The following is a 115,343-nucleotide window of genomic DNA, read 5'->3' on the forward strand; positions in this document are numbered from 1 at the left end:
TAGAAATCGAGGAAGTATTTCTTGTAGGTAATTATTTCTTTAACCACAGTTCAAAGTTAACTCATTAGTTTACTTAATCAAAATGGTTTGTCGAAGAGTAACTGTGTTTTTATTATGGCAGGCAACGACCCGGCTATGAATAGTGCGGCTTTAGAGCTATAATGTTTGGCTCTCGCGACACGGTTAGCCGAGGCTTTTATTTGTGTGGTAAATTACTAAAACCAAGAAGAATAAAAGACGAGGCGGAGGCAAAAGCTAAAATGTGTTCTTAACCGACTAACCCGCATTATTCATAGCCATTGTTGGCAAGCGTAATTTTAAATCTCGATGTTTATAGAGACTTTACCACCTAGGCCTTTTTCAACGATATCGTAGAGCGTTTTTAATGTGATGTTGCTGCCATCATTCTCAACTCGGGAGATGTATGTCCTTTTTTTATCAATGATTTCAGCAAGCTGTTTTTGTGTGAGGTGCTTTTCTTCTCTAGCCTGTCTTAATAAATAACCGATTCGAAATGTTTGAGCACTTCTTTCCAGGTCATCTCTTCTGGGAGTTCCCTTTTTCCCATAAACCTCATCTTTAATTTGGTCCCATGATTTAGTCTTTCCCATCTTTTTTCTCTTTTAAATACTGCAACATTAATTTCTTGGCTTTTTCGATTTCCTTCTTGGGTGTTTTCTGTGATTTCTTTTGAAATCCGTTAAGAAGGATGACAAGCTTGTTTCCATCAAAAAAGCAGAACACTCTCCAGATGTTGGATCCAAGTTTAATGCGTCCCTCAAAAAGGCCTTTTACTCCAGTTATGCTTTTAAGATGGTTAGAAGGAATACGTTCAATGGTTTCTAACATCTCAATTAACTTAAAGACTTTGTTTTGGGTCTTTTGGTCCAAAGAGTTTAGGAACTTTTCGAAGTGTCCTTCGTATGATGTAACCGATCTTATTTTGTCCAAACTGGTTCGATTATTTAACGACAAAGGTAACTTAAAAGTTACTTGAAACGCAAGAAAATCTTTGGGGATTAGGGCAGAGCGCAATTATGCTTGCCAACGGCTCGCCTATGAATAGTGCACTCCGTAGCTCTAAAATTTAGATGCTGGCGATACACTTAGCCGAGACTTTTGTTTGAGTGGTAAATTAGTAAAACCGCGTAAAAGAAAAGGGGAGGCGGAAGTGCGGGCGAAACCATTTAAGAACCGATTAAGCCGCATTATTTATAGGCATTGTTGGCACTAGTACTTTATTTATTCTGGATTAATCTGAATAGAGAGTCCAAGAGCTTTAGCTAACAAAGCAAAATTTGATAGTCTAATGTCTTCACCATTTTCTATTCGAGAAATGTAAGGTCGTTTTTTACCCACTTTTTCAGCGAGATCTTCTTGACTCAAATGGAGTTCCTTTCGTCTGTTACGAATGATTTCTCCGAAGTAATATGAAAAGGCGTCTTCAGTGAATTTCTCTCGTGATTCTGAACCTTCTTTTCCGTACCTCTTATCCAAAAGTTCCTTGGCGTTGAATGCTTTACCCATTTTCTTTACGATTTAAATATTCCTCTAAAATTTTTTCTGCAGCTTTAATTGCCTTTTTATAATCCTTGGTGGACTTTTTTATAAACCCAGTTAAACAGACCACCTGGTTAGCTTGAGAGAAGTTTAAATGATCAATTGCAAATATGATAATACGGTATTCATTTCCAGCTTTTACTCGGAGTTCATAGAATTTGGTGGATTGCAACTTCTTAATGAACAAAGCGTGCACCACTTTCTCTTGCATCATCACTTGCACAAGCTGAAAAAATTTTAATGAAACCCTTTCACCTTGTTTGTCGATAAACTCTAAGCATTCTTCCGTAATATCAACATCTCTCACGGTACAAATGTAACGAATTAGTTACGAAAAAGGTTTAAGAATCTAGCAAAAAATAGTAGGGAGAACGAGTATTAGTGCCAACGGCTTGGCTATAATTTAGTGCGGGTGGATCGGGCTTTGTCCGATCATGCCGCACGGAAGCTAGCAAGCCTTTTATTTAGGTAGGTAAATTAAATAAAACCGAGAGAAATAAAAGGAGAAGCGGAGGCGAGGGCGAAAATGTGTTCTGTCAACGGTTAACTCCGCATTAATTATAGCCTTTGTTGTGTGCTGGCCGTCTTTAAATTAATTGTCTTTCAACGTGTTTTTCTAATTCCTTTTGCTTGAAATCAAACCAGTCTTGCCTAAAGTCCGAATGATCAACTAGATGTTTAAAGTGACGGAAAGGTTTTCTTTTTGATAAAGCTTCTATTAATCGATTCTTAAATAACCCTTCATTTAGTTGATAAGCGAAGTTTTCCATGATTTCAAAGGATTCCCAGGATTCAAGTGGGGTAATGCACTGAAATTCGGGATCTTCTACTTTCTCTATTTCCTCACCTAAAAATTCTTTAAACTCTTCTTCCTCATAGTGATCGTTGAAATTAGGGATGCAAATTAATTCCTCGGATTTAGGATTGTAATAGGCCTTATTTCCGCAGTCAATTTGCTGAGCAATTTCATTTAATATTTCTGGTTTAATCTTAGCCAAAGAAACAACCGAGTTTATCTTCATTAATAATTTCAAGTAGAGCGCTTAAGTTGTTTGCTTTTGGAAATGGGGAATAGGCCTCCCATTTACCGTTTGCTCTCATCCAGTAGAGATTCCATTCATTTCTGGTTTGGTAATAGCGCAATCTGGCGAATGGGTAGTTTCTTGTTTTTGATGGGTTAATCCAAATGGGCCTAGTTGTGAATATCTCAAAAGCTTTTCTGTCAAAGGAATATCCGAAATCAATCTTTTTTCTCAATTCAGGATCCTGAGGACGTTTGGAGTCAACAAAATCTTGAATTTTTTCTTCATTAATTTCTATAATGTTTCGTTCCACGGATAATGTTCAATTAGCTTGCACACAACATATGAGCAACACCAGGTTGCTGATATTGGTTTTTGTTTTTGTATACCGAAAAGTAAAGAAAACCCCCGGAAAACCACGATTAGGGCAATTTAAAATGAGAAAATGTGATGATATTTTTTGCAAAAGAAAATGTGATGATATTTTTCTGGGAGCTATTCAACGTCCTCCAAATTCCAGATTTTACCAATGAGATAGAAATCGCTTTTACTTATCATCTCCCCTTAAATTGCTTACCGATTCTCCTCTGCTCTGCCCTACTCTACTTTTCCAACTATGCCAATTGTGCATAAGCTCCTATTCCAATGATTTCTTCCGAAAATTTTCAGTCTTTATGCTATCAAAGGGAGATGATATTTTTAGTAAGGACGATTTGGAAACATGGGTATAAATGGCAGTTGTGTCTAATTTCTCGTGTCCCAAAAGTTTTTGAATCAATCTCGTATCGGTTCCGCCCTCCATCATGTGGGTTGCAAAGCTATGTCGCAGTACATGGGGTGTTACCCCTTTTAACCCAGCCAGTTTAGCGGCTCTTTTTACTAACATCCCTACGCTAGACGCCCCATATTGATTTCGATTGGGCCCCTCAAAAAGCCAGTAATTAGGGCTATATGCTGCCAGATATTTTGTTAACCCAACAGCCATACGTTCACTTAATATAGATACCCGATCTTTCTTGCCCTTCCCCCCTTTTATAAATACCTGCATACGGTCAAAGTTTATATCCTCTACCCTTAACCCAATGAGCTCTCCCCTTCTTAATCCTGCTGAATACAGTAAGGCAATAATACACTGGTGCTTTAAATTGCTGGCAGCCAAAACTAGCCGTATAAGTTCTTTCTGACTGATTACTTTGGGAAGCTTTCGCTCTTTTCTGGGTCTATCCAAACTATACTTCTTTTTCTCTCGTCCCAAAACATGTTCATAATAAAATTTAATAGCGTTAATAACCTGGTTTTGGGTACTTATGCTAACATTCTTTTTCTCAATCAGAAAATTTATGTAATCCTTGATTTGATCGTCTGTTATAGATTGTAAGTCAAATTTTCTGTAGAAATGCATAAAACCACGAAACATCGAGCAGTAGGTTCTTACGGTATTGGCACTATATCGTCTGCGCACCAGTAACTCCCTAAACTCCAAGGGTAAATCCACATCATTAGTATTGTTTATTGCCGCCCTTTTACCCACGAGGATTGCGGTATTATCTACCGCAACCGTTCCATTAAACGCTCTAATAATCTCCAAATATGATTTTCTAGTGAACGGCAGGTAAAAACACTTTTTACCTGAGTGCCAGTTCGCGTTAATCCGCCTTAGCCCACTGTATATGGTTTCGCTGTATTTAAACTGAAATCCTAGATAGCAATTACCATCCAAATGGATTTTATGTAACCGAAGAACCGGCTTACTTGAATCTTGCTTTTTCACGTGGTAGGTGCTTTTGTTATAATAAGATAACTAATTATTCATTAGCTGGGTTATACCTTACTTACAGAAAAAGCTCCCCCCTAGCGCAACAAAAAAAGGGGATGCCTAAAAAGACATCCCCTTTAAATATTGGATTTAATTAACCCTACTTAAACAAGTCTGAAGATACGTTTGAGTTCACTTTCACTTCATCCATTTCAATTACTAGACTCTGAGGTCCAGAAATGCTCATTTTGTGTGCGAAAACATATCCTTTAACATCTTTAAAGTCGTCAAAAGACTGTACTGTAGTTACCGCACCGTTTGGCGTTTCAGCTGTTACAATTTCTTGTAGCTTAACTCCTCTTTCTACGCTGTAAAAATGAGTTGAAGGCTCTCCTACGGTTGCTGTAATCTCAACCACATAAGCATCTTCTCCATTTACAGGCTCCACACCAAGTAAAGTAGATTTGTAACCTAGGTTTTGGTACTCTAATTCTGGTACCAATAAGGCCTGTACTTCCATTTTCTTAAGGTCGTCGCCTTCCATTTCTTTACGCCCTTGGAAAGAAATAGAAACTCCTTTTTTACCATCAAACGTTTGCTTCTGGATTACGTTACCCTGAACCATAATGCTTTGAGAGAATAAATTTGGTGCCTTTTGGTAGGTAACCATTTTAATTTCATTCCCCTGTATGCTTGCGGTTCCTTTGGTAGTAATATCCTTAAGCTTTTTAATTTTCTTAAGGGCCGACTTCATATCCTCAGATTGCGTAAACTTCAACACAAAGTTGTCGAATACATTTTGAGCAGTCATTCCTTCTGGAGCTGGCTTGCGCTCCGTTGCATCTGCCTCGTTTCCGTAGAAATCGTAGAAAGTTACTTCTCCGTCAGCATCGAATTTCTCTAGGCTCTTTGCTACATCTTTATTTCCAACTACAATTACCAAAGAATTATTTGGTTTGATGTACTTCTGTGCCATTTGCTTAACCTCTTCGATAGAAACTGAGCTCAATCTTGCAAGGTAATTTGCGTAGTAATCTTTAGGAAGCTTGTAACGCTCAATGTTTAAAGCAAAATTGGCTACAGTTTGTGGAGACTCTAAAGCTCTTGCAAAAGAACCGTTCATAGAGTTTTTCACTAGTGAAAGATCGTCTTTAGAAACAGGCTCTTTTGTTAAGCGGTCTAATTCGTATAAAAACTCGGTAACCGATGAGTCCGTCACTTCATTTCTTACCGAAGCAAATGCAGTAAAAGAACCAACGTATTGGTCTGTGCTAAGGCTAGATCTTGCACCATAGGTATAGGCTTTATCCTCTCTAAGGTTTTGCATTAATCTACCGCTAAATACACCACCACCTAAAATGTTATTCATAACGCTAGATGGGATAGCATCTGGAGCTCCTGGCTTAAGGTCTACTGGATAAGTAACATTAATTACCGACTGCACTGCACCGGTTTTAGGCACAAAACAAACCTGAGTTCCTTCGGGTCCTTTTACCTCTGGCATAACTGCCATTGGAACTTCTGCTTGTTGCCAAGCTCCAAAGTACTTCTTCACTTTCTTCTCAGCCTCGGCCTTAGTAATATCTCCAACAATTACCAGGTATGCAATGTTAGGACGGAAGTAAGTGTTGTAGAACTCCTTACAAGACTCCACGCTTACGTTAGCAACAGTTTCTTCGGTTTCAATTTCCCCGTATGGGTGATCCTTACCATATCTCAACGCTTTAGAAACGTTTGACATAATCGCGTTAGGATCTTCTTTTCCAGCCTGGATACCAGAAATGGTTTTCTTTTTCTCTGCTTCTAACTGATCTTTTGGGAAAGTTGGATTCAACAATACATCCGAAACAATTCCAAGTAACTTATCAGTGTGCTTGGTAAGTGACGATGCGTAGAATCCAGTAGCGTAGGTACTGAAATTAGCACCAATAAAGTCTATGCTTTTATCGATCTGCTCTTTGTTTTTGCTTGTGGTACCCGCTCTTAATAAAGATCCGGCTAAAGAAGCATTTCCAGCAATTTCACCCTCCATAAATGGAACGTAATCCAAAGTAAGTGAGTAAGAGATTACTGGACGCTTATGGTTTTCAACTAAAATTACTTTTAGTCCGTTTTCAAGCGTAAATGTTTCAGATTCCCCAATTTGAATTTTTGGTGCAGGCCCTGGGGCAGGAGCTTTGCTACGATCTACTTGTGCAAAAACCGAAACGGCAAGGGTTACACAAAAGAACAATATGGATAATTTTTTCATCTCTAAATATTTATAAAGTGATTAGTTGGCTTTTGGTAAGTAATAAAGTACTACTCTATTCTTAGGAGTTAGGTACTTCTTGGCCACATTTCTAATATCTTCTTTGCTAACTTTTAGGTAACGCTGTAACTCGGTATTAATAAGGTTAGCGTCTCCGTAATACGTGTGGTAGTTAGCTAAACTTTCAGCTACCCCCACTACTCTTGAGTTACCTGCAACAAATTGTGCTTCAATTTGGTTTTTCACCTTGTTTAGCTCTTCGTCGCTAATTAACTCGCTTTGTAACTTTTTAATTTCCTCGTCTATTACTTTTTCAGCAGCCATAGGATCTACTCCTGAGTTACAAATAGCAAATGAAAGTGTTAATCCTGGGTGCTCTAATCCAAGTGGGAAAACACCTGTTTGTAATGCCAATTGCTCCTTATCTACTAATCTTTTGTATAGTCTAGAAGACTGGCCGCTAGAAAGTAGTGTACTTAACATTTCCATTGCATAAGCATCGGCAGTTCCTTGTGCAGGAGAGTGGTATGCTTGAATTACTGCAGGAAGTTGGATGTTATCGAAAACAGTATCTCTAATCTCTGTAGTTTGAGCTGGCTCGTTAGCCTCTGGGAAAGGAATGGTCTTGGTTCCTTTTTTGATTTCACCAAAGTACTTCGCAATTAATTTTTTGGTTTCTGGTATGTTGATATCTCCAGCTATAGAAAGTACTGCATTGTTAGGAACGTAGAAAGTTTTGTAGAAATCCATAAACTCCTGGTCCGAAGCGGCATTTAGGTGGTCCATAGAACCAATAACCGACCATTTGTATGGGTGAACTTTATACGCTCTTTTAAAGGTTTCTTCTAAGATAGAACCGTAAGGAGTGTTATCCATTCTTTGTCTACGCTCCTCTTTAACTACTTCGCGTTGAGTTTCAATACCAACGTTTTCAACTTTTGCGTGCATCAAACGCTCGCTTTCCAACCAAAGACCTAATTCTAATTGGTTAGACGGTAAAACCTCGTAGTAAAAAGTACGGTCTTGAGTGGTATTGGCATTTAACACCCCACCGGCATTTTCAATGTACTTATCGAACTCACCACGGCCAATATTTTCTGACCCTTCGAATAAAAGGTGCTCAAAAAAGTGCGCCATACCTGTACGGTTTGGATCTTCGTTTTTAGATCCTACATGGTATAACATGGTAATTGCCACTACAGGAGTTGAGTGGTCTTCGTGAAGAATTACGTGGAGACCATTGGGTAGGTCGTATTCCACAAAGTCAATCTTTTTAGCTTGCGAAAAGCCCACCAAGGTGCTTAGCATCGCAAGAGCAAGACATAGATGCTTTTTATACATAGTTTTTCCAGTTTAGCGGCTCAAAAATAGAAGTATTCTCGAGCTTTACTAAACTGGAAATACATAAGTGGTAATCTATAGCGATTGCCGATGCCTACATCTTACAATCGGCGATAACAGTATGAATAATCCCGTCGAACTTAATTTTAAAATACTCGTCGAAGGCCTTATCCAAGGTTAAATTATTGTCTTTCAGGTAAGTAGTAGTTAATAAGGCATCCAAGAACCAACGGTCGGTACCCACCATAACATTTACGTCAAAGTCTTTAAAATATCCTTTTGCAATTCCTTCTTCGTAGTACTTTCCAATTACAAAGGAGAATTGGTTTCTAAACATCTCTACGTAATCCCACATTTCAGGATACGTTTCTCTTACATCTCTAACCAATCTAGGAGATACACTGGTTAATTGCTCGGCGTAATATTTCATCGCCATGTAATAGCGCTTAATAAAAGGAATGCTTTGGTCGGTTAAGTACTCCTCGTATTTTCTAATGCGGTTTAACAACATTGCTACCGCAGTTTGCACCATTTCATCCTTACTTTTAAAGTGGTTGTAGATGGTGGCTTTAGAAATATTTAATAGCTGTGCAACATCGTCCATGGTAATGTTGCGGATTCCTGTTTTCTCGAAGTGTACGATGCATTCGTTAATCCACTTTTCACGTTTTACCTCGTTGCGACTTCTTTTTTTTGCTATTGGTTTTCTACCCATGATGTGATATTAGAAAATTAAAAAATATGCCCAATTCTGGGCGACTAAGATATTTCAAAAAGTTTAAAAAAGGTGGTTAATTTTACTTTATTAAGAATTTCAAGCTAAATATTCTAAAGAAACCGCATTTTCAGCCAATTTGTTTACTTTAAATAGAATTAATCACTTTTCCGTAGTAATTCATAACTTTCGGAAAATTTTTTTTTGGATGGGAACGGTCGTCAAGAAACATAAGGACAAAGCGGTTAGAAAGAGCGAAATCATTGCTGCTGCTGAAAAAATTTTCTTTAAAAGTGGTATTCATCAAGCCTCAATGGACGCAGTAGCCAGCGAAGCGGATGTAAGTAAAGGTACACTATACCTATACTTTAAGAACAAAAACGCCTTGTATCGCGCCATATTGCGTAGAGCTTTCGAAACCTTAGAAAAATACGTAACCGAGGCCATCTCAGATTTTAGTGGAAACGGCAAGGAGAAGATAAAAGAGGCGGGAAAAGCCTACATCAAATTCTCTAAAGAACATCCAGGATATTTCGATGCCATTTTGCATTACGAAAACGATACCGTGAGCTTAGACGACATGGAGGCTGAATCGCTGAAAAGCATGATTGCCGGAAACCAGGTTTTAGAAGTACTTGCCAATGTGGTTAAAGCTGGAATGGACGATGGATCTATTGGCACCCATAAAAACCCTATTAAACTGGCCATTATTTTATGGGGGTCTACAACGGGAATGCTCCAAATGCTCAACGCAAAGAGCAAATTGCTAGAGCATTATTATAATTTAAGTGAAGAGGAAATGTTAGAAGATTACTTCGAAGTAATTTTGAAAAAACTGTAAGCTTGAAGCATACTACCGAACTAAAAATAAGAGGCTATCACCTTGATGGCTATGGACATGTTAACAATGCAAGATATCTAGAACTACTCGAAGAAGCCCGATGGCAATATTTGGATATCATCAATGCAAAATCTTACTTCGAAGAGCGAAACCTAGCCTTCGTTGTGGTAAACATCAATATCTCATACAAATATCCAATTACCCAGGGACAGACCCTGCGTATAGAAACGGAACCTTCTAAAAAAGGAAATACCAGTTGGATTTTCCACCAGATTGGATATCTCAACGATTCATCAACCCAAGTAATAGACGCTGTTGTTACTTTTGTTTTACTCGACGCCAAAACAGGGAAACCGGTTAAGGTTAACGAAGAAATGCAAGAAGTGCTTTTACCCAGATAATGACAGCAATTATTGCGCATAGAGGTGCCTCGGCATTGGCTCCCGAAAACACCATGGCCGCAATTAATAAGGCTTTGGAGATTGGGGTGGATTACATCGAAATTGATGTAAGACTTAGCTTAGATAATGTACCCGTTTTAATGCACGATGCCAAGGTAAACCGAACCACCAATGGAAAAGGTCCTGTGGTGTGGTTTTACTATCAATCCCTAAAAAAATTAGATGCTGGCTCCTGGTTTTCACCAGAATTTAAAGGAGAGCAAATCCCATCGCTAAATGAGGTTTTAGGCGCTGTAGTTCCCAAAGCAAAATTACTAATAGAGCTAAAAGGCTCCTTGATGATGCAGCCACTTCTGGCGAGAAAACTGGTGCAGCAAATCAACAAACACAAAGCCCAAAAACACTGCATTATTCAGTCTTTTAGTGCCCCACTTCTTAAAAGCATACACCGAGAAAATCCAGATTTGGAGTTGAACTTGCTTTTAAACTACAGCAACCGAGCTATACCCATTTATCGCGATCGCCTGCCCAAAGTGGGTAACATATATAGATTTAAGAAGTCGTCTGCCATCAATCCCAATTATAAATTGGTGGATAGAAAAATGGTAAACGCCATACATAAAAAAGGCCGTCAGATCTTTTGCTGGACGGTAGACGACGAACAAGAAATGCGTCGCTTAATTGATTTGGGTGTGGATGGAATCATTACCAACCATCCCGATAAATTAAAAAAGCTCCTGAAAAGCAATTGATTACCCGCCATTTATAGGGAAATTCTACCTTTGCACCGTTTTTAAAGATTTTATAGCACAATAATGCAAGAACTGCTGAACAAATTCTCTGACTTACTAAAGCAAGAATTTAACAAAGAACTCATTACCGAGGGTAAAACCTTGATGGAAGACATTGAAAAGGAGTTTAACCAACTTCGTGAAAAAGCACTGGAGACTTTTTTAGAAGATCCAGAAAATAAACCCGAAGACTTCTCTCCTGCTCCATCGGAAGATGAACAGAAATTTGCCGAGCTAAAAACGGAATTTAAAGACAAAAGGAAGGCATACGCCGAGCGTAGAGCAAAAGAGGAAAAAGAAAACCTCGACAGAAAACTTGCCATCATCAAACAAATTTCCAGCATCACTAAAGATGAGGAAAACATAAAAAAAGCCTTCGATACTTTTAAGGCACTACAAGAAGAGTGGAATGGTATTGGAAGAGTTCCTGGCGATCGCCACAAAGAAGTTTTACAAGACTACCACAACGCAGTAGATACTTTTTACTACGATATTAAAATTTACAAGGACCTTTTAGAGAACGATCTAAAGAAAAACCTTGAAACCAAACAAAACATCGTTAAAAACCTAGAGGTTATATCTAAGGCAGAAACAGAAAACTTAGAGGAAAACGTAAAGAAGTACCAACAAGAATGGTACGATGTTGGACCGGTGCCTAGAGACGAATTTGAACCTTTAAAAGCCCGTTTCGACAAGGCTTTAGATGCCGCATACGAGATCATTAAAACCAGAAGAGCCGCAAGAAAAGAGGAGTTAGATAAAAATCTGGCACTGAAAAAAGGTCTTCTTGGAAAAACTAGAGAGATCACCGAAAAGCTTCCTAACAATGCTAAAGCTTGGAACAAGGCAACGGAAAAGATCATAGAGATTCAGCAAGCTTGGAAACAAGTTGGATACGGCCCTAGAAAGGAAAATGAAGAAGTTTGGAAAGAATTTAGAGCCGAGTGCGATACTTTCTTTGAACATAAATCGAAGTTTTTTGAAGATTTCAAGAAAGAACTTTCGCTAAACCAAACCGAGAAAGAGGCACTTTGTGATCAGGCAGAGGTACTTAAAGATTCTACCGATTGGAAGGAGACCTCCAGAAAGCTAATCGATCTGCAGAAAAAATGGAAAAACATTGGACCTGCTCCTATGGCTTTTGAGCAAAAGCTTTGGAAAAGATTTAGAGCAGCTTGCGATGCCTTCTTCGAAGCTAAAGAGAAAAGCGCCAAGGAGTTAGACGCCAAGTTCGAAGACAACTACAAAGCCAAACTCGAATTTATTGAGGCGTTCAAAGGGGTTAAATTACCTGAAGACAAGCAAGAAGCTGCCAAGGAAATTAAAAGCAAACTTTCTGAGTGGAACAAACTTGGTAAAGTGCCTAAGGATAAAATAACCGAAGTAAATAACGCTTTCAACTCTATATTAGATGAGAAAATGGAAGCTATTGGATTGGCTAAAGAGGAGTTAGAACACTCTAAATTTACTAGCCGAATTCAAGGGTTACTTCAAGAAAACGACTTCGAAAAACTACTTCAAAAAGAAAAGCGTTTCATCAACGAAAAAATTGAAGAGTTTAAAAAGCAAGCCATACAGTTCGAGAACAACATGGCGTTCTTTAATTCTAGCAGCGCAAAGAAAAACCCATTGCTTGTTGAGGCTGAAAAGAAAATTACAGCTACTCGCAATGCAATAGAGAAGATGGAAAATCAGATTAAGTACATCAATAAAAACATGCGCCAAAAAATTAAGGAGCTGCAGGCGAATGAAACTGAAACACAAAACGAGGAAGCCGCTAACTAGCGGCTTTATCCTTTCTATTGCAGTTTTTTGTAGCTGCAGCATACTTCTAACCCATAAAACCTTAGCTCAAAACCCTATAAAACCTGCTGGAATGGGGATAGCTGAGGTTGAGGAGGTTGTTTATTTTAGTTCGCTACGCAATTTAATTCCAGGTAAAACCTGGAAGTACATTGTTCAGGAACACGATATCGCCCCTTACTCTAAGCTGATATTTAACTACGCCGAATTTCCAGATTTCCCCATAGAACGAGTGGAAGTACTGCGAAAGGCCGAACAACATGTTTATACCTTGGTTAAGGTAAACGGAAGGTTTGAGTGCGAATGGCTGCTAGAGGATGCCTTTCGAGTTTTTGGAGATCTTAAAAACCCAAAACAGGAAAGTAAAACCCTTGTTGAATTCGAATGGAATGTAGACGACCATTTTGCCGATCAAACCGTTACCTATAAACTAATGGGTAAAAAACAGTGTGAGGTTAAAATGATGGTAAATTTTTAAGACTTTCTACCCAGCTTTTTAGAGGCAAAAATCTTCTTCTTTTTTCTTTCTTGGAAAGCTCCGCGATAATTAGGGTCAATTTTCTGACGATGTAAATCCATGCTTCGTAGCATTTCTTTTTCTTCACCCGGCAAGAATTCTTTCTCCTCAATATCAACATCTAGGACTTTCATTTTCTCTTCAATGAATTCCTCTAAGTTTTCAATTTGGAACTCTTCGGCTGGGGTGTAAAAAGTGATCGCTACTCCAGAATTCCCAGCTCTTCCTGTTCTCCCAACACGATGTACGTACTCTTCTTTTACCAGAGGAACATCGAAATTGATAACGTGACTTACCTTGGGAATATCTATTCCCCGAGCGCTAATATCCGTGGTTACCAAGTACTTGATCTCTCCCGATTTAAATTTCTCGAAAGTATTATTTCGGGTGTTTTGCCCTTTATTGGCATGTAATAAGCCTATCTCATCCTCCCCTATTTTTCGCAATAAATATTTTTGCGTTTGGGTGGCCGTTTCTTTAGTTCTGGTGAAAATAATTACACGTTCACAGTCTTCATTCAATAGGAACTGCTCTAAGTAATGCAATTTGGTCAGGCGGTTTTTCAATCCCACCTTAAACAGATCGATATCTTTTGCCGGTTTCTCCTGTCTAGAAACCTCAATGCGCAGTGGGTGTTCCAAAAAGTTATCTACTACGCGCTGCAAACGCTCAGGAAAAGTTGCAGAGAATAATATTTTTCTGGACTTGGAAGGTATTACCTCAAGAATTTGATTGAGTTGGGGCATAAAGCCCATATCCATTAAACGATCGGCCTCATCCAATACTAAAAATTGAATTTTCTTAAGCGGAATTAAGCCTTCGAAATAGAGGTCCATAAATCTTCCAGGGGTGGCTACAATAATATCTGCACCTCCCGCCAATTGATCTCTTTGACCCTGCTTGGCAACTCCACCAATTAAGCCCACTATTTTTAAATCGCTGTAAGCATTTAAATCTTGAGCCATACTTGTGATTTGCATGGCCAGTTCCTTGGTTGGAGCAATGGCCAAAACCCTCGGATGTTCTGGATTAGTACCGCGAAGCATTTGCATTACAGGCAGCATAAACGCCGCCGTTTTACCCGAACCCGTTGGCGCGGTAGCAATAATTTCCTGCCCAGCTAACAGTGGTTTAATAGCCTTTTCTTGAATCTCAGTAGGCTTGGTAAACCCCAAATCTGCCAGTGCTTTTAAAAACTGTGCCTTTATTCCTAATCCCTCAAATCCTTCCATCCTTACAGTGTCAATAATTTAAAATAAATCCCCCTGCAAATCCATGCATCTGTTGCGGCATAAATCATTTGAGGCTCCGAAAGTTCATCAGCTTCCCAATTCGAGACTTGCTGACGTTTAGAAATTCTAATTCCTAAGAGCAGGGCGGATAGTTTTTTAGCTCCAATACTCACAAAACCCTTTTTCATGGCCAACTCATTCAGGTCGATCACACATTCGGGTTTTGCATCAATTTTAAGTTTGCGAATTTCACGCCAATCGTCGGCCAAGCTAATTCCAACCATCGTGCCGTGATAATTCCGCATCATGCTTGCGAGTTTTTCTGGGATCCCACCAATTTTATTCAAACGAACCAAATAAACGGCATGAGGCGTTGCAAATTGAAAAAGCGCCAACTTATTCACCTGCCCCTTTTTAAAACTAGGTTTAGATTCGGTATCAAACCCAATTACATCATAATTAGCGAATATATCCTCCTTGTAAAATTCCCGTAAACCCTCCTGGTTATCCACTAAAACAATCTCCCCCCGATAGTGATCGAGAGGGTAATTTTGGATTTCATCCTTTTGAATTTCGTAGAGCTGTTGGGTTTTTTCCATTGCGTTTACTAAAGTAATATTATGTTTGACCTCATTGTAGTTTCTTGAGGTGTTTTGCACCTTTGCACCTAAATTTTATCGAATTGGAAATAATAGAAACGGGGTTTAATAACCTCCTCCTAATAAAACCTCAAGTTTTTGGCGACCAGCGCGGGTATTTTCTAGAATCTTTTAATGAAAAGAAGTTCAAAGCCCTTACTGGATTGGATGTAACTTTTGTGCAAGATAACGAATCCTTAAGCCAAGCCAATGTAGTAAGAGGGCTTCATTATCAAAATCCACCTTTTGCGCAAGATAAGTTGGTTCGCGTAGTAAACGGATCGGTTTTAGACGTGGTTGTTGACCTAAGAAAATCTGAACCCACCTATGGAAAATCGTATGCAGTAGAGCTCAACGAAGAGAACAAATGGCAGCTATACGTACCTAAGGGGTTTGCACATGGTTTTGCAACATTACAAGACGATACCAGGTTCCTATACAAGTGTTCTGAATTCTATGCTCCAGAATCGGAAGATTGCATTTTATGGAATGATCCTGCATTTAACATTGATTGGCGAGTAAGCTCCCCCATCCTCTCAGATAAAGATAAAAAAGGCCGTAATTTTGAGGGTTTCATTTCCCCATTTGAATAATATTATATGAAGTTTTTGATACGACTATTAAGCGTAACAGTTATAATCGCTCTCGGATGGTCTGGAGTGTACCTTTTCACCTATTCCAATAGCAAAGAGGGAGATGAAGTAATTCATCAAAACAATTTTAAGCAGGACTATAAAATCTACTCACTGGCTACCCCAAAAAAGCTGGATTTTTGTGGAGAAACTGTTCCCCTAAAACTTATTGATGTTAAAGAGAAACTAGATAGAGAACTTTTGGTAAACACCTACTGGCAAAGCCAAACCATGCTTTTCTTGAAAAGATCGCATCGCTACTTCCCCATTATTGAGCAGGTTTTAAAATCTAACGGTGTACCAGAAGACTTTAAATATCTCGCCTTGATTGAAAGTGGATTGGAGCATGTTGTTTCTCCAGCTGGAGCCACAGGTTTTTGGCAAATCATGAAAGCAACCGGAAAAGATTACGGTTTAGAAATCAATGATGATGTAGACGAGCGCTACAACCTTGTAAAATCGACAGAATTTGCTTGTAAATACCTAAAAGATGCCTACGCTAAATTCGGATCTTGGACCATGGCAGCTGCTTCATACAACATGGGTATTAATGGATTAGAGCGCAGCCTTGAAAAACAAAAGGTAAACAACTACTACGATTTGCTGTTAAACACAGAAACCGGAAGATACCTCTTTAGAATTCTTGCGGTAAAACAAATTATGGAACACCCTAACGATTATGGATTTAACTTTTTAGATCAACATCTATACCCTCAGCTGGCTACCAAAGACACGGTAATTACCCAGCCCATTAGCGACTTAGCTGTATTTGCTGCAGAAAAGAGGATAAACTATAAAATCCTGAAAAGCTTAAACCCTTGGCTTAGAAGCAATAACCTTCCGGTTAGTGCCGGAAAATCGTATACCCTAAAACTTCCTACTGAAAAGGACAACACATTAAAACCTTTTAAACTAGGAGAATTTGAAGCCAACGACTCGTTAAACTAAGATCCAAATTAGCCAGGTGGAAGAAATATTTAGCGCTGAATCTGAAATTGATATAGTTGGAGCTAAAGAGCACAACCTAAAAAACATAAGCCTAAAGTTACCCCGAAACAAATTGGTGGTGATAACGGGATTAAGCGGCTCTGGTAAATCTTCCTTAGCCTTCGACACCCTCTATGCCGAGGGCCAAAGGCGCTACATAGAAACCTTCTCTTCTTATGCCCGCCAATTTATTGGAAACCTCGAGCGACCTCAGGTTGACCAAATAACGGGTTTGAGTCCGGTAATCTCCATTGAACAAAAAACGGTAAGTAAAAACCCCAGGTCTACGGTTGGAACCATTACCGAGCTTTACGATTTTCTAAGATTGCTTTTTGCTCGAACCTCAACCGCCATTTCACACAAAACTGGGGAGAAAATGGTGCGCTACAGCGAGCAGCAAATTTTAGCTTTAATCTTAGATCAGCTCAAAGGAAAAAAAGTAGATTTTTTGGCTCCCGTGGTTCAAGGACGAAAAGGGCATTACCGCGAATTACTTGAGTCCTACAGAAAAAAAGGATTTGTTAAGGCCAGAATAGATGGGGAACTCCACGATTTAAACGAAACCAAATCGCTAGACCGATTTAAGATTCACGATGTAGACATCGTAATCGATAGGCTTAAGGTGGATGAAAAATTTGAAAAGCGAATTAAAGATGCGGTTAGCGAATGCTTTAAGCAAGGTAAAGGCATCCTAAAAATTTGGAATCACGATACCGATTCTGGACATTTTTATTCGAAAAAGCTCATGTGTCCTACCACGGGTATCGCATACCCAGACCCAGAACCCAATACTTTTTCATTTAACTCACCTTACGGATACTGTTCATCTTGTAAGGGGTTGGGAATTGCAGAGGTTGCGGACCAAGGTAAAATGCTTAATCCAGATTTAAGTATAAGTAAGGGCGGATTACTTCCGCTGGGAAACAGCAAAAGCTCCTGGGTATTTAAACAAGTAAAAGCTATAGTAGAAGGAAAGGGTGAAGAACTGAGCACGCCTATTAAAGACCTTCCTAAAACCCTTTTAAACACCCTATTTCAGGGCACCGACGAAAAGGTAGAAATTTCCAGTAATAGTGGTGTTAAGTCGTATAAAACGGAATTCGAGGGGATAGAGAACTTCGTGGTTCGACAATATCAAGAAACGGATAATCCAGCAATTAAAAGGTGGGCCCGAGGGTTCTTAAAACCCATTAAATGCCCTAGCTGCGAAGGAAAAAAATTAAAAAAGGTATCTCTTCATTTTAAGATTGACGACAAGGATATATCCGAAGTCGTGCAAATGGATTTAAACCATCTGGATGAATGGCTTAAAAGCTTACCAAAAAAGCTTGATGATAAAACCCTGACCATAGGTGGTGAGATTTTAGCTGAAATCCAAAAGCGTTTGGGATTCCTACTAGACGTTGGCTTGGGATACCTTACCCTGGATAGAAGCTCCAAATCTTTAAGTGGTGGCGAAGCCCAGCGCATTCGACTTGCCACCCAAATAGGCACCCAACTTGTTGGTGTCTTATACATTCTAGACGAACCCAGTATTGGGTTACACCAGCGAGATAATAAGAAATTAATCGAAAGTCTAAAGCAGCTCCGCGACTTGGGAAATACCGTTTTGGTGGTAGAGCACGATAAAGAAACCATGGAAGCTGCAGATCATATAGTAGATATTGGTCCTAAAGCTGGGGTACATGGAGGAAAAGTAGTGGCACAGGGAACTTTTGAAGAAATTATTAAAGCCAACACCCTTACATCCAGCTACTTAAACGGAAACCTAAAAATTGATACCCCTAAAATTCTACGTGAGGGAAATGGGAAAAAATTAGAGCTTTTTGGAGCTTCGGGACATAATCTAAAGGATGTAAATCTGAGCATACCATTGGGTAAACTGGTGGTGGTTAGCGGCGTTTCTGGAAGTGGTAAATCGAGCTTAATAAACCAAACACTATACCCTGCACTGCACAACCACTTTTTTAAAACCAACCACGATGTACTTCCCCATAAAAAGATCAAGGGCATTAAAAACATCGACAAGGTTATAGATATCGATCAATCGCCTATTGGAAGAACACCGAGATCTAACCCGGCTACCTATACCAAAGTCTTTGACGAGATAAGAAAACTGTTTGCCGAAATTCCCGAGGCCAAAATAAGGGGCTACAAAGCGGGGCGATTTAGTTTTAACACCAAAGGAGGTAGATGCGAAACCTGTGAAGGTGGAGGAATCCGAAAAATTGAAATGAACTTCCTTCCCGATGTGTTCGTAAACTGCGAAACCTGTCAGGGTAAACGTTATGACCGGGAAACTTTAGAAATAAGATATAAGGGGCATAGCATCTCCGACATACTGGATATGACCATTAACCGGGCTTGCGAGTTTTTTGAACATCAACCTAGAATTGCAAGAAAAATTCAAACACTGGTAGATGTAGGGCTGGGCTACTTAACTCTGGGCCAACAGAGTACTACCCTTTCTGGAGGAGAAGCCCAACGGATAAAACTGGCAAGTGAACTGAGTAAAAAAAGCACCGGAAATACCCTCTATATTTTAGATGAACCCACTACCGGGTTGCACTTTGAGGATATTAGATTACTGATTTCGGTAATAAATAGATTGGTAGACCAAGGAAATTCCGTTATTGTAATAGAACATAATTTGGATATCATTAAGGTCGCCGATCATATTATTGATATGGGTCCTGAGGGCGGATTTGCTGGAGGAACAATAGTTGCAGAAGGAACTCCCAAGGAAATTTTAAAATCTAAAAAATCAGTTACGGCACCTTTTTTGAAGGAAGAATATAAAAACCACTAAATGGCAGAAGAAAAATCAGATAAAAGGGATAGAATTATAGAGGCTTTTGAAAAGAAATCGTGGAATGATATTAAAACCAACGATAGTTGGGCGATTTTTAAAATCATGGCCGAGTTTGTAGATGGCTTTGAGAAAATGGCCAAAATTTCTCCATCTGTCTCCATTTTTGGTTCTGCCAGAACACAGCCCGACAACCCTTACTACAAGTTAGCTGAGGATATCGCTTACCGATTAACTCAAAAAGGATATGGGGTAATTACTGGTGGTGGTCCAGGTATCATGGAAGCTGGAAACAAGGGTGCTAACAAGGGAAAAGGCACAAGTGTAGGCTTGAATATTGAACTTCCGTTCGAGCAAGAACACAACCCTTTTATTGATAGCGATAAGAATTTAAATTTCGACTATTTCTTTGTTCGCAAAGTAATGTTCGTAAAATACAGCCAGGGGTTTATCGTACTCCCAGGTGGATTTGGTACGCTAGATGAACTCTTTGAGGCTATGACACTCATCCAAACTCATAAAATAGGGAAGTTCCCAATTATTTTAGTGGGTAAAGATTACTGGAAAGGGCTAATCGATTGGATTAAAGACACCATGTTAGCTAAAGAAAGTAATATTAGCCGTGAGGATTTAGACTTGTTCCAGTTGGTTGATACGGCAGAGGAAGCCGTGCAACGCATCGACGATTTCTACAATTCATATCTACATACTCCCAACTTCTAATGAGGCTGGCACTTTCCATATTGTTGTTTTTAAGCATATCTGTGTCTTATGCACAGTATGAAAAGCTTCTAATTCAGGGCGACAAAAGCTTTGAAAAAATGGAACTTAACGGTGCCCTCTTGAAATATTTAAAGGCCTACGAAGATACTGCCACTCAATTGGTAGTTAAAAAACTAGCAAGTACCTACTACCTTCTTGGAGAATGGGAAAAAGCCGAGGAGTGGTATTTTAGGGTGTTTACCTATACCACCCAAACACCACAAGACTATCTAGATTACATTACTTGTTTGGCGTACCTAAAAAAGGAAGCAAAAGCATTGGAATTTCTGGGTTATTTGAAGGAATACTTTCCAGATTATAAAATTCCAGATGCTTTTGAATTTTGGTTAAATCAAAGATTTTACGCCCCCTGCATCCCCGATAAAACCAAGGATGCTAAAATAAGCTACTGTGTGGATATAGATATCTCGCGTAGTGTGGATACCCTCAACAAAAAGGTGAAATTTTATTGGGAATTCGACGATGGCACCAAACAGGCGGGATTGCGATTTAAAAAGTGTTTTAAAACACCCGGAAATCACAAGATTAAATTAACCTCGGTAGACAGCTCCCTCGGGCATGCAAGAACTTCGGACACTACTTTAACCGTTTCTTTTATAGAGGAGGCCAACTTTAGAGTAAATGGAAACCACACGGTGGGTGATCTGGTGAATTTTTATGCCTTTAACCTAAAAGAACACCCCGATTATTACGCCATGGCATGGGAAATAAGCGATGGTACCCTGCACTTTAAAGAAGCCTTTGTTCATCGGTTTTACCGTCCCGCTACCTTTAAAATTACCCTCCATATTTTTGGAAAAAACAGTAATGAAGAAATTTATCAAATCGCTTGTTTAACACAGAATTGGTCCATAAAACGAGGAAGCTAGTACTACTTTTATTCCTTGGTAGTATGTTTCAACTTGCTTCGGGTCAGGTAATGCCTGCCAGTGGGGAAAATATTGACTTTCTGAGCACTTTTGGAGCACAAGCCGATCCACAATGGGGAGATGACGACCATATCCAAATTGTATTTTTTCTAATACCAAAGACCTATAAACGTCCGATTTATTTAAGAATTTTCGACCCAGAATGTGGAGGGCAGCACGATTTACTTACCGAGGTGCCGTGGAATACAAAAACAAACTTCTCGGTATATGGCGGGGCAAAAGCTTACAGCGAAAAAGATGCCCAACAATACAACCCAGGTCCCAATTACCGATCTGGAAACTTAATTATTTCAGTAGATTTTTCCGACAAACCATACGACAACGAATGGTACACTTTAGGTCCGTTTAACCCTGCAGAAGGAGAATACAACAAGGCATTGGATGGGTTTATTTTCAAGGTAATTGTAGAAGGAACCGAAGGAAACGATGGTAATGTTTACCGATTGGCATTAAGTACCGTTCCAAAAAACAATATCCCCATTCCTGGAGGAAATGCCTTTACGTACAACTACACCTTCCGACTAAAAAACAGCCGCACCCAAGTAGCTCACTTATACCCTTATATCGATAATTCCGTAATCTCTATTAAGCAGTTTAACTTCGATTTTGATAGCGAAGGTGAGATAAAGCTTTATTCGGTAGCCAAAAACGGACATGTGTTAGTATCCTCAGGAGATAAAGAATTAAGCACTTCAGAACATAAGGTGGATGAAATAGAACGTGGTAAATCCATGGACATCCAGATTGCCAAAAACCAGGATAGAGTAAACGATATGACCTTCTATATCCTAAACCAGTACAACCAAGCAATTCCTTTTTTTGCCATCCCTATTGGTGGAATTCCGAAATACAATTTTAATATTGATATCAAATACGACTATATCAATAAAAACAAAAGCTATTAGTGTTTAGGCTGTTTGGAATATTTTTTCTGCTGTTATTTGTCCACCCAGGGTTTGGACAAGAAATTCCATTCTACAAAGTAAGCGAGGAGAAAATAAATGGCGAAAGCTTTATTTATGATATAGAAGTTGACGAGCATCAAGTCACCTGGATGGCTTCGTCCGAAGGCCTTTACCGGATAACTATAAATACAGACTCGCTTTACCAGTACCCAGAAAACTCGGAGTGGAGCAGTTTTGCCACAGCGCTATTTTACGACCATAAAAACCACGTACTTATTGTCGGTTTTTTTGATGGAACCCTTTCCAAGCTGTCGGAAGACAAATTACTTCCCCCGTTTGCCCTCAAATCTGGTAAAATAGACCGAATTGTAGCCTTCTCGAATCGCTACTACGTTGTTGCCGGCCGGGAATTAATCGAACTCACCAAGACCAAGGAGTTTTCCATAACCAACCGATTCACCTTTAACGGTAACATCAAGGACCTATTAATTCGCAACGACGAGTTCTATTTGCTTACCGACAAAGGGATTCACAAAAAAGATGGTGCCCATTTCCCCCTCATTAAAGAAGTAGATGCCTTATGTTTTGCTTCGGATAGGGCGAAAACCTACCTTTTTGGGAGGAAAGAACTTTTCCAACTAGAGGATAAGCGCCTAATCAGCCTTGGTAAAATAAACTACCCTGCGGGATTAAACAGCCTAAGTAACGCCACCTTTTACTCCGAATTTAATCAGTTTTATTTTGCAAGTAACCTCGGATTGTTATCCTACAGTACTCTTGAAAAAAACCATTTTATTTCCCCTGTTTTAGGGCGGATTAACAATTTGGGAGCGAGTATTAATGCACTCCATAAAAATAAAAACACCCTTTGGTTAGGTACTTTTGGAGAGGGAGCCTGGTTCGCCAGACCCACCCTGTCACCCATTTGGTTTAAGGAGTACTCCAATTTCCAGGGAGATAGTAGCCTTTGGGTCGCAGAAAATGAAACTGGAGTTGCAGTGGTTGGCAATGGATCCATACTAGGAAATTTAAGAGGGCAGAATCGCCGTATCACTGGCTTTATCAAGTACCTTGGCGAGGATAGATTTCTGTCTAGTAGAAATGGTAAACTAGTTTTAGAAAACGGTAAAAGCAGTATAAGCTTTCCTATAAAACATGGTTCCAGCAAAATTCTGGATGCATGTATTTGGGAAAACTCTCTGGTTGTTTCCCATGAGTTCAACGGGGTAATCATCTATCCTCTGGAAGCCAACAATCAACCCAAAACCTACAACACCTCTAATGGTCTGTTGCATAACGATATTATTCAGGTAATTCCGGAGGGAAATCAGCTTTGGATGCTGAGTAGAGAATCGGGAATTTTTCGCTTAAATAAAGATGGAAGCTTTTCTTATTTCACATTAAACGAAGGCCTACCCTCTCTAGAAAATACCGCAATAACACTATACGAAAACGACTTATGGATTTCCTCAGAAGGAGGCGGATTATCGTACATAAACAGCAACGATGAGGTAATCTCAATTAACGAAAACGAGGGTAAAATTGAATATCTATATGGTATTGGGACCCATAAGGGCTACCTAATTACCTATTCAAGAGACCGCATTTCAGTTTTTGGAAATGAGTCCAAAAAAACCATCGCCCTACCTCCTTATGCTGAAAATGTGGTGCCAAACGAGGGACCAGTTGCCTCTCTGCCATCTGGGATAGGGATTAAAGGGTTTGGAGGTGCACTTTTTATACCCGAATCTCAAATTTCTAGTGGAGATCTTGAAAGTTCCGGTGTGGCGATACAAAGTATTCAATCCAACATAAGTGGAAAATTTAAAAACAATGCCCTACTTAAAAACGGGAAACACGAGGTAGAGATTAAGTTGGATCTAAAGAGTTCTAACCCTTTGCTAAATCCCCAGGAAATTGAATACCAATTAACGGGATATCATTTAAGATGGCAAAGTTTAAACCAAAATAAAATTATCCTTCCCTCGGTGCGCTTCGGGAAATATGCACTTAAGGTCAGATTAAAGGGAGAAGAACAAACGCTTTACACCTTTACAATTGCGGAACCCATTTGGCGGAACCCCATTTTTATAGGGATAATATTTACCCTTATCCTCATTATTTACCTGCTGATTTTACGCTGGAGAACTTACAGATTAAAAAAGCGAAATGAGGAACTCGAAGAAATTGTAAAGGCGAGAACTAAAGATTTAGCAAAGCGCAACGAGGAACTGCAGCAGTTTACCTACGCCATCAGTCACGATCTTAAAAACCCCGCAGCCAATATCAAAGAATTGGTAATTGCTTGTCAGGAAGATTTTCCAGAAATAAACGATGAGTTAGACTTTTATCTTGGGCAAATTGGTAAGGCAAGCAGCAAGCTATATCAAAACCTACTCGACTTACTAGAGGTATTGAAGCATGCCAATTCAGGAGAGTTACCAACCGAATCGGTAGATATCAAAACGGTTATTGAAAATATCGAGGATAAAATTTCCAACATGCTTCAGAGCTCTGGTGGTAAGGTAGCCTTGAATCTACAGCACTTTAAGACCTTAGAATACAATAAAGCAAACCTGGAAAGCATACTTTACAACCTTGTTTCTAATGGTATTAAATACCGAGATTTAAGTCGTCCACCGTTGGTTCAGGTGTCCACTTTTGAAACCGACAAGCACCTTGGAATTATAGTAAAGGATAATGGATTGGGAATGGATCTAGAGCGGCACAAGGAAAACCTCTTTGGGCTCTTTCAACGTTTTCACGATCATGTTGAGGGATCTGGTGTTGGACTATACCTAGTTAATGCTATGGTAGAAAAAAATGGTGGATTTATTGAACTAGACAGTACACCTGGACAAGGATCTACGTTTAGGTTGCATTTGGTTCCAAAAGCTCCTGAAGGTAACTAGCCTTTAGTGGCTTTTCTGAAAAGTGAGTTACACCCAAATCCTTTAACACCGTTTTCTTGTCCATGCTTGCCGACCCTAGCATTGCTAATACGGTGTAATCGTGCATTAAATTGTTTTCTTTTAAGAACTCCACCACTTGGATGCCATTTAAAACTGGCATGTTGATGTCTAAAACGATCAAACCGGAAGAAACCTCCTTTAATTGATCCAATAATTGTTGACCATTTTCACAAAATACTCCCTCTACCCCCAACTTTCTGGCAATGCGTTTGTACAGAAAAAGAGTAACCTCATCATCGTCTACAAAAAATACTTTGTGATCGGTCATTATTAGAAAGCTTTAGACAAACTTAAACTTTAAGATATACCATTTCAAATCGAGCTCTATAACCTTTCAACAATTTTTATGACGACTTGTGGTTAAAAATCCTTGCTTAACCATAATTAACAGGGCTTTAGGTACTAAATTGCGTTTCTTTAATCACAAAGTGATTTTCCAAATATGCTTAAGAAATTATTATCTGTAATCGTCATCTCTACACTATCTGCATTGAGTGTGTTCGCTCAAACCAATGCCGATTTAGAGATGCAGTTTAAAAAATTCAACACCCTTCTTTATCAGCTAGATAGAAACTATGTGGATACTGTAAATCTGGAAAAAGTAGTGGAGAAATCCATTAGGGAAATGCTTCAGGAGCTTGACCCCCACTCGGTTTACATTCCAGAGAAGGAATTGAAAAAAATGAATGAACCCTTGGAAGGGAATTTCGAAGGAATAGGAATACAGTTCAATATTCTAAAAGATACAATTACTGTGGTAAGTCCCATACCTGGTGGACCTTCAGAAAAACTAGGCATCCGCGCCAGCGACAAAATCATAAAAATTGAAGATGAGGTGGTTGCGGGAATTGGTGTTACCAACTCAATGGTAATCGAGCGCTTACGTGGAAAAAAGGGAACCATTGTAAATGTTTCCATTAAAAGACGTGGGGAAAATGAGCTTTTAGATTATGCCATTGAGCGCGACAAAATTCCAATATTCTCAGTGGATGCATCCTACATGGGTGATGATGAAACTGGTTATATTAAAATCAATCGCTTTGCTGCCCAAACGGCTGATGAATTTAGAGAAGCAGTTACCAAACTAAAAGCTCAGGGAATGAAGAACTTAATCTTAGATCTTCAGGGCAACGGTGGAGGTTACTTAAGAGCAGCCGTAGATATAGCAGACGAATTAATCGACGGGAACAAACTACTTGTTTATACGCAAGGGAGAACGCAACCCAAGCAGGATCTATTAGCCGGCCAGCCTGGTTTATTCGAAACTGGTAAACTAGTGGTTCTTGTGGATGAAGGTTCGGCCTCGGCTTCGGAAATTGTTTCTGGTGCAGTTCAAGATTGGGATAGAGGACTGATAGTAGGAAGGAGAACATTTGGAAAGGGATTGGTTCAAAAACCTTTTATGTTACCCGACGGTAGTGCGGTAAGAATGACCGTATCAAGATACTACACGCCAAGCGGAAGATGCATCCAGAAACCCTACAAAGATGGAATTGAGCAATACTACAGAGAGCGTTTCGAAAGATATACTAGCGGCGAAATGTTTTCACTAGACTCTATTGAACTTCCAGATTCTTTAAAATTTCAAACGGCAAACAATAGAACCGTTTATGGTGGAGGTGGAATTCTCCCCGACGTGTTTGTACCCTTTGATACTTCAGAGAGTTCATCGTACTTCTCTGCCATGGTGAGAAAGGGAATTATAAACGACTACGCTTTGGAGTATTCGGATGGAAATAGAAGAAAATTAAAGAAGCAGTTTCCCGACATGGTGGCCTTTAAAGCTGGGTTTAATGTAAATGAGGAAATGATGAACGAGATGATCAAACAGGCTGAGAAAGCAAAAATAGAGTTTGTAGAAACCGACTTCATCAAATCTAAAAACATCATCGAAACAAGATTTAAAGCCTTGTTAGCCAGATCTTTATACGAAAGCGAAGCCTTTTACTACATCATTAACGACCTCAATGAATCATACCAAAAGGCTTTGAAAGTATTACAAGATGGCACGTATTCTAAAATGAAGTTAGCACAAAATAAGAACTAGAATTGAAGCTAATTTTTAATTTCGCCAACGAAAAAAAGTAAACAACATAACACCATGAACAAAGAGAACATCAAAATCGGTCTATTGGCAATTATCGCATTGGTATTGGTAGTAGATACTTTTGTTATGGATGATGAAGGAGGATCCTACCAGCAATCTACTTCCCAGCCAAAGAGTAACTTAGTTGCTAACAACCCCAACCTTCCAACTAGTAATTTGGTAAACCCTCCGGTTGAAGAGGAGCCAGAAAGCAATCTTCCAACAACGGTTATGAGCTTTGGCGAAATGACTCACGATTTCGGTACTATTAAGCAAGACACCGAAAACAAGAAGATTTTCACCTTTACCAACACAGGTTCTGAGCCATTAGTAATCTCTAATGCAGTTGGATCTTGTGGTTGTACTGTTCCTGCTTATCCAAAAGAGCCAATCGCTCCGGGTGAAACAGGAGAAATTGAGGTAGTTTACAAGCCTGGAAAACAGAAAGGTCAGCAAAGCAAAACTGTTACCATTACTGCCAACACTGAGCCAAAAACAACTCGTTTATCAATCTCTGCAAACGTAGAAGAAGTTTAAGAGATAACTTTATAAAACAAAAAGCCCCACGCTTTAGCGTGGGGCTTTTTGTTTTAAAGCTTTTACTATTTATTCTTTCGGAAGAACATGATCTAGTTCTTCAGCCAGCTTCCAATCCTTTTCAGTAACAATATTTCCCGCATCGTGCGTAGTTAAACTCAAGGTTACCTTGTTATATACATTAATGATTTCTGGATGGTGATTATGCTTTTCTGCAATGATTCCAACCTGAACGATGGAAGCCAAGGCTTCAGAAAAATTCTTGTAAACAATTACGCGCTCTAATCTATTGTTGCTCTCTTGCCACATATATCTTGTTACTTTTTATTTCGATTAATTATTCTTCGAACTTATTAAATCCATCTCCTCTATCAAATGATTAGCGTTTGCATATTTATCAACAACAAACAGTACATAACGAATATCAACCGCTATGTTTCTACAAATAGAAGGGTCGAACATAATATCACTCATAGTAGATTCCCAGCTTCTATCGAAGTTTAAACCTATTAATTCGCCCTTTCCATTAATCACAGGACTTCCAGAATTCCCACCAGAAGTATGATTACTCGACGTAAAACAAACGACCAATTCACCGTTTTCGTTCGCATATTGACCGTAATCTTTGTCCTTAGCAAGACTTAACATTTTCTCAGGCAAATCGAATTCCTTATCTCCTGGAATATACTTAGCAATTAATCCGTCCATGGTTGTTTGTGGATCATAAATCACACCGTCCTTTGGTTGTGATCCCTCTACTTTCCCGTAACTCAAACGAAGGGTTGAATTAGCGTCTGGCCAGTGATCAATTTCTGGGAATAACTCTAAAATCCCCTGAACATAAGTTTTCATTAATTCCTCATGCGCAGCGTTGGCCACTTGGTAACTTGGAGCAATCTTGCTAAAATAAGTACCATACAATTCCTTCATGGCTAGGTACACAGGGTCTTTAGACAACTTCTTTAATCCAACTGCACCACCAGCATTTAATATTTTCCTTAACTCATCAGGCTGGGTAAACAAGGTTTTTGCATACATTTTATCCACCCACTCATTAATATTTCCATTGCGCTTTACTTCTAATAAGGTTTCGCTCAAATAAGCTTCGTCCATGTATTTAAAATAAACCGGTAGTTGAGCTTTTAAAATATCCATATCCACCTGGGCGTTGTAATCCTTGAAAAAAGCATCAATTCCATTTACCTTTTTTTGCTTGGCATTAAACAATGTGGTATCAGCTGCCTTAGATGCATACAAATCCATGATTTGATTAAAGCCATATGCGTACTTGAAAATTTCGGCTCCAACGTATACCAACTCAATAAAATTGGCTCGAGCAAGGGTAATATCTCCCCTGTTTTTCTGATTTTCTATTAACTGATCTAAAGCCGCAGCATATTCAGTTTTACCCTTTTGCTTTGCTCTTTCACGGTAGTCAGCTTCGAACCCCAATTTTTTATCTATGGCATTAAACATGATTAGCCCTCTATTCTGACCGCGCCATTTCTTCCAAGCATTTGAAATAGAAGATTGCTTTGCTGCATATTGGATTTTAATTTTTGCGTCGCTTTCACGAGCCTCGTTAATAACCTCCAAACTAGCATCGCGCATAGATATACGTGCTGGGTTAATGGTTTCTACAATGTGCTTTACCTCCTCAGAACTTAAGAAGTGTTCTGTTCTACCTGGGAATCCATAAACCATGGCAAACTCACCGTCATCGGAACCTTTTAAGGAAATCGGAAGGTGCTTTTTAGGCTTAAATGGAACATTATCCTCGCTATATGCCGCCGGTTCGTTGTTCTTGTTAGCGTAAATTCTAAAAAGCGAAAAATCGCCCGTATGTCTTGGCCAAACCCAGTTATCTGTGTCTCCACCATATTTCCCGATAGACGAAGGTGGAGCTCCAACTAAACGAACATCGTTATATGTTTTGGTTTTGATTAAAAAGTATTGATTTCCGTAGTAGAAAGCCCTAACAAAACCATCCATTCCATTTTCGCCTTTTACCGCCTTATTAATCTCAGCGATGTTTCGTCGAATTACTGGTTCTGGATTTTTCAGAGTATCCGTTCCTTGAAGCACCTTTTCGGTAACATCCTCAATGGAAACAATAAAGGTGACAAACAGATCTGGATTACTTAATTCCTGCCCTTTATTTTTTGCCCAAAATCCATGTTCTAAGTAATCGTTTTCTACGGAGCTATGCGATTGAATGGCACCATATCCACAGTGATGATTGGTTAAAACCAATCCTTGATCCGAGATGATTTCTCCAGTACAAAAGCCACCAAAATGTACAATTGCATCCTTTAGTGAGGATTGGTTGATGCTATAAATATCCTCGGCAGATAATTTCAATCCCAGGGTTTTCATTTCCGACTCGTTCAGAGCCTTTAATAACGAGGGAATCCACATCCCTTCATGAGCGATTATTCTCAAGGAAATTGAGAATAAAAATCCAAAAAGAATTAAGCTTTTCTTCATCATATATTTTAATAAACTATTTGTAATTTGCCTCTTTAGCAACGGATGGATGAACCAACCGTCTTTTATTAAAACCCAACCGTTGTATCCCAGCTGGAGCACGAAGATGAATAAAATTTTACCTGAAGCGAAATTCTTTTTTATTGGCCTGCTTTTATTTGTGGTGAACGGTGCTCTAGCGCAGTGGTCGTTTCAAGAAAACAAAGGACAGCACCCCGACCACGTTGCTTTTCATGCTAAAATACCCGGAGGAGATTTCTACGTTGAAAATCAAGCATTTACTTTCGATTTCCACTTAATAGATAGCGCTAAAGTGGATGGGGACCACGGTCATGCTCACATTCATGGGGATCCACCCAGTAGAAAATTTGCTTACAAAATTCTTTTTCAGAATGCAGATGGAAATGATATCATCCCCTATTCTGCCCCTCTAGAAACCAGATTCAACTACCTGAAGGGAAATAATCCAGAAAACTGGGCATCCAATGTTAGGGCCTTTCCCGAAATCGCATATAAAGACCTATATCCTGGAATAGATATCGTACTACGCGGACGAGACAATGAGTTGAAATACGACTTTGTTATTGCCCCAGGGGCGCACCCAGAAAGAATTAAAATGAAAATCGATGGGTTTGATGGATTAAAGATCATTGACAATAAAATCCACCTTAACCACCCCGAAATAAACATCGTAGAAAACATCCCTCTCTCCTATCAAATTATAGATGGAGATACAGTTCAGGTTAAGGTAAACTACACCCTTTCGAAAGAGGGTCTGGGCTTTGTGGTGGAACGCTACCTTCCAGAATACCCTTTGATCATCGATCCACAGCTAATCTTTTCTACGTTTTCCGGTTCCTTTTCGGACAATTTCGGATTCACCGCCACCTACGATAATGAAGGTTTTTTATATGGTGGAGGAAATGTGTACGGAACACAGTACCCAACTACCACAGGCGCCTACGATCTAACTTTTAATAATGGTGATTTCGACATGGCCATTACAAAGTTTGATACCACTGGAACAAAACTTATATACAGCACCTACATAGGAGGAAATGACAACGAACAACCCCATAGTATAGTCGCCAATGAATTTGGAGAGTTATTCATTATGGGAACCTCTGGATCGGCAAACTATCCCACCACGGCTTCAGCATACAGCTCTGTATTTCGAGGGGGGCCAGCAACCAGAACGGCAACCGGGGTAAGTTATCCTTCGGGATTAGACATTGTAATTAGTAAACTTTCGGCCGACGGCTCACAGTTATTAGCTTCAACCTATCTCGGTGGAACTGAAAACGATGGATTTAATGGACGGAGACAAAATTCAGGTACTGGAAGTAACCTTTTTCCTCTTACCTACAACTTCGCCGATGAATTTAGAGGTGAGATAGACATAAATGCAGACGGAGAGGTTTACATTGCCTCCTGTACATTTAGCACCGATTTCCCTAAGGCAGGCACCCCATTACAGAGTAATTTTACAACGGGTACAGGTTCGGAGGGAATCATTTCCATTTTTAACGACGATTTAAGTGTTTTAAAGTACTCAACTTTCATAGGAGGAACGGGGTTTGACGCTTTACACTCCATTGCAATTAGAGAAAATGATGTGCTTTTTGCTGGGGGGAGTTCTAGTCCCACTTTCGCATTTCCTGCATCCGCTTTTACCTTTCAGCAAAATAATGGTGGAGGTAGAAGTGATGGTTTCTTCGGCTCCTTTGATCCCAATACTGGGACCCTAAATTTTATTTCCTTTATCGGGCGCGGTGAATATGATCAAACCTATTTTATTGAAACCGATAAAGAAGATTTCATTTACCTTTTTGGACAAACCGAGGAAACAAGCAACTATTTTTCCACTGGAAACCCAGGTTATATAGACCCAGCTGGTGGATTATTTGTAACCAAGTTTAGTTCCGACGGAAAAAATCTCCTTTTAAGCTCCACCATTGGGCAAGGAGCTGGACAACCAAGAATTTCACCCACAGCATTTTTAATAGACAACTGCCAACGGATTTACATTTCTGGTTGGGGCTCGAGTATCGTTTCTGGTTCCTCAAAAGACACCCGATTTTTACCAGTCACTCCAGACGCCTTCGACGGTGTTTCAGAAGATGGAGAAGACCAATATCTCGCCGTTTTCGCCCCCGATATGGCATCTATGGTTTATGCAACCTATTTAGGTGATCCAAATGCACAGGAACATGTTGATGGTGGAACAAGCCGTTTTGATAAAAAAGGAATCGTTTATCAGGCGGTTTGTGCAGGTTGTGGGGGAAGATCTGACTTCCCAACAACCCCAGATGCCCACAGTACAACCAACAACGGAAGAAGACCCAATGGCTCTGAAACAGGTTGTAACCTTGCCGTTTTTAAATTTGACTTGGAACCACCTTTGGTTACTGCAGATTTTAGTATTCCCAGTCCAGCTTGTCAACCCTCTGCCACCTTTACCTTTAGCAATTTATCTAGCCCTGCTAACGAGTATAAATGGGATTTTGGAGATGGAAATACCTCCACTGACAAAAATCCTACCCATACGTATGCAGAACCTGGCGAATACACAGTAACCCTTGTCGCCAACAAACCCGATGCTTGTAATATTTCGGATACCGTAAAAAAAACGTTCCCTTTTGTTTTTGGGGGGACATTTGAAATAAAAGATACTGCCATCTGTAAAGGAGCTTCCTTAGAAATTGGTCCCAATCTAAATGGACTAGAATTCAGTTCGTATAGCTGGGAGAATAACTCAGATATCGGCGACCCCAACGAGCTCAATCCTACCGTAACTCCAAGCACCAATCAAACTTATGTTCTTAACGGAGTTATAGAAAGTTGCGACGTACGCTATGAATACAACGTAAGCGTTGAACAATTTGAGCCCAACTTAAGTAACGACACCACTATTTGCGGTGATAACCAATCCCTATTGCTGCAGGCAAATACCGGCAATGGAATTATCAATAGCATTGCCTGGAGTTTACTGCGAGATTTCCTGCCAGTATTGAGTAATGATTTTAATTACAACCATCCAGTTACTGGAGATGAATTATTATTTGCAAAATGGGAAAGTGACCTTTGTACTTACATCGACTCCATCCAGATAGAAAACGTTAGCATCTCCTTACCAGAGGACACCGTTTATTGTGATGAAACCACCTTGACGTTGACCTTAGATTTTGATGCAAAGATTCAATCCTACAAGTGGTCCTCCAACAAAAACTTTACGGATCAATTAAACAGTAATAACCTGGATAGAGATATTGAGGTCGCGCCCAATGAAACCACCACTTACTTCTACCGAGTAATAACCGAAGACTGTATTTTAACCGACAGTGTGGAGGTATCTCCTATTGCCTTTGCTCCATTGAACGACACCATCGTTTGTTTGGGGAATTTATTAGAACTGGGATTTATGGTCCCCGACAATTTTGACTTCACTTGGGAAGATCACCCCGACATTGCGGATAACAAAGACCCAAACCCTCAAATATTCCCTACACAAAACACAACTTATAGACTAACAATAGATGCTGGAAATGGATGTATTCTAGAACGCGAGTTAAATGTTACTGTTGAAGATTTAAGGTATGATCTAACCCCTGACACGCTTATATGTGACCGAGAAAATGCATTGATTTTAGACGTTGTTGCCGTTTTAGCACAGGTAGAATTTACATGGAGCGACAAGAGAGATCTTTCCAACAAATTAAACACCGGAAATAATTCCAGCATTGCTGTTCAGCCCGATCAAGGAAAATACGTTTACTACATTGAATTAAAATCCACAGCTTGTCAGGCACTTGATAGTGTTACCGTATTTGTTCACGAACCGGTAATCCAGAATTTGGAAGATATCTGTCAGGACTCCGACTCCCTAGAATTAATTAGTGACGGGCTTGGTAGAATAGACAATTTTGAATGGAGCAAGGATAGAAACTTCGCGGTTTTAGAAAATGAAGATCCACAGGATTCCACCATCTTGGTTAAACCAGAAATTGAAACCTGGTTCTATATCCGTACATCAACAGCTTATTGCCAATATGTTGACAGTGTATTGGTAAGGCCATTTAATTACACTTTAAGTCCGGACACCCTTTTATGTGAGCCCTCTGGAAACATCGTTTTAAGTGCATCGGGTTCCAGGCCCAATACTAAATACTTTTGGAGCGAAAACTTGAATTTCGATCCCGTTTTAAATGGACAAGCGGAGGGATCCATCACGGTACCACCGTCCCCAGAAACCAAATATTATTACATAAATCTCAAAAATGGTATTTGTAGCGATACCGATAGTGTTGCCCTTGTAGTACATGAACCCATAGAACCCACCAACATTGTCAATTGCTACTTCAGAGATAGCCTAGAATTAATATCAGATGGTTTAGGCTTCATAAGTTCTTTTCAATGGAGTAGCGCCAGTAATTTTAGCGATACCCTAAACCAAACGGTGTTAGATTCCATTGTAAAAGTATCGCCAAGGACCAATACCACCTACTACCTGAGAACTAAAACGGATTACTGCACCTACATCGATTCCGTTTTAGTGGAACCTTTTATCATAGAGGTTAGCCCCGACACACTGGTTTGTGACCTAAACACACCAGTGACCTTTTCGGCGTCAGGAAATTTTGCGAACACCAATATATCATGGAGCGATAAAGAAGATTTTTCCAACATTCTTAATCCCGGTGGAAATCCAGAAATAACAGTTATTTCTGGCGATCAAACGGATCCTTATTACGTTCGATTGCAAAGCAGAGGATGTGATGTAATAGACAGTTCACGAGTATTGATACACGACCCAATTGACGCGGATGAGCAGGTAATTTGTAACGAAATTGATTCTCTCGAACTCATCTCAAATGGTTACGGTAAAATTCAAAGCTTCCTCTTTAGTAAATTCAGAGATTTCTCCGACACACTAAATGATGGACCACTAGATTCTACTGCCATTGTAAACCCTCCAATTAGCTCCTGGTATTACATTAAAACCCACTCGGAATTTTGTAGTTACATCGATAGTGTTTTTGTAAAGAGACTTATTCCTGCCCCCATAAAAGACACTTTGGTTTGCGATCCAAATCAGCCTATTATACTTACCGCGGATGGTAATGGTGTCACCCTAAAGTTCACTTGGGATACCCTAAGAGATTTTAGCTCCAACCCTCCTCTCCTTCCCGACCCCGACGATTCGTCTATTACGGTTTTACCCGATGCGAGCACGCGCTACTATATTAAACTCGCAGCCATTAATTGCAACTATTTTGATAGTGTTGATGTATACCGGATTAATACGGGATTCGAACTAGATACCATACCCTATTGCCCAGAAGATGGGTTTCCAGTTACGGCGGTTAACGATGGATTGGGTAATGCCTTTACCTGGTCTACAAATAGAAATTTCACAGATACTTTAGCTACCGATTCAACGTTCCTAATCAGCGCCGATACTGCCGGTAAATACTATATAAGAATTGAAACCGATTATTGCGAAGTGATCGATAGTGTCTCGGTAAGCCCCTTTGTTCTATCGGAGTTAAAAGATAGCGTGTTGTGTGATGGGGCGAGCATTTTGTTAGGTTACGATCAGGTACCATTTTCTGATTTGGTTTACAAATGGGATGACCACCCTGATATAACAGATCCAACCGAGAAAAATCCTTTGGTTACACCAACCTCTGGAACCCATACCTATTGGTTAACAGTAAGTAAACCTGGTTTAAATTGTGATGTAAGGGTTAGTCAAACCATTACGGTTTCCAGTTTATTAGACTCCATTTCTCCATCGCAAATTGTATGCGACACCAGTTTAACCACAGTTCTTAATGGATACAGCTTAATATCCAACAATGAAATTTTTACTTGGAGTGACAAGTCTGATTTTAGTAATGTGCTAAATCAGAATAACGAATCCTTTATATCGGTTAAACCTACGCAAAGCACCACCTACTACTTTAAAATTGAAAATGCCGAGTGCAGTGCGGAAGACTCTGTACGATTATTTATTATAAACCCCATAGAGGTTAGCGACACCCTACTTTGTAATAACATAGATAGTGTTGACCTTACAATAAATGGTTTTGGGTTAATAGAAGAATTTCAATGGGCCTGGAATAGAAATTTTAATCCTCTGCTGAAAAGTTCATCCATTGATTCCAGCATTTCCATCCTACCCCAAAAAACTTCGTGGATATACTTTAGAGGTTTAACCCCATTTTGTGAGGTTATCGACAGCTTAGAAATTAGAAAGTTCAATAATGCTTTAGTAGCCGACACCTTAGTTTGTGATACCAGTTTGCCTACCATATTAACCGCTACGGGAGATGGTCCTGGCACTATATTTACTTGGGACACCTTAGCAGATTTCTCGAGTAATCCCCCCCTACCCACTATAGGGAGTGGTGAAAGTATTAGTGTAAAGCCGAAAAAGACAACCAAATACTTTGTGCGGGTAAATACAAAGTACTGTACCTATGAAGATAGTACCACCGTGTTTGTGTTGGATAACCAACTCCCAGACGACACCCTGATAATTTGTCAGTTCGGCTCTCCATACACGCTTATTGCTAATACAGGTGGATTCGCTAACTCTGTTTACTGGTCGGAGAATAGAAACTTTAACCCCATTTTAAAATCGGATTCTATTTTCTTGGTGACCCCGGATACCTTAACAACCTACTACATCCAAATAAATGCAAGAAGTTGTCAATTTATAGATTCAGTTTCTCTAAGTCCTTTCGAATTACCCAACCTTCCAGATTTCGACATTTGTCCCGGGGATCAAGTCACTTTGGGACCTAAAGATCCAAGTTTATATATCCATAGTACCTATAGATGGAGACTTGATGCGCCCATAACCCCTGCGGATGAATTTAATCCCAATCCAGTTATTGCACCAGACACCACAACGATTTACAAACTGTTTTATGCGCAAAAGAATTGTAACACCGAAATGTTACAAACAGTGCGAGTTGCATACGGTGGAAATATTTTAGCCTATCCCGATCCCTATGCTGTTTGCGATAGATCTCAGCCTATTAATTTAATTGCAAATGGGCATGGAAGTATAGACCGATGGGAATGGTCAGAAAATCCCAGCTTCACACCTCTTCTAAACAACAGTTTACAGGACTCCACCGTTGAATATTTCCTGAATAATACCAGTCAAACTCTTTATCTAAGGGCATCAAGCGATGCGGGTTGTGATTTCGAGGAAACGATAAATCTTGTAGACGTTGGGCCTGACCCGGCCATTACTGCAAAAAGTCCTTTCTGTCTTGGAGATACCTTAACACTAGAAGTAGATCCAAGTAGCTACAGCATAGCACCTCAAGAAATCAGGTGGTCGCCAAGTCAATATATTGTTGATTTTCCACCCGTTGGTGCATCTGTTTTAGCTAAACCCCTTGAATCGACAACCATTACGGCCGTATTTACGTTTAGCTCGGGATGTATTCGTCAGGTAAGTCAGAAGATTAATCCTGCACCTATTTATTCTTATCAGCCTAATATAAAGGTTGTAGATACCATTGTGTTTACATCCCTTCCATTTACGGTTATCAATACCAACCCAAGCGCCTTTAAAACGAAATGGGTCCCCACTGGATTAGATGGCGATCCTTTTACCATAGATCAGCGCTACATTGCCGATCGCGATTTCAAGTTTATCGTACTGGAAACAACAGATGGAGTTTGTACCCGTAACGACACATTAGATTTAACTCATTACTACCGCGACTTAATTTGTGGACCACCCAATATATTCGTTCCAAACGCATTCTCACCCAATGGAGATGGCGAAAACGATAGATTTAGAGTGCGTGGTAGGTTCATAGAAAAAATGTTATTCCGCGTTTACGATCGGTGGGGCCAAATGGTCTTTGAAAGTAGAGACCAGAAAATTAGCTGGGATGGGACCTTTAGGGATGAACCCCTAAATCCAGCGGTTTACGTTTATTACCTAGAGGCCACCTGTACAGGAGGCATGAAATATTTTACTAAAGGAAATGTTACCTTAATCCGCTAATGAGAATAATCGGTTACATATTATCAACCGCTTTTATGTTGGCTAGCTTCGTTGGAGCTGGACAGGATTTACATTTTTCTCATTTCGATAAAAACCCGCTTTACATAAATCCCGCAATGGCTGGGAAATTTAACGGTAAGTACAAGCTCATGAGCATTGCTCGAAACCAATGGAACACCGTTACTGTACCCTACCGAAGCTTTGGAGCCATGGCAGAATTCTCTCAAATTGTGGACGGTTCTCCTATTGGATCGGCTTTTTCTCTCTACCGAGATGTGGCAGGAGACAGTAGGTTTACCACTACAAAATTAGATGTGGGTTTAAGTTATTCGGTAAGTGTAAACTACAACCGAACTAGCGTTGTTGCCTTTGGATTGCAGGCAGGTATGCATCACTACGGACTAGATTACAGTCAACTTAGTTGGGATAACCAATACGATAACGACAGTGGATTTAATCCTGGTTTACCCTCTAGGGAATCTACCGAGTTTCAAAGCATTTTTGCACCATCGGCTAGTGCTGGAGTAGCATTCATTAAACAAAGGGGGCGTTACACTTTTATAGGAGGAGTAGGAGCTTATAACCTGTTGCGCGGAAATCTTAGTTTTAGCAGAATTGGGGTTGAAGAGGTGAAACAAAACATCCGCCTTAATTACTATGGAAGTATGGAAATACTCTCAGGAAAATTCGTTTTCGTTCCTACCCTACTCCGCACTCAAAGCTCGGTGTTGCACGAAAGTATTGTTGGCTTTAAAACCAGATACCAACCCGATGCCTATCTACCCGAATTAAGTTTGGGAGTTATGTACCGTTGGAAAGACGCTTTTGTGTTAACCACTGGAGCTGCTTATGGACCTTGGGAAGCTGGATTTAGTTTTGATATTAACACCAGCAATTTAGTTCGGGCTAGCAATGGCTACGGAGCTGTTGAATTTTTTATTTCCTACGTTGGACAGTCAACCAAAAGAGCTGTTAAACGTAAAAATAGATTCCAAGTCTGTCCAACCTATATTTAATGACTCATTCTCGGTTGTATAAATTGCGTAATAGCACGGAAAAACTATTTTCGAATAGTAATTTTAAATTGTTACAACCGAACCCTAGCGTTTAATGAATCGAATATTCTTCTGGTTGAAAATTTTTCTCACTATCCTAACCGTATTTTTTTATTTCACGGTATTTAGCCAGGAAAAGACGAGTGCAGCTACCCCATATATTTCAGAAGCCAAACAGGCCCTCGAGGCAGGAGATCCATACCTAGCTGAAAGAGCACTAGATAAAGCTTTTAAGGTAGATGGTGAAAACCTGGAGTTACTCCATTTATTCGGTACAACTCTTTTAAGGATTAACGAATACCAACGAGCCAGCGAAATCCTTTTTAAGGCATACAATGCTGATGAGGAGAATAATTACCCCGAATTGATCCACCTACTTGGTCGGGCTCAAAAAAGCGCTGGTCTTTTTCGCAAAGCACTAGAAACCTATGAATTAATCTACAGTGAAACTTCCCAAGATCCTAAATCGGCCGAGCACAAGCATGCCGTTAAGGAAATATCAACCATTAAACGGCTAATTGATGGAGATTTTGAAGGAATAGAAACTCCATTTTACAATTTGGAAAAGGTAAACTCGGTAGAATCCGATTTTGCTCCACTCTATCTATCTGAAGAAGAAATGCTACTTAGTACAAGTACCGGAGTTTTTGATGCTCCAGAACTTAGAGGTATTGTTCAAAAGACAGCTTCAAAAAAGGGAAAAGACTGGAAACTCGGAAATGAACTTCCCCCAAACATTAACAAGCCAGGCTACCTCTCTGCAAATGCCGCATTTTCAACCGACAGTTCAGCGCTGTTTTTTACCCTGTGCAAATCCAGCTCCGAATGTCTTATTTATTCTAGTAAAAGAAATGGACAAGGATATGGAATCTCCAGACCCATAAAAATAGAAAGCGATGCACAGTTAATGTCACACCCCTATCCTTTCCGGAGCAAAGCGGGAAGAGAAGGACTTCTTTTTACCTCTAACATGAATGGCGGATATGGAGGAATGGATATTTGGCTCGCTTGGAAAGATAGTATTGGCAATTACGGCAAACCCATAAATTTAGGCGCCTCTGTAAATACCTCTTCCAATGAAATTAGTCCGTTTTACTTACCAAAAAAGGACTTGCTGTTTTTTAGTTCCCAGTGGCATGGAGGGATTGGTGAACAAGATATTTTTTACACCTACACTCCTGATTTAAAAAGATTTAGTCAAATCATCAATCTCGAAAAACCATTTAATAGTCCTGCCAACGACACCTACTTTAAGCTGGATAAAAAGCTTACAAAAGGACTTTTAGTGTCGAACAGAGAAGGAGGAAAAAAAGGGCGCTACAAAACCTGTTGCAACGATATTTACGAATTTGATTACCCTTTTGATAGTATCCACGGCAATTATGAGCAACTCATGGCTCAGTTATTGGATACCATTCAATACAAGCAATTGGATAAAACCCCAAGCATTTTACAAGAAGTTTCAGAAATAGTGGATTCGCTTAGGAATATGCTCCCCGTGCCGCTTTATTTTCACAACGACGAGCCCAATCCAAAAACAACAAAAAGATTCACGGATATCGATTACGATAGTTGCTTTAACAGCTATATGTCGCTAAAACAATTGTATCTGGAAAAGAATCCAGATGCAAAGGTGAGTGACTTTTTTAAGAACACCCTCCCTAGTAGTTTTCAAACCTTCAACAACTTTTTAGCCACGCTAAAGCGCCTGTATCAAATCACCCCATACCCAGTGGTAATATCGGTTCGAGGATATGCTTCACCATTGGCTAAATCGGATTATAACATTTATCTCTCGGAGCGAAGAATATCAAGTGTTCAGAATTATTTTAACGCCCAAAACATAGTTCCCGACAGCCTAAAAGACGCGGTGGGCTGGGCAACCAATCCATACGGAGAAAGTACGGCAGATAAAAGTGTAAGTGACGATTACTTTGACCAAAAGCAATCGGTATTTTCTATTGGCGCTGTAATGGAAAGAAGGGTCGAAATTCAATGGTTACAGTTGGATAAAACCAGAATTTTAAGAGATACAACTCCCACCCAACCTAATGAGATAGAAACACTTTTCTATCCCTTGGGAAAAATTAAACCCAACCAAGTTAAAAAGGCGGTGATTGCTTTATACAACCCCTATCCCGAGGAACTAAATATTTCAGAAATTAGAAATAGTTGTGGATGCACCGATATTCACCTAGAGGATTACCGCATTAAAAAGGAAGGCAGTATCCCAGTAGAACTAGAGATAATCGGAAAGGATATTGAAGGCGAATACAGCCTTGAATTGATGTTTTACCCAGCTTCTACTGAGCAAAAACCTATAAGAGTTGTATTGGGATTAACTGTGGACCCTAATTAATTGGGGCTCCAGTTTTGGTTCGACAATTGAGGATCACGAGCTTCCGGGCATACAATTTCTCTACTGTCTTCAATAAACATCCCGTAATTGACCATTTTATTCTCGAAAACTCTATATCCTTCTATAAGATTCGGGGACATGTGACCGTTAAAAAATGGCGATAAACCATTTGCAGTCATCAACTGAATTCTACCCTTCCCTTTATACTTGTTTTTGTAACGATCTCCATCGTAATAACAGTATAGGAAACCGCGCATATCATTTCCGCCATATCTACTCTGACGCGAGATATCTCCTTGAAATTTCAACTCACCATTGGAGAAATACTCCGTAAACACCCCAGTTAAATCACCATCTTCATAAGTTAAGATGAAATGAGTTTGCCCCGAAGGATAAAAGCCTTTTGTACTTCCTATTAGCTTTCCATCCTTTACAAGGGAAACCCATTTCAGCTTTCCGTTGGAATACTTTTCTTCCAATCTCCCACTATATGGTAAACCCGTTCTTAGATCAAGAATTTTATCCTTGGCAAACATTACCTGATCATAGGCCAATGCACCTTGAGCATATCCATTGGCAAACCCCATGCTTACCAAGGCAACAACTAATGAAAGTTTAATCAATCGAATCATTTATCTCTTCTAATATCTTTACTACTTCTTGCACCGGAAGTCCTACAACATTGTAGTAAGAACCTTCAATTTTCTCAACAGCTACCATACCTATCCATTCCTGAATTCCGTATGCGCCAGCTTTATCTAAAGGTTTTCCATTTTTCAGGTAGTAATCAATTTCACTTTGTTGCAACGCCTTAAAATGAACTTTAGTCTTTACAACAACAGATCTTCTTATCAATCCAAAGGCATTAATGCAAACAGCCGTGTAGACATTATGGCTTGCATCAGAAAGACGATGCAACATCTTCCCTGCATCTTCAAGATCCTTTGGTTTCCCTAAAATTTCATCTTTTCTAACTACTATAGTATCCGAGGTAATTAAAACCTCATTAGGACCAAAAGACTTGTAGGCTTCGGCTTTTTTTGCCGCGAGAAACAAAACAACCTCCTCAGGACTTAATTCTTCTGGATAAGTTTCTTCAACCCCCATTGCCTCAACGCGAACGTTAAGTCCCAACTGCGTTAGAAGCTCCTTTCTCCGGGGAGATTTAGACCCCAGAACTATCTTTAATTTTGGTAGGAATGGCTTATTCAAAAACAATAGTTTTTACGAAATAACTAAAACACAAACCAAAGAATAAAATCCATTTAACTCCAGTTGCCGCCCTTTTGTATGTTTTTTCATTTGGAAACCTAAACATCATGGCCAAAATGGCGAGCATTGGAAAAATAAGTAGTCCCAATATGTAGCATAGCGATAAGGTGCTATCTAAAAATTGCCACTCCACAATAAGCAGACCCAAACACCATACCAATACATAACCTACACTTATCCATAGCCCTCCTTTTTCTCCCAGAACTATTGGCAGAGTTCTTCTTCCTGCTTTTATATCGCCTTTAAGATCGGCTAGATCTTTAAGCAATTCACGAATTAAATTACCCCAGAAAGCAAATAAGGAAAATCCTAAAATCCAGTAGATCAAAATTTTAAAATAGACCATTAGCGAAAGTCCCTGGTCTGCTAATTCAGTCGCGGTTTCCTTAGAAACCGACTTAACAATGGGAAACAAATCGAAAAATCCTATGGTAAGTGGAACCAAACCGGTAAGCAGGGCAATTACAAAATTTCCTAGTGGAGTTTCACGCTTGAAGTAAGTGCTGTAATACCAAAGAGAAATTGCCACAAAAACGTGAAGTACAATAAATCTCAGTGTGCCAGTTTGATAACCGTAATAAGCACCCAATCCTATTCCCAGAAAAGTAAGAATACCATGGCTATATAGTGCTACACGTCGATCTAGGTGGACCCCCACTATCATTCTACCCGGCTTGTTTACTGCATCGGTTTTTGTGTCGAAGTAATCATTAATAATGTTTCCTCCTGCTGCTATCATAACCACAGAAATTACCAACAATGTGAATAGACCTAGTGAACTTGGTAATTCAAAATTTTTAGGTTCTAGCATGGGCAAAAGGACCCAATACCGCATTGCATACAAGGTTGCAGCAATAATCACCAGGTTTAGTGGTCTAGCTAGCTTAATAAACGCCAAGGTGTTTTTCATGTATTATTTGGCTTTAAACCATTTCCCTTGCACTTTTAGGGTTTGTTCAACGATATCTCTTACGCAGCCCTCTCCACCCTTTTTAGAACTTACGTATTCTGCAATTTCCAAAATTTCTTCGGCGGCATCTTTCGGCGCGCAAGGTAGACCAACATGCATCATAACGTCGTAATCTGGAATATCATCTCCCATATACAAAACTGTTGCTGGGTCTATGGCCTCATCCTTTATGTATTCCTTAAAAACTTCTAGCTTATTACTTACCCCTAGATACACATCTTTAACACCCAGATCTAACAAGCGTTGTCGAACCGCTTGAGACCTACCGCCCGATATTATGCAAACTTTTAATCCTTCGTCTATGGCAGTTTTAATCGCATAGCCGTCCCTTGTGTTCATTACACGTAAAAGATCACCATCAGGATGTAAAAGCACCTCACTATTGGTGAATACCCCATCTACATCGAATACAAAAGCTCGTATCCCCTTTAATTTAGATTTATATATCATCTTAATTGCTGTCTTTAATTCGGTTTGAAAATCGCTTATAAATTTCACTCCAATCGGGGTGATAATCTTCAAGCAATTTTAAGTGCTTTTCTAAGGTGTTGTGATCGCCGCGCTTAGCCGGACCTGTTTGCGATGAGCTAGGACCTAATTCCATTGCTTTAGCAAGGGTACGGTTATACAAAGGAGCTATATCGGATAATTCAAGGTCGCTGCCTTCAAAAATCTCCGAAGTAAGTGCCAGCAATTGATTTCCAAAATTGTTTATCAGGACGCCCGCCAAATGGAGCTTTAATCGATTATTACTGGACAATACCTTTATTAGAGAGAAATTCTTTTTAGCCCAGTCACATAACAATAGCTCATCGTCCTTTAGAGCTGCCTCAAGGTAAACAGGAACGTTCACGAAAGCTATTTGCTCTCCTTTTGAAATACTCTGGAAGAAATACAGCGCCCCTTTTCTTCTTTGAATCAATGCATCTATACCAACCGTTCCTGAACAATGTACTACGAGTGCCTTTGTTTCTCCTATGAATTTGGAGACCGCTGGAATGGAATCATCATTCACACAAAGGATAATCAAATCTGATATTCCAGCATTTAGATTCTCGAGGGCAATTGTAGAAACTACTGTATCCTGAAATTCGATATCCCTTAGGGAACGGCCATACCATTTTGTAGCGTAACCTTGGTTCTTGAAAAAATATCCGCACTGCAGTCCAACGTTTCCGCTTCCTACAATGTGTATTTTATCAAAATCCTTAGTTGGCATAGGCATTTATCTAATTACGCTGAACTCGCTTTTTTCTCGAATACGAATATAGCGAACTAAAAATCCCAAGTCCCATTACAATGCAGCCCAACCAAAGTATGTTAATCGCTGGGAAGATAATCGCTTGCATCACAATAAATTCTTTACGGTTTTCCTTATGCTCAGCAATGTTTAGGGTTATTTTACCCGATTCTGGATTCACCTCGGTAAAGGTTAACTTAAGTCCCAAATCTGTGACCTCGGCAACATCTGGAATTACCAAACTACTATCGCGCAATATAAAAAGAGGCTCTGCATTATAGATTGAATCATTAACCCCAGTGATCTCCACACTCGCAGCTATGGCTAGATCGTTCTTAGCCAATCGGTACTTTTCGTAGTCTCTAACCACTTTTAAGTCTTTAAGCACCGCCATATTCTGGGATGTATACACCGTATCTCCCCGCTTAATTTTGTGTTCGTTTGCAGGATAGAAACCCGTCTCATCCACTTTTGGGTCTTCCAATTCAGCCCAGCGAATATGGGTGTATATATCTCTATCTAGGTAGTGTTTAGTACTTGGTTCGGCTACGTTTCCAAAGGTTGGGTTCAACTGAATTTTCGGATAAAGGCTAAACACCTTATCCCCTGGTTTATCCGCATTCCAGTTTTTGGCCTTCGACCATTGCGACGGACTAGGCTTGCTTACGTATTCCCAATACTTTTCTCTGTCGCTAAGGAAGCTCGTTGGCTTATGGTCTGCTAAACATCTAAACACCAATCCTTGACTAAGTACTAAGTCTCCATTTTTATATGTTCTTGGTACCCTTTCGAAGTACTCTATCTCATAATACAGGTTTACACCTTCTTTAGACTTGTCCTTGTAACGAATGAAATACTTATTCATGCTAAGGGTATCTCCCTTAAACAGCAGGATATCATCGTTATTCTTAAAATCTTCACCTAAAGCAGCTAGGTCGATACCAGAAGTGTTTTCTGAGACTTTTTCTGAGCGACCAGTTGAAATTAAGGCCCCAAGGATAATCATACCAAACCCAACATGGGAAAGCGAAGAACCACTTTTAGACCATGTTAATTTGAGGTTTTTAAAGAGGTAGAAAGCATTGGCAATTACCGCAAATAAAGAGGTAAAAAGCAACAATAATAGAGGTCCATTATTAGTATCGAACTCATAGTAATAGCCCAAACCAAAAGCAAAACCAAGAGCCAACATTAATGGAAACCAAAGGGATTTCATCAATTCTTTAACCGGAGTATTTTTGTACTTTAAATACTGGGTAAAAGCAATTAATAATGAAGTAATAATAGCAAACGGAACCTGCCATTTGTTGTAGTGATCGATGGGCTCCGCAGGAGGTGCAAAACTTGGATTTTGCAAACCTTTTAGAAATGCCCATTCGGTGGCAGCATATAAATCTCTAAATATTGGAGAAAATGGTTTTAGTAGGATATTGTAAACTGGTGTACTGGTAGAAAAGCTAATTTGCATAGCACTTAAAAAGAGCACCAAAGACCCAGCAAACATCCAAAACTCTCTAGACCACAACCTGTCTTCTTCCTTGGCCTTAAAGAGCAAGTTTTGTCTACCCAAGAAGGTAAATAACAAGGCTCCTATTAAAAAGAATACCAATACCGCACTTTGTTCTTCAACCAGGGAGAACAAAATTAATACGGCGACTATGAATCCTGTAAAAAGCAATTGCTTGCGCTTCTCAATTTGAAGGGCAAAAACCATGGTAGCCAATGTTAAACCAAGGTAGAACATAAGTTGTCCACTCATTCCATTATCGGTAAAAGAGTGTACCGACGAATCGCCTAGAACCCCACTTTTGGTAAGAAAAGTAGAATACACCACTAAAGTGTACGAAGCCATAGCAAAAAGTAACAGACTGAATAAATGAGAGGCCTTCTTAAGATTAATGGACATAAGGTGAACACATCCAACTAAAATTAACCACGGAACTAAAGAAGCATTTTCTACAGGATCCCAGGCCCAAAATCCACCAAAACTAAGCGCCTCGTATGCCCAGGCTCCTCCCATTAATATCCCTATTCCCAGAATGGCAAGAGCAAAAAGAGAAAGGGGCATGGCAGGTTTAATCCATCCACGATAATCTTTATTCATTATACCCGAAAAAGCATAAGCAAAGGGTATAAGAGTGGCTGCAAATCCTAGAAAAATAATGGGTGGATGAATGGTCATCCAATAATTTTGTAGTAATGGGTTTAATCCCCTACCATCTTGGAACTGAGGAATTTTTTCTAAATAATCTGGAAGCATGGTCCAGGGCACTCCAAGGTTATCTGGCAACTCGCGAATCAGGATAAAAGGATTGCTTCCAACCTTCCAGTCGCCAATATAAACTCCCAAAACCATGGTAAGCAATACACACTGAGCCATAGCAAAAATGGCAAGGGCCCAGGCTTCAAACTTTTCTGCTCGTTTAAAAAGAAACAGCCCCAGAATTGCCTGCCAAACCATCCAAATTAAGAAGCTCCCTTCGTAACCCTCCCAGAAACAGGCTAAAATGTACTTCATGTCCATTTTGCTGTTGGAATGTTTCCAAGCGTAATCGTATTCAAAAAGTCCGTTGAAAATGATGTAAAATAGTGCTGCACTGGCAACTACTATCCCTAGTCCCTGTCCTACAAACGCTAGTCTTGCAGTACGCAGAAGGCTTTGGTCGTTTTCTTTTTTCGCTGAAAAAATTGCGAGAATAAAGGCATAAAGCCCAAGAACAAATGCAATTAACAATGAAGTTTTACCTATTAAACCCGGTAAAAGGTTTTCGCCAACATACTCCATGTACTTATAAACTTCCTGTACTAATTTCTAACTCTTCGTTGTACTTGGATGGGCATTTAACCAAAATATCCTTAGCTAAAAACACCTCTCCCTTGGCCTTTCCAATAACCACCACATTTTCGCTTCGCTCAAAATCCTGGGGCTTACTTTTTTCTAGGTAAACCATTGCTGTATCGCCATTGTTATCTACCATCTTAAACTTAGTAAGCTGTGCATTTTCAATGGGGTTATACTCTACTGGAAATGATCTATCAAGAACACCCACCACGTGAAACTCAGAGTTTGGGTCCTCGAAAGCCTCCGATAGCGAAGCATAGGTACTACTATCGTAGATTGAGCTTATTAAAAAACCTATTAGGGTAGCCAGCACCAAAAGGATTAAAATTTTCGACTTTCCCATTACTTATCTTTTAATTCATTTAACCTATTCTCCAGTCGTTTGGTTTTCCGATCTAGCATAACGAGCAAAACAAAAATCCCCACTAAAACCACAAGGGCTACAGCGATAAAAACACCAAACTTCCCTTGAAACTCGTTCACCCTTGGGGTTTGCCCATAAGTGAATTGTGATATCGCCACAGCGATTAAAAACAAAATGTATTTACAGCTCTTCATTATCTGTATGTAATTCTATTTTCTGGATTCTGACTTTAATGGTCCAGATCCAAATACCTATTAATATCCAACCTAAAGCAGCTGGATAGAAAATCATTTTTAAGTTATTGTCAAGATCGTACTGACTAAACGCCGGATTACCACCATTTCCTGGGTGCAAGGAGTCGGTTAATCGTGGCAATACCTGAATAAATACGATCATTAACACATAGGCAAATATGTTGTATACCGCAGATATACGTGCCTTTTTTTCGTCGTCTGGAATGGATTGACGTAAAACCAAATAAGCGAGATACACTAAGAAAGAGAGGGCAGCACCATTTAATTTCGGATCTTTTACCCACCAGGCACCCCAGGTATATTTAGCCCAAATACTTCCCGAAATAATTCCAAGAAGAGCAAAATACAATCCAACTTTTGCCGCTTGCGATGCTTTTATATCGATTAACTGGTTGTCGCCATTTAAGTATTTAACGGAGTATACCAGCGAAATGGTCATTAGAATTAGCAGAACAAACCACATAGTAACGTGGAAGTTTAAATTTCTAATGGTTTCGTAAAGAATATTCTTAAAAGGAATTTCAAATTTATCGCGCCCCATAACGTATGCACTGCGATCAAAAGTGGTGTGAAGCACTGAATCTGTGCTTTGCTCTACAAAATGGGCTTGAGGTAAAAAAAGTGTTTTATCGATGTTATTATAAACCCATAAGGAGTAATTTCCGTTCTGGGGGAAATCCTTCGTTTGAAATTCGAATGAACCAATGGTAGCACTGTAAATTTCCTCAGCAACAGGGCGCACTGCCTGCTTGTCTTCGCTTTGAAGCCAAAGCACCACGGTATCGGCATCGAAATGCGTGTTATACCCACTAACGGTTAAGGTGAAAGTTGAATCTGATTTGGTGGTTGGATTTACCGACTGCAAACCCGGTGCCATTGGTAGAAAAAAACTACTGATACAGGCGTAGGTTACTAACAGAATGGCAAGCAATTTCCAGCTGTTTCTCATTCCCGCTTTTTAATCGCGCCAAAGGTAGGGAAATAAGAGGGATGCCAAGACCAGAATTATAAGATCTAAAGCTAATAAAGACAAAAAATACTTTTGGAATACAGCTATAGGCTGTCCGGCCAATATGTGTGTAGAAATTCGAATCAATAAAATCACTAGCGGCATAGAAAGCGGAAGACCGAGAATACTGGCCATCCCGATGGAGTTACCAGATTTAAAAGCAATACCATTAATAAGAGCCAATAGCGCTCCTAATCCAAGACCAGCCAGTAAGATTAAAAGACCAAACCAGGCTACAGATGCCAGGGTGGTTTCACTGGGAAGCCCCATAAAAACGACAAAGCATGCGAATCCTATTCCCGCAACTACTATACTTAACAGCGATGCAAATACTGCTTTTGCCCAATAAATAACCTGCGGTGCTACCAATTGAGAAAGGAACAAATCTTTCCCACCTTGTTCCTTATCAAAAACTCTAAGTGTAGCGTTAAAGGCCCCGAAAAGAACAATTACCCAAAATAATGCATTCCAGGTGCTTATACTAAGCACCTTGGTAAAACACAAATAGGTTACGTAAACAGAACTTAATACATAGAGCAATATTACCAAGGTTGCGTTTTGCTCACTTAACTCCTGCTGTATCTCTTTTCTTAATAGCCGATAAATATCTCTAAGCACGGGGGTAAAAGTAATACATAGGCTTATAAAACAACAAAGCCCCCCAATTTGGGAGGCTTTGAGATAACTCTAGGTTGGAAAATTACAATACACCGAATTTCTCAGCATATTCTAGCATTTGCTCGGTAAAGCTCCCAACATATTCCACTTTAACATCGGTAATTTCCCCAGCATCATTAGTAACAGGTACTAATCTTGGGTTGATGAAACCACCGTATGGCGCCGACTTAAATTTAGCCGCTCTATCCAATACTTCTTGGTGGATATCTTGATCTACTTTAACCCCGTAACCTTCTACCAAATTTTTAGCAGCTTCGTAATCTCCTTGAGATTTTATGCGCTGAACCTCTTTCAACAATTCTCCGAATAAGGCTCTAAGTTTATCGTAATCTCGGATAACAAAGTAGGTTTTACCTTCTTTTACGACCTTCTCGATTACGTTATCTGCTTTACCTTTTTCGTAAACCCATTTAGAAATCCACTGTCTGTTTCTCATGTGAGCTTCCTCTACATCTTCACCAACAGCTAACCTTCTAAGTTGAAGCATTAAACCATTTCTAATGTATGATTGATATTCAGCTTTCCCCACGTCAAGGGTTGTCATCAATCCTAAATCAATCATTTTCTGATCCATCAAATAGTAAAGCGCTACAAGATCGGCTCTACCCTCTTCTATTGTAGATGAGTAGTTCTTTAATGTTTCCTTAGGAGTACCTACACCGGGCTCCAATTTCCCAGATGCATGGCCCACTACTTCGTGAAGAGCAGTATGAAGTTTACCTGCCAATTTTCCGTGTTTCTTAGAAAGCTCCACTTCCTCTTCGTTAAAAGCAAACTCTTCAAGAATGCCCCCTGCCGAAGCCTCGCTATAAGCTGAAACGATATTTCCTAAACTTACAGATTTAGATCCGTGATTAGCTCTAATCCAGTTGGCGTTAGGAAGATTTACTCCAATTGGCGTTGAAGGAGAAGCATCTCCAGACTCACCAGCCACGTTAACAACCTTGTATGAAACACCTTTTACTTTTTCCTTTTTATGTTTTGGCATAATAGGAGCATTATCTTCGAACCACTGGGTATTTTTTTGAAGCATAGCCATGCGCTCAGAAGCTTCAAAATCCTTAATCTCGATGATTGACTCGTAAGAACCACGGTATCCTTTTGGATCGTTATACACCTCAACAAATCCGTGAATAAAATCTATTTCACTTAAGGTATCATTTACCCATGCGATATTGAAAGCATCCCAGGTTTTAAGATCACCAGTTTTATAGTAATCTATCAACAAGCTAATAGCTAAAGCTTGCTGCTCATTTTCTGCAACTTCTTTGGCTTTTTCTAACCAGGAAATAACATTTTCTAAAGCCGGACCATACAATCCGCCGACCTTATACACTTGTTCAACCAACGCCCCATTAACCTTTGCTATTCTTGAGTTTAGTCCGTAGGAAATTGGTTCCAAGTCTGACTTGTCCATCTTTTTAGCATAAAAGGCATCGACCTCTTTCTCAGTAACATCCGGCGAATAGAAATTAACCGCAGAACCTTTCAGTAATCCTTTTTCGGGATCTAGGTTAACTTTTTTCGCGTCAAAGCTTGGATCGAAAATAGCTTTAACCACCTCCCCTTCAAGAGATTGACCCGTTGCTGCTAATAAACTTGCAAAATAATCCTTAGAAAATTCAGGAAGAATTTTTGCAGTACTATAATGGTGATGGATACCGTTAGAGAACCATACACGCTTAACGTATACCATAAAATTCTCCCAATCTTTTCCTGATTTATCACCATCGTATTCACGAACAATTTTTTCTAAGGCCTTTCTAATGGTTAGGTTGTGGCGATAATTTTGATCCCACATTATATCCCTACCTGCATAACCCGATTGGGTTAAGAAATAAACCAGCTTTTTCTGTCTAAGATCCAACTGATCCCATTGAGGAATTTTATATCGAAGAATTTTTAAGTCCGCAAACTGTTCTGCTAGATACTCAAACTTATCTTCCTTTTTAACTTCTGACTTGGCCTCTTCGGTGGTTTGATTACAAGAAAACAAAAATCCAGCCGCGACACCATAAAGCAATATTTTCTTCATGTGTTTTACTTTGGGGCTGGAAATTAATGAAAGTCTTTGGAACTGTTGAGTTTCCTTATACGAATTGTTAGATCTTGTTTGGAAGCATAATTATAAAAGTACTTCCTTTATTAAGTTCACTTTTTACTTCTATTTTACCATTGTGGAGGTTCACAATTTTCTTGCAGTGGGCCAATCCTATACCACTACCTTTAAAACTCGAAGACACACTGGATCTAGAGAACATTTCAAAAATACTCTCCAATTCTTCCGGTGGTATACCTATACCATTATCCTCCACTAAAAATTTGTGATAATCCCCTGAGAACTCGTAGAAAATTTTCACCATGGGTGCCTGATTTTCCTTGGAAAATTTTAATCCATTGGAAATAAGATTCTGGAATAAAATTCTCAATTCGGTTTCATCACCATAAATGACAGGCAGTTGATCAGGAATTTCTAATGTTCCGTTGGTGTCTTTGATGTGATAACGCAAATCTTCTTGTACGTTTCGCAATACTTTTGCTAAGTCTACTTCACCAATTTCTCTATCCAGCCCTATCTTGGCATGCGCCAACAATGTACTAATTTGCAAAGCCACCCTGTCTCCAGCCTCTTTAACGTAGTTTAAATAAGTCTCTAATTCCTCGTTTTTATATGGTTCTATTTCATCACGAATTAACTCCACAAATGATCGAATATTATTTATGGGGCTTTTAAGGTCGTGAGAGGTTACATAGGCAAATTGTTCTAATTGTAAGTTTTTTTCCTCGAGACTTTCGTTAGCTTCCTTAAGCTTAGCTTGATCTTTCACATACTGGGTTGCATCGTACTTTACCCCTAAAATTTTAATTGGGGTTCCATCTTTATCGTATTCCACTTTTGAGGTGGATTTTACCCAAATGGTTTCTTTTGTTTTGCGGTTAATACATCGGTACTCGCAGTAGAAATCTTGTTTTTTGATTAAGGCATCCGTAAAGTCCTTCATAACCCTTTCATGATCCTCTGGATGCACAATTTCCTCAAATTCACTCATGGTAAATGGCTCCTCACTTTTGTTGAAACCGAAAATCCTACAAAAGCGATCACTGGCAGTCCAAGTCTGCTTCACTAAATCCGTTTCGTAATGCCCAAACTGGGACAATGACTGCGCAGTATTAAGCTTAATCTGCTCGTCCTCCAACAGCCTTACCTGGGTTTCGTAATCGGTAATATCCTGAATGGCCCCCCACAACTTAATGATCTTCTCCCCTTTAAATTCTGGTTTTCCTACCACCAAGACATCCTTCTTCACTTTTTTAGCTGATACAATTTGGAGCTTAAGCCTAAAAGTTGTGCCAGTAGCAAGGCATTTGGAAATAGCATCCGTCAATAATATTTGGCTTTGATTGGTGTAATAGGAAACACCTTGCTCCAAATCGGTAGCCGTTTTAGGATCTAAATCGTAAATGGCATAAACCTGTTTAGACCAAATAGTTTTTTCCGTTTCTAAATCCAACACCCATGCACCTATGTTGGCTAAATCTTCTATAGTTTCAAAAAATTTAGGCGTATTGAGAAATTCGGAGGAAGAGGAAATTTTGCTCATGGATAAAGTAATACGTTGAATAAAGAAAACAAAAGCTGGCTTTTTACTAATAATCCGACCAATTAGTCTAAAATACCTATAAAAGCTATGTTTACAGGGTTAATGCAAGTTATCCAAATTTACTAACAATGCTTTCAAAAAGGCACTATTGGACGTACTTTTAATGTTCAATTCCAGACCGACCATGTTTTTAATTTACGATACCGAAACTACCGGGAAAGCACTTTCATTTCAGGAGTCTTATAAAAACACCGACAACTGGCCAAGACTGGTACAGTTGGCTTGGCAGCTCCACAATGAAAACGGTGAGTTAGTGGAGGTTAAAAACTACATTGTTAAACCCGATGGTTTTACCATCCCCTTTAATGCCCAGCAAATTCATGGCATAAGCACCGAAAGGGCGGAACGCCAGGGTATGCCTCTGGAATTCGTTCTGGATGAATTTAACAAGGCCGTAGAAAAGTCGGAATTTTCAGTGGGTCACAACGTTGAGTTTGATATCAATGTTATGCTTTGTGAGTTTTTCCGTTTGGAAAAAGAAACCAAGCTGGGGGAATTAAAGATTGCCGACACCATGAAGGATACCGACAATTATTGTCAGATTCCTGGTGGTAAGGGTGGAAAATTTAAATGGCCAAAACTCGAAGAGCTACATCATAAATTATTTGGTGAGGGATTTGATGCTGCACATAACGCTGCAGCCGATGTTGAAGCCACCGCTCGCTGTTTTCTGGAGTTGTTAAGACGCGATGATTTCCCCAAACCCTATTTAGATCTTCCCACGGATTTCTTCGAAAATTTTAAATCTAAGAATCCACAGCCCATAAAGGCTATTGGATTAAACATCGAACCCTACCTCCCTGACGATGTTGAGTTTGATGATATTGAAGAAGAATCCAAATCTAAAGGGCCCAGTAAAACGGAAATAAAGGAAAATAAAGCCCTGCTTTCAGATGTTCCCTTTTCTCATCTTCACAATCACAGTCAATTTTCGGTTCTGCAATCCACCACAGAAATAAAAGCATTGGTGGACAGAGCAGTTCAATATAAAATGCCCGCGGTTGCCTTAAGTGATCATGGAAATATGATGGCGGGATTTCAGTTTGTAGAAACCATTAACGCCAAAAACAAGGAAATTGAAAAGAAAATTGCAGAAGCAGCTGAAGCGGGAGAAGAAACAGATTTAAAACCGCTTAAGGCTATCCTTGGAGTAGAACTTAATCTTTGTAAAGACCATAAAAACAAGGAGTTTAAAGACAACGGATACCCCACGGTACTACTCGCAAAAAATAAAAACGGTTTCCATAACCTAGCCAAGTTGGCTTCCCTTGCCAACACAGAAGGATTCTATTACCTGCCTAGAATAGACAAAAAGCTCCTAGAACAATATAAAAATGATGTAATCCTATTATCTGGTGGGTTAAATTCTGAAATACCCCATTTAATCTTAAACGTCGGTGAAAACCAGGCGGAAGAGGCCTTTTGCTACTACAAAGATTTATTTGGAGATGATTTTTACGTTGAACTGCTTCGGCATGGCCAGGTAGAAGAAGACAAAGCCAATGAAGTTCTGCTGCGGTTTTGCGAAAAACATGGGGTTAAATATATCGCAGCTAATAACACCTACTACCTAGAGAAGAAAAATGCCGAAGCCCATGAAATTTTACTGTGTGTAAAAGATGGTGAACGCATGAGCACTCCAGTAGGTAAGGGACGTGGATTTAGATTCGGACTTCCTAATCAAGAATATTATTTCAAGTCGCCAGAGGAAATGAAATCCATTTTCATAGATCTTCCGGAGGCAATAAGTAACACCAACGAGATAGTAGAAAAAATTGAGCCCTACACGCTATCCAGAAGTGTATTGCTCCCCAAATTTGCCATTCCCGAGGAGTTTATAGATCCTGAAGATGATAAGGACGGAGGAAATAGAGGTGAAAATGCCTATTTAAGGCACCTAACTTACGAGGGAGCAAAAAAACGCTACGGTGAAATTACCGACGAAATCCGAGAAAGACTGGATTTTGAGCTTGCTACGATTGCCAACACTGGATACCCCGGTTACTTTTTAATTGTTCAGGATTTCACCAACCAAGCAAGAAAAATGGGTGTATCAGTTGGTCCGGGACGTGGATCTGCTGCGGGGTCAGCCGTAGCCTACTGTATTGGTATCACGAACGTAGACCCTATCAAGTACGATCTCCTATTTGAGCGTTTCTTAAATCCTGATCGTGTATCCATGCCCGATATCGATATTGACTTTGACGATGAAGGTAGAGGTAAAATTATCGACTGGGTAATTGATAAGTATGGAGCAAACCAGGTGGCTCAAATTATCACCTATGGATCTATGGCGGCAAAATCGGCCATTAGAGATACTGCCAGAGTACTTGAATTGCCACTTCCGGATGCCGATCGCATTGCTAAGCTAATTCCCGATAACTGTAAACTTGGTTTCCTTCTTAATGCCGAGGAAAAGGCACTTAAAGAAAAAATCAGAAGTGACGATATGGAGCGGGCCCTGCAATTCAGAAAACTGGCTGAAGGAAAGGACTTAACCGCGAAAACTATCAACCAAGCAAAGGTTTTAGAGGGCTCGGTGAGAAACACCGGAGTACACGCCTGTGGGGTAATCATAACCCCAGAGGATATCACCAATTTTGTACCGGTTGCTACTGCAAAAGACTCAGATTTAAGGGTAACCCAGTTCGATAATGCCGTGGTGGAAGATGCTGGACTCCTTAAAATGGATTTCCTTGGGCTAAAGACGCTTACAATCATTAACCACGCCATAGATAATGTTAAGGAGCGCCATGGAGTGGAAATTGTTCCAGACGATATTCCCCTTGATGACCCCAAAACATATGAATTATTCCAACGAGGCGAAACCGTAGCCATATTCCAGTATGAATCTCCTGGAATGCAAAAGCACCTTAAAGCACTTAAACCGGATCAATTTGCCGATTTAATTGCTATGAACGCATTGTACCGGCCAGGTCCTCTTCAGTACATCCCCAACTTTATTGCTCGTAAACACGGAAAGGAAGAAATTACCTACGACCTGGATGCCATGGAAGAGTTTCTTAAGGAAACCTATGGAATTACCGTCTACCAGGAGCAAGTAATGCTTTTATCCCAAAAGCTTGCAGGATTTACAAAGGGTGAAGCAGATACCCTGCGTAAAGCAATGGGTAAAAAGAAAAAAGATGTTCTGGACAAGATGAAACCCAAGTTTCTCGAAGGTTGTGAGAAAAATGGGCATGCCAGAGATATCTGTGAGAAGGTTTGGAAAGACTGGGAAGCATTTGCGAGTTATGCATTCAACAAATCACACTCTACCTGTTATGCATATGTTGCCTTCCATACAGCATATTTAAAGGCCCACTACCCTGCCGAATTCATGGCGTCGGTACTTTCCAACAACATGAACGACATTAAGACGGTAACCTTCTTTATGGAGGAATGCCGTAGAATGAAGTCTCCTGTGCTTGGACCTGATGTAAACGAATCTGGTTACCACTTTAAAGTAAATGATAAGGGTGAAATTAGATTTGGAATGGGCGCCATAAAAGGTGTTGGTGGAAGTGCCGTAAATGCGATAGTTGAAGAACGATTAGAAAACGGACCCTATAAGGATGTTTTCGATTTCTTTAAGCGCATAAACTATAAACTCATCAACAAAAAGACGCTAGAAGGCCTAGTGCTTGCGGGTGCCTTAGATGGGTTTTCTGAATGCCACAGAAGCACCTATTTCCACGAAAACAACAACGGAACCAATTACCTCGACACCCTGGTTAGATTTGGGCAGTCTTACCAAGAATCTAAAGACGCACCACCAGATTTGTTTGGAAATGCGAGCGAAGTATCTATCCAAAATCCACCTATTCCCGAAATTGAACCTTGGAATGAACTCTATAGATTAAATAGGGAGAAGGAAGTGGTGGGAATCTACATCTCAGGGCATCCACTAGATATATACAAACACGAAATTGCCTTCTTTAAAAACACAGATATCGTAGAGCTTTCGGCTCCCGAAAACATTCGCAAAAGCGAAATAAGAATTATAGGAATGATTACCTCTGTGGCTGAATTTCGAGATAAGAAAGGTAATCCTTTTGGTCGCTTCACATTGGAAGATTATTCGGGGGCTCATGAATTCTTAGTCTTTAGAGATGAATACAAAAAGCTTAGACCAGAGTTAATTCCAAACACCTTTGTTTATGCCAGATGTATCATCACAACCTTGCGTTGGAGAAACGACGCCAAGGAAGTGAAGATTCAAAAAATGGCTGCATTGGAAAATGTACTCAGAGAAGAGACCAAGGAAATCTTAATTAAAACCGAGTTAAGCTCGATAAACGAGGAATTTATAGAAAACATTGAAGGTATTGTTCAGGACCAAAAGGGTAACCTAAATCTTAAGATTAAGGTATTTGACCCCTCCTCTAAAATAGAGCTAGAAATGATGAGTAAAACGATTAAGATAGAGTCAAACTCTGAAATTTTGGATAGACTAGCCCAGATTGATAATATTAGTTTTCAGTTAAACTAAAAGGTCGTGCAACCCAGGTATTCACGGTATTAATTTCCTTTTCATACTTCTGGATAGCTGTCTTACTCAAGGCAGCTATTTTTCCATTTAGGCGAAATACTTGACCAATTTGTTGAATAGTTTCAACGGTAAAACAGGAAGATAAAAACTGCTCCCAAATGTACTGCTCGGCCATTTCATTTGGATGGGCTAAATCGGCTCCGTAGAATCGATAATCCCGAAGGTCATCCTCCACCCATTCCAAAACGGGTAAATAACAAACTCCTTTTATCGCACTTTCTAATTCGTGGCAAACCAGTCGCAATATAGACTTGGAAAGTTTGTTATTTACAACACCATCTCTAAGGTGTTTTACGGGGCTAACAGTAATAATTATCTCCAATTTTGGATTTAATTCTTTCAATTTTGAGAGTACCCCAATACCCTGTTCTACAATGAAATTCACGGATAACAACTCCTTTTTGAAGTTTCCGTTCGCTTGTTTATGACAATTCGCCACCAGAACCCCTGAAGATATTAGCCTGTAGGCAAAAGCACTTCCAAAGGTTAAAACCAATTTATCTGCAGCCAGAAGTCTTTTTTTCAAATTACTCCTAGCCGAGTTTAAGTTGGCTAATAAATCCTCTGGCTTAGCACCATTAATCTGGCTATGAGAGAGATAGTGAACGAAGCTCCCATCTTTTTCACAAATGAGCTCAGGGGAAAAAGGGATATCATCTAATGCAATTTCAATTAACTGGAAAATAGATACGGGGTTAAAGAGCGTACCGAAATGACCATTTTCCACATCAAACCTCGCCTGATGGAGCTTTGTGCCAATACGCTCCGTAAAACATGACCCCATTAAATCGATACTGCTTGTGTAGCCAAGAGGACTTCCAGGGTATTGAAAATCGAAATTAGACCTAAACTTCATTCCTACTTAAGAATGGTTATATAACCTCGTTTGGATTCCGTAGTTTCATTGTAATACCTCACAGTTGCTTGGTAAACATAGGTCTCATCGTTTTGAACCTTCCCTTTGTAAAATCCATCCCAGCCTTCATTTAAATCTGAACTCTGATATACTACCTCTCCCCATCGATTGTAGATGGTGAAATTCTCCAGCTCCTTGATTCCCAAACCACGAACAAAAATCCTATCATTTACATCGTCGTTATTTGGAGTAAACCCAGATGGAATATCCATTTGATACTCTTCCTTTACAAAAATCTCGAATGAAAACTGCTTGGGATAGCATCCATGAGGCTCGTCAATAACCGTTATGGTATAATCCGAGGTTTTTAATGGCTGAGCATTATTCTCTCTGCAGGTCGCACAGTCTATAGCATAGGTATTTACCCAATTAATGTTCGCATCGTAATGCGCCAATGAAAGGGAATCCACAACATCAAAGGAGAGTAAGATAAAATCACCGATGTTAATGGTATCGCTCTGTTGTTTGGGGTCAATTATAAACTCGGGAACAACATCTACCTCAACTGTGGTTGTATCCCTGCAATTATTTACATCCGTAACAATTAACTGGTACTGGGTATTAAAATCAGGGAAGGCAAGTGGTTTCGCTACAGAGGTATCGGACAGGGACTCCGATGGTGACCACGCATACAATATCCCACCTTTACCTGTTAGCTGGATTGTATCGTAATTACAAATAATGGGGTCTGGCGTTTCGGCAATAGCAACAGGCAAATCATATACCTCGTATCTCCATTTTAGGGTATCCTGGCAATGTGTTTTAAAATATGGATTGTCTCTCGCTATAAACATCTGATTATATACACCAACATTGCTGTATAGCATTTCATTGGAAATTCCTCCCGGTAAACTATCGACCACACCATTACCCCAATCCATTACAAACTGAACACCAATGGATCCTAAGTCGGAAAATTGCACTCGCCCCGATCCACAGGTATCTATTCTGGTAAGCACCACATCCGCTTTAGACTTATCAATGAATACCTCCACGGCCGTATCGCTTTCACAAAAGGCAAGGGTATCTGTTACCGTTACGGTATAAATAGCGGTATTGGTTGGGGTAATATTGGGGTTATGTGCAGAAGGTAAGGTCATAATCGGCGGATTTACATCCCACCTAACCGTATCTCCACCCGAACTAAATAGCACGATACTATTTCCATCACACAAAACAGTATCAGCAATGATAGACACCTCAGGTTCGGGGTATATCACCACACTTTTTGTTTTAGTTTGGATACATCTTGGATGTTTATCATAACCAGACAATTCAAAATAAATAGTGTCTGGCGATCCCGCACTGAAGGCAGTTATTGCATTAGTCGTCTGAAAATCGTGATTTTCCCCAGAGATATCCCAGATCGTATTTCCTACGTATGGCGGATTTGCACTGTAATTTATACCTATCGTCGCTTTTTGACAGGTGTCGGAATAGACCGGATTAAAATCTATGAACGTAGAATCGCGGAATATCTTAACCGATTTATCTATAACACATTTGGTCAGGGTGTCTATCCCCGTAACTGTATATTCTCTTGATGTTGGGGGATCAACCTCAACTTCACTTGAATCTTTATTTCCCGAAACATCAGTTAAATCTAATACCGGATTCCAGCTATATTTCATAGCGCCTGTTGCCTTTAAGACCGCAGTTTCCCCGAAGCAAAGGGTATCATTTGGACTCACAACTAAAGGTGGTTTTTCAAAAATCCATAGTTGAATGGAGTCGATATCCGAACATCCTGTTGCGTCATCACTTACTCGCAAGGTTGTGGTAAAGGTTCCGTAATCGGTATAGGTTTTCGTATCCGACGGACCAAAGCCTTGTTTATCGTAATCCCATTCTACATTAGAAATATTTGCTCCCTGAGAAATACTCACGAACTGTAATGTTTGTGGAACCGAACAGAAAGTATCTACTGGTAAGGGCTCTATAAAAGCAGTTAATTCATCTACAATTAACTCCTTTTGGTAAGGAACCTTACAGGTACCGTTTATTAGGAATAATGTGACAGTTATAGGATCGGAGTACCCTCTATCGTATGCGTACTTAACAGTTGAGTCTGGAGGGGTAATTTGTTGGGAAATCCCATCCCCAAAATTCCAACTATATAGTTGTGTATTTATAGCACCGTGAACGGTAAGCTGAAAAGTGTCATTAGCACAAAAGGCATCGTCACTAACCGAAATGGAATCGGCAAAAGGCCCCTCAATTTCTATCATTTCTGGAACGGTAATGGTATCTGAACAACCGTTTGGTGTGGTCACTATCAAACTAACATCGTAAGTTCCAGGCTTGTCATAAAACCCAATGGTAGTATCTAGAGTTGAACCACCAACACCAAGATCCCATTTATAGATGTAGCCAGAATAAGGCTCCACAAAGTCGGCCGAAAACTCTGTTATCAAGGGCGGGCAATTCGTGAAATTGGAATCAGTAGTGATTGCAAAACTTGGAATGGGGTCAACAGATATAGCGTTTTTTCTTTCCAAAGAATCCACGCAAGTGGCGTTAAAACCAATACACTTTATATCAAAAGTATCCACCTGTGTTAACACCAAGGATGGAGCTGAGTCATTGGAGAAATTAACTCCATTAATAAACCATTTGTAATCTAAATCTTCCTCGAAATTGGTGTTGTTGGTCAATTTTAATTCTTCGCCCTTACAGTACCCTACCTTATCTACAGAAAAATTAATATCAGGATTTCGAATGGTGATATTAAAGCCTAGATCCTGAGGCGTGGGACAAAATTCTGCGTCTGTAGCCTTCATGTACAGAAAATAGGTCCCTTTGTTCTCAAAAGCTATGGGTCCGGGGTCTTGTTCGAAGATGGTATCAATGGCCACCCTTGGGTTTGGGCCGGTATTAAATAAAATCCACTCCCACTTCGTAATATTTGTACCCGGCGATTTTGTGGCTTTTACATCAATCTGGTTACCAGCACAAGCAATTAAATCACCACTTTCAAGTTCCACATCTACCTTTGGAACCTTCCAAGTAATTTTTCTTCTTACGGTATCGGGGCAGACGGAGTTATAGGCAAATACTACAACGATTGTCTCTTCAAATGTGCTATCCTTTCCCGCTGGGGGGGTATAGGTATATGACTTATTTTGGTCCAGGTAGGTTAAAACGCCCTCTCTTTCTACAAACCATTTGTGATTCCTCCAACCTGGCATGGATTCTAGGAAAACGGAATTTTTCCCACTAAACCCTTGATAGCACAACTCATCAGGTATTATTACCACTTCGGTTAATGACTTGCCTCGCGCTATGAAATTAGTCACCTCACAGCCATTTGCCGAGTTAAAGGCATTGTTTACCGCTGTTACCGTTACAGACCCTACAAAACCCTCTGGAGCTGGCGCATATATCTTAAGTGTATCGGTAGTTACCGTACGCTGAGAATGAGTTAAGGCATCGACCACCATTCCGTTGTATACCGTATCCTTGTAACTGGGAAACTGCTCAATAATGATTGTATCATTTTTGGAAGGATCCGTAAAATTAATAGACCATGTTCGCTGAGTCCAACCAGCTGAATTGATCATAACATAAGCCGTATCAGATCCACATGGCTGCGAGAGAGCAATGGTTCCCATTACAGGTCCCCATTTACCATAAATTTCAAACTTTTTGAGCGTATCCCTACATCCGTTGTAAGAAACAATCAACTCAGCATCGAATCTCCCCATATTTCCGGGTCCCATATGACCCTCTGGCAAACCATTTAATGTATCGCTAAACTTTTGAGTATGCCTAACCTCTGGATGCTGCTCATTAAATGTTCCTTCACCCATTACCCAGAACCAGGAATCAATCAAATCGTAGCGCTTCACTCCATCGAGTAGTACGTACGATGTATCCCTAAATAAAGTTAGTTCTTGAGCACAGGTATCCTGAGGAAAAAAATTAAACTCCGCCGTAGGCTTAATACCTACCTGAATATCTCTAGTTACACCTGAAGTACACCCATTCTCCAGCTCAATAAGCATGATTAACTCGTAATCTCCATGCTCTGCTATTGTATGCTGTAAATTGGGATCATTAGGTGTATTTGTGGTGAAAATAATGTTACCGGAAGGCATCTTTCTTATGATCCATTCCCGTTTTACCACATTTACCCCTCCGTAATTACTAATATCATTGGCATTTACAAGATGTGGAGCACAGCCATCTAAATCCTGTACGTTCAAGAATACTTGGATAGGTGTTAACTTGAATTCTTTCTCCACTGCCCTAACACAACCAGAAGGCGAGGTAATAACCAATCGTATCCTATATCTTCTATACTGATCGAATGTGTAGGTTACCTGATTTCCGGATTTGGATTGTCCACCGTTAACAGTCCAAACTACTGTAGATCCATCTGGAATTTTGGAGTTCCCCACGTCGAAGGTTAAATCTTGAGGTACCTGACATGGATTTATCTCTGGAAGTTCAAACTCCGCGCTTATGTCTTCAACCGTTATGGGTAAACAAAATGTGCTATCACAACGGTTATTATTTCCTGTTACCGTTAAACAGGCGTTGTAAGTTCCAGGTGTTGTATAGCGGTAATTTGGAGATTCCTTATCTGAAATTCCTCCATCACCAAAATTCCAACTAAAGGTTTCTGCATCCTTACCTCTAAACTTAAAATTGGCTATTCCTCCTGGACAAATGGTTTGGTTAACTTCGAAGAATGGGTCTAGTTCTGAAATTACCAACAAACCACTTTCGGAACTTTCCGCTCTACAGTTATATTGGCCATCGACCAAAAGAGACACATCATAACTTCCGGGAGTACCAATAGAACCAGAAATTTGTCTGCCGTTTTGATTCGGAAATCCAGTAATAGACCAGGTATAATTGAAATTCGGGTCGGTTTCGGTTGCAGTTAGGGTGAAATCTAATGGTGGTTTACAAGCAAAGGCATTATCAACCGTAAAACCAGCCTTAGGTTGCGGCTTGGCATTTACGAGAGAGGGTTTATTTAAGTCTCCCCTACAACCATATTCATCAGTAACAACCAGGGAAACATTAAATAATCCAGTTTGGTTAACCACAATGGTAGGATTGGTTCCGGAACCCGATCCAGCACCTGAAATAACCCACTCATAGGTGGCTGAAATGGGACCGGATAAGACAGTTTTATCGGTTAATACCACATCCAGAGGTATACATCCCTCGTTATTCGCAATTTCAAAATCCACTTTGGGTTTTTCCACTACCTCTACATATCCACTTTTAACAATAGTTTCGGAAGCACCAGACGGTTTATGTGTGATTTTTAATTGAACATTAAAACTACCAACTTGAGTAAAGGGCTGAGAGGGAGACTCTTGCGTTTGAACAATGGGATTAGGTTGTATAATCCACTCATATTTATAATCTGGATCCCCAAAGGTTATAGGGTTTCCATTAAATGTAGATGTACTCTTAAATGTAACTTCATCGGGTTTACAAACCACTATTCCAGAGCCGTCGGGTTTAACATATCCACTTTGCGCCTCGAAGTTAGCAACCAACTGTGCTGATATATTAAATGCAAAAAGTAAAAAGGAAACTGAAAAAAATAACTTGATATCTAAAAAATTACATGCATCTTTCCAGAATAGCCATCTAAACATTAATTATATTTTTGTTGGTATAAAAATGCGCGCTTTTATTGCTATTTCCAAGTTAAAGTACCTCATTACCACCACTATCTTGGTATTGTGCTTTGCTGCGCATTCTCAAGACGTCCATTTTACGCAGTTCGATGCCTCCCCCCTTAGCCTTAACCCAGCTAATACTGGTAATTTCAATGGGTTTTGGAGGTTTTCGGCCAACTTCCGCTCTCAATGGCGCGTTTTAAACTATCCATTCACCTCTTATTCAACTGGCTTTGAAAGAAACATGGAAGACAAAGGACTTCCACTTTCGGCGGGTATATATTTATTGCACGATGAATCCGGAGAAGCAGAAATAAACTTTAATAAAGTAATGACCTCCATCGCCATAAATGTTGGGGATGAGGAAAATAAATGGAGCTTTGGAATTCAGCCAGCCTTAGTTAACAAACGTCTTAACATATCAAGACTTACCTTCCCCCAACAGTTCAATCCATCTACGGGAGTGCACGACCCCAATGCTGATAACGGTGAAAATCTTGGATCAGCGATTACCTTTTTTGATTTAAATGCAGGCATTGCGTGGAGGAAAATTAGTGGAGAAAATGTATTAAAGATTGGTGCAGCTGGTTTTCATTTATTTCAACCCAATGAATCTCTTGTAGGAGGAACTTCTAAAACCCCTATCCGAAAAGTTTTCCACGCTAGCTATGCCTTCCCTATAAGTAAAAGTTTAACCCTTATGCCAAAGGTTTTGGTGCACGAGCAGGTTAAAGCAAGCGAATATCTTCTTGGATCCTACTTCATAAATATGCTCCCACCTAACGCTCCCAATATTCAAAGTGTGTTTTTGGGAATAATGAGCCGCTTCGGGGTTAATAGAAACCTAGATGCTGTTTTGGCCGTGGTGGGCATCAATTACGAAAGGTGGGACCTGGGTTTTTCGTACGACATTAACACATCTTCGTTAAAAAGTTCAACCCAGGGAAAGGGCGCCATAGAGTTTAGCGTAATATATTGGAACGGAAAGGTTAGATCTACTAGAACCAGCATTATCTGTGAACGCTTTTAAAATAATCTTCTTCAGCATTGTTTTTCTTGGATTAAGCCGCGATGTGCAGGCCCAGGATAACGAGCTCCGATTAATTCCCGACTGGAAAATAAAATCACTTGCCAAAACTGCCGAAATGGATGGCAATTGGTATCAGGCAGCGAACTACTACGAAGAGCTTTTAACCCGCACTGGGGAAAATCAAGAAACGCTAGCTAGCCTTGCCAATGTTTATTGGAACTCCAAAGACTACCTAAATGCCAGCGATTATTATTATCAGTTATTTCAGGATTACCCCGAGGAAGGAATTTACTTATTGCGCTATGCCCTTCTCGAAAAACACCTTGGCAAACCAGAATCTGCCATTTACTATCTAGAAAGGTACCAAAGGAAGTTTTTAAACAAGGAACCCAACGAAGAGACTTATCAGCTCATTCGGAAGGAAATTGAGGGCTGCGAGCTCGCTATAAAAAAAGGCAATTTCAATCCCCTGTTAGAGGTGCATCGCCTTCCTAACAACGTAAATTATCCTCACGTTGAAATCAGCCCTTTCCCCCAAGGAGACACTCTTTATTATGCCGCTATTAGAACCGAAAAACTAGAATATGAAGAAAGCGAAGTTCCTGTTTCAAAGGTGTACATGGCTGTAGAAACAGACTCGATTTGGCGCGTCTTTAACCACAATCTTCCTATTGCTAACGAAAAGGTTAACATAGGTAATTTGGTATTCAATGATGAAAAAAACGAGCTGGCCTACACGCAATGCGAAAGAGAAAGCCCCACCTACTATCGCTGCGAAATTTATCATGCAAAAAAAATAAATGGCGTTTGGAAGGAGCCAGAGGCATTGAAAAATGTCAACCAAAAAAAGTACACCCAAACCCAACCCACATTTGCCAAAGGTCCTGATGGAACGCAATTAATTTATTTTGTCTCCGACCAACCAGGAGGCCAAGGTGGATTGGATATTTGGTATGTTGCTAAAGACAAATCAGGTAGTTACCGTAAACCCAAAAATTGTGGTAAAAAGTTAAACACACCAGGTAATGAAACCTGCCCTCGGTATCACAATACCAGTAAAACCCTTTACTTTTCCTCCAATGGACTGCCCGGATATGGTAATATGGACATATTTTCCATAGTTGGTTACGCTACCAAATGGGCATCACCACAAAATTTAGGCGGCCCAATAAATTCTGGAGCCGATGATCTTTACTACGTAATTAAGGACAGTGTTAGTGGGTTTTTCACCTCAAACCGTCCGGGTGTGAACAGTCTACAAAGCGGTACTTGCTGCGACGATATTTTTAGATTCCGAATAAAGGAATTGGTAAAGGTATCAGTGGAAGGAACCGTCGATTTTGTTATTCCAGGGGATGATAAATCAAAAGTTAAAGTCGGCCTTTACAAAGATTTGGGTGAAAAAAATGTGTTAGTGGCTGAAACCACTCCAAACGAAACAGGTGAGTATAAATTCACCGCAGAACCAGACCAAAACTATAAGATTCTTGCGGAAAAGGATGGCTACCTAAAGGGCATGAAAGACCTGAGTACCAAGGGGGTGAAAAAGAGTAAGGGTATGGAAGTGGCTAAAATCAATTTGCTTCCAGAAACCAACCAGCCCATTGTTATTCGAAACATATACTACCCCTTTGATAAGGACTATTTAACGGACGCTTCTAAAATCACGATCGACACAACTATTTTCGAAATTTTAGATGCTAACAAGACCATCAAAGTTGAAATAAGTTCTCATACCGATTGGTTTGGAACCGATTCTTACAATGAAGACCTATCACAACGAAGAGCGCAAAGCGTGGTGGATTATCTTATAAAAAAAGGAATCCCCGCCGAAAGGCTAGTTGCGAAAGGTTATGGTGAGAAACAACCAATAGCGCCAAATCAAAACCCCGACGGATCAGACAACCCAGTGGGCAGAGCCAAAAACCGAAGAACCGAATTCAGAATAGTCGGTTACTTACCTCAATACGAGGAAATTATTTACGAGGAATAGTTAAAAACCAATAAAAGGAAGCGATTCTTTAGTCCTCCTACCCTGCTTTTTTATTTTTGGTTCGCCAAGAATAGAACATGAAAAAACTTTTCTTCTTTTTCTTTTTATCCATCTGTATTTTAAATGCAATTGGACAAAATCCCGAACGCCAAATAAAAACGAGTTCCGAAATTCTACTCGAGCTAAAGAAACTAGCAAAACCAACAAGAGTACTCTACGTTGCAGCACATCCCGACGATGAAAATACACGTGTTATTTCTTGGTTAGAAAATCACCGTCACATTGAAACGGCGTATTTTTCGTTTACAAGAGGCGATGGCGGCCAGAATTTAATTGGTAGCGAAAAAGGACCATTATTAGGGGTCCTGAGAACTCAAGAACTATTGGAAGCAAGAAAAATAGATGGCGCTACGCAGTTTTTCTCTCACGCCATAGACTTTGGATACTCTAAGTCTTCGGATGAAACCCTAGAAATTTGGAATAAGGACCAAGTGCTTGGAGATTTAGTTTATGCCATCAGGTATTTTAAACCCGATTTAATCATAACCCGATTCCCACCTAACGCTCAGGCAGGACATGGTCACCACGCTGCCTCTGCTATTCTTGCTGCCGAGGCATTCGATCTAGCACCTTTAGCATCGGCATACCCAAACCAACTTGGTAGAGTAAGTACATGGCAACCTTTCAGATTGGTATGGAATAGTTACTCCTGGAGAAGATCGGCTGAAGAATTAGAGGAAGATGTAAAAATAAATGTGGGTGAGGCAGTTCCCTTACTTGGTTTCTCTACTGGAGAAATTGCTTCACGAGCCAGAAGCATGCACAAATGCCAGGGCTTCGGAAGAAATTGGAATAGAGGTGAAATAACCGAGTATTTTAAATATACCAAAGGCGCCAATTTCACTTCGGATATTTTAGAAGGAATCAACACTTCTTGGGGAAGGTTTGACCAAGGGGAAAAAGTGCAACAATCATTTAATCAGCTGTTTAAAAATTACAACTACGAACATCCTTGGAAAAACATCGACAACATGTTCGCGGTGCTCCGTGAAATTGAAAAGATGCCGGAAAATCCTTTTAAGGAAGATGCCACCTCCAAGATTAAAGGCTTAATCATTGCCTCGGCAATGGTACATTTCGATGCTACCTCCTCTGAAAAATCAACCTCCATAAACGATTCGCTAAACATAGATTTAGAGTTAGTTGCATACCAACCTATAAATGTTGAGCTAAAGAAAATCACCCTTTTTAATGGGAATGAATTGAAGATAAACCAGAACATAGGTGCAAACAAAACCTGGGAAAAATCTATAAAAGCCCACGTAAATGGAAGTACAAAAATTTCAACCCCGTACTGGCTGGAGGAAGATGCTAGTTTTGGAAGCTACAGCTTTTCGAACCTAAAGGAACTAGAAATAGCCGTAAACAGCTCCGAGCTATGGGCATCAGCATCTATTCTCATTAACAACAAGCCTCTTGAAATTAAAACATCGATTTTTAACAAGGTAATAAAACCAGATTTCGGTGAAATCTATGAACCCATTCCTGTTCTCGCCCCCATTACCTTCGAAATTAAAAACCCTTTACTCATAAGCATTAATGGTCAGTCGAGAGCACTTTCCTTTACCCTGAGTAATAATACGCCGAATGAAATCTCCAGGGAGTTAGATTTCATCCTCCCCAAAGGTTGGACCGGAGAATTAGAACAATCTATTTTAACCCTTAAACCTTTTGAAAAGGTAGAAAGTACAATACGAATTACTCCAACTGAAAATGCAGAAAACGGATACTTAAGGTTTTTCTGGAAAAATCTTCAAGACCCAGCATTGCAGTTACAGCAGGTTAAATATCCTCACATCCTTACGCAAACTATCCAGGACGGTGCAAAAATTAGATTGTCAGCGGTTAAAACTAAGCTAAGTAATAAGGTAATAGGATATATACCTGGTGCAGGTGACGATATTCCAGAGATCCTGCAAAATCTTGGTTATAAAGTAGAGGTATTAGAGCAGTCGAACTGGAGTAAGTCTAAATTAAGCAGTTACCACACTATTGTTACAGGTATAAGAGCATATAACACTAATGATTGGCTTGCAGAAAAGGCAGAGGATCTTTGGGCCTACGCTAAAAATGGAGGTAATTTATTGGTGCAGTACAATACTCTAAACTTCCTTTCCAACCTAAAAGCCCCCATTGCCCCTACAGACCTGCAATTAGGACGCAACCGAGTTACAAGGGAAGATGCGGAAATCACTATCCTAGAACCAAAACATCCTGCATTAAATGTTCCAAATAAAATTGGGGAAAAAGATTTTGAAAACTGGGTTCAAGAGCGTGGTTTATATTTTGCGGAATCCTGGAGTAAGGATTTTACGCCACTCTTTGAAATGAACGATCCTGGAGAAGAACCGCACCAAGGAAGTTTACTAATTGGGAATTTCGGAAAAGGTCATATCACATACGCGGGGATTTCATTTTTCCGTCAATTACCAGCAGGGGTTCCCGGAGCATATCGCTTATTCGTTAACCTAATCGAAATGTAATGGTGGATGATAAAAAATATTGGAGGAAACGCTACTGGTGGATTTTAGGATTTCTTCTCCTCCAGATTGTATTGTACTACTACCTAACACAGCATTTTTCATGAATTGGATAGATTGGTTGGTTCTATGCGGGACCCTAGCTTTTATCGTCCTTTTTGGATGGTATAAGAATAGAAAACAAGAAAGTCTAAGTTCTTATTTTCGAGGTAACAATAGCTTAAATTGGTGGGCAGTCGGATTATCAGTAATGGCTACACAGGCTAGTGCAATTACTTTTCTAAGTACACCAGGACAAGCCTACGAGGATGGCATGCGATTCATCCAGTTTTATTTTGGTTTGCCCCTTGCACTTATAGTTGTATGTGCATTTTTTATCCCCCGCTTTGTTAATTTAAAGGTATTTACCGCTTACGAGTTTTTGGAAAAACGTTTCGATAGCAGAACTCGATCTTTTACCGCGCTTTTATTCTTAATTCAAAGGGGGCTTGCAGCTGGAATTACCATTTACGCCCCCGCAATTATTTTATCCACCCTACTTAATTGGCCACTGTACATAACCGTTATGATTATCGGTGTCCTGGTAATTATATACACTGTAGCGGGCGGAACCCAGGCTGTAGCGCAAACCCAAAGGCAACAAATGGCCGTTATCATGGTGGGGATGGGAATGGCATTTTACATTTTGCTTAATTCCCTTCCCGAGGAAATGAAATTTGGAGATGCCTTGCACTTTGCTGGAGCCTTAGGCAAAATGAATATTGTGGATTTAACTCCAGATTTTAGTAATAGGTACAACCTGTGGTCTGGTTTATTGGGTGGATTTTTTCTAGCACTCTCCTACTTCGGAACCGATCAATCGCAGGTAGCAAGATACATTGGTGGAAAAGATGTTAAAGCCGCTAGAATGGGGATGCTCTTTAATGCGGCTATTAAAATCCCAATGCAGTTTTTTATCCTACTAACCGGTGTTTTAGTGTTTGTTTTTTACCAATTCAATCCAGCTCCAGTCTTTTTTAATAGTCCAGGATGGGCAGAAGCAAAGGCTGCCGACAGCGAAGAAAGCCTCCTAAGGTTAGAGGAAGACTATCAAGCAATAGAGCAAAGTAAATTGGCAAATACCATTTCTTGGGAAGAAGCTTTGGATGATCCTGAAAAAATGGAGCGGATAAAATCTAGTATCCAAAAAGAACAGGAACTCAGAAATTCTGTAAAAGAGGAAATTGCTCTTATTAACCCCGAGGTAGAAACAAAGGATGGAGATTATGTTTTTCTACATTTCATTCTAAACCAACTACCAATTGGATTGGTAGGATTACTGTTGGCGGTAATTTTCTCCGCAGCAATGTCCTCTACAGCTTCGGAAATTAATGCCTTGGCTGGTACTACGATGATAGACTTTGTTAAGCGGTTTTCTGGTAAAACCTTTACTGAAAAAAGCAGTGTTCAAACCTCCAAATTGCTAACTCTAGCCTGGGGGATCTTGGCTATTATTTTTGCAATGGCTGCCAATTTATTCGACAACCTAATTGAAGCCGTAAACATTCTTGGCTCCCTATTTTACGGAACCATACTGGGAGTTTTCCTAGTTGCCTTTTTCATGAAAAAAGTATCTGGAAAACCAACCTTTATTGCAGCCATAATTGCAGAAGCAGTGGTAATATTATTCTTCTGCTTTAGCGACCTTGGCTTTTTATGGTTTAACCTATTGGGCTGCGCCCTGGTAGTTATATTATCCTATTTATTTGAAGTTTCTGGGCTTAAAGGCTCCAGTTCAAATTAAATTAGGGAAAGAAGGATAAAACCAATTACTGCAATAATAAAATAGGCGGGAATACTAGCTGCTCCAGCATAATCTTTAGCCATACGTTGACCAAAAAATAAAGCGAGGAAAGATGTGCTGCATAGAATCATGGCATAATTTGCTATGGGCTGAGCTGCCTCTATTCCCATCCCAATTAAATAAATTAGTCCTAATAGAGAGGAAACACCGCTGGCAAGCTCTAACAAGGTTAAGGTTACCACCATAAATCCAACCATGCCTTTAAGGGGCGAATTACTAAAATGCCCTTTAAGCCACTCCATATTACCCTGGAAATCAAATACCTTATCTAATCCAGACTGGATAAATAAGATGGCCATAAATGCTAAAATTGCTCCTAGTGCTAAAACTAAATACATGCTTAAAATTTTAAGAATTTACTAATGTGTTTCTCGATTAAGGCAAGTGTTTCCTCGTCTGTAATCGTTCTTTTTTCCAAGTCGGCTAATTTATCAAACTGACTCAATTTTGGTTTTTTAGAATAAACCTCAACTTGCAGGTAATGCAAAATTCCGGTCAAATGATCCATTCCTCTTAAGTTTCCTGCCCTTCCGGCCGACAAACCGATGATAGCACTTTTTTTGTCGTGCCATAATTTTGGTGAAATACAATCGAGGAAGGACTTTAAAACTCCAGGAAAAGAACCGTTGTATTCAGGAACCACAAAGATAAATTTAGAGGCACCTGTTACAAACTGCTGTACAATAGCCTCAAAACGGTTATCCTTTTTTCCGTAAGAAGCACTGTACATAAACTCCGAAGGGAGTTCTTCAAGATTGAGAACCTGAGCATCTTCACCCTGCTGCTCTAGTAGGTTTTTGTATGTATTTGCAACGATCATCGAGTTGCTTAGAGGTCGGTTTGTTCCGCTTATTATACTAATCATACTTATCAACAACTGTACATAACTAATCGCGACAAAGTGCTTAATTTCTAAGCTTAAGGTTTAACTTTGTCCGAGTACCGATTGCAAATAAACTGCATATTCTGTCGGCTTAAAAATTAATGTGCTAACAACCAGTAGCTTTATGGGGAAAGTAATCACCATTGCAAACCAAAAGGGTGGTGTTGGAAAAACAACCACTTCGATAAATTTAAGTGCGGCTCTAGGAGCTTTAGATTTCAAAACCTTAATTATAGACGCCGATCCTCAGGCAAACTCAACATCGGGTGTGGGATTCGACCCCAAAGAGGTGGAAGCTAGTATTTACGAGTGTTTGGTAGATGAAATTGAACCTACCGAAATTATATTAAAAACAGATAACCCCAATTTATATATACTTCCTGCCCACATAGACTTGGTTGGTGCTGAAATCGAAATGATTAACATGCCCAAGCGAGAATACATGATGAAAGGTGTAATTGAAAAGTTTAAAGACGATTACGACTTTATCCTTATCGATTGTTCTCCATCTTTGGGTCTGATTACACTTAATGCCCTTACCGCATCAGATTCTGTTATTATTCCTGTGCAATGCGAATATTTCGCCTTAGAAGGGTTGGGTAAATTATTGAACACCATAAAAATTGTTCAAAACCGTTTAAATCCTGAATTGGATATTGAAGGGATTCTACTTACCATGTATGACACCCGTTTACGATTGGCAAATCAGGTAGTAGAGGAAGTTAAAATGCACTTCCAGCAACTGGTATTCGATACCATTATCCATAGAAATACAAAATTAGGGGAGGCTCCATCCTTTGGGCAGACCATTATTATGCACGATGCCACTGGAAAGGGTGCAATTAATTACTTGAATTTGGCTAGAGAAATTCTCGAAAAGAATGAATTACTAAGTCCAAAAAAGAAGAAAAAATCTACGGTGAAATCATAGTATGGCAAAGAAACAAGCATTAGGTAGAGGATTAGGCGCGTTGCTTAAGAATGAAGAAACCGATATCACCTCAAAATACTCTAAACAAAAGGATCCATCAACCGTTGGGTCTGTTGCTTTAATCTCTTTAAGCAGCATAGAAACTAACCCTTTTCAACCTCGTACAACTTTTGAGGAAGAAGCACTAAAAGAATTAGCTGACTCCATTAAGCAACTCGGTGTAATCCAACCAATTACGGTAAGAAAACTGGGGTACGATAAGTTTCAGCTTATTTCGGGGGAAAGAAGATTTAGAGCGTCGAAAATGGCTGGGCTGGAAGAAATTCCTGCCTATGTTAGAATTGCCAACGACCAAAGTATGTTGGAAATGGCGATTGTGGAAAACGTACAACGCCAAGATCTTGACGCTATTGAAGTTGCACTTTCCTACCAACGACTAATTGATGAATGCAAGCTAACCCAAGAAGAACTTGGAGAGCGCGTTGGAAAAAACAGAACTACAGTAACCAATTACCTAAGACTTCTAAAGCTTCCAGAAGAAGTACAAGCAGCTATCATGCTTCGCAAAATCTCTATGGGGCACGCAAGAGCCCTTTTGGGAACTACTGACAAGGAGTTACAAGTTGCCATTCTAGAAGAAATTCTTTCCGAAGGGTTATCGGTAAGAGCGGTGGAAGAGTTGGTTAGAAACCAAAATATCGCTGAAAAAGAAGGTAAAAAAGTTAGTCCTAGTAGTAAAAAGTCTAAGGGCGAACAAAGAGAACCTACCGAAATAGAACAGTCTGTTGCTCAAACTTTTACCGAAAAATTCGGCTTTACATCCAGCCTTAAATGTGGCCCAAAAGGAAAAGGAAAGCTTGAGATTAATTACAAAAACCCAGAACAATTAAAGAAGCTATTGGAGCTTTTATCTTAGTTATGCTGCGGTATTTTTTTCTTTCGGTTCTTATCATTTCATCTCATTTTGCATTTTCCCAGCGCATAGAAAATGCGAAGGGGGTAGAAAAGCGAAATGAGGTTTTTGCCAAGGAAAAATCACCGCACACGGCTTCTATTTTATCGGCAGCTTTTCCAGGTGCTGGGCACCTATACATTGGACAGTGGTATAAATCTGCAATTATTTGGGCCGGAATTGGGGGAGGCATTTACGCTATCAATTTCAATTCCAAGCTCCATAAAGAACACAAGCAGGCTTATATCGCGAGATTGGATGATGACCCAAACACCAATGCAACTGGTGTTTATGCCACAGCAGACATTAACAGCCTTAAGGAGAATATGGATTTCTACAGGAAAAATAGAGATCTAAGTATCATTCTTACCTCCTTTGGCTATGTATTAAATATTATTTGGGCCACAGTGGATACCCACCTACTATACTTCGATATTTCTGATGATATCAGCCTAAATATCCGCCCATCACTAAACTATTTCGATAAACCTAACACGGGAATTACTTTAGCACTTACTCTAAAATAACTATGTCGAATCCTTCTTACAAAATTGCCCTCATTGGATACGGAAAAATGGGGAAGACCATTGAACAACTTGCAATTTCAATGGGACATAACATTGTTGCAAAATTCGACAGCAACAACCCTCTAACCGAAGAAAAACTATTAGCTTCTAGTGCCGACTTTGCAATAGAATTTACACGTCCGGAAGCTGCTGCAGAAAACATATCCATTTGTGCCAAAGCACAAGTACCTGTTGCTGTTGGTACAACGGGCTGGTTAAATAAACTGCCAGAAGTTAAAGCTACATTGGAGGCCAACTCCAGCAAAATGCTGTATGCCAGCAATTTTAGTATTGGGGTAAATATTTTATTCGAAATCAACCGAAAACTGGCCTCCATCATGAGCTCCTTTCCGGAGTACGGTGTAGAAATTGAAGAGGTACACCATACTCAAAAGCTAGACGCCCCGTCTGGAACGGCAATTTCCCTTGCTGAGGGAATCCTTGATAATATTCCAGATCTAAACGGTTGGTCGCTTCATGAAAATTTGAAGGAAGACGCCGATGATATTCCAATTAAAGCCATTAGGCAAGACGATGTAAAGGGGATACACCATGTGACCTACACATCCTCTATTGATAAAATTGAAATTAGCCACGAAGCCTTCAATAGAAATGGGTTTGCACAGGGATCTATCCTAGCGGGTATCTTCCTTTGTAAACAAAAAGAAGCTGGCGTTTACACCATTAAAGATTTCTTTAAAAGCTTATAAAACATGTCCGCATATATAGTCCTAGCACTAATTTTTATTACCCAATTAATAGCTCTCCCCTATTTTTTTGCAAAGGCAGGAAGAAAGGCTTGGGAAGGTGCCATCCCCTTTTACAATTGGCTTATTTGGACCAAAGTAATTCAAAAGCCTTGGTACTGGGCGCTTATCATGCTTTTCCCGGGTGTAAACATCCTAATGTTGGCGGTGTTAAATGTAGAATTAGCAAATGCCTTCAACCAACGTAAAATACAGGATCACCTCCTCGCCATATTTCTCCCATTTATTTACCTGCCCTACCTCGCTTTTTCAGTTAAACCTGAATATGTTGGACCAATAGACTGGAAAAACAAGAAAAAAGGAATAGCACGAGAGTGGGGACACGCCATTGTATTCGCGGTAATTGCGGCATCGTTAATTAGAGGCTATGCTATTGAGGCCTACACCATCCCAACAGGATCTATGGAAAAAAGCCTATTAATTGGCGACTATCTGTTTGTATCCAAACTAAGCTATGGCCCCAGAATTCCAGAAACCCCGTTAAGCATTCCTTTTACACACCATACTATACCAGGAACAGACGGGATGAAATCATTCACCGATTGGCTTTCCTTTCCATATTTCCGATTACCTGGATTAGGTAAGGTAGAAAGATTCGACCCAGTAGTGTTCAATTTTGCCCCAGGTGATACGGTAATTGTGGATATGCAACAGCAAGACTTAGGCCAAAATTCCCGTGATATGGCTGTAAGGTTAAATAGAGCCTCTCGCCCGGTTACCGACCAACAGGTAAAAGCAGCTAAGCAATACCTATTAAATAATAAGGACTGGGTAGTAAGACCAAACGACAAAAAAGAGAATTATATCAAGCGTTGTATTGGTATGCCTGGAGACACCTTAAAAATTGTTGACGCCCAGGTTTTTATCGATGGTAAAGCCATTGAAAACCCTGAAAATTACCAACAAGCATATAACGTTCTTTCTTCCACTCCCCTGAACAGATCGGTCTTAAAAAGAAGGTTTAATATTAATTCCAATGATGTTTTCGAAGGGATGAATGGAAGAGAGTACAATGTACCTCTAAATCCAAGAGATGCCGACAAACTAAAGGAAATACCTGGGGTAATTGCGGTAGAACAAGAAATTTCAGAAAAACGAAGTACTCCACCTGCAAACATGCCCATTTTCCCAAACGATCCTGGGTTTAACTGGACAGAAGACAATTTTGGACCCTTATACATCCCTAAAAAAGGAGCAACCATTAATTTAAATCTTGGGCTTTTACCGTTGTACGAAACGGTTATAAGAAAGTATGAAGGCAATGATTTGAAGGTGAAGAAAGGGAAAATTTACATTAACGGGGAGCAAACGAGCAAGTACACATTTAAAATGGATTACTATTTTATGATGGGTGATAACCGCCACCGAAGCGCAGACTCGAGATACTGGGGCTTTGTTCCAGAGAATCACGTTGTGGGTAAAGCGGTATTTATTTGGTTCTCTACAGACCCAGAAACGGGAATTAGATGGGATAGAATTTTTTCTTTCGCCAACTAAACCCACTTAATGATTAAAAGTAAAAAAGCCGGCAAATGCCGGCTTTTCTGTTATTTTCCAAATACTCCTTTTGGTTGTTGAGTTTGAGGACGCTCATTAATATTGGTTTTCTTCATCTTTACCTTAATTCCACCTCCATCAAAGTGCTTCTCAATTTCTATCCATCCGTCTTCTAACTCCTTAAAACTGATATTATCGTCCTTACTTTTTCTCCATTCATATGGACCATCTGGATTACAAATCAGTAATAAGTAACTATCCGCACCGTCTCTTCCTCTCTCACCATAAGGTCTACCTGGCCCACCTGGATTTACCCAAATGTCATAAGTACCATACCAGTAATCGTATTCATTTACAAAATATTCGAAATCGAAAATACCCGGATTCGTTCTGTAGTACTCTCCAAAAAATGGGTCTACTGGCACTGCAGGGTTGTTATCCCAGTATGAATATGGAGGTCTGTAATCGTAATCTATCCCAAAAAAAGCTCTTCCAGGATAACCATCTGGTCCAGGAATGTTGGTTGTTACATAAACATCACAACTTGTTAAAAAGCTCAAGCTTAAAACTATTCCGGTAATCATCAGTAGCTTTTTCATAATTCAGTATTTTCACTAGGTACTTTCAAAGTCCGTGCCAAAATTTTATTTAACTGATTATCAAAAAGTTAAAACCTATATTAAATCTCCTCAGCCAATGGGTTGCCCCTCTGATTATAGCACTGCTTATTTCTAGCATTGCCTTTACTTACATTGGAAGTATTGCACGGATATCCGACCAATCGATGCAACCAAACTTTAATGAAGGAGATATAGTTTGGATTAAAAAAATTGGTTTCAACCAGCAATTTTTAGGATTGAGTATCCCTCCAATCCAAATACCCCTTGGGAGCATAGGTAAGGGTACCCTTAAAAGAGGGAATACGGTAGCCATCTTTCAGCCTGAAAAAAAACTAAAGTCCATCAAAAGATTGGTAGGTATGCCAGGAGACACGCTTAAACTCAAGCGCCGATCTATCCTTGTAAATGGTGAGAAATGGGACTACCCAGTCGTCCAATCACACTATTACAGAATTAGTTTTAAATCCGAAAAGGATAAAAAACGCCTTCTTAGAACCAACAGCAGTGCCTTTCTCGGACCTTTAAAAGATCGCAAGTTCTTCCTCTTTAATTTAGACGATAGCACATACCACGAAATACTCTCAGATAGTGGGATAGCCTTTATCCACCCCTTGTTTTCTGGTCCAAAAGTTAAAAATGAAGCCATATGGCCCTATTGGAAAAGGTACGGTTGGAATGAAAGTATGATGGGTCCATTTTACGTACCACAAAAGGGGGACTCAATTCTGCTAAACGCGCACTCCTTTAATCTTTACAAAGACTTAATCGCCAAATATGAGGGTGTCTTTTTAAATAAATCAGGGTCCGAAATTCGAATAAATGGAGAGATTGCAACCCATTACACATTTAAAAGAGATTACGTTTTTGTCATAGGTGACAATATCCCAATATCCTATGATTCAAGATTTTACGGCCCCTTACCTAAAGACTACATATTTGGTAGGATTAGCTGCCTAATCTTTAGTAATTTCGGCGTCGAATAAGCAATACGAGGTTTGAGCCCATTTGAAAAAGTTATTTTACCCTGTTGTTACTTTCCAAACATCGACTGGATCCTTGCCGCTGCCAATGCAGATGAGGTTTTTATAGAGAAGCACGAAAACTTTTCGAAGCAAACCTATCGCAATAGAATGCGGATTTTATCTGCGAATGGGGTACAAGACCTTATCCTGCCGGTGCTGAATAAAAATAGTAAGGAAGGTATAACTCAAATGCAGGTGAATCACGATGAAAATTGGGCATGGAACCATTGGCACTCGGTGAAATCCGCCTATGGGAAATCACCGTATTTTGAGTATTACGAACACCATTTTGAAGCCTTTTTTAGGAGTGCAGAAAATTGGAATCTCTGGCAAATTAACCTCAATAGTATTCAACTGTCCTTTAACTTACTGAAGTTGGATCTAGATGTAGAATTCACCAAGGAATTTAAGGCTGAATATGGGGTAAATGGTGATTTAAGAAAACAGTTTAAACCCAGCAAACATCCACAGCTATTCCATCAAGAAAAGTATTTACAGGTTTTTGCAGACCGTTTTGATTTTAAGCCTAACCTGTCGGTTTTAGATCTTCTATTTAACTTGGGACCGCAAAGCCTAGCATATATTTTAAAACAAGAATTAAACCCATACCATTAATGGCAAAACAAGATTTAAGTTTTAACAAAAACGAGGATAAGATTAAGCTGCTCATCAGTGAGATGGAGCATAAGCTAAAGAAGATACACCTTGGAGGAGGTAAAAAGAAAATTGAAAAACAGCATGCCCAAGGTAAATTAACAGCTCGCGAGCGTATTGACTTTTTACTAGATCCAGATACCGAAAGAATAGAGATTGGAGCTTTTGTTGGAGAGGGCATGTACGAAGAATACGGAGGATGCCCTAGCGGAGGAGTTGTTGTTGTAATGGGATATGTAAAAGGCCGTCAATGTATTGTTGTTGCCAATGATGCCACTGTAAAAGCTGGAGCTTGGTTCCCAATTACCGCTAAAAAGAATTTAAGAGCGCAAGAAATTGCCATGGAAAACAGACTACCTATCATCTACTTGGTAGATAGCGCTGGTGTATTCCTCCCAATGCAGGATGAGATATTTCCCGATAAGGAACATTTCGGTAGAATTTTTAGAAACAACGCCAGAATGTCTGCCATGGGAATTCCTCAAATTTCTGCGGTTATGGGATCTTGTGTTGCTGGAGGTGCCTACTTACCAATAATGAGCGACGAATCGCTTATCGTGAATAAAACGGGAACTATTTTCCTTGCTGGCTCCTATCTTGTTAAAGCTGCGATTGGAGAGGATATTGACAACGAAACTCTAGGTGGCGCTACAACACATAACGAGATTAGTGGGGTTTGCGACTATAAATCTGAGGACGACAAAGATTGCCTTAAAACCATCAGAAACTTGATGGATAAGTTAGGCGATACAGAAAAAGCTGGATTTAACAGGGAAAAGCCCGCTGCGCCTAAATCCAATCCAGAAGAAATTCTCGGCCTATACCCTTCCGCGGTTCCAAAGCCTTTCGACGTAAGGGAAATCATTAAGCGCCTGGTAGATAATAGTGAATTCACGGAGTACAAGAAAGACTATGGAAAAACCATCCTAACCTGCTATGCACGTATAGATGGATGGAGCGTGGGTATTGTTGCCAATCAAAGAGAAGTGGTAAAAAATGGTCGCGGGGAAATGCAATTCGGAGGAGTAATCTACTCAGAATCAGCAGATAAAGCAGCCCGATTCATAATGAACTGCAACCAGAAGAAAATTCCACTTGTTTTCCTTCAAGATGTTACTGGATTTATGGTAGGCTCCAGATCTGAGCACAATGGAATAATTAAGGACGGAGCTAAATTGGTTAACGCCATGGCAAATTCCGTAGTTCCAAAATTCACCATCGTGATGGGATACTCATACGGGGCAGGTAATTACGCTATGTGTGGAAAGGCATACGACCCAAGACTTATTGTTGGCTGGCCGACAGCAGAAATTGCAGTTATGGGAGGTACACAGGCAGCAAAGGTTCTTACTCAAATTCAAACTGCTGCGCTTAAATCCAAGGGGGAAGAAATTGACAAGAAAAAAGAGGAAGAGTTATTTAAGAAGATAAAAGATCGCTACGATAACCAAACCACTCCATATTACGCTGCATCAAGACTTTGGATAGATGCAGTTATCAATCCACTAGACACCAGAAAATGGGTAAGTATGGGTATTGAGGCCGCAAACCATGCACCCATTGAAAAGCCTTACAACGTTGGAGTTATTCAAACCTGATGTTAAAACCCTAAAACAAAAAAGGGCGGCCTATTTCTAGACCGCCCTTTTTGTTTATTGAAAGATTCTTACTTCTTCGCTTTCGCTTTTGCGATAAGCTTTTCGTTTAAAGCAACATAATCGCTATTGTTTGCTTCTCTTGCAGCTTCCATAGAAATTGTTGCAGTTTCAATTGCTCCTTTGTAATCCTTAAGATCCAGTTGGATTTTAGCTTTTAAGTGAGAAATCCAGAATCCTTTATTGATTTTAAGTGCCTCATCAACCCATGCCAACGCCTGACTTAAATTTTTACCTGTTTCGTGGTAATAAGAAGCGGCATTATAATATGGTCTGTAATTTGGTTTTGGATTCATGAACGCCTGGATTTGCTTTTCCATTTGCTCATCTGTATTTACCTTTAATGGTACAGATACTTGAGTATTTGCCCATTTAAGAACTAAATCAGCTCCATCAACCTTTAAGTTTTCGATGGCAATTGTAAAAGACTCCACTAATTCTTTGGTTGCTCCAGCACCCACATCAACACGTGCAGCATCTTCCTCAATTTTGTACTGAGTTCCACCTGTACCCCAATAAGTTAGATTTTTGTGAAGGATGATGGTCCACTTGTCTTTGTTTGGAATAGTGTAAAGTGCGTATTTCCCTGCAGGAACTTTTTTACCTCCAAACTCAACATCATCGCTGAATTCTATTTTGGTAGAAGCATTGGCTCCTGTTCTCCACATTTCACCAAAAGGAACTAATCCTCCAAAAATTTCACGCCCTCTTACCGATGGTCTTGAATACTCCACCGATACTTTTGAAAGGCCTACTTCTTGCGTAAACTCACATTTGGGGCTTGGTTGTGGTCTATTGATTTCCTGTGCTTCACTAGCAACTAATCCTACAAAAAGCAGACTACAAAGTGTAAAGAACTTTTTCATGGCTTTAGGTTTTTGTTAATATTCGTTTTAAGGTTTTTAATTGGGCCTAAAGAACCCTTTATTTTAGTTATTTTGCAAAGTAGATTACATTATTTATGATTTCTCCCTACCTGAGAATCTTCTTATCACTTTTTGGCATTCTGTTATTCAGCTTGGTTTTCGGACAACCTACCAGTAATAGCCCGGTTTGTGAAAAGGAGCAAATTTTGCTTAAGGCAAACTTAACGGCTAGCTCCTACAGCTGGACTGGACCAAATGGTTTTTCTTCAACCCAAAGAGATCCAAGCTTAACGGCTACCATGGCGGCTAGCGGAGATTATTTTCTATCCGTTGTAATTAATGGTAATACCCAAACCTACTCCACCAACGTTCAGGTAAATCAGGCGCCAGAAGCACCCCAAGTTTCAAATGTAAATGGTTGCGCCGGAGATCCAATTAATATCATTCCAAACAATAATGACCCAGGATTGACTTATACCTGGACACTTCCGGGCGGTTCCACTACTACTGGAGTCCCGCTAAACATCAACACCAATGGCGGTGCAGGAGGTGGAAATTATACTGTTGTTGCTACCAATCCAAACTGTACAAGTGAGGTAGAGTCGTTTTCTGTTTCTGTGTTTAACAAGCCTGGATTGGCTACGGTAAATGGAGAGTTAAATGTTTGCGAAGGGGAACCCCTTAATATTACCGCTGCAAACACGGGAGGAAATACAGTTGTATGGATTTTACCTGATGGCTCTGAGGTTACAGGTATTAATTTATTCTTACCCGGAATGCAAAGTGGTAATGCTGGTACCTATGGCGTTAAATTGAAAAACCCAGGTTGTGAGGGCGCAGTAAATAATTTCACGGTAAACGTCTTGGCTCCACCATCTGGCTTTACAATATCTGGCGATACTACTTACTGTGTTGGCGATAATGTACGGTTTAATTTAAGCTACGGTGGTAGTCTAGCACAAGCCACTTACCAATGGAGTGGTCCAAACGGATTTAACAGCAACCAAAGAAATCCATCCTTTACCGCTCAGTCTGGAAACACAGGAACGTATTCTGTGAGGGTTACGGTAAATCCTAATGCCACCGGCTCGCAAAAATGCCCCTCCGATCCGGTTGATTTTACCATTGAAGTAAATGATTACCCCGCTGCACCGCAGTTGGAAGCAGATCCAGCTGTGCAAAATGGAAGAATATACGCCTGCGAGGATGACCCTGTTACTATCTTTACTAGAAACAAAGGGAATTCAGCTATCAAATGGATACATCCAACTAAAGGAGAATTACTGGATGACACCATTAAATTCCCTAAAATAGCACTTCAAGACACGGGAATATACCAGGTAATTTTAATTAACGGAATCTGTGAAAGTTCTCCTGTAAACTTTACCGTGGGTCTGACAGAAGTTCCCAAAGTTCTTTCATACGAAATGCCAGAGTATATCTGCGACCGAACAGAGCTAACCATTATTCCAGAGGTATTGGCAGATTACGACTTTACTTGGACCTTGAACGGGAATGTTGAATCTACCAAAGATACATTTAACCTTACTGAAGTTAGACATGAAGATCATAGGGGTACATTGCTGGTAGATGCCTCATTCTTCGGGTGTGCAATGGTTACAGATACATTAGATTTTCCGGTACTTAGACAAATTAAGGACATAGGATTTTACACCAACCCCGCAGATACTTTTTGTCTGGGAGACGATGTAGTATTTTTCACAGATGCAGGAGATTCTGCAACATATCGTTGGTCGGGACCTAACAACTTCTTCCACCTGGAATATGGGAATGGAGGGGTTTCGACAAAAATAACTGATGTAACATCACGAGATGCTGGGGTTTATCAGATTATTACTACCAATCCTTGTGGTGCAGATACCACATCACGGTACATTCCCATTTTTCCCGAACCAGAAATTAGAATCTATGGAGATACGGGAATATGCGACCTTGAAACCACTGAAATATTTGTAGAGTTCCTCAATTCCGATAGCATAGACCTAGTATGGAGTACGGGGGATATCGGTAAATCTGCGATCATTTCTGAACCGCAGGTAGTTACAATTTTAGCAGAGAACGAGTTTACATGTACAAAAACCTTTGAGCAAAAAATTCATTTAGAATGTTTGCCAGAAGTTTATGTTCCAACCGCATTCACGCCTAACGAAGACCAGATCAACGATGTGCTAGAAGTTAAACATCACAACATTGAAACCCTGCAATTGTGGTTGTACAATAAATATGGTGAAGTGATTTTCAACACCACTCAAAAAAATCCCACCTGGTCTGGAAAGGGTCACCCCAATGGTCTCTATTATTTCCGAATAGAATACACCGGCAAGAAAGATGGTCGTGTTTTCTTAGGAGAACAAAATGGAACAGTTCAGTTAATTCGCTAGCTAATTGTTGTTAAGGTAAAATCTAATTTTGTCGAAAGCTGTTTTTCGAACAAATTTTAGTATTTCATTTGCAATTTATTTTCAACAATGGAAAAAGCAACTTTTGGTGGAGGATGTTTTTGGTGTACCGAAGCCATTTTTAAAGATTTAGAAGGGGTTTTGTACGTAGAACCTGGTTATGCTGGTGGAACTATAAAAAACCCAGGGTACAAAGAAGTTTGTACTGGCAGAACTGGACATGCCGAGGTAATTCGGATTCATTTTGACGCCGCGGTTGTGAGTTACGCTAAATTGCTGGAAGTATTTTTCCGAACTCATGACCCAACTACACTAAATCGTCAGGGAAATGATGTGGGAACACAGTATAGATCTGCTGTTTTCTATCACAATGATTTTCAGAAAAATTGTGCGGAAACAATAATTGAACGACTTACTGCTGAGGGAGCTTACCCCAACCCTATTGTTACCGAGATTACGGAAGTAAACAATTATTACCCAGCAGAAGACTACCACAAAAATTACTTCGAGCGAAATCAAGACCAACCTTACTGCGCTATGGTAGTAAAGCCTAAGGTGGAAAAGTTCAAGAAAGTTTTTTCAGAAGTATTAAAGGAAGGCGTATAACTGGTTGATTTGGAAAAAGAGGAAGCCGGTACCTCTTCGAACAAACCCAAATCCACCATTCGCTACTCGCAAACAATTTTAAGAGGCCCGGCTTCCATGCCCAACTTAACTAAAAAAGCTAAGCCCGTTTCGTGGGCAATCCTCATCACACAAATAATAACTGAGAGTTAGTGATTTTGTTACACTAACTCTGTTATTATTCTTTAATTGCTTACAAATAAGGTAATTAACTAATTCTCAATGCCTTATTAAGCGTTGAATCCTAGTAAATCATCGATAGTTTGCGTGGAAACTGCGTGATAACTTCCTCTTGCCTCTTTATAGATATCTAGTGCAATATTTTTCTTATTGGATGCTATTAGGGCCTTGTAAATTGGAACAAGGAATTTTCTTCTTCCAACTCGGTACAAAAATTTCTGCGTGCTTGGAAGCACTTCATCGTATCCAGCCATTAAACTTTTTTCAAGCCAAGCGCATAAAATCTCAGCATTTCCACTGTTGGTTAACCCATAACTATCATCTAATTCTTTCAATCTTTCAACTGCAGTATTACCAGGTATTTTCTCAATAAACCTCAACCATTCGTGTGTGGTCCATTCTTTCGCTACCTCAGGCGACAATGCCATACCTGCATTCCAATTGCTTGCCACAATATCTACCTTATTAAATCGCTCAGAATTAATTTTTGGGATATTTGATGGGACCCCTGGTTTGTATATCCACTCATCGATTCTAAGCTCGGTATAAGGACCGTCGCCAAGTTGTTGCCTTAAGAGGGATACAAAACTTTCGGTATCCATCACCTTAAATTTGTATTGGGCAAAATAGGAGCGAAGAAAATTATCCAAGTTCTCTCTACCCCAATTCACCTCGAGCAACTTTAAAAGGAAAAAACCTTTTTCATAAGCTATACTAGTCATCCCATCATCTGGATTTCTTCCAGCTAAATCCAACTTCAGCTTAGTATCATCTGGTGAATCTTTGAGATTTTCTAATTCTTCCATCAAATCAGAGTACCCAAGGTTGGCGAGCATGTTTGCATACTCCTTCCCTTTAACCTCCTCCATAATTCTGTTTTCGAAATAAACCGTAAAGCCTTCATTAAGCCAGAAATCATCCCACGTGCGGTTTGTAACTAGGTTACCGGACCAAGAGTGAGCCAATTCGTGCGCAACAAGGCTAACCAAGGATTTATCACCAGAAATAATTGTTGGGGTTGCAAAGGTCAATCTCGGATTTTCCATTCCTCCGAAAGGAAATGAAGGTGGAAGCACTAGAATATCATATTTCCCCCATACATAAGTACCATATAGCTTTTCTGCAGCGGCCATCATTTCGTTTAGTTCACTAAACTCATTAGCTGCTTCATTTATCAAACCAGGCTCCGCATATACCCCAGTTTTAGGACCAATAGCCCTGTACTCGATATCGCCAACCGCAATTGCCATTAAATAAGATGGTATAGGTTGCTCCATTCTAAATCGGTACACGCCGTTAAAAGACTTCTCCACTGGGTTTTCTGCACTCATTAAAGCCATCATCCCAGTGGGAACGGTAACCTTTGCATCATATGTAAACCGAATTCCTGGGCTATCCTGACATGGGATCCATGTTCTTGCCAATATTGCCTGAGATTGCGAAAACATAAAAGGATCTACCTTTCCATAGGTCTGTTGAGGAACTGCCCAAAACAAGGCTTTGGCAGAACTTACCGTTCTATATTGAATCTTGACTTCAACCTTGTATTTATGCTTCTTTGGAAGATCAACTACCAGACCTGTACCCAAATGATCCTTTTGCTGGACTATATTCCACTCGGTTTGCTTCCCGTCGACCCAAACGTTGTTTATCACCAAGCGATCGGAATCGAATACTACATGTTTAGATTCCTGTTTACACTCCACCTGCCAGGTTGCAATTGCATCAATAAATCGTTCATCAAATCGAATATTTGCCTCCCAACTTAAATGCTTTACAACCGCTTCCTCGGGTTGAGCATAACTATGTGGATCAAAGCTTGGCTTTATCACAGGATCAGATTTAAATAAATCGCAAGACGTCATTAGAAATGGAATGAAGCTTAGAAATATTAACTTTTTTATCATCTCTATTCTATTATCTTACGATGTTAATTAATAATTAAATCATTCGTAATCAAACTAAGCTAAATCAGCATGAGATTTGTACTAAAACTTATAATTAATGCATTGGTCATACTAGCAATGGCTAATTGGTTCTCTGGTATAGAGGTCAATTCATTCCTTACAGCCATTTGGGTTGCCATTTTATTGAGTATTCTAAATGTTTTAATAAAACCCCTATTAATAATTATAACTATCCCTGTTACTATTCTTACCCTAGGCTTATTTTTGTTAGTTATAAACGCCATTATAGTAAAAATGGCTTCAGGTTTAGTAGATGGTTTTGTGGTAAGTGGATGGCTAAGTGCGATCCTATTCGGGATTGTTATGAGCCTTATTAACTCGCTTTTGGAAAGACCCTCCCAAGTTGAAGAATAAAAAAAAGGGGCTTCGTGCCCCTTTTTTATTTATAAAACTCGATTACTTGTTCCAATGCATAATCAACGCATTCCTTAGTGGTATATCGGCTAAAAGAAAATCTTATATTAGGTCCGTTCTGGTTCTTAGGACTAAGTGCATTAATTACATGCGAACCCTTATTAGATCCACTGCTACATGCCGACCCACCCGATGCAGCTACTCCTTTTAGATCTAGTGTAAAAAGAAGCATATCACCATTCTGGTGCTCAGGGAAATTAACATTGAGAACAGTATACAGACAGTTTTCCGAACAACGACCATTAAAATCTACACCGGGTATAGCTTCCTGCAGACGCTCTTTCATGTACATTTTTAGTCCTAATACATAAGCCCTATGCTCTTCCATTTCTGGAAAGGCCAATTCCATGGCTTTTTCTAACCCTACTATTCCAGGGACATTTTCTGTCCCTCCTCTTCTTTCTCTTTCTTGTGCGCCTCCTTTTATCAAAGCGTGAAAAGGAATTCCTTTTCTAACATATAAAAAACCAACACCTTTCGGGCCATGGAATTTATGTGCTGCGCAAGTGATAAAATCTACAGGGACTTCAGCTAAATTTAGCGGTAAATGCCCCATTGTTTGAACTGTATCACTATGAAAATAGGCCCCATATTGCTTACATAGGGCACCAACCTCTTTCAACGGAATAACCGCACCGATTTCGTTATTGGCATGCATAAGCGTTACCAAAGTTTTTTCATCGGATGCCTTCAAAAGTACCTCAAGAGATTCCAAAATCACCTCCCCATGCTCATTCAACTCAACAAACTCAGATTTAACCTTATTGTCGCAAATGTGCTCCACCGTATGTAAAACTGCATGGTGCTCTATGGGAGAAGAAATAATTCGCGTAACGCCTAAATCCTTTACAGCACAGTTAATGGCCATATTATCGGCTTCAGTACCTCCACTAGTAAAAATAATCTCAGCGGGTTCTGCGCCAATAAAAGCAGCAATATTTTTTCTAGCCTTTTCAATAGTAGCTCGTACCGCTCTACCATAGCTATGAGTTGAAGATGGATTTCCAAACATATCCCTAAGACAGGGTATCATTGCATCAACAACCTCAGGTGCAACAGGAGTTGTTGCTGCATTATCTAAATAAACTCTTTTCATGGGGTAAGTGGATGCTAATTAGGAAACAACAGTAATTCTATTTTTTACGCTATCGACCAATTTTTCGGCAGTATTTAAGTCCACAGCCTCGGCATAAACCCTAATAATAGGTTCTGTATTCGATTTTCTTAGGTGTACCCAGCCATTTTCAAAATCAACCTTAACGCCGTCTACGGTATTTACCTTTTCATTTTTAAAGTGCTCTGCCATATCCTCCAGGATTCCATCTACATCCATTTTAGGATCAAGTTGAATTTTATCCTTAATCATAACATATTGTGCATATCCCGACTTTAATTCGCTTAAGCTTTTGCCCTCTTTTGCCATATAGCTCAATACCAAGGCAACTCCAACAAGCGCGTCCCTTCCATAATGCAATGGAGGGTAAATAATACCACCATTACCTTCTCCTCCAAGAATAGCAGCCACCTCTTTCATTTTTTCAACTACGTTTACTTCTCCAACTGCCGCGGCATAATAATCGTTACCGTGTTTTTTGGCTAGGTCGGCTAAGGCCCTGCTCGAAGATAAATTACTTACCACGGCACCACGCTGCGATTTAAACATATAGTCTGCAACAGTGATTAGGGTGTATTCCTCCCCGTACATTTCTCCCTTTTCATCTATAAAAGCTAAACGGTCAACATCGGGGTCTACTACAATTCCAAGGTCTGCTCCCTTTTCTTTAACCTCCTTACAAATATCTGCTAGGTGAGCTTTTAGTGGCTCAGGGTTGTGCGCAAAGGTTCCACTGATTTCTTCATTTATACCAGAAACATGGGTTACCCCTAGGGCTCTCAATAATTTTGGAATTGCGAGGGCTCCAGTGGAATTGATTCCATCATAGGCTACGGTAAAGTTAGCCTTGCGAATGGCGTCTATATCCACAAGGTCATCTTCCAGTATTTTTTGAATATGGTAGTCAATCCCCCCTCCAACAATCAGTTCAATGGAACCTAAATCATCGTGTTGATTGAATACTTTATTGGATTCATCTACAATCTGTAACAAGTCTGCACCATCTTTGGCAGAGATGAACTCCCCCTTTGCATTTAGCAGCTTAAGTGCATTCCACTGCATGGGGTTGTGGCTAGCAGTTAAAATTATACCCCCATCACAATTTAAATGAGGCACTAACATTTCAATTGTTGGCGTGGTGGATAATCCTGCATCTTTTACATGCACCCCACAAGCCATTAGGGTTCCGGTAACTAATCTTGAAACCATATCCCCAGAAATACGACCATCTCTACCAATGGCAATAACTGGATTGGATTTATCAGTTTTGCGCTTCAGCCATTGAGCGTATCCGTAGGATAATTCAACTATATCTATGGGGGTTAGATTTTCTACTGGACCACCTCCAATGGTACCACGAAAACCACTTATGGATTTAATTAGAGTCACTTTTTTGCCGTATTTTTGCACAAAAGTAAAATATCCTACCAACCTCCCCCTATTCTCCTCAAATAGCTGTTGTTGATAAATCGTTTGATAAGTCCAATCGATTTACCAAGAAACAGGGCTCGATTTAAAGTAGCTTTAGGATAAGCAATAGAAAGACTATGCAGTACTCAGACGATTTTAACCAAGCAGATGAATTACAGTCGATTTTAAATCGATTCGAAGATATGCTGCGCAATCGCGAGGAAGTGTTCTTTGATGTGGAGGAAATCGAGTTGATGGTGGATCACTTTATCGAAAACCAAAACAATAACAGAGCTAAAAAAGCCATAGCTATTGGTTGCTCACAACATCCAGCTTCTATTGAGCTTAAAATTAAAGAAGCCGAGGTTCTTCTAAGCTCAGGAAAAAGCACCAAAGCGCTCGACAGCCTTTTAAAACTAGCCAACATAGAGCGGTTTAACCCGGATTTACTTCTTCTTATTGGCGGAATTTACAGCAGGCAGAAAAACCACACAGAGGCCATAAACTTCTTTAAAAGGGCTATGAAATGCTGCGACAAGGCCGACAAACTGGATATTCTTTTTGATATCGGTCTTGAATATGAGTATTCCGGAAAGTTCGAAACTGCTTTGGAGATCTTTAAAGAAATCCTTTTAAAGAGCCCCGGTAATGATGCCGTAGGGTACGAGCTTCTTTTTTGTTTTGCAGAATTGGAAAAGAACAAGGAAGCAATTAGCTTTTTTAGAGAATTTGTTGATGAAAATCCATACTCCTTTTTAGGTTGGTACAACCTAGGAATCTGCTATTCTAAAGAACAAGAATTTAATAATGCTGCAAGGGCATTTGATTTTTGTATTCTAATTGAACCACAAGTTTCTCTCCCTTATTATCAAAAAGCATTCATGTTTTTGGAGCTCAACGAATACGATAAAGCTCTTGAAACCTATTTGGATTGTTTGGAAAACGACGAGGGGTCCTCTGTGCTACACACCTACATTGGAGAATGTCAGGAGAAACTAGAGCAATATGAAGATGCTATGGTTTCGTACACCAAAGCAATTGAAATAGATGACAATAATCCTGATGCTTGGTTGGGGATTGGTGTAGTCCAAGATTTAATGGGACATACCGTAAATGCCCTACCCTACCTTAAAAAGGCCACCGAAATTAACTCTGGATCGGATTACAATCTGGTATACTGTGAGGCCTTGTGCAAATTAGAAATGTACGATGAAGCCGAAGTCGTGTACAAGGAAATGGAAAAGCACGAGGAAAAAAATACGGCCTTTTGGTTGGACTATTCCAACTTAATCTCTTTAAAATACGGGATAGAAGCTGCGTTGGTACTCCTAGATGATATTTATGGGAAATTCCCAAACGTTTCTTTCCTGTACAGAAAAGCTGCCTTTTTATACAAATTTGGAATGTTTAAAGAGGCCGAACTAATTTTAGAAGCCGCAGTTGAAGAGGATAGTAGCAGGGTAGATGAATTTCTTGAGTATTACCCAGAAGGAAAGACCATTGGTCTTTTGTCTGAATTTATAGATTTGCAACAAAAATTTTAGATGAATCACGATATCGCTCATTTACCCGAGCGCACCGCCATGCCCAGAAAAGATGGGCTAACTATGGTAATGGATAAAGGGCTTAGTGTTAGACAGGCCGAAGACCTAATTGAGGGTTCTAAAGGAATTGTCGACATCGTTAAGCTCGGATTTGGTTCTTCGCTTATCACCCCCAACCTAAAGGAGAAAATAGATTTCTACAAGAGCAATAACGTTCGCGTATATTTTGGTGGAACCCTTTTTGAGGCTTTTATTGCAAGAAACGACTTCGACGGCTATCGCGCTTTTATAGATAAGTACCAATTAGACCTTTGTGAGGTTTCTGATGGCTCTATTCTTATCTCTACCGACGCTAAATGCGAATACATCCACCAACTTGCCAAAGACTACACCGTTTTATCCGAAGTAGGATCTAAGGAAGAAGGCATTTTAATTTCACCGAATAAGTGGATTAAAATGATGACAACAGAACTAGAGGCTGGATCTTGGAAAGTAATTGCCGAAGCAAGGGAAAGTGGTACCGTTGGAATTTATCGTCCAAATGGCTCGGCACATTCTGTTTTAATCAACAAAATTCTAAATAAGGTAAAAGCTGAAAACATTATTTGGGAAGCTCCCAAAAAGGCTCAGCAGGTATACTTTATTAAGCTAATTGGTGCTAACGTAAATCTTGGAAATATTGCAACCGACGAAGCAATTGCCCTAGAATGTTTGCGATTAGGATTAAGAGGAGACACTTTCTTTCAATGGCTTCCAGAAGAATTGAGCGAAAAGTTGATCCAGAAAAACGATAAGGAGTAATGAATTCCATTTCCGTACAAGAACTTCTAGAGTGGAAGGAGGCTGGGAAAGATTTTCAGCTAATTGATATCCGCGAAAAAGACGAAACTGACATCTGTTCGATTGATGGAGAGCATATTCCTATGGCAGAAATTGCGCAACACCCAGAGAAAATTGCTCGAAACAAAAAAGTGGTAATCCACTGTAGAACAGGAGGTAGATCTAGTAAAACTATCCGCTTTCTAGAGGCCGAATACGGAATAGAAAACTTGTACAATCTAGACGGCGGAATTATTGCCTGGATTGAAGAAGTTGACAATTCCTTAATCGCATATTAAGTTCACATGTCCATTTCACTTTTCTTAAAAGGCCTTGCCATGGGAATGGCCGAGGTAGTACCTGGTGTTTCAGGAGGAACCATTGCTTTTATTACCGGTATTTACCAACGTCTTATAGACGCCATTAAGTCTTTCGACCCTGATGCCTTCAAACTTCTATTTAAAGGAAAAATAAAGGCCTTTTGGAAAAAAGTCGATGGCAATTTTATCTTGACCCTGGGCTCGGGCATGATAGCGGGAATTGTTAGTGGCGTTTTCACCATTGCTTGGCTATTGGAAAACCACCCATTATTAATATGGGGATTCTTCTTCGGGCTTATTCTAATATCCTGTTACCTGGTACTTAAACAAGTTAATTCTTGGAGCATACCCACTTTTTTATTTTTAATTGCTGGTACGGCTATTGCTTATTATGTTACCGTGGCTCAGCCAGGAAGCGAAAACAATAGCTACTGGTTTATTTTCATCTCGGGCATTATTGCAATTTCAGCGCTTTTACTACCAGGATTATCAGGTTCCTTTATTTTACTTCTAATGGGTATGTACACACTGATCCTGCCCAGTGCTAAATTGGCTTTATCTGAACAGGATCCTGAGTCCATTGCTATTATAGCCGTATTTATTGGAGGTTGCACCGTTGGGTTATTTTCATTTGCCAGAGTAATGTCTTGGGCTTTTAAGTCCTTTCCGAATCAAACCCTAGCCCTTTTAACAGGCTTCCTTTTGGGTTCTTTGAACAAAGTATGGCCCTGGCAGCACGTTCTTAGCACACGCGTTAACTCCAAAGGAACGGAAGTAGTTTCTCTGAGTAAATCGGTGCTCCCATCCACCTTTGAAGCCCTACCTCACAACTTTCATTACGGAACCGACCCTAAAATGGTTATGGTAATCCTTTGCATGCTAGTTGGATTTTTTATGGTGCTTGGAATTGAACGCCTCGGAAAAAACTTCAGCAAGTAATGACTAGAGTTTTCGGACTTTTAGGACATCCTCTCTCCCATAGTTTTTCTCCTAAATATTTTGAATTGAAATGGGAAAATGAAGGGATAGCGAATTGCGAGTATCGTTTGCTTGATTTTCCAAACCTTGACGACCTGAAAACTAAGCTGTCCTCCATTAAGGGTTTGGACGGATTTAATGTAACTATACCCTATAAAGAGGCTATTATGACCTTTTGTGACGAACTAAGTCACGAAGCCGAAGAAATTGGTGCGGTAAACTGCGTCGTTATCAAAGAGAATCGATGGATTGGTCATAATACTGATGCTAGTGGATTTGCGAAAAGTATTAAACCCTTTTTAGATTACAGACACGAAAATGCCCTTATATTAGGTAGCGGTGGTGCAGCAAAAGCCGTAAAATTCGTTCTAAATCAGCTTGGTTTAAAAACGGCTACAGTCAGTAGAAACACCAATAACGGAGATCTCAGTTATTCCCAATTAAATACTGCCATTATCCAGCACTTTCAATGCATAGTTAATTGTACCCCGCTAGGGATGCATCCAAACACCAATGCTAAACCTTCTATTCCCTACGAAGGAATTACTTCCAACCATTTTTTGATTGATTTGATCTACAATCCCGAAGAAACCATTTTCTTAAAGGAGGGCAAGGATAGAAATGCAATGACACTTAACGGGAAAGACATGTTAATTCATCAAGCGGAGGCTGGATGGAATCTTTGGAACTCGTAAAAGAAGTCCAATAATCGGTTTAAATTAGAAAAAGAACTAAACTAACTTTCCAACAATTAATCAGGGCCTATCTCTAAATTGTAGAGAAAATTTGGGCCCATGTCGATTTATCCACCTCTATTAGAAAAGCCTCAAAAAGAGCCTAGCAATAAATACGCTAACAAAAAGCCACCTCATTATTACCATAAGGTTTCGGGTTTAGAACCTTACGAGGGCCCATGGACAAGGGATACGGCAAGACATCTACTTTCCAGAACTTGTTTTGGGTTCACCAAGGCAGATCTAGATATTGTTGCACAACAAGGACTTCAAGCAAGCCTTACAGAAATTCTAACTCAGCATCAACCCTACTCCTCCCCCATAAACGATTATTACAACCAAATAAGTGATCCTGATTGTGCTCCAGAAGCATCGTGGGTGGATAAAAATATAAGTGCAGACCCCATGATAAACAATGCGCGCATGCGCAGTTATCAGGGGTGGTGGCTCGGTGAAATGGCCGAACAACCCAGAAGCATTTTTGAAAAAATGAAACTCTTTTGGCACAACCACTTTGCCACTCAAATTTCCACCGTTAACTTTCCTCAATTCGCATATGGAACCTCTCAATTAATTGGAAGCCACGCCTTGGGCAATTTCAAAACCCTAACCAAGCAAATCACTTTCGACCCCGGAATGCTAGTTTATCTTAACGGATACAAAAATCAAAAGAATAGACCAGACGAAAACTATGCCAGAGAATTACAAGAACTATTTACCATAGGCAAGGGTGCAACATCGAAATACACTGAGGAGGATGTAAGGCAAGCGGCTAGAGTACTAACAGGTTGGACTTTTGACCAAAACCTGGACGTAACCTTCATTCCAAATTGGCACGACACAGGAGATAAGCAATTTTCGGCCTTCTATGAGAACAAGGTTATTAAGGGAGGAAGCAACGGAGAGCTTGAGTTTGATGAACTGCTAAATATGATTTTTGCCAAACAAGAGGTTGCAGAATTTCTAATGAGCAAATTGTATCGATTCTTCGTTTACTATGTTATTGACGATGAAATCCAACAAAAAGTAATAACCCCTCTTGCCAATATTTTTAGAGACAATAATTACGAAATACTCCCCGTGCTTCAAGCGCTTTTTAATAGTGCACATTTTTTTGATGCCTACACTAGAGGTGCAATTATTAAAAATCCCATGGATTTTATGATTGGTCACCTAAAAGCGACGGGCTACGACACTAGAAGAGAAAATCCCACCGAAAGATCAAGGGGGTTTTACATTTTTAATATCCTAGGTGCCGTTTTGCAAATGCAAATCGGGGAGCCACCTAACGTTGCAGGATGGAGTGCATATTACCAAGCACCACAGTATCATGAACATTGGATAAACTCAGTAACGCTTCCCAAACGAAATCAAATTACAGATGTAATTATGATACCTCCTACGGGGCTCCGCCTTTCGGGAACTACCACTTTTCTTGATATACTGCCACTTACTGAGGATGTCCCAAATGCGGAAGAGCCCGTTAAACTGGTGGATTACTGGGAGGATCTTTGCTTTAGCAAGGGCTTAAGTGCGGAACAAAAAGACAGTCTTAAAAGCATCTTACTCTATGGTCAAACAGAAGATTATTACTGGACCATAGCTTGGCAAGACTACCTTGGAGACAAGCAAAACCCACAGAAAAAACAACTAGTCTATAATCTACTCCTAGGCTTTTATAAGCAATTGTTTAACCTACCGGAATACCAATTATCATGATGAAAAGAAGAGACTTTTTAAAAACGGCGTCGGCTGCAGCAGCTACCCCTGTTTTATTAAATGGGATTCCGGTACAAGGTATGGAACATTCTAAATTGCTCCAGTTACTTTCCGACTCCAATTGTGAAGATCATGTTTTGGTTTTAATACAACTTAATGGAGGAAATGATGGCTTGCATACGGTTGTACCGTTAGATCAATACGACAAACTTCAAGCAGCCAGACCCGACATAATTATCCCCGAAAATTCAGTCCAGAAATTAACGGGACGAGACGACCTTGGCTTTCATAAGCGCATGTCGCAGTTAAATGATTTGTATAGTGATGGAAAACTAACGGTGGTTCAAAATGTCGGTTATCCAAATCAAAATTTCTCCCATTTCCGCAGCACGGATATTTGGTTAATGGCTAGTGATCACGATGAGGTATTGGACACTGGTTGGTTAGGTAGATACATGGATTGCGATCATCCTACCTACCCTGAAAGCTACCCAAACAACAACTTTCCAGATCCACTTGGCATCCAAACGGGTGTTTTTGTTTCTCCGGCATTTTTAGGTCCCAATGCGTCCTTTGGACATGCAATTGAAGACCCAGATGAATTTTACCAACTTATTGAAGACGAAGACAATACCTCTACCGACACACCCTATGGGCATGAACTTGCTTTCATTCGTCAAACTGCTCGAACCGCAAATGCCTACAATCTTAGGATTCAAGAAGCAGCTTCTAATCAAAACAACATTTCTACTCTTTATCCGCCAAATAGACAAAATAGACTAGCGGATCAGCTGAAAATAGTAGCTAGAATGATTGGGGGTGGGCTCAAAACCAAGTTGTACATGGTTTCACTTCCAGGGTTTGATACCCACGCTTCTCAAGTGGATAGCTTGGACAAAAACGAAGGAATGCATGGCGACTTGCTACAGATGGTAAGCGAGGCCATGAACGCCTTTCAGGATGACATTGAAAAAATGGGAGTATCCAATAAGGTGCTTACCATGACCTTTTCTGAATTTGGAAGAAGAATTGCCTCAAATGGATCTGCTGGAACCGACCATGGTGCAGCCGCACCAATTATCATGATGTCATCTGCAATAGAGGGCTCCATTATTGGTAATAACCCAGTAGTTCCAGACAATGTTAGGGTTCAAGATAACCTCCCAATGGAAATTGACTTTAGATCGGTTTACGCCACAGTTCTTAGAGACTGGTTCTGCCTGGATGAGGAAAAAATCAAAAAAGTTTTATTCAAAGATTTCCCATTCCTACCGCTCAAAACCACTGGGGTTAGAAATTACAATAGTGATTTAGCTAAGATTAAGATGTTTCCAAATCCCGCTGTGGAATTTATCTACCTCGAGACTGAATTGACTTCATTCCATTTAGAAATTTTCGATAATGCTGGAATGCGCAAATTAGACTTAATGGTAAAAGGTAGTGGAGCTTTAAAGCAGGTAAATATTAGCACTTTACCCCCTGGGTTATATCATCTTAGAATAAGCAATCCTTCGGGACATCGCGTGATGAAGCTTGTAAAGAAGTAACCTGCTTTCGGTAGATTTTATCCATTTTATCCACCCATAATTCTACCATTTTTTGGTAGGATCTGCGGAAAACTCCTATTCCATCACGTTTTAAGATGTTATTGGGAAATGGCTTGGGAATAATTTCCCCAGAGCTATCAAGAAAACTGAAGCCTCTTAGGGTCTTTCCCAAGGAGGTTTCTACATTATAGGGGTCTATAATGAATATCTTATCGAAACTCTCTAGTGGCTCCTGACCAATATAAAACTCCAAACTTTCGTAATTACCAGATTCTACCTCTGCCATATCCGAAGTGTGATAAAAAGCAATATGTCCGCCCATTTGTTCCATGGCCGTTAATATTTCATTTTTAAAGCTAGCCTGCTCCTCGTAAAATCGATTCAAGCGCTCCTTATCCCCCAACTTTAACAAAGCCATTTCCTGCTGCCCTCGATTTTGAAAGCGCAATAAAAACAATACTTTGCAGTGCTTTAGCTGATGTAGTGTACTGAAAGCCAATGAGTCTAAGTTTTTCCCGGCGTATTTGGATTGACCAAAAAGCATGCCGTTAAGAAACAGGCAGATAATAATTCCTATGTATTTTAATCTTGTCATTTGTGTCTAAAATCCCATCGTTCGTGCCACTTAACTAAATCTTTGTGGTAAAAAAGAAATTGATTAACGAACTGAGGCTCGAAAATCTCTGAATTATTTTAATATTGATTATTAAAAGTAGTTAAAACCAAGTTTTCGCTTATGCTCGGTAAGAAATGTCAGTTAACTGTAGGAACGCTATCCATTAACACATCGCTACAATTTTATTTAAAAATTGGTTTTCGTGTTGTGGCCAAAGGTAAAAGCCCATACAATTGGTGCAAAATTACAGATGATAGCCTTCTGATGTTATTGTACGAAAACGGCAATAATTACCTGGGTATCACCTATTTCAGCGAATCCCTTACACCCTCAATGGACCTTATAACCGGGTTAAACATCCCGTTGGTTCAAAATGCTCCGAACGAAAAGATTTTCATTACCAAAGAAGATTTGATTGTTACCCTGGCAGGTTCGGGTGATACCGAAAATATGGTGAACGTGGTATTAGCGGCTGAAGAATACCTAAGTGGTGGACGCAAGAAATTCCCAATCAAAAACAAGTTTTTAGGAACCTTTGGAGAATTGGGAGTGCTAGTGAATAGCGTAATGCAATCAAAAGATTATTGGGCGGATTTAGGATATAGAGAAATTCATTTTAATGAAAAGCCTTATCGAAGAGAATTGATTACCGATGATCTGTTTAATCTGGGATTACATGAAAATGGAAAAATGGTACCTCAGAGTATTATATACTATTGCGATGATTTGGAAAGTGTCAAGTTTGAATTGGATCAAATAGGTGTACACCACGAGGAAGAACACTTTCCATTTTGGAACGAAAAACACCCCATACACGTTAGAACACCAGAACAGCAACACATTTACATAGCAGAAATTTAAATCTGCCTTCCCAACTGACTATGTCGCAAGAATTTAAGCTTGTCTCCGAATTTCAACCCACCGGAGATCAGCCAGAAGCCATTAAACAATTAACACGAGGAGTTGAAGATGGTGTTTTTGCACAAACACTATTAGGTGCAACAGGTACAGGAAAGACATTTACCATTGCAAATGTTATTGCCAACATCAATAAACCCGTGCTTGTACTTTCGCATAACAAAACATTAGCAGCACAGCTTTATAGTGAGTTCAAATCCTTTTTTCCTGAAAACCTAGTTGAGTATTTCGTTTCCTACTACGATTATTACCAGCCCGAAGCTTATCTTCCAGTAACTGGGACTTTTATTGAAAAAGACCTTAGTATAAATGAGGAAATAGAAAAAATGAGGTTGAGTGCAACCTCTGCCCTGCTCTCAGGCAGGAAAGATGTAATTGTAGTTTCCTCGGTCTCTTGCATTTATGGTATTGGTAATCCAGAAGAATTTCACAAGAGCGTTATCCACATTAAAAAAGGACAGGTTATAAGCCGAAATAAATTTCTTTTTAAGCTTGTAGAATCCCTTTACTCAAGGTCACCTGAGGAACTGCAGCGCGGACAATTCAGAGTTAAGGGAGATACCGTGGATATATTTCTTGCCTATGCAGACCACGCATTGCGTGTTTTGTTTTGGGGAGATGAAATAGAAGAGATCCAGACCATAAATCCTGAATCCGGAGAACGATTAAACACTTTTGACGAAATAAACATTTATCCAGCCAACATATTTGTAACCGGTAAGGATACCCTAATGATGGCCCAGGAGGAGATTGCCAAAGACCTAAAAGAGCAAATATCCTTTTTTAAAGACATTGGAAAATCAGAAGAAGCCAAACGCCTAGAAGAAAGGGTAAATTTTGATTTGGAAATGATGCGCGAGCTAGGCTATTGTTCGGGAATAGAGAATTACTCGCGCTATTTTGATAGAAGAAAACCTGGAGACCGTCCTTTCTGTATTATCGATTATTTCCCTGATGATTTTTTAATGGTAATTGACGAAAGCCACGTAACCGTACCTCAAATACGAGCTATGTATGGCGGAGATAGAAGTAGGAAAGTAAACTTGGTAGATTATGGATTTAGACTACCAGCTGCAATGGATAACCGCCCATTAAAATTTGAAGAATTTGAAGGCTTGCTAAACCAAATCATCTACGTGAGCGCTACTCCAGCTGACTATGAATTGGAACTATCTGAAGGGGTAATAGTGGATCAAGTAATAAGGCCGACAGGAGTTTTAGACCCTATAATTGAAATCCGCCCCACGGAAAATCAGATTGACGATTTAATTGAAGAAATTAGAATAAGGGCAGAGAAAGATGAGCGAATACTGGTAACCACGCTTACCAAAAGGATGGCGGAAGAACTCAATTCCTACTTGGGCAAGCTTGGAATAAGAGGCGCATACATCCATTCTGATATTGATACCCTCGAACGCATTGAAATTTTACGTCAACTTAGACTGGGTATGTTTGACGTACTCATAGGGGTGAATTTATTGCGAGAAGGATTAGACCTTCCAGAGGTTTCTCTTGTTGCCATTTTGGATGCCGATAAAGAAGGTTTCTTAAGATCCGAAAGATCTTTAACCCAAACCGCCGGAAGAGCGGCAAGAAATATAAATGGGCTAGTAATTATGTATGCAGACAAGGTTACGGACTCCATGGAACGCACCATAGAAGAAACAACCCGAAGAAGAGAAAAACAAATAGAATACAACACGTTACATGGAATCAATCCAACCCCATTAAATAAAGCCATTCAAGAAGGTAAAGGCGTTACGATTAAAGTTAACGGCAAGGAAACCAAGGCCTATGTTGAAAATGAAGAGTTAACGCTGGCTGCCGATCCCGTATTAAAATATGCGTCTCCAGATAAAATTAAAAAGAGCATCGACGCCACTCGAAAAAGAATGGAAAAAGCTGCGAAAGAAATGGACTTTATGGAAGCCGCTCGACTAAGAGACGAGATGTTTGCCCTTCAAAAATTACTTGAAGAGAATGAGTAAAGTCAACGAATCTATCCACCATTCAAACAGTTTTATAGTTTTATACCGTTAGTAAAGAAAAGATCCCCCATGAAGAGATTCCTTAATTTTTGCCTCCTAGTTATTGTTTGTACCCAAGTAAATGGGCAGTTAAGCAATGAATTATTAGACCTTAAACCTTCTAATAAGCTTGAGATTCCGGCACCTCAACAAATAAATTTCACGCAAGATCTTACCAACGACGATAGAGGTCCTGGATATTTTGGTGAATTTATTGAGGTGGGCAGTGAATACAGCATAGAAAATGGTACGGCTTTAAGCAATGGGAAAATCGCAAAGAAGATTTCAATTGCTACGCAGGAAGCGAAATCTATCAACCTAATTCTAAAGAATGTTGTACTTAAGAACAATGCACAAATAATCACCTATAATCCAGATTTCCCCGATTACGAATTGGAATATGGTTCGGAAAACTTATCCAAAAATGGGTCCATGGTAAGTTTTCCAATCAAGGGGAATAAGCAGGATATAATTCTGGTGGCAAATGCTTCTAATGACATCTCTTTTACCCTAGAAAAAGTGGTTTATGGAAGAAAGTCTTCCACTGGATTTGGAGAATCTGGCTCTTGTAATATTAATGCCAATTGTCCGGATGCAAATGGGTACAGGGACATTCAAAAAGCAACGGTTTTAATATTGGTAAACGGAAATGGATGGTGTACGGGAACGCTAATGAACAATCCCACCTTTGACTGCACCCCCTATATTCTAACTGCTGGACATTGTATGCCTTTTAATTTTGACGATGTCGAAAATTGGGGATTCGCGTTTAATTACGAAAGTCCAAACTGCAATTCCCAAAATGTAAATCCCACCACCTATACTGGGGCAATAGTAAAAACCTATGACGGTTTTAACGATGCGGCGCTTTTGGAAATGGATGTTATCCCCAATCCAACTGGTGGTGTGTATTATGCGGGATACAGTAAAGTGGATGCTCAATTTAGTGCAGCGTGTTTCCACCATCCTTCTGGAGATATCAAAAAGTTTTCTTTCGACGGGGCGGAAATTGAAACGACATTTTACGATGAAGACCCCACCGAACATCTTTCTTGGAAAGTTAGGTGGGACAAAGGAACAACAGAGGGAGGATCTTCGGGATCTGGTTTGATTAATCACGAAGGTTACATTGTAGGAACCTTAGCTGGAGGTAGAGCAAGCTGTGCCAATAGACTGGGTGCAGATTACTTCGCGCGAATTAAAGATGTATTTGAATATCGACCCGTAGATAATAGTACCTCTTATGCTCCACACCTTGACCCTGGGTATGCTAGAGACGAATCAGTACCTGGATTCTTTTGTTCTGACCCTAAACCCGCATTGGATCTAGCCATTGCCGGAATATCTGGTGTGCCTAGAAAAGTGTGTAACGAGCTTTTTAACCCCATAGTGGAAATTTACAATGCTGGGTTAACCGATCCAGGTGTGTTTACGGTTAGAATGACTGACGCAATGAACAATAATCTTATCAAGGAAATAATGGTAAATACAGGTCTAGCGCCAGGAGAGAAAAAATCGGTATTCCTGGGAGAAGTTGGAATCTCCAGTGATGTTTACGCCAAATTTGAAGTAAGTTCAAGTGGTACAGACCTACGTGAATTTAATAATGAAGGATTTCTAAATATTGAGTTTATTCCCGGACTAGAATACTTGCTGGAAATTCAATTGGACAGTTTTCCAACCGAAAATGCAATATCTATTATTGACCAAAACGGTAACTTAATTGATAGCGTTAAGTTCTCCGAGGATTTTAAAATGGAACTCTTCACCCTTCCCATTTGCGTGATCCCTGACCAATGTTACACCTTAAAAGTTTATGACAATTACGGAGATGGTTTATGCTGCGACTACGGCGATGGTTATTACAAACTTTACGATAATCTTGGCAATGTTTTAGCCGATGGATGGAACACCGATCCTACCCCACAAAAGGCCCAAAAAGAAACCCATAATTTCTGTGCTACCAGTATAAAGCAACATGAAATTAAAGAGGTTAAAATATTCCCCAACCCAGTTAATAGCAGCGGTCGTATCCGTGTAGACATCCCAAATACCAATGAAAATATTGAATACACTCTTATCTCGGTTACTGGCAAAACTGTGAGCGGTGGAATTTTAACGAACAACACAATTGCCCTTCCTGAGCTTATTCCTGGTGCATACATTGTTTTATTCAGAGATAACAAAGAAACGCGCAGAGCAAGAATTCTTGTGGAATAGACGTTCAGTAATTCTTTATAAGCGACTTAAAGGTAAAGGCCGGTAGGATATTCTAAATTCTTGACCGGTCTTTTTTATGGGCCTAATAACTAAGTATTATCCAACTCTATAAAACAACAAAGGCCATCCTTTAGGACAGCCTCCATTAGATTATAATTGGGAATACGATTATTTTTCCGCGTTCAATATTACCGGAAGCCCTTGATCTCCATTACCGATAACGATTATTTTACTGTTAGTAGATTTTGCTAGATTTTCTGTGGCTTCTATTCCTTTCCATTTCAATAAGTCTTTAGTAATAGACTTATTTACAATTTCTTGGAAAGCTCGGATACCATCGGCTTCAATCTTTTTTCTTTCCGCCTCTTTTTGTGCTTTTTGAATTCTAAACTCGTATTCCAGAGATTCCTGTTCTTGCTTCAGTTTTCTTTCGATAGCTGCTTGTAAACTTGGTGGTAAAACAATGTTTCTAATTAGGATATCATTTACCTGAACATAGTTCTCAGCCATTTTAGCCTTTACTTCCTCAAAAATCTGATCTTCAATCAATTCCCTCTTTGTTGTGTTAATTTCCTCAGGTAAATATTGTGCCATAACCTGCCTAACCACAGAACGAGTAAATGGACGCACCACCTTTTCAGGATAATTTTTACCACGTCTTACCTCCAGTAATCCAAGATCATCGGAAACAGGCTCATAGAGAACCGTCACATCCAACTCAATCTTTAGAAGGTTTGATGAAAGCACTTCCATTTTTTCCTTCATCTCCTGTTGGCGAGTCTCGTATACAATCATATCATTCCACGGAGCAATGAAATGAAAACCTGGTCCGTATGGTTGGGCCGTTTCGCTAACCCCTCCACTAAACCTTTCGTATAAAACACCCTTATGCCCAGATTCTATGGTTACCGTTATTCTATTCCAAAAAATAATGGTTAGAATAAGCGCTCCCACGATTGTTGCGATAAGCTTGAAATTTTTAATTTGAATTTGACCTTCTGGTCTGTAATCTTCCATATGTTGTATTTATATATTTCCTTTTAATTTTCTTAGAAACCACTCCACTCCTAATAGCAAACAGATAAGGATACAAATCGGTTTCCACTTCACTATTTCAGAACGATTAATTTGCGCCTGATAAATTTTTGGAGCGGGCTGGTCCTTCAACCTAGCAATTAATTTTGCTCCTTCCTCAATAGGGAAAAATTCTCCCCCTGCTTTTTGAGCAAATTTTCGGAGCTCTTTATGCCTAGCTCTTAAATCCTGAATCTCTCTGTCATTTGGTAATACAATGAAACCACCTGTTTTGGAAAGCTTCTTCCCCTCAACTGTGGTAGTTGCTGTATATTGGTATTTACCAGGACTTAAGCCGCTTAAATTTAATTTATAATTCACACCCGTGGGTATGAATTCCATTTTAAAAAGCTCCTCCCCCTGTTTCGAAAATTCGAATAATAGCACCGCGTTGTTAACGGGGGCCCCAGAATTGTTTAATACCTCGGCTGTAACCGTTTGTCTAGCATCGGAATAAAACTGGTCTGGAATATTAATTTGCAGCTGTTCCCGCTCCGATCTATTGGCCAAGAATTGGACCAATTGATTAATGGTAACATCAAAATCTTCGTGCGATTCAAAGCTTCGGTAAAAGCTCATTCTTAACTTCCACCAATCCCATGCCAAAGAAACCAAAAGCTTCTTATTTCCAATCTGATGGCTAGATAGAAGAGGTAAATCAGTATCTAACGAACCGATTTTCTGGGAAAAGATATGTTGGTAACCCGATGCCAACTTAGGCGTACCCAATTTTATTTTTAGCGGATGTATATCTTGGAAATTCTTCCAAGTGGGACGAATATCTAGGCCCTGATAATCATCATTAGGTTTGGCATAAACCAAGTTTTCCTGAAGCGTAGTTTCCAATTGTACACTAGGAAACCCCAGTTTACTCAATGTTGCCGCCTGGTTTGCGTCGCGAATAAACAATCCCACCCCCTTACCGGCATCATAAAAGTCTTTAATTGGCTTTAATCTAGTTTCTGGAATTCCCTTAGAACTAAAAAAAACAAGCGCATCCCATTTGTTAAGTTGACTTTGATTTAATTCGTCCAACGAAACAATTTTGGTTTCATAATCCGCAAGCTTTTTAAGTGATTGAGCGAAGGCCCCTACATCTGGCGTGGGTCTATCGTATACCAAGCCTACCGTTTTTTCCTTTTCGATTACACGCACAGAAAAGTATTTCTGATTATTTGCCACCTGCTGCTCCTCGGTCTTGGGAGCGTTTAAAACCACTTGATACAAATAATTGCCAGGTATTTTCTCGCTGTGATAAAAAGTTATAAATCCCGCATTTGAAGCCGCATTAACTTGCTGCTCCTTCAATAATTCTTTCCCTGAATACAGACCAATGGTAAAAGGCGTATCCCCAAGGTTTTCCTTGGTCCACTTTACTTTAATGGGAAACAAGTTATTGGTATAGGTTCTTCCATTTATCCTAACATCTGCTATGGTTAAATCGGCAATGGATGTAGTATCTCCAACTGCTATTACATGAATGGCCTTTGGACCAGTAGGAATGTACTCCAAAACATTTCCCTGATTAACAATTCCATCTGTAATCAATATAGTAGCCGCTTGTAACTTTTGGTCGTACAAATCATTTACCCGTGAAATTGCACCAGAAATATTACTTTGATTATTATTAAACCCCGACGTTTTGGAAGAAACTCCCTCACCGAAGTAAAAAAACTCGAGTTGATAATCTTCCCCCAGTTGGTTCTGTAATTGACTGCTAAAAAGCTCATAATCAGAGCTAACCTTGTTAGAATCAACGGCATTAAATATCGACTTAGAATAATCAAATAATACAGTAAGGATGGGCTTTTTGGTACTACTATCAACATACTCGATAATAGGTTTAAGCAATAGGGTAGCTAGAATAGCCAAACTAAAAAATCGCAGCCCCACCAATAAAGCCGTTATTTTTTGATAGCCACGATGCTTATAAAACCAACGCGCCAAAAGAAAGCTAGCCACCAAAATGGGAATGATCCACCAAGGGGAAAGAAGAAATTGAATCATAAATAAAAAAACCGCTCTGCCAAAAGTAGCGAAAGCGGTTAGCTTTTTCTGTTAAGATGTTTAAAGCAATTAGGTTAACATACCACCGCAAACGTGAATGGTTTGCCCTGTAATGTATGCAGACATATCTGAAGCAAGGAAAACGCATAAATTAGCTACGTCTTCTGGCGAGCCTCCTCTTTTAAGTGGAATAGACTCTCTCCATTCCTGAACTACCTTTTCATCCAAGGCTCCGGTCATTTCAGTTTCAATAAATCCAGGGGCGATTGCATTGCATCGAATGTTTCTTGAACCCAATTCCAAAGCCACTGATTTAGTAAAACCAATTATCCCAGCTTTTGATGCAGCATAGTTAGATTGACCAGCATTTCCTTTAACTCCAACAACAGAGCTAAGGTTGATAATCGAACCATTTCTTTGCTTAAGAAGGGTGCGTTGAGCAGCTTTGGTAGTATTAAATACCGACTTTAAGTTTGTTGCTACAACATCGTCGAATTGCTCCTCGCTCATACGCATTAGCAACCCATCTTTGGTTATACCAGCGTTATTTACAATTACATCAATTCCTCCCCACTTATCTACCACTTGTTTCACAAGATCTTCGGTTTGCTCGTAGTTGGCTGCATCACATTTTACCGCAAGTGCATCAACACCTTTCGCTTTAAGATCGTCTTCTATTTTTTTAGCTTTTTCTTCAGATGAAAAGAAGGTAAAAGCAACGTTTGCACCTTCGGCAGCGAATCTTTCGCAGATTGCTTTTCCAATTCCTCTACTCCCTCCGGTTACTATAGCATTTTTTCCTTGTAATAAACCCATTGTAAAGATTTTGAGCTAAAGTAGGATTTTCGAGAAAAAAATAAACCGTTTAAAGCTGTGCCATTCATTTTTTGACACAAAAAAAGGCGTGAATGAATCACGCCTTTAAATTTATTCCTAGTAAGAAGAACCTAATTACGCAGTAACTCCCATTACTTCAGCCATTTTCTGACCGATGGTAGCTGGAGAATCTACAACGTGAATTCCGTTTTCTTTCATAATTCTCTTCTTCGCTTGAGCGGTATCATCCTCACCACCAACGATAGCACCAGCATGACCCATTGTACGTCCTTTTGGCGCAGTTTCACCTGCGATGAATCCTACAACTGGCTTGCGGTTACCATCGGCTTTTACCCATTTAGCAGCTTCAGCCTCTAAGTTTCCGCCAATTTCACCAATCATGATGATTCCTTCTGTTTCAGGATCGTTCATTAAAAGCTCAACCGCTTCTTTAGTGGTAGTTCCAATAATTGGATCCCCTCCAATACCAATAGCAGTAGTTATTCCTAAACCGGCTTTAACCACCTGGTCTGCTGCTTCGTATGTTAAAGTACCAGATTTAGATACAATACCGATCTTCCCTTTCTTGAAGATGAATCCTGGCATAATTCCAACCTTAGCTTCCTCAGCAGTAATAACCCCTGGACAGTTAGGTCCAATAAGTCTTGCATCAGTATTCGCTAAATATTCCTTAACACGTACCATATCGGCAACAGGAATACCCTCGGTAATAGCAACGATTACTTTAATACCTGCGTTAGCCGCTTCCATAATTCCATCTGCAGCAAATGCTGGTGGAACAAAAATTAGAGATACATCAGCACCAGTTTCTTTAACAGCATCAGCAACTGTATTGAAAACTGGACGGTCTAGGTGAGTTTGTCCTCCTTTTCCTGGAGTAACCCCTCCTACTATATTAGTACCATAAGCAATGCACTGCTCTGCGTGGAAAGTTCCTTCTTTTCCGGTGAAACCTTGTACAATTACTTTGGAGTCTTTTGTGACTAAAACGGCCATACTAAAATGATTAGATTTAAAATCGAGACAAAAATAGACCTTTCAGCCGCTTAGCCAAAAGGAAAAACAAGATGTTTTTAACTCAGCCAATTAAGCCGATATTTGCAACATGGCATATCAGGACGAAAACATCGCCGCAATCGCAACACCATCAGGAGCTGGAGCTATTGGAATTATTAGGATTTCTGGCGCTAAGGCCTTTCAAATTCTCAGCAAATTTTTCTTTCCAGGAACTGGCACCTTAAATGTAGACAGTATCAGAGGATATGAAATGAAATTTGGCCGAATCAAAGACCAAAATGAGCTGATAGATGAGGTGGTGGTGGGATTTTTTAAAGCTCCTAAAAGTTTTACTGGTGAAAATGTGGTAGAAATTTCTTGCCATGGCTCCGATTATATCCTGAATAGGGTGCTTTCCCTTTGCCTAAAACATGGAGCCAGACTTGCAAACGAAGGCGAATTTACCATGCGAGCCTACCTCAACAAAAAAATGGATCTAGCACAAGCAGAAGCTGTTGCGGATTTAATTTCAGCGGGAAATAAGGCTGCACATGATTTAGCTATTAAACAAATGAAGGGCTCAGTATCTAAGGAAATATCAACCTTAAGGGAAGAACTACTCCGTTTGGCATCCTTAGTGGAATTGGAACTAGATTTTTCTGAAGAAGATGTGGAATTTGCAGATCGAAGTCAGCTGAGAAATATTTCGGAGCAAATTGTTGCCAAATGCACCGAGTTACTAAACTCCTTTAGCCTTGGAAATGCCATTAAAAAAGGAATTCCAGTTGCAATAGTTGGAGCGCCTAATGCAGGTAAATCTACCTTGTTAAATACCCTCTTAAAAGAAAACCGAGCTATAGTCTCGGATATCGAGGGGACCACTCGAGACAGCATAGAGGAAGAAATTAACATTGCTGGTGTTGGTTTTAGATTAATAGATACCGCAGGAATAAGGGATACAACTGACAAAATCGAAGAGCTTGGAATTGTAAGAACCTTTGAAAAAGTAGAAAAAGCCCAAATTATTATTTGGCTGATTGACGGTAAAAACATACCTGACCAAAACACCTTTGAGAGCAGAAAAAAGGAGTTGTACGACAAACTAAAAGACAACCAAAAGGTGTTTGTTGCGCTCAACAAATCTGATTTAGAAAACACAAATCTTCCTCCCTACTTAAATCTAGATATCAAAATCTCAGCGAAAACAGGAGATGGAATTCAAAATCTGGAAAAGGTATTATCCGATTATGTAAAAGAACTGGGCTTAGATGGAAGCTCAACATTAATCTCTAGTGCTCGTCATGAAGATGCCCTATCCAAAGCCAAAGAGGCGATGGAAGGATTATTAAATGGAATGGATATGGGAATACCAAGTGATTTATTGGCCCAGGACATGCGTCAAGCTTTGTATTTCTTGGGAGAAATTACCGGTGAAATAAGCTCAGACGAAATTTTAGGCTCCATTTTTAGCAAGTTCTGTATCGGAAAGTAACAGCAATAATCTTTCAATGAGTTTTCAATGAAATAAGTACAAATATTCCATTTCCCTATATTTATAACTCCTTTTACCCTACTACTTTTTAAGAATGAAAGTGATCAAAACAATTATCGCAGTAATCATTTCCCTTACATACTTGTCTTGTACAACAAGTGATTCCCAATCAATCACGAGAGCGAATATAGAAGACTACATAAATAACCAATCGCGGGTAGAATATAGAAGCTCTATAGTTTTTGATAAGCTCAAAAAATTAAGTCTGGATTATGAAGGCTTTGCTAAAACGCAATTAAAGGTTTCAAACGCTAACCTTCCGCTTTCCATCCGTCGGGGAGCCTCGACCTTTGATAGTTTAGTTTCAAATCTATTCTATAAGCTCGATAGTGCTCAAATCACCTACTTACAATTAGAGCAAGAAATTATATCGCATCAAAATTTTAAAAATCTATCAGATAGCTGTTTTAACGTTAAATTGAAGCTATTTACCATTTGCAATTCGGCAAAAGAAAAAATACAAAACCAAATTAAAAACCTGAATCTAAAATTAAATGAAGCCACCAAAATAAAGTTCGAAGAATTAAATTCTAACCTTGTTGGTATTAATGCTTCGCTGGATTATAACTTCGAGTGGATAGAAGATTATGATTACTCTAATGGCACGAGTAAAAAAATAAGTAAACAAAGCTTAAATCCATCCTCTATAATTATCAAGATATTCAGGAAAAATAAAACTAAACTAAACCAGAAAACTAAAATATACTACCGAATTGAAACCCCAGACAAACGATATTTGACCTCTGGTAATATAATTTTTAATACTGGGGAAGACGCCAAGGAAATTAATATACCATTAAACTATCCACAAAAACTGCGAATTCAAAAAACCGATATTAATGATCTAAACCTATCACTTCAGTTTTTTAAGCAAACTAGAAATGCACAAAATTCTTCATTCAAAGAAATGAAATACGAATTAGATAGTTTGTTAAGGATTATGGAAAATCACCCTTCACATATAACCAACTACAAGTGCACTTTTTTGGAAAATCCTCTTTACTATGAAACTGAAATTGAAAAAATTACTTTTCAGAGCGATAGTATCCAAAACGCGTTAAACGTAATTCCCTTAATAGATTTGTACTATAAAAACGCAGTTAAATTAATTATTCGAGATTTTTCGGCCTACGAAAATCAATATAATAAGCATTAAGCCCATTTGGTGAAAGAACCCCTACATATTCCCAGCCATCCTGAGCCAAATCATTCATTGTTTTTTCATACAAAGCACTTTCATCTCGGCTAAACATAATAACCTTATGTTCATACTGGCTAGGCAACAACTCTTTCTTTTCCGAGGCACATGACATAAACAATGCCACACCAATTACGAATATTTTTTTTTGCCTTATCATCCTTTATTTTTTTTACGTATTTCCACCATCCGGCATGGAGATACACTACAAATTTGAATTATAACACAATAATAAAACACTTTTTGATTAATTTATTTTATAGGGGGTTTATAATTAACCCATGTATTTCCTCGAAACCAACCAGGTAATACCTTTATCTGAATCCTCTTGATATGGTTAAATTGATCACACCCTATTTTTAACCAAATTAATTGAGCAAACGAGCAAAATGGATTTGTAGTTCTGTTAAATGCGGAAAAGGAATACTATGCGCAAGAATTTGTAAGCTCTAGTGGAGGTCGATTATTAGCTAAAGCTTGCCTAAATAATGGCTATATGGGTTCTAAGGAAGGTGTACGAAGCTTAGAAATTATAGCTCTTGAAGAATACAACGACTGGTTTATGGCTAACGATACCATCACAGAAATATTTGAATTTGCCTTTTTAGATGACCACCCATTTCCAAAAAAAAGATGGAATTTTCTTTTCGGAAGAAATGATGTTGGACATGCTAGAAAACGACTACCCTAACGACATAGCGCTTCGACCAATTGAGAGGTCAACAAACAGCTCGGCTAGATTTAAAATTGTTTTAGAACTAAGCAATGGGATGGTTTTTGAATCGGAAAGTGGCAGGGTTTTATTTAGGTGAATCAGTTTTTTACAAGCTGACACAAACAAACTATAAACCTAGTTTTAATCAACATAAATTCAACTGACTTAGTACGTTCAAGAGCCTTTTTTAACTATAACCTGTTATCGGTGCATTAATTAACTCCATCCCTATATTTATACCGTTCCTAGATATAACACTCCAAATAGGAATTAAAGCTCATAACTTTCTTGGCAATTATTTAACGCAAAAAGATTATGGAGTTTCCCATTTTAAATTCAACGGAAGAACAGTCCATAATCTTTGACTTGTCTCCAGTACCGATGTGGATATATGATATAGACACATTAAATTTTTTAGCAGTAAATTAAGAAGCTATCCAACAATATGGGTACAGTAAGGAGGAATTTTTAAGGTTAAATTTAAAAGACATTCGCCCAGAAGAAGAAGTACCAATACTCCTCGGTGCAATTGAAAGAGTGAAATCAAAGCAAAAAGTGGAGAATGATCACTTTTACCGGCACAAAAAGAAAAATGGAAAAGTTATAAAGGTAAAGTTACGTGGCAGCCTTATTTCATATCTGGGAAGAAGGGCCGAACTGGTCTGTGTAATGGACATTACAGATAACATTGAATACCAAGAAAAATTACTGGCAAATGAATCAAAATTCAAGTCCTTAATAGAGAACATAAAGGATATGATTGTCATTGTTGATAAAGATGCCAATTACAAATACGTTGCAAGCTCTTCCAATTCAATCTTGGGATACGGTCCAGAACATTATTTAGGTCGAAGTGCCTACGACTTCATCAACAAAAAAGACTTGAAACTTTTACAGAAGGTTCACAAAAAAATCCTTTCAACGAATCAGGTAAGCTTTGGCCCCTACAGATTTCCCGATTCGGATGGAAATTGGAGATGGCTAAAAACAGAATTAACCAACCATTTAAATACTGAAAATATAAATGGCATAATCGCTAACACCCGCGATGTAACTGAGGAAATTCAGAAAAAGTTCAGAACAGAATTAATTTCTACCCTTACTAAAGCCCTGTCAAGTCCAGGAAGTCTGCAGGAGGCTTTGTCCTTGGCCTTGACCGAAATTACACAGGCATCTAAATTTGAAGTATCAGAATTTTGGTTGGTTGGAGAATACGGCACCTCTTTAAATTTAGTAGCAAAATATGCCAACTCAGAGATTGCCATAAATTTTCACAAAGAATCTGAAGGAGAGACTGATTTACAGAAAGGGATTGGTTTACCTGGGAATGTGTGGTTGTTTAACAAGGTACTTATTTGGGAAAACCTAGGAAAAAAAGTGGAGTTCACCAGGTTTAAGGAAGCCAACAAGTTTGGACTAAATACAGCAATTGGCATCCCAATTTTATACGGAGAGGAGTTTCTCGGTTGTTTTGTGGGAATTACCACGAAAACTGAAAAACGAATGGATTCTCATTTAGATTTCATAAATGAAATTGCTCAAGAAGTTGGTCCAATTATAAAGCAACGTATTACCGAAGAAGAACACCGAAACTTTTTTAATCTAACTCCAGACCCGCATTGTCTGATAACCTTTAAGGGCTTGATCAAAAAGTGTAATGACGCCCTTTCAACAAGCACTGGATTCAACTTTGAGGAATTACGAACCCTTTCCTTCTCTGGCTTAATTCATCCCTGCGACATTTCCAAAGTACAAACCATATTTGAGCAGTTTAAGCGAGATCAAATACCCAAAACCTCCTTCGAAGCCCGAATTAAAACTAAAAGTGGAGCATACAAATGGGTACTGTGGAGCATTAGTTTATGGAAAGAGTCAAAGCTTTTATTGGTTGTAGGAAAAGACATTTCCGAAAACAAGGAATATGAACTAAAACTAGCCATGCAAAATGAAAGGTTTGAAATGGCTATAAAAGCTACCCATGATATCATTTGGGAAATCAACCATAAAACAGGTGAGCTTACCAGAAGTGAGATAAATGAGAGTCAACAGCCTTTTTCCTTATTTGAACAATTTTCTGAAAACAACTCATTATTTTCAAAGGTATTGGAAAAGGATAGAAAAAGAGTTTGGGAGTCATTCTTAAAAGCATTAAAAGATCCTGACCAACATTTTTGGACAGAGGAATATAACCTTACATCTAAGAAAGGGGAATTATTATATATCATGGATAGGTGTTATATACGAAGGGATAATGATGGTACCCCTTTAAGAACAATTGGGTCCATGTCTGATATAACCGTGCTAAAAAAACAACTTGAAAGAATTGAACGTCAGAACGAAAAATTAAAAGAAATCGCATGGTTGCAATCACATGTGATACGGGCCCCTTTGGCAAAAATCCTAGGCTTAATACAATTGCATAAAGAGACAAAAGAAGAGAGCCTTAATGAAGGTGAAATTTTCGAACTAATTAGGAGCTCCGCAGCTGAATTGGATAAGGTTATAAGGGAAATTTCGGAAAAGACCAACGAAGTAGAAAAGAGTCTAAAACATTAATTTACACGGAAATTCGCCACTCATTCCTTCATTATTATACGTTCCTGGGATCAATTAACTTCTTTGTCCCAAACTGGTAATTATCTTTGCCCCAAAATTCTCTTTTGAAGTACCTTACCTTTACCTTTTTACTCCTTTTCACCTCACTCTTTGCTATAGGTCAAGTATAT

At 39.6% G+C, this 115,343-nt stretch carries 89 protein-coding genes (1 of these 89 running past the window's edge); 48 read left to right on the forward strand and 41 right to left on the reverse strand.

From position 1 onward, the window contains the following. Positions 1-317: 317 nt before the first annotated feature. The 10 genes from FRX97_RS09140 to FRX97_RS09185 form a co-directional block, all read right to left on the reverse strand. Entirely contained in the window at positions 318-611 is a 294-nt protein-coding gene (locus FRX97_RS09140; RefSeq protein ID WP_147014908.1) for a helix-turn-helix domain-containing protein, read from the reverse strand. After that, positions 598-951: a type II toxin-antitoxin system RelE/ParE family toxin gene (locus tag FRX97_RS09145; RefSeq protein ID WP_147014909.1), complete on the reverse strand. Its 354-nt coding sequence runs from the start codon at positions 949-951 to the stop codon at positions 598-600. The genes FRX97_RS09140 and FRX97_RS09145 overlap by 14 nt, the downstream gene beginning before the upstream one ends. A 291-nt stretch (positions 952-1,242) precedes the next feature. After that, a complete protein-coding gene (locus tag FRX97_RS09150; protein WP_147014910.1) occupies positions 1,243-1,527 on the reverse strand; it encodes a helix-turn-helix domain-containing protein in 285 nt (94 codons plus the stop codon). Beyond that, positions 1,520-1,867: a type II toxin-antitoxin system RelE/ParE family toxin gene (locus FRX97_RS09155; RefSeq protein WP_147014911.1), complete on the reverse strand. Its 348-nt coding sequence runs from the start codon at positions 1,865-1,867 to the stop codon at positions 1,520-1,522. Before FRX97_RS09155 ends, FRX97_RS09150 begins: the two co-directional genes overlap by 8 nt. A 280-nt stretch (positions 1,868-2,147) precedes the next feature. Beyond that, positions 2,148-2,558, reverse strand: coding sequence for a UPF0158 family protein (locus FRX97_RS09160; protein ID WP_223266600.1), 411 nt, complete (start codon positions 2,556-2,558; stop codon positions 2,148-2,150). Next, complete coding sequence (locus tag FRX97_RS09165; RefSeq protein WP_147014913.1) at positions 2,551-2,895, reverse strand: DUF3024 domain-containing protein; 345 nt, start codon at positions 2,893-2,895, stop codon at positions 2,551-2,553. Before FRX97_RS09165 ends, FRX97_RS09160 begins: the two co-directional genes overlap by 8 nt. A 324-nt stretch (positions 2,896-3,219) precedes the next feature. Further along, positions 3,220-4,353, reverse strand: coding sequence for a site-specific tyrosine recombinase/integron integrase (xerA, locus tag FRX97_RS09170; protein ID WP_223266601.1), 1,134 nt, complete (start codon positions 4,351-4,353; stop codon positions 3,220-3,222). Positions 4,354-4,498: 145 nt separating this feature from the next. Then, entirely contained in the window at positions 4,499-6,589 is a 2,091-nt protein-coding gene (locus FRX97_RS09175) for an insulinase family protein (protein WP_147014914.1), read from the reverse strand. A 21-nt stretch (positions 6,590-6,610) separates the two neighbouring features. Next, positions 6,611-7,930, reverse strand: coding sequence for a M16 family metallopeptidase (locus FRX97_RS09180; protein WP_147014915.1), 1,320 nt, complete (start codon positions 7,928-7,930; stop codon positions 6,611-6,613). Positions 7,931-8,024: 94 nt separating this feature from the next. Beyond that, positions 8,025-8,645 (reverse strand): TetR/AcrR family transcriptional regulator, encoded by a 621-nt coding sequence (locus tag FRX97_RS09185; protein ID WP_147014916.1) that lies wholly within the window; start codon positions 8,643-8,645, stop codon positions 8,025-8,027. 208 nt (positions 8,646-8,853) lie between these two features. On the opposite strand from FRX97_RS09185, the gene FRX97_RS09190 reads away from it, so the two are divergent. The 5 genes from FRX97_RS09190 to FRX97_RS09210 all read left to right on the forward strand — a co-directional run bounded on the left by FRX97_RS09190 (position 8,854) and on the right by FRX97_RS09210 (position 12,959). After that, complete coding sequence (locus tag FRX97_RS09190; RefSeq protein WP_147014917.1) at positions 8,854-9,486, forward strand: TetR/AcrR family transcriptional regulator; 633 nt, start codon at positions 8,854-8,856, stop codon at positions 9,484-9,486. 2 nt (positions 9,487-9,488) lie between these two features. Then, positions 9,489-9,887 (forward strand): acyl-CoA thioesterase, encoded by a 399-nt coding sequence (locus FRX97_RS09195; protein WP_147014918.1) that lies wholly within the window; start codon positions 9,489-9,491, stop codon positions 9,885-9,887. Then, positions 9,887-10,639, forward strand: a complete 753-nt coding sequence (locus FRX97_RS09200) for a glycerophosphodiester phosphodiesterase (protein WP_147014919.1) — start codon at positions 9,887-9,889, stop codon at positions 10,637-10,639. Before FRX97_RS09195 ends, FRX97_RS09200 begins: the two co-directional genes overlap by 1 nt. Before the next feature lie 63 nt (positions 10,640-10,702). After that, entirely contained in the window at positions 10,703-12,463 is a 1,761-nt protein-coding gene (locus tag FRX97_RS09205) for a DUF349 domain-containing protein (RefSeq protein ID WP_147014920.1), read from the forward strand. Next, entirely contained in the window at positions 12,426-12,959 is a 534-nt protein-coding gene (locus FRX97_RS09210) for a hypothetical protein (RefSeq protein ID WP_147014921.1), read from the forward strand. Before FRX97_RS09205 ends, FRX97_RS09210 begins: the two co-directional genes overlap by 38 nt. Here the strand turns inward: FRX97_RS09210 and FRX97_RS09215 are convergent. Continuing rightward, a complete protein-coding gene (locus tag FRX97_RS09215; RefSeq protein WP_147014922.1) occupies positions 12,956-14,230 on the reverse strand; it encodes a DEAD/DEAH box helicase in 1,275 nt (424 codons plus the stop codon). The genes FRX97_RS09210 and FRX97_RS09215 overlap by 4 nt on opposite strands. A 2-nt stretch (positions 14,231-14,232) precedes the next feature. Beyond that, positions 14,233-14,829 (reverse strand): 3'-5' exonuclease, encoded by a 597-nt coding sequence (locus tag FRX97_RS09220; protein ID WP_147014923.1) that lies wholly within the window; start codon positions 14,827-14,829, stop codon positions 14,233-14,235. 83 nt (positions 14,830-14,912) lie between these two features. Here FRX97_RS09220 and rfbC point away from each other — a divergent pair, with 83 nt between their 5' ends. The 7 genes from rfbC to FRX97_RS09255 are packed head-to-tail and all read left to right on the forward strand — an operon-like array spanning position 14,913 to position 24,825. Next, the gene (gene rfbC / locus FRX97_RS09225) at positions 14,913-15,461 is read left to right on the forward strand and encodes a dTDP-4-dehydrorhamnose 3,5-epimerase (RefSeq protein WP_147014924.1); all 549 of its coding nucleotides are present in this window, start codon (positions 14,913-14,915) and stop codon (positions 15,459-15,461) included. 6 nt (positions 15,462-15,467) lie between these two features. Further along, the gene (locus FRX97_RS09230) at positions 15,468-16,448 is read left to right on the forward strand and encodes a lytic transglycosylase domain-containing protein (protein ID WP_147014925.1); all 981 of its coding nucleotides are present in this window, start codon (positions 15,468-15,470) and stop codon (positions 16,446-16,448) included. Positions 16,449-16,473: 25 nt separating this feature from the next. Beyond that, positions 16,474-19,296, forward strand: a complete 2,823-nt coding sequence (gene uvrA, locus FRX97_RS09235) for an excinuclease ABC subunit UvrA (RefSeq protein WP_147015032.1) — start codon at positions 16,474-16,476, stop codon at positions 19,294-19,296. After that, positions 19,297-20,019, forward strand: coding sequence for an LOG family protein (locus FRX97_RS09240; protein WP_147014926.1), 723 nt, complete (start codon positions 19,297-19,299; stop codon positions 20,017-20,019). Next, the gene (locus tag FRX97_RS09245) at positions 20,019-20,948 is read left to right on the forward strand and encodes a PKD domain-containing protein (RefSeq protein WP_147014927.1); all 930 of its coding nucleotides are present in this window, start codon (positions 20,019-20,021) and stop codon (positions 20,946-20,948) included. The genes FRX97_RS09240 and FRX97_RS09245 overlap by 1 nt, the downstream gene beginning before the upstream one ends. A 23-nt stretch (positions 20,949-20,971) precedes the next feature. Then, positions 20,972-21,913 (forward strand): hypothetical protein, encoded by a 942-nt coding sequence (locus tag FRX97_RS09250; protein ID WP_147014928.1) that lies wholly within the window; start codon positions 20,972-20,974, stop codon positions 21,911-21,913. Further along, complete coding sequence (locus FRX97_RS09255; RefSeq protein WP_147014929.1) at positions 21,913-24,825, forward strand: sensor histidine kinase; 2,913 nt, start codon at positions 21,913-21,915, stop codon at positions 24,823-24,825. The genes FRX97_RS09250 and FRX97_RS09255 overlap by 1 nt, the downstream gene beginning before the upstream one ends. Here FRX97_RS09255 and FRX97_RS09260 read toward each other — a convergent pair. Next, positions 24,785-25,153, reverse strand: coding sequence for a response regulator (locus FRX97_RS09260; protein ID WP_147014930.1), 369 nt, complete (start codon positions 25,151-25,153; stop codon positions 24,785-24,787). The two genes, FRX97_RS09255 and FRX97_RS09260, sit on opposite strands and share 41 nt — an antisense overlap. 174 nt (positions 25,154-25,327) lie before the next feature. Between FRX97_RS09260 and FRX97_RS09265 the strand changes: the two genes are divergently transcribed. Beyond that, the gene (locus FRX97_RS09265; protein ID WP_147014931.1) at positions 25,328-26,932 is read left to right on the forward strand and encodes a S41 family peptidase; all 1,605 of its coding nucleotides are present in this window, start codon (positions 25,328-25,330) and stop codon (positions 26,930-26,932) included. A gap of 54 nt (positions 26,933-26,986) precedes the next feature. Next, positions 26,987-27,508, forward strand: a complete 522-nt coding sequence (locus tag FRX97_RS09270) for a DUF1573 domain-containing protein (RefSeq protein ID WP_147014932.1) — start codon at positions 26,987-26,989, stop codon at positions 27,506-27,508. Between the two features lie 69 nt (positions 27,509-27,577). Here FRX97_RS09270 and FRX97_RS09275 read toward each other — a convergent pair whose 3' ends face one another. Together FRX97_RS09275 and FRX97_RS09280 are read right to left on the reverse strand one after the other, a co-directional pair. Continuing rightward, positions 27,578-27,817, reverse strand: coding sequence for a 4a-hydroxytetrahydrobiopterin dehydratase (locus FRX97_RS09275; protein WP_147014933.1), 240 nt, complete (start codon positions 27,815-27,817; stop codon positions 27,578-27,580). A gap of 24 nt (positions 27,818-27,841) precedes the next feature. Continuing rightward, positions 27,842-29,995 (reverse strand): S46 family peptidase, encoded by a 2,154-nt coding sequence (locus FRX97_RS09280; protein WP_223266602.1) that lies wholly within the window; start codon positions 29,993-29,995, stop codon positions 27,842-27,844. A 106-nt stretch (positions 29,996-30,101) separates the two neighbouring features. On the opposite strand from FRX97_RS09280, the gene FRX97_RS09285 reads away from it, so the two are divergent. From FRX97_RS09285 to FRX97_RS09295, 3 genes are all read left to right on the forward strand, one after another. Next, on the forward strand, positions 30,102-38,030 hold the full coding sequence (locus tag FRX97_RS09285; protein WP_191284423.1) for a DUF7948 domain-containing protein: 7,929 nt from the start codon (positions 30,102-30,104) through the stop codon (positions 38,028-38,030). Beyond that, a complete protein-coding gene (locus FRX97_RS09290; RefSeq protein WP_147014936.1) occupies positions 38,030-39,046 on the forward strand; it encodes a PorP/SprF family type IX secretion system membrane protein in 1,017 nt (338 codons plus the stop codon). Before FRX97_RS09285 ends, FRX97_RS09290 begins: the two co-directional genes overlap by 1 nt. A 115-nt stretch (positions 39,047-39,161) precedes the next feature. Further along, positions 39,162-41,444, forward strand: a complete 2,283-nt coding sequence (locus tag FRX97_RS09295) for a DUF1573 domain-containing protein (RefSeq protein WP_170227089.1) — start codon at positions 39,162-39,164, stop codon at positions 41,442-41,444. Here the strand turns inward: FRX97_RS09295 and FRX97_RS09300 are convergent. From FRX97_RS09300 to FRX97_RS09355, 12 genes are all read right to left on the reverse strand, one after another. Next, positions 41,441-42,067, reverse strand: a complete 627-nt coding sequence (locus FRX97_RS09300; protein WP_147014938.1) for a toxin-antitoxin system YwqK family antitoxin — start codon at positions 42,065-42,067, stop codon at positions 41,441-41,443. The genes FRX97_RS09295 and FRX97_RS09300 overlap by 4 nt on opposite strands. Beyond that, on the reverse strand, positions 42,060-42,656 hold the full coding sequence (locus FRX97_RS09305) for a Maf family protein (protein WP_147014939.1): 597 nt from the start codon (positions 42,654-42,656) through the stop codon (positions 42,060-42,062). The genes FRX97_RS09300 and FRX97_RS09305 overlap by 8 nt, the downstream gene beginning before the upstream one ends. Then, positions 42,649-43,626 (reverse strand): geranylgeranylglycerol-phosphate geranylgeranyltransferase, encoded by a 978-nt coding sequence (locus tag FRX97_RS09310; RefSeq protein WP_147014940.1) that lies wholly within the window; start codon positions 43,624-43,626, stop codon positions 42,649-42,651. The genes FRX97_RS09305 and FRX97_RS09310 overlap by 8 nt, the downstream gene beginning before the upstream one ends. A gap of 3 nt (positions 43,627-43,629) precedes the next feature. After that, positions 43,630-44,136 carry a KdsC family phosphatase gene (locus FRX97_RS09315; RefSeq protein WP_147014941.1) on the reverse strand — a complete coding sequence of 169 codons (507 nt, stop codon included), beginning with the start codon at positions 44,134-44,136 and terminating at the stop codon, positions 43,630-43,632. 1 nt (position 44,137) lies between these two features. Continuing rightward, on the reverse strand, positions 44,138-44,905 hold the full coding sequence (locus FRX97_RS09320) for a DUF2520 domain-containing protein (protein ID WP_170227090.1): 768 nt from the start codon (positions 44,903-44,905) through the stop codon (positions 44,138-44,140). 10 nt (positions 44,906-44,915) lie between these two features. Beyond that, positions 44,916-47,711 carry a cytochrome c biogenesis protein CcsA gene (gene ccsA, locus FRX97_RS09325; RefSeq protein ID WP_147014943.1) on the reverse strand — a complete coding sequence of 932 codons (2,796 nt, stop codon included), beginning with the start codon at positions 47,709-47,711 and terminating at the stop codon, positions 44,916-44,918. Between the two features lie 4 nt (positions 47,712-47,715). Beyond that, positions 47,716-48,111, reverse strand: coding sequence for a cytochrome c maturation protein CcmE domain-containing protein (locus FRX97_RS09330; protein WP_147014944.1), 396 nt, complete (start codon positions 48,109-48,111; stop codon positions 47,716-47,718). Next, complete coding sequence (locus FRX97_RS09335; protein ID WP_147014945.1) at positions 48,111-48,326, reverse strand: CcmD family protein; 216 nt, start codon at positions 48,324-48,326, stop codon at positions 48,111-48,113. The genes FRX97_RS09330 and FRX97_RS09335 overlap by 1 nt, the downstream gene beginning before the upstream one ends. After that, entirely contained in the window at positions 48,313-49,335 is a 1,023-nt protein-coding gene (locus FRX97_RS12380) for a cytochrome c biogenesis protein (RefSeq protein WP_223266603.1), read from the reverse strand. Before FRX97_RS12380 ends, FRX97_RS09335 begins: the two co-directional genes overlap by 14 nt. A gap of 9 nt (positions 49,336-49,344) precedes the next feature. After that, positions 49,345-50,013, reverse strand: a complete 669-nt coding sequence (locus FRX97_RS09345) for a hypothetical protein (RefSeq protein ID WP_147014946.1) — start codon at positions 50,011-50,013, stop codon at positions 49,345-49,347. Between the two features lie 82 nt (positions 50,014-50,095). After that, positions 50,096-52,108, reverse strand: coding sequence for a dipeptidyl-peptidase 3 family protein (locus tag FRX97_RS09350; protein WP_147014947.1), 2,013 nt, complete (start codon positions 52,106-52,108; stop codon positions 50,096-50,098). A gap of 67 nt (positions 52,109-52,175) precedes the next feature. Beyond that, on the reverse strand, positions 52,176-53,675 hold the full coding sequence (locus tag FRX97_RS09355) for an ATP-binding protein (protein ID WP_147014948.1): 1,500 nt from the start codon (positions 53,673-53,675) through the stop codon (positions 52,176-52,178). A 148-nt stretch (positions 53,676-53,823) separates the two neighbouring features. On the opposite strand from FRX97_RS09355, the gene dnaE reads away from it, so the two are divergent. After that, the gene (dnaE, locus tag FRX97_RS09360) at positions 53,824-58,227 is read left to right on the forward strand and encodes a DNA polymerase III subunit alpha (protein WP_317129539.1); all 4,404 of its coding nucleotides are present in this window, start codon (positions 53,824-53,826) and stop codon (positions 58,225-58,227) included. Here dnaE and FRX97_RS09365 read toward each other — a convergent pair. Together FRX97_RS09365 and FRX97_RS09370 are read right to left on the reverse strand one after the other, a co-directional pair. After that, the gene (locus FRX97_RS09365) at positions 58,208-59,143 is read right to left on the reverse strand and encodes a GSCFA domain-containing protein (protein WP_147014949.1); all 936 of its coding nucleotides are present in this window, start codon (positions 59,141-59,143) and stop codon (positions 58,208-58,210) included. The two genes, dnaE and FRX97_RS09365, sit on opposite strands and share 20 nt — an antisense overlap. Positions 59,144-59,145: 2 nt before the next feature. Next, positions 59,146-64,824 carry a PKD domain-containing protein gene (locus FRX97_RS09370; protein WP_147014950.1) on the reverse strand — a complete coding sequence of 1,893 codons (5,679 nt, stop codon included), beginning with the start codon at positions 64,822-64,824 and terminating at the stop codon, positions 59,146-59,148. A 25-nt stretch (positions 64,825-64,849) separates the two neighbouring features. Between FRX97_RS09370 and FRX97_RS09375 the strand changes: the two genes are divergently transcribed. From FRX97_RS09375 to FRX97_RS09390, 4 genes are all read left to right on the forward strand, one after another. Next, complete coding sequence (locus tag FRX97_RS09375) at positions 64,850-65,878, forward strand: PorP/SprF family type IX secretion system membrane protein (protein ID WP_147014951.1); 1,029 nt, start codon at positions 64,850-64,852, stop codon at positions 65,876-65,878. Continuing rightward, positions 65,865-67,871, forward strand: a complete 2,007-nt coding sequence (locus tag FRX97_RS09380; protein WP_147014952.1) for an OmpA family protein — start codon at positions 65,865-65,867, stop codon at positions 67,869-67,871. The genes FRX97_RS09375 and FRX97_RS09380 overlap by 14 nt, the downstream gene beginning before the upstream one ends. 77 nt (positions 67,872-67,948) lie before the next feature. After that, positions 67,949-70,414: a PIG-L family deacetylase gene (locus FRX97_RS09385; protein WP_147014953.1), complete on the forward strand. Its 2,466-nt coding sequence runs from the start codon at positions 67,949-67,951 to the stop codon at positions 70,412-70,414. Positions 70,415-70,433: 19 nt separating this feature from the next. Further along, entirely contained in the window at positions 70,434-72,194 is a 1,761-nt protein-coding gene (locus tag FRX97_RS09390; RefSeq protein WP_317129540.1) for a sodium:solute symporter, read from the forward strand. Here the strand turns inward: FRX97_RS09390 and FRX97_RS09395 are convergent. Both FRX97_RS09395 and FRX97_RS09400 read right to left on the reverse strand, forming a co-directional pair. Then, the gene (locus FRX97_RS09395) at positions 72,191-72,592 is read right to left on the reverse strand and encodes a DoxX family membrane protein (protein WP_147014954.1); all 402 of its coding nucleotides are present in this window, start codon (positions 72,590-72,592) and stop codon (positions 72,191-72,193) included. The two genes, FRX97_RS09390 and FRX97_RS09395, sit on opposite strands and share 4 nt — an antisense overlap. 2 nt (positions 72,593-72,594) lie before the next feature. Beyond that, positions 72,595-73,119 (reverse strand): NADPH-dependent FMN reductase, encoded by a 525-nt coding sequence (locus FRX97_RS09400; protein ID WP_147014955.1) that lies wholly within the window; start codon positions 73,117-73,119, stop codon positions 72,595-72,597. A 142-nt stretch (positions 73,120-73,261) separates the two neighbouring features. Between FRX97_RS09400 and FRX97_RS09405 the strand changes: the two genes are divergently transcribed. Genes FRX97_RS09405 through FRX97_RS09425 form a run of 5 tightly spaced genes read left to right on the forward strand, consistent with a single transcriptional unit; the run spans position 73,262 to position 77,850 of the window. Further along, positions 73,262-74,068, forward strand: a complete 807-nt coding sequence (locus FRX97_RS09405; RefSeq protein ID WP_147014956.1) for a ParA family protein — start codon at positions 73,262-73,264, stop codon at positions 74,066-74,068. A 1-nt stretch (position 74,069) separates the two neighbouring features. Next, positions 74,070-74,984 (forward strand): ParB/RepB/Spo0J family partition protein, encoded by a 915-nt coding sequence (locus FRX97_RS09410; protein WP_147014957.1) that lies wholly within the window; start codon positions 74,070-74,072, stop codon positions 74,982-74,984. Between the two features lie 2 nt (positions 74,985-74,986). Further along, positions 74,987-75,547, forward strand: coding sequence for a DUF5683 domain-containing protein (locus FRX97_RS09415; protein WP_147014958.1), 561 nt, complete (start codon positions 74,987-74,989; stop codon positions 75,545-75,547). 2 nt (positions 75,548-75,549) lie between these two features. Continuing rightward, positions 75,550-76,296: a 4-hydroxy-tetrahydrodipicolinate reductase gene (dapB, locus tag FRX97_RS09420; protein WP_147014959.1), complete on the forward strand. Its 747-nt coding sequence runs from the start codon at positions 75,550-75,552 to the stop codon at positions 76,294-76,296. A 3-nt stretch (positions 76,297-76,299) separates the two neighbouring features. Continuing rightward, positions 76,300-77,850: a S26 family signal peptidase gene (locus tag FRX97_RS09425; protein WP_147014960.1), complete on the forward strand. Its 1,551-nt coding sequence runs from the start codon at positions 76,300-76,302 to the stop codon at positions 77,848-77,850. A 50-nt stretch (positions 77,851-77,900) separates the two neighbouring features. On the opposite strand, the gene FRX97_RS09430 is transcribed toward FRX97_RS09425, so the two are convergent. Next, positions 77,901-78,449, reverse strand: a complete 549-nt coding sequence (locus FRX97_RS09430; RefSeq protein WP_147014961.1) for a hypothetical protein — start codon at positions 78,447-78,449, stop codon at positions 77,901-77,903. A 77-nt stretch (positions 78,450-78,526) separates the two neighbouring features. Here FRX97_RS09430 and lepB point away from each other — a divergent pair, with 77 nt between their 5' ends. Genes lepB through FRX97_RS09445 form a run of 3 tightly spaced genes read left to right on the forward strand, consistent with a single transcriptional unit; the run spans position 78,527 to position 81,744 of the window. After that, complete coding sequence (lepB, locus tag FRX97_RS09435) at positions 78,527-79,453, forward strand: signal peptidase I (protein ID WP_223266606.1); 927 nt, start codon at positions 78,527-78,529, stop codon at positions 79,451-79,453. A 12-nt stretch (positions 79,454-79,465) separates the two neighbouring features. Beyond that, positions 79,466-80,107 (forward strand): WbqC family protein, encoded by a 642-nt coding sequence (locus FRX97_RS09440; RefSeq protein ID WP_170227091.1) that lies wholly within the window; start codon positions 79,466-79,468, stop codon positions 80,105-80,107. Then, on the forward strand, positions 80,107-81,744 hold the full coding sequence (locus tag FRX97_RS09445) for an acyl-CoA carboxylase subunit beta (RefSeq protein ID WP_147014964.1): 1,638 nt from the start codon (positions 80,107-80,109) through the stop codon (positions 81,742-81,744). The genes FRX97_RS09440 and FRX97_RS09445 overlap by 1 nt, the downstream gene beginning before the upstream one ends. Positions 81,745-81,812: 68 nt before the next feature. Here FRX97_RS09445 and FRX97_RS09450 read toward each other — a convergent pair whose 3' ends face one another. Beyond that, positions 81,813-82,667, reverse strand: coding sequence for a DUF2911 domain-containing protein (locus tag FRX97_RS09450; RefSeq protein WP_147014965.1), 855 nt, complete (start codon positions 82,665-82,667; stop codon positions 81,813-81,815). 95 nt (positions 82,668-82,762) lie between these two features. Between FRX97_RS09450 and FRX97_RS09455 the strand changes: the two genes are divergently transcribed. Next, the gene (locus FRX97_RS09455; protein ID WP_147014966.1) at positions 82,763-85,069 is read left to right on the forward strand and encodes a T9SS type B sorting domain-containing protein; all 2,307 of its coding nucleotides are present in this window, start codon (positions 82,763-82,765) and stop codon (positions 85,067-85,069) included. A gap of 87 nt (positions 85,070-85,156) precedes the next feature. Then, positions 85,157-85,693: a peptide-methionine (S)-S-oxide reductase MsrA gene (msrA, locus tag FRX97_RS09460; RefSeq protein ID WP_147014967.1), complete on the forward strand. Its 537-nt coding sequence runs from the start codon at positions 85,157-85,159 to the stop codon at positions 85,691-85,693. 248 nt (positions 85,694-85,941) lie between these two features. Here the strand turns inward: msrA and FRX97_RS09465 are convergent, their stop codons facing one another. Beyond that, entirely contained in the window at positions 85,942-87,723 is a 1,782-nt protein-coding gene (locus tag FRX97_RS09465; protein ID WP_223266604.1) for a M1 family metallopeptidase, read from the reverse strand. 144 nt (positions 87,724-87,867) lie between these two features. Between FRX97_RS09465 and FRX97_RS09470 the strand changes: the two genes are divergently transcribed. Continuing rightward, complete coding sequence (locus tag FRX97_RS09470; protein ID WP_147014969.1) at positions 87,868-88,212, forward strand: phage holin family protein; 345 nt, start codon at positions 87,868-87,870, stop codon at positions 88,210-88,212. A gap of 25 nt (positions 88,213-88,237) precedes the next feature. On the opposite strand, the gene FRX97_RS09475 is transcribed toward FRX97_RS09470, so the two are convergent. Together FRX97_RS09475 and glmM are read right to left on the reverse strand one after the other, a co-directional pair. Further along, on the reverse strand, positions 88,238-89,368 hold the full coding sequence (locus FRX97_RS09475) for a cysteine desulfurase family protein (protein WP_147014970.1): 1,131 nt from the start codon (positions 89,366-89,368) through the stop codon (positions 88,238-88,240). An 18-nt stretch (positions 89,369-89,386) separates the two neighbouring features. Beyond that, positions 89,387-90,775, reverse strand: coding sequence for a phosphoglucosamine mutase (gene glmM / locus FRX97_RS09480; RefSeq protein WP_147014971.1), 1,389 nt, complete (start codon positions 90,773-90,775; stop codon positions 89,387-89,389). Positions 90,776-90,933: 158 nt separating this feature from the next. Here glmM and FRX97_RS09485 point away from each other — a divergent pair, with 158 nt between their 5' ends. From FRX97_RS09485 to FRX97_RS09515, 7 genes are all read left to right on the forward strand, one after another. After that, entirely contained in the window at positions 90,934-92,340 is a 1,407-nt protein-coding gene (locus FRX97_RS09485; protein WP_147014972.1) for a tetratricopeptide repeat protein, read from the forward strand. Further along, positions 92,341-93,141 (forward strand): phosphosulfolactate synthase, encoded by an 801-nt coding sequence (locus tag FRX97_RS09490; protein WP_147014973.1) that lies wholly within the window; start codon positions 92,341-92,343, stop codon positions 93,139-93,141. Continuing rightward, complete coding sequence (locus FRX97_RS09495; RefSeq protein WP_147014974.1) at positions 93,141-93,458, forward strand: rhodanese-like domain-containing protein; 318 nt, start codon at positions 93,141-93,143, stop codon at positions 93,456-93,458. Before FRX97_RS09490 ends, FRX97_RS09495 begins: the two co-directional genes overlap by 1 nt. A 6-nt stretch (positions 93,459-93,464) precedes the next feature. Beyond that, positions 93,465-94,418 (forward strand): DUF368 domain-containing protein, encoded by a 954-nt coding sequence (locus FRX97_RS09500; protein WP_147014975.1) that lies wholly within the window; start codon positions 93,465-93,467, stop codon positions 94,416-94,418. Next, entirely contained in the window at positions 94,418-95,152 is a 735-nt protein-coding gene (locus FRX97_RS09505) for a shikimate dehydrogenase family protein (protein ID WP_147014976.1), read from the forward strand. The genes FRX97_RS09500 and FRX97_RS09505 overlap by 1 nt, the downstream gene beginning before the upstream one ends. Before the next feature lie 99 nt (positions 95,153-95,251). Next, entirely contained in the window at positions 95,252-96,910 is a 1,659-nt protein-coding gene (locus tag FRX97_RS09510) for a DUF1800 domain-containing protein (RefSeq protein WP_147014977.1), read from the forward strand. Beyond that, positions 96,907-98,457 carry a DUF1501 domain-containing protein gene (locus FRX97_RS09515; protein ID WP_147014978.1) on the forward strand — a complete coding sequence of 517 codons (1,551 nt, stop codon included), beginning with the start codon at positions 96,907-96,909 and terminating at the stop codon, positions 98,455-98,457. The genes FRX97_RS09510 and FRX97_RS09515 overlap by 4 nt, the downstream gene beginning before the upstream one ends. On the opposite strand, the gene FRX97_RS09520 is transcribed toward FRX97_RS09515, so the two are convergent. Next, positions 98,405-99,052: a hypothetical protein gene (locus FRX97_RS09520; protein ID WP_147014979.1), complete on the reverse strand. Its 648-nt coding sequence runs from the start codon at positions 99,050-99,052 to the stop codon at positions 98,405-98,407. The genes FRX97_RS09515 and FRX97_RS09520 overlap by 53 nt on opposite strands. 141 nt (positions 99,053-99,193) lie before the next feature. Between FRX97_RS09520 and FRX97_RS09525 the strand changes: the two genes are divergently transcribed. From FRX97_RS09525 to FRX97_RS09535, 3 genes are all read left to right on the forward strand, one after another. Continuing rightward, positions 99,194-99,934, forward strand: a complete 741-nt coding sequence (locus FRX97_RS09525) for a hypothetical protein (protein WP_147014980.1) — start codon at positions 99,194-99,196, stop codon at positions 99,932-99,934. A 20-nt stretch (positions 99,935-99,954) separates the two neighbouring features. Beyond that, complete coding sequence (gene uvrB, locus FRX97_RS09530) at positions 99,955-101,979, forward strand: excinuclease ABC subunit UvrB (RefSeq protein WP_147014981.1); 2,025 nt, start codon at positions 99,955-99,957, stop codon at positions 101,977-101,979. A gap of 69 nt (positions 101,980-102,048) precedes the next feature. Then, a complete protein-coding gene (locus FRX97_RS09535) occupies positions 102,049-104,238 on the forward strand; it encodes a T9SS type A sorting domain-containing protein (RefSeq protein WP_147014982.1) in 2,190 nt (729 codons plus the stop codon). A 168-nt stretch (positions 104,239-104,406) separates the two neighbouring features. On the opposite strand, the gene FRX97_RS09540 is transcribed toward FRX97_RS09535, so the two are convergent. The 4 genes from FRX97_RS09540 to sucD all read right to left on the reverse strand — a co-directional run bounded on the left by FRX97_RS09540 (position 104,407) and on the right by sucD (position 109,152). After that, on the reverse strand, positions 104,407-105,255 hold the full coding sequence (locus FRX97_RS09540) for a prohibitin family protein (RefSeq protein WP_147014983.1): 849 nt from the start codon (positions 105,253-105,255) through the stop codon (positions 104,407-104,409). 9 nt (positions 105,256-105,264) lie between these two features. Continuing rightward, positions 105,265-107,319 (reverse strand): hypothetical protein, encoded by a 2,055-nt coding sequence (locus FRX97_RS09545; protein ID WP_147014984.1) that lies wholly within the window; start codon positions 107,317-107,319, stop codon positions 105,265-105,267. A gap of 69 nt (positions 107,320-107,388) precedes the next feature. After that, positions 107,389-108,135 (reverse strand): 3-oxoacyl-[acyl-carrier-protein] reductase, encoded by a 747-nt coding sequence (fabG, locus tag FRX97_RS09550; RefSeq protein WP_147014985.1) that lies wholly within the window; start codon positions 108,133-108,135, stop codon positions 107,389-107,391. A 135-nt stretch (positions 108,136-108,270) separates the two neighbouring features. After that, positions 108,271-109,152, reverse strand: coding sequence for a succinate--CoA ligase subunit alpha (gene sucD / locus FRX97_RS09555; RefSeq protein WP_147014986.1), 882 nt, complete (start codon positions 109,150-109,152; stop codon positions 108,271-108,273). Positions 109,153-109,261: 109 nt separating this feature from the next. Between sucD and mnmE the strand changes: the two genes are divergently transcribed. From mnmE to FRX97_RS09580, 5 genes are all read left to right on the forward strand, one after another. After that, positions 109,262-110,644 (forward strand): tRNA uridine-5-carboxymethylaminomethyl(34) synthesis GTPase MnmE, encoded by a 1,383-nt coding sequence (gene mnmE / locus FRX97_RS09560; protein WP_147014987.1) that lies wholly within the window; start codon positions 109,262-109,264, stop codon positions 110,642-110,644. 94 nt (positions 110,645-110,738) lie between these two features. Further along, complete coding sequence (locus FRX97_RS09565; protein WP_147014988.1) at positions 110,739-111,860, forward strand: hypothetical protein; 1,122 nt, start codon at positions 110,739-110,741, stop codon at positions 111,858-111,860. 538 nt (positions 111,861-112,398) lie between these two features. Further along, a complete protein-coding gene (locus FRX97_RS09570) occupies positions 112,399-112,593 on the forward strand; it encodes a hypothetical protein (protein WP_147014989.1) in 195 nt (64 codons plus the stop codon). Between the two features lie 459 nt (positions 112,594-113,052). Further along, on the forward strand, positions 113,053-115,173 hold the full coding sequence (locus tag FRX97_RS09575) for a PAS domain S-box protein (protein ID WP_223266607.1): 2,121 nt from the start codon (positions 113,053-113,055) through the stop codon (positions 115,171-115,173). 104 nt (positions 115,174-115,277) lie between these two features. Beyond that, on the forward strand, positions 115,278-115,343 hold the 5' portion of the coding sequence (locus tag FRX97_RS09580) for an outer membrane beta-barrel family protein (protein ID WP_223266605.1). 2,292 nt of this gene lie beyond the right edge of the window; only the first 66 of its 2,358 coding nucleotides appear in the window; the start codon lies at positions 115,278-115,280; its stop codon lies off the right edge, out of view.

This window comes from Luteibaculum oceani (assembly GCF_007995015.1).
In the GTDB taxonomy this organism is placed as follows: domain Bacteria; phylum Bacteroidota; class Bacteroidia; order Flavobacteriales_D; family Luteibaculaceae; genus Luteibaculum; species Luteibaculum oceani.

Bases quoted from the DNA above. Each gene is read 5' to 3' on its own strand.
- FRX97_RS09140 (WP_147014908.1), bottom strand. From the start codon at position 611: ATGGGAAAGACTAAATCATGGGACCAAATTAAAGATGAGGTTTATGGG.
- FRX97_RS09150 (WP_147014910.1), bottom strand. From the start codon at position 1,527: ATGGGTAAAGCATTCAACGCCAAGGAACTTTTGGATAAGAGGTACGGA.
- FRX97_RS09175 (WP_147014914.1), bottom strand. From the start codon at position 6,589: ATGAAAAAATTATCCATATTGTTCTTTTGTGTAACCCTTGCCGTTTCG.
- FRX97_RS09180 (WP_147014915.1), bottom strand. From the start codon at position 7,930: ATGTATAAAAAGCATCTATGTCTTGCTCTTGCGATGCTAAGCACCTTG.
- FRX97_RS09185 (WP_147014916.1), bottom strand. From the start codon at position 8,645: ATGGGTAGAAAACCAATAGCAAAAAAAAGAAGTCGCAACGAGGTAAAA.
- FRX97_RS09190 (WP_147014917.1), top strand. From the start codon at position 8,854: ATGGGAACGGTCGTCAAGAAACATAAGGACAAAGCGGTTAGAAAGAGC.
- FRX97_RS09200 (WP_147014919.1), top strand. From the start codon at position 9,887: ATGACAGCAATTATTGCGCATAGAGGTGCCTCGGCATTGGCTCCCGAA.
- FRX97_RS09205 (WP_147014920.1), top strand. From the start codon at position 10,703: ATGCAAGAACTGCTGAACAAATTCTCTGACTTACTAAAGCAAGAATTT.
- FRX97_RS09210 (WP_147014921.1), top strand. From the start codon at position 12,426: ATGAAACTGAAACACAAAACGAGGAAGCCGCTAACTAGCGGCTTTATC.
- FRX97_RS09215 (WP_147014922.1), bottom strand. From the start codon at position 14,230: ATGGAAGGATTTGAGGGATTAGGAATAAAGGCACAGTTTTTAAAAGCA.
- FRX97_RS09220 (WP_147014923.1), bottom strand. From the start codon at position 14,829: ATGGAAAAAACCCAACAGCTCTACGAAATTCAAAAGGATGAAATCCAA.
- FRX97_RS09230 (WP_147014925.1), top strand. From the start codon at position 15,468: ATGAAGTTTTTGATACGACTATTAAGCGTAACAGTTATAATCGCTCTC.
- FRX97_RS09240 (WP_147014926.1), top strand. From the start codon at position 19,297: ATGGCAGAAGAAAAATCAGATAAAAGGGATAGAATTATAGAGGCTTTT.
- FRX97_RS09245 (WP_147014927.1), top strand. From the start codon at position 20,019: ATGAGGCTGGCACTTTCCATATTGTTGTTTTTAAGCATATCTGTGTCT.
- FRX97_RS09250 (WP_147014928.1), top strand. From the start codon at position 20,972: ATGTTTCAACTTGCTTCGGGTCAGGTAATGCCTGCCAGTGGGGAAAAT.
- FRX97_RS09260 (WP_147014930.1), bottom strand. From the start codon at position 25,153: ATGACCGATCACAAAGTATTTTTTGTAGACGATGATGAGGTTACTCTT.
- FRX97_RS09265 (WP_147014931.1), top strand. From the start codon at position 25,328: ATGCTTAAGAAATTATTATCTGTAATCGTCATCTCTACACTATCTGCA.
- FRX97_RS09270 (WP_147014932.1), top strand. From the start codon at position 26,987: ATGAACAAAGAGAACATCAAAATCGGTCTATTGGCAATTATCGCATTG.
- FRX97_RS09275 (WP_147014933.1), bottom strand. From the start codon at position 27,817: ATGTGGCAAGAGAGCAACAATAGATTAGAGCGCGTAATTGTTTACAAG.
- FRX97_RS09280 (WP_223266602.1), bottom strand. From the start codon at position 29,995: ATGAAGAAAAGCTTAATTCTTTTTGGATTTTTATTCTCAATTTCCTTG.
- FRX97_RS09285 (WP_191284423.1), top strand. From the start codon at position 30,102: ATGAATAAAATTTTACCTGAAGCGAAATTCTTTTTTATTGGCCTGCTT.
- FRX97_RS09290 (WP_147014936.1), top strand. From the start codon at position 38,030: ATGAGAATAATCGGTTACATATTATCAACCGCTTTTATGTTGGCTAGC.
- FRX97_RS09310 (WP_147014940.1), bottom strand. From the start codon at position 43,626: ATGAAAAACACCTTGGCGTTTATTAAGCTAGCTAGACCACTAAACCTG.
- FRX97_RS09315 (WP_147014941.1), bottom strand. From the start codon at position 44,136: ATGATATATAAATCTAAATTAAAGGGGATACGAGCTTTTGTATTCGAT.
- FRX97_RS09320 (WP_170227090.1), bottom strand. From the start codon at position 44,905: ATGCCAACTAAGGATTTTGATAAAATACACATTGTAGGAAGCGGAAAC.
- ccsA (WP_147014943.1), bottom strand. From the start codon at position 47,711: ATGGAGTATGTTGGCGAAAACCTTTTACCGGGTTTAATAGGTAAAACT.
- FRX97_RS09330 (WP_147014944.1), bottom strand. From the start codon at position 48,111: ATGGGAAAGTCGAAAATTTTAATCCTTTTGGTGCTGGCTACCCTAATA.
- FRX97_RS09335 (WP_147014945.1), bottom strand. From the start codon at position 48,326: ATGAAGAGCTGTAAATACATTTTGTTTTTAATCGCTGTGGCGATATCA.
- FRX97_RS12380 (WP_223266603.1), bottom strand. From the start codon at position 49,335: ATGAGAAACAGCTGGAAATTGCTTGCCATTCTGTTAGTAACCTACGCC.
- FRX97_RS09350 (WP_147014947.1), bottom strand. From the start codon at position 52,108: ATGAAGAAAATATTGCTTTATGGTGTCGCGGCTGGATTTTTGTTTTCT.
- FRX97_RS09355 (WP_147014948.1), bottom strand. From the start codon at position 53,675: ATGAGCAAAATTTCCTCTTCCTCCGAATTTCTCAATACGCCTAAATTT.
- FRX97_RS09365 (WP_147014949.1), bottom strand. From the start codon at position 59,143: ATGAAGTTTAGGTCTAATTTCGATTTTCAATACCCTGGAAGTCCTCTT.
- FRX97_RS09370 (WP_147014950.1), bottom strand. From the start codon at position 64,824: ATGTTTAGATGGCTATTCTGGAAAGATGCATGTAATTTTTTAGATATC.
- FRX97_RS09375 (WP_147014951.1), top strand. From the start codon at position 64,850: ATGCGCGCTTTTATTGCTATTTCCAAGTTAAAGTACCTCATTACCACC.
- FRX97_RS09385 (WP_147014953.1), top strand. From the start codon at position 67,949: ATGAAAAAACTTTTCTTCTTTTTCTTTTTATCCATCTGTATTTTAAAT.
- FRX97_RS09395 (WP_147014954.1), bottom strand. From the start codon at position 72,592: ATGTATTTAGTTTTAGCACTAGGAGCAATTTTAGCATTTATGGCCATC.
- FRX97_RS09400 (WP_147014955.1), bottom strand. From the start codon at position 73,119: ATGATTAGTATAATAAGCGGAACAAACCGACCTCTAAGCAACTCGATG.
- FRX97_RS09405 (WP_147014956.1), top strand. From the start codon at position 73,262: ATGGGGAAAGTAATCACCATTGCAAACCAAAAGGGTGGTGTTGGAAAA.
- FRX97_RS09410 (WP_147014957.1), top strand. From the start codon at position 74,070: ATGGCAAAGAAACAAGCATTAGGTAGAGGATTAGGCGCGTTGCTTAAG.
- FRX97_RS09415 (WP_147014958.1), top strand. From the start codon at position 74,987: ATGCTGCGGTATTTTTTTCTTTCGGTTCTTATCATTTCATCTCATTTT.
- dapB (WP_147014959.1), top strand. From the start codon at position 75,550: ATGTCGAATCCTTCTTACAAAATTGCCCTCATTGGATACGGAAAAATG.
- FRX97_RS09425 (WP_147014960.1), top strand. From the start codon at position 76,300: ATGTCCGCATATATAGTCCTAGCACTAATTTTTATTACCCAATTAATA.
- FRX97_RS09430 (WP_147014961.1), bottom strand. From the start codon at position 78,449: ATGAAAAAGCTACTGATGATTACCGGAATAGTTTTAAGCTTGAGCTTT.
- FRX97_RS09445 (WP_147014964.1), top strand. From the start codon at position 80,107: ATGGCAAAACAAGATTTAAGTTTTAACAAAAACGAGGATAAGATTAAG.
- FRX97_RS09450 (WP_147014965.1), bottom strand. From the start codon at position 82,667: ATGAAAAAGTTCTTTACACTTTGTAGTCTGCTTTTTGTAGGATTAGTT.
- FRX97_RS09455 (WP_147014966.1), top strand. From the start codon at position 82,763: ATGATTTCTCCCTACCTGAGAATCTTCTTATCACTTTTTGGCATTCTG.
- msrA (WP_147014967.1), top strand. From the start codon at position 85,157: ATGGAAAAAGCAACTTTTGGTGGAGGATGTTTTTGGTGTACCGAAGCC.
- FRX97_RS09470 (WP_147014969.1), top strand. From the start codon at position 87,868: ATGAGATTTGTACTAAAACTTATAATTAATGCATTGGTCATACTAGCA.
- FRX97_RS09475 (WP_147014970.1), bottom strand. From the start codon at position 89,368: ATGAAAAGAGTTTATTTAGATAATGCAGCAACAACTCCTGTTGCACCT.
- FRX97_RS09485 (WP_147014972.1), top strand. From the start codon at position 90,934: ATGCAGTACTCAGACGATTTTAACCAAGCAGATGAATTACAGTCGATT.
- FRX97_RS09490 (WP_147014973.1), top strand. From the start codon at position 92,341: ATGAATCACGATATCGCTCATTTACCCGAGCGCACCGCCATGCCCAGA.
- FRX97_RS09495 (WP_147014974.1), top strand. From the start codon at position 93,141: ATGAATTCCATTTCCGTACAAGAACTTCTAGAGTGGAAGGAGGCTGGG.
- FRX97_RS09500 (WP_147014975.1), top strand. From the start codon at position 93,465: ATGTCCATTTCACTTTTCTTAAAAGGCCTTGCCATGGGAATGGCCGAG.
- FRX97_RS09505 (WP_147014976.1), top strand. From the start codon at position 94,418: ATGACTAGAGTTTTCGGACTTTTAGGACATCCTCTCTCCCATAGTTTT.
- FRX97_RS09510 (WP_147014977.1), top strand. From the start codon at position 95,252: ATGTCGATTTATCCACCTCTATTAGAAAAGCCTCAAAAAGAGCCTAGC.
- FRX97_RS09515 (WP_147014978.1), top strand. From the start codon at position 96,907: ATGATGAAAAGAAGAGACTTTTTAAAAACGGCGTCGGCTGCAGCAGCT.
- FRX97_RS09520 (WP_147014979.1), bottom strand. From the start codon at position 99,052: ATGACAAGATTAAAATACATAGGAATTATTATCTGCCTGTTTCTTAAC.
- FRX97_RS09525 (WP_147014980.1), top strand. From the start codon at position 99,194: ATGCTCGGTAAGAAATGTCAGTTAACTGTAGGAACGCTATCCATTAAC.
- uvrB (WP_147014981.1), top strand. From the start codon at position 99,955: ATGTCGCAAGAATTTAAGCTTGTCTCCGAATTTCAACCCACCGGAGAT.
- FRX97_RS09535 (WP_147014982.1), top strand. From the start codon at position 102,049: ATGAAGAGATTCCTTAATTTTTGCCTCCTAGTTATTGTTTGTACCCAA.
- FRX97_RS09540 (WP_147014983.1), bottom strand. From the start codon at position 105,255: ATGGAAGATTACAGACCAGAAGGTCAAATTCAAATTAAAAATTTCAAG.
- FRX97_RS09545 (WP_147014984.1), bottom strand. From the start codon at position 107,319: ATGATTCAATTTCTTCTTTCCCCTTGGTGGATCATTCCCATTTTGGTG.
- fabG (WP_147014985.1), bottom strand. From the start codon at position 108,135: ATGGGTTTATTACAAGGAAAAAATGCTATAGTAACCGGAGGGAGTAGA.
- sucD (WP_147014986.1), bottom strand. From the start codon at position 109,152: ATGGCCGTTTTAGTCACAAAAGACTCCAAAGTAATTGTACAAGGTTTC.
- mnmE (WP_147014987.1), top strand. From the start codon at position 109,262: ATGGCATATCAGGACGAAAACATCGCCGCAATCGCAACACCATCAGGA.
- FRX97_RS09565 (WP_147014988.1), top strand. From the start codon at position 110,739: ATGAAAGTGATCAAAACAATTATCGCAGTAATCATTTCCCTTACATAC.
- FRX97_RS09570 (WP_147014989.1), top strand. From the start codon at position 112,399: ATGGGTTCTAAGGAAGGTGTACGAAGCTTAGAAATTATAGCTCTTGAA.